The sequence below is a fragment of the Candidatus Enterovibrio escicola genome (genome assembly GCF_002464935.1).
Taxonomy (GTDB): Bacteria; Pseudomonadota; Gammaproteobacteria; order Enterobacterales; family Vibrionaceae; genus Enterovibrio; species Enterovibrio escicola.
The window spans coordinates 1-95679 of record NZ_NBYY01000016.1; the positions used below are offsets into that span (position 1 = coordinate 1).

Here is a 95679-nt window from a genome sequence, read left to right on the forward strand (position 1 = left end):
AATGCGTAAGTTGTGATAAACCTGTAGCTTAGACGAATCAACAAATGCAATCCCTGTCGTCCTTGCCTGACGGTGAGTGAGGTAAGAGCAAAGCAGAGCCAAAACACCTTGCATGAGCTTGAAACTCCTCGTGTAGCTAACTAATTCAGGAAATTTGTTGGTAGAGGTAGCGACAAACAAAGTGGATGTAATAGGTTTTTAAGTCTCGATACTCAGATTGATGGAAAGCGATCCCTATCATCACTTCGCTAACTGAGATGCGCAAAGGCTTGTTTCTTTGTTTAACACCTGAAGAAGTTAGGTGTTTTTTCCATGCAGGGAGGAAAGTTTGGCAGAAGTCGTCGACATTGATGAAAAAAGTGTCTAAGTCATTCATGCCAAAGTCCTTGTGCAGTTAATAGTTTATTTCAAACGATTTGATTGCGACTTAGGCATTTAGTTCATTTCTTATGCGTAGTTCAGATTAATTATGAAGAGTAAGTTTAGGGATGATCAACTGTTTATAGCAAAACATTGTGTCTCTGCTAATGAGCGTTTGTGATAACCCCTGTCCTTTTCCCACTCCACCTGTTTGTCCTATTTTAAAACCTTTACAGCTTTATTTTTAGGATAACTTTCCTTCCAGTACCCCTCCTTGCTTCGAGGTGAAATACTGGGTGTTTTTTAGTACGTGGTGACATGCTATTGTGTCATAGGCTCCATTAGCATTGACTTACTGTATCTTGTGTCGTCATGGGTTAAGCAATGTAGGTAAAACTTCATTGTCACCCACAGAAACTAGGCTAACTTCTGCAGCAATAACATCATGAGTATACACATCAAAGGCAAGATGAAGTTTGCGCTAGATATGCCGCTTCTCCTTACTTTGTTTGCGCATTTTCTATTCACCTTCATCGTCTACCTTTAGGTTTATAGCATCAATAACGACGTAGGAGACAGATCCTCGACTCGGCAAATGCTACTTAACTTTTAGGGTTTTCGAATGCTTACTAATGCAGGTGTATGTAGGGGATTTCAGCGGGGTATTCATCAACGTAAAAACCGAATTGAGAAAAACTTCTAATCCATGAAGTGGAACTTTAAGAACAAAGTTATAAGACTCGGTATTCCTGTACATGGATATGCCTTAAGCCCAAAACATATAGTTTCTGCGAGGAAATTTCTCGGTAAAAAATATAAACCCACGGTTTACTAATGCTTGATTATATTGTTTCCAGTTGCTAATCTTGCGCTTGGCCTTTCCCTTTCCCATCATCACCTACCGCTTAACTCCATGATGGTCTGATCGTAGGAATTCCGATTAGTTCAGATATTTGGGGAAACAACACTATAGCAAGTGGAACACTTTACTCTTTTATCCCCTTCTGACAGACTGTGTATGTATATATAAGCTGAAAGGCCAGAAAACAGTCTTAGCAACGATAGCTTTGGTGTTACCATGGCCGATACCAAGCTTTTGACCATTGTTGTGTGTTGGTAAGAAACACATTCAATGTCAACGGTAGCTATAATTGCCACTATGTAAAAATTGATATTTTATATGAATAACAATCTATTGAATGATAGACACTAAAAGGAGTGTTTGTTTGTATTTAACGCACCCTCTACGGTGGAATGGATGATATTTTATTTTTACTGCCATTTTTATACTCTTATAACTTGTCTAAAACGGAATGCTCTTATAGATTTAGAGCCTACTAGTGGCATTTTATTTCTGAGGTAAGGGATTGAAACTTCAACAACTCAAATATCTAAAAGCGATAAGGGATAACAATTTGAATGTGTCCGCAGCAGCTCAGTCTCTTTTTACTACTCAACCTGGTGTTAGTAAGCAAGTTGGTTTGCTGGAAAAAGAATTAGGCGTTCGGATTTTTGAACGGCGTGGTAAAAATCTCAGTGGTGTTACACCAATTGGTAAGAGAATACTTGAGCAAGTTGAGTATATGTTGACGCTGGAGCAAAAGATCAAAGCACTAGCCAGTGCGCACCTAGATCCAAGTACTGGCACATTGCACATTTATACCACCCACACCATTGCCCGTTACTTGTTGCCGAACAGCGTTTCGTACTTCACACGAAAATACCCGAATATTACCTTTCATTTGCGACCTACACTTCCTGTACAAAAAAAAGGTGTAATTAGCAAAGGCCATTCAGATTTTTCGATTGTCGCGCATGATGTTGGTGCAGACAACGATCTGATTATATTACCAGCTTATCGTTGGACCCTAGGGCTCATTGTACCTGAGAAACATCCACTTGCCAATGTCAGAAAGCCAACATTAAGGCAATTGGCTGAATACCCTATTTTGAGTTACGAACAGGGTTCGACTGGGCGAGGTACGCAAGATGAAGCATTTTATAAAATTGGAATCAAGCCAAACTACTTTATGACTGTGATGGATGCAGATGTGATCAAGCGATATGTCCAACTTGGTTTTGGCATCGGTATTATTGCTACACTAGCAGCACGTGATACTGAAAATAGTGGATTAGCTTACACCAACCTCAATCATGTTTTCGATCCTTCTAACGCGTGGATTTGTTTTTCGAAGGATATATTACTGCAAAACTATATGTATGATTTTTTGATGTCCTTTTCACCACACTTGACGAAAGAGTTAATGGAAAGCGTACTGTTGCAGAACAGCAATGGCAAAGTTGATAAGTTATTTGAAGATCTAGAACTTCCTATTTATTAGGACGTATTGATCTTTGATGAGCGTTCTTTAAATAGCATGGTGAAGCATTATAATCACTTCACCAAAAATAACCTAACCTACAACACCATGCTTAAAACCGTCTTAACTGATAATCGCTGAGAACTGTTACTCTAACTAACCTGAGCTGCGCATAAGAAATGAACTAAATGCCCAAGTCTCGATCTGATCGTTTGAAATAAACTATTGCTGCATAAGGAATTGGGTATGAATAACTTAGACGCCGTTTTCGTCGATGTTGACAACTTCCGCCAGACTTTCCTCCCTGCATAGGCATAGGAAAATACCTAATTTCTTCCGATGTCAAACAAAGAAACAAACCATCTCACCTCTCAATTATCGAGTGATGACGATAGTGATAGCTTTCCATCAATCGGGATATCGAGACTTTAAAATCTATTACATCCACTTTGCTCTTACCTCATTCACCGTCAGGAAAGGCCGACAAGGATTGCCTTCGTTGATTCGTCCAAGCTACAGGTTTGTTACAACCTACGCATTCTCAGACATAAGGTTTTTACAGGTACCTCGAAGTAAAAAAAGAAACTATGAGGTGGTTTTACGGAGATAAAGGTTATATCTCTGATCCATTGGCGCGGGAACTTGCAGACAAGTGAGTGACACTGATAACAGATGTAAAAAAGAATATGAAACCAAAAGTGATGAAACTTTAGGACCGCCTAATGCTACGGAAACGATTTATTATTGAAACCGGTTTTGACCAACTAAAAAACATATCCCAAATCAAGCATTCTCAACACCGTTGTTGTATCAGCTTTATGGTCAACTTGCTGGTGGGGCTCATCGCGTATTCATTTTAATCAAAAAAGCCGAGTATCAAGATGACTCGGCTTGATAAGCAAGCGATTATGCAGATCTGTGGTTAACTATATCAGTATTTTAGTTGAGGGAAAAAATCCCTACATGAGTAGTTTTCCATAAATACAATTTATTCAATGAAACAGACTTTTCAAAAACTAATCACCCACCTTTTTAACCTCGTTATTATCCGATTTATAATTAAAGAATTTCATTAGACCACGTTCAGCTTCCTTACGGACTTTTTGTTCTAATATTTTATTAAAAAATACGAATTTTTTTACATCAAAATCATAGGTTGGTACTTGCCATGTACCACCAATGCTGAAGGGGATCATAATGTTTTTGTCACCCTGTTCTTTTTTTGTTCCCATAACATAGGCAAACACTTTGAACTGTAAAGTTGCAGTGAGAAGGTTAGTAACCCCGCTGCTACGAATACGCATCGCAGGTCCTTCAAAGTTCAAATTATAAGTTGATGCATTTCCATTGACAAAATTAACTGTCGCAGTGAGAGCGTTAAAATCAATTTTTTTTGTCTCGCCTGTATGAAATCCATGTTTACCTTTCAATATTTTTTCTCCATCACGGATTATCTTAGAAAAATTGATTCCATCAATTCCTCCATTGACAAAATTGATAGTAAAAGTACCTGTGATACCTGAACGTAAACGCTGTTCAGATAGGCCAATACCACTCAGGTTAACATGAATATTACCGATTCCAGATAGGATGTTTTTTTGTACAAGATCCATCATCAGTGGTTGGATGTTCACGTTCTTTATTTCTTTAGTTAACTGATATTTCGCGGGTGACACCGTAAGATCTAACGTACCTTTTGATGAAACTGTTCCGCCATAAAGCTTGGCGTTAAACTGACGTAAGTTTACTTTACCACGATTAACCATGAAGGTTAGATCCACATCTGATACTTTTATATTACCAATTATCACATGTCCAAACGTTATATTACCCGTAATATCGAGTCCATAAAATGCTGATAGATCAGGCTCTATATCATTTATGGGTACCTTTTTCTCTGTCTTATTGTCTTCCTGACTGTTCTTAAACGAGGGCACAAAGGCAGCAACGTTTGAGGATAACTTCATATTTATTAATTTTGAAAACACATTAAAATCAATATGTTTGCTATGCAAAGCAAAGCGAATATCTGGAATTTGTGCCAGCACAACGGAAGCATTACCTTCAACCGTTACTTCATCTATGGTAGCTAAGAGTTTAGAAAATGATAATTTTTTTGCAATTACGTCAAAATCTACAGCACTTTTTAAATCAACATTAATGTCAGAACCTAGTGAAACAGAGTTTGATAACACCGAAGATAAGTTAAAATCCGATAATGAAATATTCACCATGGATTTATCTACCATAAACTGCGTCGTACCGGAAGTAGTAAAATTTAAATCATTAACTTTTCCTTTGGCAGATAAACTAATGGTCGCTGGCAGGGCCAGACTAAGTCTATTCGCGTTTAAAATGAAGCTTTCTAGTTCAAATTTTGAGTCTTTCATTGCCACAAACAAAGAGAGCTGGCGAAATTGATAATTCATGGTATCTGCTGTTAACATCACGTCCAAAGAACTGCGTACAGTAAACACCCTATAATCTTGTTTACCCTCAATATTAAACTCGATTGGAACCCACAATCCAGCTGCTAACTTACCAACTTTAAGGTTTAGTTTACTGATTTCGTTTACCTTACCCACCTTATCGTTACGTATGGAGGCACTCGCATCAATCAAATCCAATCCGGCAATCGAAACTGTCCACAAATTACTTAATGCAGTACTGTCTTTTGACACAGGTGTTGATGTGTTAACTGAAGTACTCGCTGATTCAGCTGTTACGCCAGAGCATAGCACACTGCAACTTATGAGATTATCGAGATTACTTTTACCATTGGGTAAAGTTTGGATAAACACATACGCCCCATACAGGCTGATCACACCAATATCCAATGTGTTTGATAATAATGGCATCACAGAGACTGACATTTCCGCCTTGTTAAGGCTAATCAGATCTGATCTCGCAAACCCTTTCGGGTTTTTCAATGCCAGATTTTCGACCGAAAAACCTAAGTTTGGCCAAAAACTCCAGTTGATATCACCATCGATTACCAATTCACGCCCAATGCTTTCTTTTATTTTCTCAGCGATCAACGGTTTGAAATCATTTGGATTAATCACTGCAACAAATACACTGATTGCGATGAGAACCAACAGTATGAATACAATAAGGATGTAGAGGAGTCTTTTCATAGTGAGGAGTCGTCTCATTTTAAGATACGGTCTCGTTTTCATAAATAACGTAACCTTCAGAGGTAACGGAGTTAAAGTAAGCAAGAGCATAACTAAAACTAATAGACAATACCTTAGTACATTGTAGATTCTTAGTAAAAAAGGAACCATAGTGTCAAGATACTAGAAGTAGTCTTCGGCAGGTTACTACCTCCATTGACGTTATTTCCCAACTATCTGAACTCATCGCAATTCCTACGATCAGATCATCATGGAATTAAGAGGGAACTTGCTAACAAAGGAGTTACACAGATAACTGGTGTGAAAAAAACATGAAACCCAAAGTGATGTAACTTTAGAACCGCCTGAGGCTCCAGAAATGATTTATTGTTGAAACCGTTTTTAACCAACTAAAAAATATATCCCAAATAGAGCATTCTAGGCACCTTAATTATATCATCTTTATGGCCAACTTGCTGGTGGGGCTTATCGAGTATTCATTTCAACAAAAAAAGCCGAGCATAAAAATGGCTCGGTTTGATAAGCAAATACTTATGCAGATCTGAGTTTACATAATTTTTACGGTCTTCGAACGCTTACTAATGCAAGTGTATGTAGGAGAGTTAGGCAGGACATTTATCAACGTAAAAACCGAATTGAGAAAGCCTTCTAATCCACGAAGTGGGAGTTTAAAAATACCTTTCACCATCAGTGCTATTTCAATTTCAATCTCGGTCTCCGAAAATATAAGCCTACAGCCACGATGACCGTTATGCTTTAGACAATGCCATGCCTTAATGGCAGTGACGTTTACCCAAAAAGTGAGTGAGCCTCGATTTACTAATGCTTGATTATATTTTTTCCAATTGGTGATCTTGTACTTGGCCTTTCCCATCATCACCTCCCGCTTAACTCCATGATGATCTGATCTTAGGAATTGAGATGAGTTCAGATATTTGGGAAACAACGCCGATAAGGTCTGGCAAAATAGAAATCAGCGTCTGTGATTTCAACAACTTCTTAATGACCGGTAAACTTTGTACCGTTGTCTAAAGTGAGGTTTTTGAAGTCATGGAAGGTGAAATTGGTAACATCAATAGACGTTTCCACCACTGAACTCGTCTGATTATTGGGCATTTTGCTGATGCAGCAGAGTTTATTAGCTTTATTTACCACGGTAAGAAAAAAAGATTAGTGCCCAGTCCTGACGACAGTGTTAATTTCGGAATGACTAAACTCGATCTTTTCGTCTGCAATATTAAGCAGTTTCTCAATACCAACACGGTTCTTTATCTTCACCTTATCGCCGCTGATTATCTTAATTTTGTAGGGTTTGACCGGATGGGGAAGATCCTTGTATAGCGCTCCTCCATTAGCCGTATCATGCCATATATACCGGTGCATCGTGCTTTAGATCCAGCTCGCTTCGGGTAACGTATAAGTTCTGAGATACTCATGAATGAACGCCTAAATTATATCTGAAACACAGCCCGTTCGTAGTATTGTAGCGAGTTTCTTTAGTCTGTTTTAATGCAAAACAATGACAGTCTACACTGTCAAAGTTATTTGGGATATGGCGTTTTATTTCTTGATTGAGAGTGGAGTGAGCACAGCCAAGTGTTCGAGTAATTTAGTTAAAGGAATCACCTTCAGTCCATCGTTGATCAATATAAAATCGGTTATTGTTATTTAACTGTTGATGAGCCATGCATATTTCCAAGCCAAAAGAAGATGAGGATAGTGTACTTTAGTATGATTAACCTGAGCTACGCATAAGAAATGAACTAAATGCCAAAGTCGCGATCTGATCGTTTAAAAAAACTATTGATGCATAAGGAGTTAGGCATTGAATAACTTAGACGCTGTTTTCGTCGATGTCGCTGATTTCTGCTAGACTTTCCTCCCTACATGGAAAAAACACCTAATTTCTTCTGATGTCAAACAAAGAAACAAGCCTTTTCGCCTCTCCGTTAGCAAAGTGATGACGATAGTGATCGCTTTCCATCAATCTGGGTATCGAGACTTAAAAACCTATTACATCCACTTTATTTATCTCTACCTCACCAACAAATTTCCTGAATTGGTCAGCTATACGAGAATGCTAAAACTCATGCAAGGTGTTCTGAAATAAGAGATTACATAATAAAAAGCAAGTTATCCAGTGCATATGATACACGTATACATAGTTGCTATTTTTTTACACTTATACGTCATTTTTGTGACTAAATACAGACGTAGAGTTCTAGGTAATTCACACTTGCTCAGTCTTGCAGTAACATTTAAAGAACTCTACTTGAAGTTTAATGCCAAGCTTAGTGAATTTAACGGGGAATGTGATCACGTTCACTTGTTAGTCTCAACATCACCAAACACTCCCAGTGTTGTGCAACTTGTTAACTCACTTAAAGCCGGTAGTTCCAGAAGACTTCAACGGGAATTTAATGATATTGCGGGTATGTTTAGCCAAAATGTTCTCTGGAATCGGAGTTATTTTGCAGGAACCTGCGGCAGTGCTCCGTTAGATGTGATAAAGCAATACATCCAGCAACAAGATTGGCCACATTAAGCGTCTTCGGCGCTTAATAAATTTTCCTCCTTCCGAAGGAGGCGGGATCCCCTTTCCTAAAGATCGGTGGAAAAGCAAACTTCGGTTGTTCACGCGACTTCGTCACGACGCACAATTTATGTTTGCAAATAAACGATATCAAAAAGTTTTTTGTTTATCTTCTTCTAAAATAATCATCCCTTCCTGTACATCAAGAGGGAGTGTAATTACGCAGCGTGTGTAAGTTTTTTAAAACCATGACAACCGTATTATTGCTAATGAGTAACACTCCAGAGGAGTCGTGGATACCCGCATTGCTCATAGCAAGTTTAACAATTTGCTCTTTTATCCCTGCCTGACAAGCCATGTCTGTATATCCAATCTAGAAGGTTCGGCAACAGGATTGGTAACGATAGTGTTGGTGTCCACCACGATCGATACCATGTTTTCAACCGTTTTTGTCTGCCAAACAAACCGCATTTAACGTCACCGGTAGCTATGAATGATCTCCATAAAAAATAATCATTTCATACAAATTACAACCTATTGAATACATGATCTAAATTCAGAACCGATTAAGTATAACTTGATTCGATTTAACGTCTATACATGGTATAAAATGTTGACATAAATCAATTTGGTTAAGCAGTATCATGATTCAAGACAAAATCATCATCAAGCGTGTTCAATCAAGTGGCGGCGTAATTCACTGTCAGGATTGTAGTATTAGTCAACTTTGTATCCCCTTTACTTTAAGCGAGAGTGAGCTTAACCAGCTTGACAAAATCATTGAGCGGAAAAAGCCGATACAGAAAGGACAGCCCCTTTTCCAAGCAGGAGACCAGTTACGTTCTCTTTATGCCATTCGTTCTGGTACTATCAAGAGCTACACCATCACTGAGCAAGGTGACGAACAAATTACAGCATTTCATTTAGCAGGAGACTTAGTTGGGTTTGATGCAATAAACCGCATGTTGCACCCAAGCTTCGCCCAAGCACTTGAAACGTCGATGATTTGTGAGATTCCATTTGGAATATTAGATAATTTATCCGGTAAGATACCTAAGCTGCGTCAGCAAATTATGCGTTTGATGAGCAGCGAACTCAAAGGTGACCAAGAAATGATTCTTTTATTATCGAAGAAAAGTGCTGAAGAACGTTTAGCAGCTTTTCTGCATAGCCTTTCTACCCGCCTATTCCAACGCGGTTTTTCTCCAAAAGAATTCCGCCTGACCATGACACGTGGTGACATTGGCAACTACCTAGGTTTAACCGTTGAAACAATTAGTAGGTTACTCGGTCGATTCCAGAAAAATAGGATGTTAAGTGTTAAAGGTAAATACATCACAATTCTAGATGATAATGAGATGTACCGCCTCACTGGTATAAGAAGATAATACATCCTACAAATTTTTCATGAAAGACCACTTTATAAACCGTTTCTTTTTTTAAATTTATCTATCTGTATTTGTTGCAACATTCGTCGAAATTGCGATACATTATAGTATCGGCATCAAACAACTGGAGGTTGTCATGAACCGATACACTAATTTACTCGTCGCAATAGATCCAGATCACGAAGAACAACCTGCTTTTACTCGAGCATTAGATATCGCAAAGAAATCAAGTGTAACTGTCAAAATCACGCTATTTCTAGCTATCTACGATCTTTCGTACGAAATGACGTCGATACTCTCATCTGATGAACGTCAATCAATGCGCTGTGGTGTGGTGTGTCAGCGTAGGCAATGGATCTCTTCTTTGGTCAGTAAGCATACTACTAACGAAGTTAACATCAGTAATCATGTCGTTTGGCACAACCGTCCTTATGAAAGCATGATCGCTCAAGTATTCAATGATGAACACGATCTTCTAATCAAAGTCACACATAAGCATGCTAAGCTAGGAGCTGTGATTTTTACACCTGCAGATTGGCACTTACTTCGTAAGTGCCCGTGCCCCGTGCTGTTGGTTAAAGGACTAGGCTGGCCGGAAAATGGGAAAATCCTAACTGCCGTTAATGTATCGTCGGAAAATGAAGCTCACATTCTGCTTAACAATAAATTAATTGATGAATCAAAAGCCATGAGCAAGCTGCTTAATGCAGAAGTTAACCTTGTAAACGCCTATCCTGCAACCCCAGTTAATGTGACTATCGAGTTACCCGAGAGGAACCCTGCGTCATACACAGACGGTGTACGTGACCATCACTTATTAGCAATGAAAGCATTACGCCAAAAACATTCCATAAATGAAGAACAAACCTTTTGTCAAGAAGGTTTACCCGAAGATGTTATACCAGAAGTTGCTAAAAAATTGGATGCTGGACTTGTGATCCTCGGTACAACGGGTCGCCTCGGTCTTTCCGCTTTCTTTATGGGTAATACAGCTGAACATACCATAGATCAACTAAATTGTGATGTATTGGCGATTAAACCAGATGGGTATGTAAGCCCTTTAACACCCAATGTGACGCAATAGCCGAGCTGGTTATGTATTTAATATATCTATTGTGATCTAAATATACTACTACGCTCATCGAATATTCCAATTAGCTTGTTGTGCATTTCCTCCAATTTTAAGTATATTAAAAAGCTACGATTGAGTTATTTTAAGCGAGTACAACAATTCAAATTCGCCCTTTCAATAACTTATGTATAAAACATGTTCACATATGTACTTGTTTCCAAGTAGGATTGCGGGTACTAGAATTGTTCATGAAAACTCAACCAGTTTTGTCTTTTATCCCACCTCGGAAGACTTGTAGATATATCCGAGCTGTAAGGTTATATAGCATAATGAAAAATGGGAGTCTTGGTATCCAATATTACATGATCTATGCTTGTTAACAGGGCTTGTCACCATAAAAAACAGGACTCTTATACGAAAATCTACTTATTGAATACATGACACATCTATTATTCCTAGCAGGAGGTTGCGGAAGAAAGCTACTATAGATAGATCAAAATTAATCAGCATAATCTACATTCTGATAAAACAGCACGTCAATGGTACAGCACTCTTTCCTTCTTATTAACCTGAGCTGCGCACAAGAAATACACTAAATGCCAAAGTTTCTATCCGATTGTTTGAAGAAAAACTATTAACTGCATAAGGACTTAGGCATGAATAAGTTAGACGCTGTTTTCGTCGATGTCGACGACTTCTACTAGACTTTCCTTCCTGCATGGGCAAAATACCTAATTTCTTCCGGTTTCAAACAAAGAAATAAGCCTTTTTACCTCTTAGTTAGCGGAGTGATGACCATAGTGATACTTTTCCATAAATCTGGATATCTAGACTTTAAAACTTATTACATCCACTTTGTTTGTCGCTACCTCACCCACGAATTTCCTAAATTAGTTAGTTACACGAAGATGCTCAAACTCATGCAAGGTATCCTAGTTCCGCTTTGCTCTTACCTCACTCACCGTCAGGCCTTGCCTGACGGTGAGTGCTTTTGTTGCTTTATCTAAGCTACAGGTTTATCACAACCTACGCATTCTCAGACATCCGATTTTTAAAGGTACCACGAAGCGAGAAAAAGGAACGATGGGGTGGTTCTATAGTTTCAAATTACACCTTATTATCAATGACCAAGGTAGCATTATCTCAGTCAAAGTGACGACAGCTAACGTGGCTGATAGAAAGCCTGTATCGGAAATGATTGACGAGCGTTGTGGGTGTTTATACGGAGATAAAGTTTATATCTATGGTCCATTGGATCGGGAACTTGCAGATAAGGGAATGACACTGATAACGAGTATAAAAAACATATCCTAAATCGAGCATTCTCGGCACCGTAGTTGTATCAGCTTTATGGTCAACTTGCTAGCGGGACTTATCGCGTATTTATTTCAACCAAAGAAGCCGAGTATCAAGATGACTCAGTTTGATAAGCAAGCGCTTATGCAGATCTGAGGTTAATTTAACAGTGGTTATTTCTGTGAGCATTGTGTATTCGCCAAGAAAATCCAGTATTTCCCCAGCTCGCTTCCTGCTAGACTTCCAGTCCTTCTGTATCTTCGGACTCCACGTGCGCACACGCACCCATTTATAACCTACTCCCAGTGTACCCGTCTTTGCTGAACGCGTAGACGTTCTCATAGCAGCTGTGATGGGAGACTCTAGTGAGATAGCTAAAAAACCAAACACTTTTTCGACAGCATCTCCGTGGGTTTTGCCACTTACTTGTTTACGCTTTCCTTCTACTTTAAAGTCTGCTTAGTATGATGTTCCTTGCATACGTACACGCATGTTATAAATCTTCTCTTGTTGTTCTAAAGTGTTCACTTTTTACCTCATCTGTGTTTATTTATCTATTGTTTAGTTATTTATTTCCTTTAATCGTTAAGTGGTCATTCCTGTTAATGCCTGCTATACAGGCACACATATGATTGAAATAAACCTCTGGTAAGTTCCCTTAAGTTTCCTATAACTTATTAAAGATAAGGCGGATTGCCTCAGCTATCCGAAAACTTTTAGTTGTTAACGCTAGGTACTTTGAACAATACCCATTGTAACCGTGAATAAATATAGAGAGACCGTAGCCGTCCTTTGCTTTTAGTGTTAATCGTTTGCAGTACCTACTGGCTAATGACTGACCTATTACTAGAATTTTTGTATATAGTTGGAATTAACCGTTCGCCTTGATTTGTTTACCACTTCCAAAAAATGACCATTTGAAGCGGGTGCATTTCCTTATTCACTTCCTTCCTAAATACCTCCAACTGCTTACAGAAACGCACAGCAAGAATACCAAAAGTTTGAGTTTTCACCATATTACTAACCTCTTTTGTATTTCTTTAGCTGAATAAAAGGTCATGGCAATGATTACATACACACTTCGAGGTATATGAACTCATGACTGTTGCAAATAATTATGCTAACCTCGTTGTTAACGGAGTTTGTTAACCTATGAAGGTTTACTAGGAAAATGATATTTCTTTTTCGTATGCATATAGCTTCTTTATTAAGAATGGTTTATCTCCATGGCTTCAAAGAGACCATAACCACGGCTTCTCACCTTTTATATTCTGAGAGTAATCTGTAGTTTCTTTTACTTTCCAAATTATTAAAGAGCTGTATAGTTTGTGCGGGTTTGCCGGCCTGCTCCCGCTATATTTCGGAGTAACGGAGCATACTATGCCTTATCTGCTCTAATGTCGCAATGCTCATATTGAGTTATTTTTCATCACCTTTCCCTTCCATAGTATCTTCTTTGTTTTCCCTGTGTAAAAATATATCTAAAGAGTTACATCAACTGTAAGTGACATCATCACAGTAAAATACGAGGAGTGCCCCCGCCTCAAAAAGTTGTTTATTCTCGGCGTTATGGGTCTTACCCTTTGTTGGTTTTGTGTATCTATGCGGGTATTTTCGGAAGCATCACTGGAAAAAAAGGCGGAATCATATACGCGTATGTGAGAGCAGAGAAATCGTAATCGTTTACCAGTCCCCCATTGAAAAGCAATAAGTAATGACCATCTCCCTGATCGATAATTGCCTACTGAGTGATATTCTCAGCCTACCAAACATTCTTCATGAAGAAGAATCATTTTGAAAAGGAACCACCCACAGTGGAACAATTGAGCTACAAGCAAGCTAACGCACTCATCCTTGAATTATGGAACAAACTTCGTGAGTACGAAGATAGGTTGTCTGTTAATTCTCGGAACGCATTCCGCTCTCCGTCGTCAAACTCCCCCGCAGCGAGGGATGCGCGAAAAAATCTTAACACCCTCGCAGCCGAAGTCAGGTGGGCTCTCAACCTAGCCAAGGGGGACATAAAAGACCAGTAAGAGAACTCAAAAATCGATTTTATTGTGTGTTATCAGCCAGATATCTGCTGCACCCAATGCGGTGAAAATCTTATTTTGAATACGGAGTTTACCCATCAGTCATCAAGTATTTGAATTACCCAAAGCATCGTTGGATATTACTGAATATCAGTTATTCTAGGGGCGGTGCCAGCACTATAACCATACCGTCCGAGCCAATTTGCCCGATGACGCCCCATCAGGTCAGTTAGGTCTTCGGCTGCTTAGCCACATTGCCGTTTTATCTGGTCAATATCACCTGAGTATCCGAAAAATACTAGCGCCTTTTTATGGATCAATACGGTACGCATTTTTCTATTAGACTGATTACTGATGCCCAAGGACGAGTCAGTAGTATGTTAACGCCATTGTATCAGGTACTGCATCACCACATAAAACAATCTGCTGTTATTCATGATAGATGAAACACCGCACAAACGAAATGGGGGAAGCGGCTACCAGATGGGTTTTGTTCCTCAGTGGCAGTGATGCGGTATATCAGACCCTTCGTTACCGGCATAACGCGGAAACAGCAAAAACAATGCTAGATGAATAGTACCGTACGATAGTGGTAATCAACAAATGTGGTAGTTATAACTGACTGAATTCTACACGCCACCAGTTTTATTAGGCATATGTCAATCGCAATTGACAACAAATGGCGAAGTACAGCGGTGGAGGTTTAACGTCTCATATTGGCAAATGTTTTGTTCTGTTCTGCCATGCTGTATTCCGAATTTAGCACCGCTATAATACCGATTATCATCATTCAAAAATCACTAAGATGCTGAAGTGTAGCAGCTCAGAAAATATCTTTGCTACTTACCAATGCTTGGGTTGCGGTCAAGGGCAACATAAAGTTAACGTTAGTTTTAAGGGGAAAGCTTATCCATGTTGTGGATAAGCTTTATGCACGGGTGAGTCTGGTCAAAATAGGCTTCCGCTTGTTTCCTCGAGTGAGCTATCGGCAAGTTGTCTTAACATTGCCTAAGCAACTTCGTATTCCTTTCCATAATCACTCCAATCAGAAACGTTTGTATTCGGAGTTTATGGTCTTGGCAGAAGCGTGCTTATCAGAGTTAATTTTGGCGCACTTTAAAACCGATGAGTGTGAAATCGCCGTCATTGTTTTTATCCATACCCAGAGTCGTAATGGCAACTACAATCCGCATTTACATGTGATACTAGCTAAAGGTGCATTCTTTCCTTCAAACGAGGATTGGAAAGGGTTTCAATATTTATCATTATATCAACTACAATTACTTTGGTAAAAACACTTAATAAAATTAATGGAGATGGAGTTTCCGACGCGGAAATATGTGATTAACCTGAGTTGCGTACAAGAAATAAACTAAATTTTTTGATTTACTGCTCCCTTGTATTTGCTTGAGCACTGGCGATTATTCACTGATAGATCTTGAGTGATATTAGGGAAATAAGTAGTGTTATTAGAGTATCTCTTAGTTTTCGATAAACTGATGAAAAATGGCATTTGATTGTCTCTGCGATATCTGAGATTGGAATTCCCCGTTCTAAAGTGACTGCAATCTAGTATCTTCTTCCCGCGCTTAACTGCTGATTATTCATGGAAGCACTGCTTGTTATTTTGGAGAGAAGAACCTACCACTTTCTATCGTTGGTTTCATCTTCTACACTAGAGCAAAAGTGTTATAGTTATTATCTGAATTCAGGCCACTCTTCTTTGTTCCATCCAAGATGGAGCAGTTTCTAAATCCAATAGACCAAAATAACTTGAAGATGCTTGATTTTAGAGGTCATCAGTGCGTTTAGTTTGAGGTGGATTCTCATAGGAATAATCAATTTATTTCACGGTGATTTAACAACGTTATGAGCGTATGGATGACCTCACTTAGGACGAGTTTGCTAAGACAATGCTCGGTATTTTCCCTTTTCGATGGAAATCACTACCCTAACAGGGGATTACTTTGATCATTAAATCAGTAAAGCTCGCTGAAAACTGCATCTTGAAATTGTTTGAGTCTATAGCAAAAAGAGCGAACATTAAGCCCACTCTTTGTTGTTTGACTGCGTCCGGTAAAAAGTTGTAGTGGAACTAATTATCCTAAGTCTTCGTTTTCTACTGGAACGATTTGACTGGCATGATATCCTTTTGGTCCCTCTAGGATTTCATAGTTCACGGCCTGACCTGCCTTTAATGTACGATAGCCATCCATTTGAATGGTCGAGTAGTGAGCAAAAATATCACCGTTACCCTTGTCGGGACAGATAAAACCAAACCCTTTAGCATTGTTAAACCATTTAACTGTACCTGTTGCCATACTAAACATTCCTCTTGCATTCAAATTGTATAACTATCAGTAAAACTTCCATTTGCAATCATGTTATTCGTTACTAACGAATGCTAGATGTTCTGACTACAGTCCACACTTTAGTAGAAAGATTTAGGCAGTCAAGTCCTAGATTAAGTGTTATGACAACATTTTTATGAAAATAGAGAAAGATAGACATGAAGGATGATATGTATATCATTATGAGACAATTAGTTTCATCATCGATTCATTTAAATCATTTCTAATAAGGTTAGATCTGTTAGGAATATTTATAATGGTTAAAATGAATTATTCTATTTGCATCATATCTATCACGAAGATTTTACATTGTAACATACTGATATATCAATTCTTATTGTTAATATCTACTCATTGGTTATTTCAGCATCTAATTCACCACTTTAAATTAATTTATTTTTTGTTTATTTTATTAATGAATCTTAACGTGAAAAAAGATTTTTAGTCTAATTATCTAAACTCTATAGAAAGAGAGTATCATAAAAAGACATGATGAACTGAAATGTAGTATAGATAACTAGGCATTTAATGGCTACTGCAACTAACTATGTTATTTATCGATCCAAGCAGATCCTTGCGTTTCAATAAGACTGATTGCAGCTCATGTATGCGATAGATTTTTCTTCGTTTAACAGGAGTTATTGATCAAATCAAGCCTATAACGCACTAATCCTCATCTCTTTTACAGTTTTAATTTGTGTATATAACAAGTGAGCTATATTAATTTCTAGTGTATTAGTAGGAAATAATGAGGTGTAAGCTGTGGATTGATCTCGCCAGATCAACAACCAACAAGAAATACACCGCAGGGACAATAATCACAACATTACCGAGCTTCATAAACTAGCAAACTTGCTTAATGAACTGCTGAAACAAGGCACAGCAGTTGTTGACTCAAGCTATAGAAGCCGAGGTTCAATCCTTGCTCGATAATTTTACATAACTCCAAGTGAAACGAAAGCAGGGAGTAGTTCGCAATGGCCATTTACCTAAGCGGCACCTACAAACTGATCTCGGCAACATTACTGTCAAAGTCCCAAAGATTCGAGATAGAACAGGGAGCGGGATAAAGTTTAACAGCACATTGCTTCCGCCCTATCTTAAGCGAACCAAAAATATAGAAGAGATCATCCATTGACTCTATCTGCAAGGGATATCCACGGGAGATATGCAACCAGCCCTGAAATGGCTCTTAGGTAAGCAAGTCAAGGACTTGTCAGCAAACAGTATTTCTCGACTCAAGCAGAAGTGGAAAGCAGAATACGACCAGTGCCGTAAACACGACCTAAGTAAACGGCGGTATGTCTACATTTGAACCGATGGTATTTACTGCAAAGTTCGGATAGATGACAAGCGTTGCCTGCTTTTTATCATCGGCGTCGATGGTGCCGGCCGCAAGGAACTGCTCTCCGTTGTAGATAGGTACAGGGAGTCAGTGGTCAGTTGGCTTGAAGTTCTGTCACAGCTAACGTTCCAAGGTATAAGTATCGCTCCTGAACTCGCCATTGGCAAGGCACTTTCGGTTTTTGGAATGCAGTGACAAAGCATTAGCCAACGACGCGCTCTCAGCGCTGCTCGGTACACAAAACGGCCAATGTATTAAACAAAGTCCTAAAGTCTATTCAACCAAAAATAAAAAATTCTTTACAATATCTGGATGGCGGAGACACAAACAAGAAGCACATAAAGCCTTCGGACAGTTCGAAACACGATATAGTGCTAAATATCCCAAAGCAGCGGAGTTCCTGACCAAAGGTAAAGTTTAAATACTGGCATTTTACGATTTCCATACCGAACACTGGAAATATATTAGAACGACAAACCCCATTGAATCAATGTATTCAACGATGAGGCTAAGAACGAACAAAACCAAAAATAGTGGAAACCAAAAAACAACACTGGTAATGACCCGCGAACTGATGCGAACCGCTGAAGTAACTAGCGTAAGCTGCGGGGATTTAAATTACTCTCGGATATCATCAAAGGCGTGAAATTCAGAGATAGTATTCATAAAACAAACGTCAATCATCAGGATACCGTTCTGGCAACTGTGCACCAGATTTTACCATAACTCCAAGTATAACGAGTCTTATAACTGTGTTCATCGCTTTCAAATTTGCCAGTGCTTCATCAACTTGAGCATTGTAATAACGAAGAGTAAGTTTAGGGCTAAGTAACTATTTATAGAGAAACATTCCTATCTCTACTACTAAGCGGTTGTAATACCCCTATCCTTTTCCACTTCGCCAATTTATCTTCTCCTACCGCTTTTATAACTTGATTTCTCGGATGTCTTTACTCCAAGTACTGCGCATTCTTTCTTTCTTTTTCAATACGTGGTGACATGCTTTTATATCATAAGCTCCATCAGCACTGATTTGCTGTATCTTTCATCGTAACGGGTTAAGCAATGTAGGTGAAAACTTATTGGTACTCACCGACACTATGCTAACTTCGGTGGTGATAACCTCATGAGTAGACACATCAACCACATGATTAAGTTTGCGCCAGATACATTGAAGCATATGGCATCAATAATAACGTGGACGACCACTCCTTGATTCTGTAAATCGTACTTAATTTATACGTTCTTCGAACGGTTACTAATAAAAGTGTATGTAAGGCATTTCATCGGGACATTCATCAACGTAACAACCGAATTGAGAAAACCTTTTAATCCACGAAGTGGGAGCGTGAAAATACTTTTCACCATCAGTGACGTTCCAATTCTCGGTATCCAAAAATATAAAATCACGACCGTGATGCATTTAAACAATGCCGTGCCTTATATGGCAGCGATATTTATCCAAAAAGTGACTAAGTTACGGTTTATTAATGGTTGATTATATTGTTTCAAGTTGCTGATCTTGTACTTGGTCTTTCCCATCATCACCTCCCATTTTAACTCCATTATGATCTGATCGTAGGAATTACGATTAGTTCAGGTATTTGGAAAATAAAGCCATTTCACATGAATGACAATCCATTAAATACATCATCCCATATGATTAACCTGAGCTGCGCATAAGAAATGAACTAAATGCCAAAGTCGCGATCTGATCGTTTGAAATAAACTATTGACTGCACACGAACTTAAGCATGAATAACTTAAACGCTGTTTTCATCGATGTCGACGACTTCTGCCAAACTTTACTCCCTGCATGGGCAAAGCCCTTAATTTCTTCCGATATCAAACAAAGAAATAAACTTTCTCGCCTCTCAGTTAGCGAAGTGATGATGATAGTGATAACTTTCCATAAATCAGGATATCGAAACTTCAAAACCTATTACATCCACTTTGTTTGTCACTACCTCACCGACGAATTTCCTAACTTAGTTAGCTACACACGAATGCTCAAGATCATGAAAGGGGTTCTGGATCCGCTTTGCTCTTGCTTCACTCACCGTGAGTGAAGGCCGACAGGAATTTCCTTTGTTGATTCGTCCAAGCTACAGGTTTGTCACAACCTACGCATTCTCAGACATCAGGTTTTTAAAGGTACCGCGAAGCGAGGAAAAGGAACGATGGGGTGGTTCTACGGTGTAGAATTACACTTTATTATCAATAACCAAGATGGCATTATCTCAGTCAAAGTGATGACGGATAACGTGGCTAATAGAAAGCCTGTATCAGAAATAGTTGACCAGTTTTTGGGGTGTTTATATGAAGATAAAAGATTATATTTCTGGTCCATTAGAGCGGGAACTTACAAACAAGGGAGTGACACTGATAACGGGTGTAAAAAACATAAAATTCAAAGTGATAAAACTTTGGAACCGCCTAATGATCCGGAAACGATTTATTATTGAAACTGGTTTGGATCAACTAAAAACATATTCCAAATCGAGCATTCTCGGTATCGTAGTTGTATCAGCTTTATAGTCAACTTGCTGGCGGGGCTTATCTCCTATTCATTTCAACCAAAGAAGTCAAGTATTAAGATGACTCGGTTTGATAAGCAAGCACTTATGCAGATCTGAGTTTATCAAGAAGAAATAGCAAAAGTTTTGGATACAGAGATTTACTTTGCACACTCTTACTGCTCATGGAAATTAGGGGTAAATGAAAATGCTAATGGGCTTTTGAGATAATACGTAAAGAAATAAGGACAGACTTAAGAAAGATCCCAAGTGATAGAGATTACCTTTTCTCAAGCAAGGATCAAGAATCAGTTTAAGAAATGTTTTTAATTGAAATTTCTTACCGTTATTTTAAAGACATGGCATTACTGATTTTCTTAGAAAGCAGTTTTGCTGCAGACTTGAATTTAGGAGGATAGGCAGTATATAGTTATATATGATTGCCGTGCCTATTCTATGCGGATGTCCAGACAATGGTATTGTTGGAGTTTCTATCACATAATCTCTGAATTAGATTCTAAGAAGTGACAGGATTTCTTATGATGCTCTGTTGTGATATGAATGAATAAAATTACAACTAATCGTTTTGTTCTTGTAAAGAACACTCGAACCTCCTTAAATATTGTAAGTGGTTATGATAAAATTATACGAATGGATTGTCTCGGATAAATAAGATGAAAGTTGCTAAACTTAAAGAAGTGGAAGAAAGGCAGGAAAAAACACCGTCTTTGTATAAAGTGTTCTTGAAAAATGACGATTATACCCCCATGGGGTTTGTAGTGGAGGTGTTGCAACGGATTTTTTCCATAGACTTGAAAGAAGCAACACAGATAATGCTGGCTGTCCATTACAAAGGAAAGGCTGTTTGTGGTGTCTATTCGGCGGAGATTGCCGAAACGAGGGTCGCACAGGTTTCGATGTATGCGAAAGAGCATCAGCACCCGTTAATGTGCACCGTGGAGAAAGCCTAAGTAGGAGAAAACGAGTTTCTCCGGCACGCCAGAATGTGGTTATTGAAGGAGGTGCCTTATGCTAAATAAAAAACTCGAAGTTAGTCTTAACGAGGCTTTTGCAAGAGCTCGTGAGAAACGTCATGAATTTATGACAGTAGAACATCTGTTGTTAGCGCTGCTGAAGAATGTAGCAGCCCGTGAAGCTATACTTGCTTGTCGCACTGATCTTGATGCCCTGCACAAGGAATTAGAAGCATTCATTGAACAAACTACACCACGGATACCTGCCGATGATGTCAATCGGGAAACCCAGCCAACGTTAAGCTTCCAACGTGTATTGCAACGTGCAGTTTTCCACGTTCAGTCATCTGGACGTAGCGAAGTTAACGGTGCGAATGTACTGGTAGCTATTTTTAGTGAACAAGAATCACACGCTGTTTACCTGCTAAAGAAAAATGATATTAGCCGTCTTGATGTGGTCAATTACATTTCACATGGTACGACGACATCAAGTCGCGATGATGAAAACGTACCCAATTCAGATCTATCTTCTGAAGAGGCTATAGTTGAAGGTGGTGAAGATCGATTAGAAAACTTCGCGACCAACCTGAATCGACTTGCACGTGTTGGGGGTATCGATCCCCTCATCGGTCGTGATATAGAACTTGAACGCACAATTCAGGTGTTATGCCGTCGCCGTAAAAATAATCCACTGCTGGTAGGTGAGGCGGGTGTAGGTAAAACGGCTATTGCTGAAGGCTTAGCTTGGCGCATTGTCGAAGGACTGGTACCTGATATCATTCAAAACTGCATCATCCACTCCCTTGATATTGGTTCTTTGCTTGCGGGTACTAAATATCGTGGTGATTTCGAAAAGCGTTTCAAAAATATCCTGAAGCAGCTAGAAAAAGAAGATCATGCTGTACTGTTTATTGACGAAATCCACACCATAATTGGTGCAGGGGCAGCGTCAGGAGGTCAAGTGGATGCTGCAAATTTAGTTAAACCACTATTGTCTAGTGGTAAACTGCGTTGTATTGGATCAACGACTTACCAAGAATTTAGTAATATTTTCGAGAAAGAACGAGCGTTGGCCCGTCGATTTCAGAAAATCGATGTGGTTGAACCATCCTTGGACGATACCACAAAAATTTTGATGGGTTTGAAGCCGAAATACGAAGCTCATCATGAAGTGCGATACACCAACAAAGCAATACGCGCAGCAGTGGACTTGTCCGCTAAGTATATTAACGATCGTCACTTACCTGATAAAGCAATCGATGTCATTGATGAGGCTGGGGCACGTTGTCGCTTAGTACCCGTTAATAAACGGAAAAAAACTGTTGGTGTAGGAGACATTGAGTCAATGGTGGCTAAGATGGCTCGTATCCCTGAGAAATCGGTTTCAGCAACTGACCGAGATATTCTCCAATCACTTGAACAAAAACTTAAAATGTTAGTATTTGGACAAGATACGGCGATTAGTGCATTATCTGAGGCTATTAAGCTGAGTCGTGCGGGTTTAGGTGCAGAGAACAAACCAGTAGGTTCGTTCTTGTTTGCGGGACCTACTGGTGTTGGTAAAACGGAAGTAACTGTTCAGTTAGCTCGCGCAATGAGCATCGAACTTCAGCGTTTTGATATGTCAGAGTATATGGAGCGACATACGGTCAGTCGATTGATCGGGGCGCCTCCTGGCTACGTGGGCTACGAACAAGGTGGATTACTGACTGATTGCGTGATGAAGCATCCACATTGTGTTATTCTGTTAGACGAAATTGAAAAAGCGCATCCAGATGTGTTTAATCTGCTGCTACAAGTGATGGATAACGGGACACTAACGGATAATAATGGACGCAAAGCTAATTTTCGGAATGTAATTCTGGTAATGACCACTAATGCTGGTAGTTCAGAAGTGGTACGTAGATCTATTGGTCTAATTCAACAAGATCACAGTCATGATGCTATGGCCGAAATCAAAAAGGTCTTTTCGCCTGAGTTTAGGAACCGTCTTGATAACATCATTTGGTTTACCCATCTTGATCAAAATATTATACTGCAAGTGGTTGACAAGTTTATTGTTGAGCTACAAGCACAGTTGGATGCTCGTGGTGTGTCTCTAGAAATCACAGAGAAAGCAAAGCTGTGGTTAGCGGAGAAAGGCTATGATAAATCCATGGGTGCTCGTCCGATGGGTCGTGTGATGCAGGAGCATGTGAAGAAGGACTTGGCCAATGAACTGTTGTTTGGTTGCCTTATCAATGGTGGGACGGTAAAAGTTGGGGTGAAGAATGATGAACTAACATTTAGCTTTAGCGATGAAATGGAACCTGCATAATTTTCAGTAGAACCTAGTGGTTGTTGATCTTTACTGTATAAAACTAGTTTAATCATACAACGGCATCTATAGTAACATGCTAGTTTAGCATATCTGATTGGAACTGAACGATATTATTTAATTTTCTAAAAGGGATTTTCTGCTCAATGCCGATATTTATATAGAGAGCAGTTGATACCGCCTTTATCGGTATCTCGCTTATCATTTCACTTAGAAATGACGGTCTTTACACTTTTAAGCTCTACATGCTCTCTGAATGATATTTTCTCATAGCTCTTGTCAGAAACTATAGTATTGACTTCGGCAAGGTGGTCTACAAGACTCTCTGCACGAATAATATTGTTCCTTTGTCCTTCTGATAACGCGAAGTAGAATAAGGAATCTGCCACTATTTTATGGCAAGATTAATCATAGTCAAATTAACGTCATAGATTTTTCCTATTTTCTTAGGGTGGGTTCTCGCTGACATAGTTCCGTGTTGATGCACTAAAATAACCTCAGATCTGCATAAGCGCTAGCTTATCAAGCCAATTAATCTTAATGCTCGGCTTCTTTGGTTGAAAGGAATACGCAATGAGATCTGCTAGGTACTGAAAATGCTCAATTTAGGATATGTTTTTAGTTGGTTTAAACTGGTTTTAATAATAAATTGTTTCCAGAGCATTAGGCGGTTCCAAAGTTTCATCACTTTGAATTTTATGTTTTTTTACACCCGTTATCAGTGTTACTCCCTTGTCTGCTAGTTCCCGATCCAATGGATCAGAAATATAACCTTTATCTCCGTATAAACACCCCAAAGCTCGCCAACCATTTCCGATACAGGCTTTCTATCATCCACGTTAACCGTCGTTACTTTGACTGAGATAATGCCACCTTGGTCATTGATAATGAAGTACAATTTGAAACCGTAGAACCACCTCATCGTTCCTTTCCCTCGCATTGCGGTACCTTTAAAAACCTGATGTCTGAGAATGCGTAGGTTGTGACAAACTTGTAGCTTAAACGAATAAACAAAGAAGGCAATCCCTATCAGCCTTGCCTCACGGTAAGTGAGGTAAGAGCAAAGCGGAACTAGGACACCTTACATGAATTTAAACATCCTCGTGTAACTAACTAATTCAGGAAATTCGTTGGTGAGGTAGTGACAAACAAAGTGGATCTAATAAGTTTTGAGGTCTCGATATCTAGATTGATGGAAAGCTATCACTATCATCATCACTTCGCTAATTGAGAAGTAAGAAGGTTTTTTTCTTTATTTGATACCGGAAAAAATTAGGTGTTTTTCCCATGCAGGAAGGAAAGTCTGGTAGAAGTCGTCAACATCGACGAAAACAGCGTCTAAGTTAGACATGCCCCAGTCCTTATGCAGTCAATAGTTTCTTTTCAAACGATCAGATCGCAACCTTAGCATTTAGTGTATTTCTTATGCGTATCTCAGGTTAACTTAGTAATTGGAAGCGTCAATGCAAAGGTATTTCACGCATGGATCGAACAAGATTTACTTCCGAAAGCTCTAGAGCAAGCTGTGATTGCTGTGGATAATGCAATTTTTCATAAGCATAGCGACACACTGTAAGCAATTGAAGCTCGTGGTTGTACTCTAGAGTGTTTTCCTCCTTACAGTTCAGATCTTAACCAAATAGAACATAAATGGGTAGAGGTGAAGTCTAATAAAAAGAAAAGAGCGTTGTTCCATTGACGAACTGTTTGATCAGCATGTGGATTATATAAATTTAGTTTGATCTAGCTATATCAGCTTATCTTTCATGCTGTTACCTCCTTAATATCCTCAATGTGAATTCGAGCACAAATAGTTCATTTCTGCATTTTTAGTGAGAACACCTTCACCGTTCTGTTGTTATAAGCACGTCAAAGGCTGATAATGCAATATCTTATTAAAATATCCGAAGAATGCCATGACTGAATATTTATTGCTTTTCATCAGCACCATCCTAGTTAATAACTTCGTGCTGGTTAACTTCCTTGGCTTATGCCCCTTTATGGGGGTATCTAAGAAACTTGAATCCGCGATCGGGATGAGTATCGCGACTACATTCGTCCTAACGCTTGCCTCTGTCAGTTCTTACTTAGTGGAAACCTACGTACTCTCACCACTTGGTTTGGAGTACCTTCGAACACTCAGCTTCATTCTAATGATTGCTGTTGTCGTGCAATTTACCGAGATGTTCATATACAAAACCAGCCCCACGCTGTATCGTTTGCTCGGGATCTTCCTTCCATTGATTACAACTAACTGTGCCGTACTGGGTGTTGCATTACTTAATATCGGTAAACGACACAACTTCATTGAATCAATCATCTATGGCTTCGGGGCTGCTACTGGCTTCTCTCTTGTTCTCATTTTGTTTGCTGCAATGCGAGAACGTATCGCTGCTGCGGATGTGCCTCAGCCCTTTCGTGGTACCTCGATTTCGATGATTACCGCTGGGCTCATGTCGCTTGCTTTTATGGGTTTTATAGGTTTGGTTAACTTGAAATGATCAAAATTTTGATTGCAGTACTGACTATATCTGCCCTTGCGGCTGTTTTTGGAATTTTGCTTGGCTTTTCATCTGTCCACTTCAAAGTAGAAGTTGATCCTCTCGTCGACAAAATTAATACGATTCTTCCTCAAGCACAATGTGGTCAATGTGGTTATCTAGGATGCCTCCCATATGCACAAGCAATTGCCAATGGTGATGAAATTAATAAGTGCCCACCTGGTGGCCAAACAACAATAGAACAGTTAGCCAATTTTATGGGAATTGAAATAACAGAGTCTGCCTATGAGGATAAAACCAGCACAAGAAACGTTGCCTTCATCCATGAAGATAGTTGCATTGGTTGTACCAAATGCATTCAAATTTGCCCAATTGATGCGATCATTGGTAGTACAAAGGCGATGCATACAATAATGAAAGATGAATGCACAGGATGTGATCTCTGCGTTGCACCCTGCCCAACTGACTGTATTGAAATGATCCCTATGAAAACTACATCTAAAAATTGGAAATGGCAATTCAATCAAATCCATGTTGTTCAACTTTCTACAGACAATACAAAAGGCATTGAGCAAAAATGACCACTTTAATCGAACAAATTAAACATGGGAAGATCTGGAATTTTCATGGCGGCATTCATCCACCAGAAAACAAGCAACAGTCAAATAAACACTCTATCTTACCCGTTGAAATTCCAAGTACAATCATACTCCCGATCAAACAACATTTCGGTTCATCTGTGCAGATACTCGTCAGCGTTGGTGATCACGTTCTCAAAGGTCAACCTCTGACAAAATCAAACATCTTCCAATGCTGCCCCGTGCATGCACCTACATCTGGTGACGTCATTGCCATCGAAGCACATACCATCATAGATGCATCTGAGTTAAGTAACACCTCCATAATCATCCGTCCTGACTTTGACGATCAATGGACAAAAAAACAACCAATCTGGGAATTCCTGACAGTAGAAGCAGAAACTTTAATTACCCATGTTCATATGATGGGAATTTCAGGATTGGGTGGTGCAGGTTTTCCGTCTGCCATAAAACTGCAATCGGGATTAGTGCGAACCGATATTCTAATTATCAACGGTGCTGAATGTGAACCTTACGTCACGGCCGACGATCTCTTGATGCAAGAGCATTCAGACGAGATTATTCAAGGCATTGAGATTCTACAGCACATCGTCCAGCCTCAACTCGCTTTAATAGCCATCGAGGATAACAAACCTAAAGCAATCTCAGCACTAAAGAGATCTATCGGTGACAAACCAAACATACTCGTACAGGTTGTGCCAACAAAATATCCATCCGGCGGTGAAAAACAACTGGTCAAACTGATAACAGGGAAAGAAGTACCAACGAAATCTATTCCAACCTCAATCGGTGTCCTAATGCAAAACGTTGGCACTGTTTTTGCCGTTAAACGTGCAATTATTGATGGGGAACCACTAATACAGCGTGTTGTAACACTTACAGGTGCTACTCTTCAACAACAAAGAAACCGTTGGACACTGCTTGGTACGCCTATACGGTTCCTCCTTGATAAGCATGGTTATACACCAGATAATAAGATTGAACATTTGATCATTGGTGGCCCAATGATGGGCGTTACTATTCCGCATGCCAATGTACCCATCAGTAAAGAGACCAACTGTGTATTGGTGCCAAGTCGGTTAGATGTCATCTCATCACAAGGTGAGATGTCCTGTATTCGCTGTAGCGACTGTGCCGATGTTTGTCCAGCATTTTTACTTCCGCAGCAATTAAACTGGTACGCTAAAGATCACAATCTCGATAAATGCGAAGAATATAATTTATTTGACTGTATTGAGTGTGGGGCGTGTGCTTACGTTTGCCCAAGTGAAATCCCACTGGTACGATACTATCGTCAAGCAAAATCAGAAATACGCAAGCGAAATACTGAGAAATTACGGGCGGAACTTGCACGTAAGCGGTTTGAAGCCAAAAGATTGCGTACAGAACGTAAAAATGAACAGCGTTCAACCCGAGACAAACAATCAATTAAAAATCGCCATAGAGCAATGGAAGATTTCAATGATAGTGGTACCGTAACGAGCACTACCTTTCGCTTACAATCAGAATCCAAACAAAGCAGCTCAAAAATGTCCATGAAGCCAGTAATCGCGGCTGCTATTGCAAAAGCCAAAGCGAAGCAAATCGCAAGTAATCAGGTTGTACAAAATAGCAGAAAAATAAAGCCGATTTACGAAGAACATGAAAAACAGGATCGAGCATGCAAAGTACGTGACGATGGAGAACGTTATAATTATGTATCGTTAGAAACATCATCTGATAAGAATCGTGTCGTGGCCGCTGCAATCGCACGTGCAAAGGCACGTAAAAAAATACAGCTAAGAAAAAATGACGAGGATAAATAATCTTGGCCTTTTCTATTGCTAGTCGTCCACATTATCACAGTAACAAGAGCATCGGTAACATAATGATGAGGGTGATACTATGCACCTTTCCAGGTATCTCTACCCTCTGTTATTTCTTTGGTTGGGGTGTCCTAGTTCAGTTATCCCTTGCTTCCATCACTTCCCTCCTTGCTGAGGCTATCGTCATCACTATTCGTCGAAGGCCTGTAAAACGTTATTTACAGGATCATTCGGCACTACTCACAGGACTCCTGATTGGTATATCTGTTCCTCCCTTCACGCCTTGGTGGATCGTGGTTATCGGTTCTCTCTTCGCAATCATTATTGCCAAACATTTATACGGCGGACTAGGTAACAACCCATTTAACCCTGCAATGGTGGCATATGTTGTACTGCTAATTTCGTTCCCTGTGCAAATGACAATCTGGTTACCACCATCTTCTCTGCTGATTCAACCACTTACTTTTATGGACAGTGTGTCGACCATCTTCACAGGATTAAACACTGGTGGTTTTAGTGTGAATCAATTACGACTCACCGCAGATGGCTTTACCATGGCAACACCATTGGATACTGTTAAAAGTGCACTAATAGCAGGTAAAACGGAGACTGAAGCAGTCTTAGAGCCAGTTTTTGATACTTTTTGGGGACTGGATTGGGGGTGGATCAACTTCGCTTTCTTGCTCGGTGGATTGATGTTACTAAAACAAAAAATAATAAAGTGGCAAATACCCATTGGAATATTGGCTACCCTGTTTATCTTCAGCGCTATTGGCTATACTGTCAGTCCTGATACCGTCACTTCGCCACTCCTCCACCTCTTTTCCGGTGCAACCATGTTGGGTGCATTCTTCATTGCCACCGATCCTGTCTCTGCAGCAACAACTTCAAAAGGTCGACTAGTTTTTGGTATGATAATTGGGACGTTAATTTATCTTATCCGTACCTTAGGCGGATTTCCTGATGGTGTGGCATTTGCCGTACTCATTGCCAATATGTGTGTACCCTTAATTGATTACTACACCAAACCAATCGTTTACGGTTACAGGAAGGAAAAAAATGATCCGCGCAATGAAAAATAATGGTGCCATTCTCGCGCTTGCAGCACTGTTTTCTACAGGTATTGTCGCGATTACAGACGCACTAACCAAGGATACTATTGCGGAGCAAGAACTACAGCAGTTACTACAAGTACTGAATCAAGTCCTTCCTGCTACGATGCATGACAACATACTCTCCCAAAACTGCACGTTGGTTAGTAGCCCTGAGTTGGGAACTGATGACAAGATGCCTGTATATATCGCAACTAAAAATGGAAAACCAACAGGGATGGTCGTCAAAGCATTCGCCCAAAACGGCTATAATGGTGCTATAAAAGTCTTGGTGGGTGTCGATACTAATAATACTGTAGTAGGAGTTCGTGTCTTACAACACAACGAAACAGTAGGACTCGGTGATAGAATCGACTTAAATATCTCGAACTGGATATTATCATTCAGTGGTAAATCTATCAACAGCGCCGATGATAAACGCTGGGCAGTACATAAAGACGGTGGTCAGTTCAACCAATTCACTGGTGCAACCATTACACCAAGAGCAATCGTAAATGCGGTGAGAAAAGTGTCTACGTTTCTCTTCCATCACAAAAACCAAATTCTTTACCAACCAAGTGATTGTAGCGACGAATTATGAGCCTGAATACCAGATTGATGAAGAACGGATTGTGGAACAATAACCCTGTATTAGTCCAAATATTGGGCATCTGTCCACTATTAGCCGTATCTGCAACCCTCACTAATGCGCTTGGCCTTGGGCTTGCGAGCACACTGGTAGTCATGACTTCAAACTTTGTCATATCTTTGATTCGTCAATGGATTCCGAAAGAGGTGCGCATACCGATTTTCGTAATGATTATCGCGTCACTCGTAACCTGTATTCAACTTCTAATGAACGCCCATGCATATGGGCTTTACCAATCTCTTGGTATCTTCATTCCGTTGATCGTGACTAACTGCACCATCATCGGCCGTGCAGAAGTTTATGCTTCAAAAAACAATCCATTATCTTCCGTACTAGATGGTTTCTGGATGGGGATGGGAATGACGGCGTCCTTGGTCATTCTTGGTACAATCAGAGAAATTCTTGGTAGCGGCACATTATTTGAAGGTGCAGATCGTCTCTTGGGGGAGTGGGCAGTAGGACTTCGTATCCAAATATTCCACTTGGACAACCCATTTTTGTTAGTAATTCTTCCACCAGGTGCCTTTTTGACAGTAGGTCTGCTAATCGCACTGAGAAATGTCTTTGATAACCAACAAACTCGAAAATAACTGAAGATAAAGTTATAATTGTACGCGGGCGCGTGACATCTATGAATTAATAAACCATCTCTAAATGGATAAACAATGAATGATCGAAAACGAATTGAGATTCTAGAACGCCTTCAAACTAAAAATCCTCATCCGGAAACGGAATTAACATGGCATTCTCCTTTTGAGTTATTGATTGCAGTATTACTTTCTGCACAGACAACTGATATTAGTGTAAACAAGGCAACTAACAAACTTTATTCAGTTGCCAATACCCCAGATGCTATGTTAAAACTTGGCATAAATGGAGTGATAAATCATATCAAAACCATTGGTTTATTTAATTCTAAAGCAAAAAATATTATTAAAACCTGCCAGATATTATTAGATCAACATGGCTGTAAAATACCTGAAAATCGAGAAGCGTTAGAAGCCCTCCCTGGTGTAGGAAGAAAAACTGCAAACGTCGTATTAAACACCATCTTCCAGTGGCCTACTATTGCAGTTGACACCCATGTTTTCCGAGTTTCAAATCGTACAAAATTTGCGGTAGGTAAAAATGTCGGTCTTGTTGAACAAAAACTATTGAAGGTAGTCCCAAAAGAATTTAAGAAAGACACCCATCATTGGTTAATCCTACATGGACGCTACACCTGCTTAGCCAGAAAACTACAATGCAGCAGCTGCGTAATTGAAGACTTGTGTGAATATGATTACAAACAAGGTTTGTAAAACAAAATTTTACTTTTCGGTACCTAACCTAGGCTGAGCATCCAAAATGGGCTTGATGACGAACAGCGTTCTTTCGTCACACATCACGTAGCAATTAAACTCGGGTAACGGTCATTCGGAAAAATACGGAACCATTCGTTATTTGATGACTTGCTATGAATCAACCTCGTTGTTGTTCCAATTTCTCGGTGCTTGTCCAGTGACTCATATGCAGGGTCCGTGATAACCAAATCGATAGATTAGTTAGGCTATTGTTTAAGCCATTCGACCGCATCTATCTGTTAAAAATCAATGTTGCTCATCAAACACTTCTCCTTCAAGCCAAGTGAACGAAAAACAACAAAACATTTCTTTTATTTAAAGTTGGTGATGTATTTGATACGAAGAACCATATGACGGTTACTTTCGTAATCAACAACTATCACTTGATCTCAAACTTGACAGTCATGGGCATTGCGTCGAATTTTAAATGTGTTTTCACCAGAAATAATCGGCTTAAGGTATTTGGTGTTAATTTTAAGATCATGCTTTCTCATATGACATACCGACCTTTTCACGCACCCCATCTTTTACACGTGCGATGGCATGTGTGTAGGCTTCACTTTCTTGCTTATAAATCACAAGACCAAAGCGGTTATTACCTTCGTAAACAAACATCTTGGCTTCTAGCATTAGGTTTTTGATAACCAGATCCACGTTGAATTGTTGTTTCAGCAGATAATACGCTTCCTAGCACAGACTAGTGTATATCTTGTAATATTCAATATCCATTGATCTCCCTTATTTGTCTATCTGTGTTTAGACAATACCAAATAATTTCCATCGCCTATGTTACGGATAAAGGCGTGCTGGGTGTTATCCCCTAACGCACTAACATTACGCACTTATTTGCTATTAATACTTTTCTCTACAGGCTTTCTAATCAACACGCCTGCCTCTTTAGGCATCTTTTTAAGTATGCAGTCAGATTTAACAGGGAAACTAGGCAGATCATCAGGGATTAACTCCCCTTTCCAACCTAGCAGGTCTGGGCGTAGCCACTTGCCACGTAAGATTTATACCGGTAGAGCTTTACCGACACGTAATACGGGTGCGAGACTCAAAAGTTCGGTTATATCGGTACTACGGCGAGTGATGCTATATTGATAATACTCCAGCAACTGAGCCACGGTTTACTAATTCTTGATTATATTGTTGTCACTTGCTGATCTTGTGCTTAGTCTTTGCCTTTCCTTTTGCCATCATCACCTCCTGCTTAACTCCATGATGATCTGATTGTAGAAATTGCGATTAGTTCAGATATTTGGGAAAACAACGCTGTTCCATGATGTTAGGTTGGGTCTGTTATGGCATTCTGGTAGGCTACTTATGTAAGTATAACAAGTTGATAACGTCTGATTAAAGCGGTATTAGCAAATACAAAAGGAAAAGAAAAATGATCACTGAGTGCACTTTATCAATTGTTAAACCTGATGCTGTCGAGCGTAATTTGATTGGCGCCATTTATCAACGTATAGAAGCGGTAGGTTTGCGACTCATTGCTGTAAAAATGCTCCATCTTTCAGAGGAGAAAGCGAAAGGGTTTTATGCTGAACATGAAGGGAAGCATTTCTATGCAGATTTAATCACGTTCATGACATCTGGTCCTATAATAGTTCAGGTTCTAGAAGGTGAAGCTACCATCGATCGTTATCGAGAATTGATGGGTAAAGTTAACCCAGATGAGGCAGCCTATGGCACGATCCGTTCAGACTATGCAATAAACATATGTGTTAACTCTGTGCACGGTTCAGATAGTCAGATTGCTGCTAAACGTGAAATCGCGTATTTCTTCAGTGAAGATGAAATCTACCCACGTAAATCGTAATGCATTAATAAGGCGTTGTTTCCTAAATATCTGAACTAATCGCAATTTCTACAATCAGATCATCATGGAGTTAAGCAGGAGGTGATGATGGCAAAAGGAAAGGCAAAGACTAAGCACAAGATCAGCAAGTGACAACAATATAATCAAGCATTAGTAAACCGTGGATCAGTTACTTTTTGGATAAACGTCGCTGTCATTAAGACATGGCATTGTCTAATGCATCACGGCCATCGTGGCCATACGTTTATATTTTTGGATACCGTGATTGAAACGGTACTGATTATAAAAGATATTTTCAAGCTCTATAATTTATGGATTTAAGAAAGCTTTCTCAATTCGAATCTTACGTTGATGAATGTTTTGCTGAAATTACCTACATACACTTGCATTAGTAAACATTCGAAGAATGCAGAAGTTAAGTAACCTCAGATTTACATAAGTGATTGCTTATCAAACCGAGTAATTATTAATGCTCGGTTTCTTTGGTTGAAATGAATACGCGATAAACCCCCAGCAAATTTATAATAAAACTGATACAACGGCGGTGCCAAGAAGGCTCTATTTGGGATATGTCTTTTAGTTGGTCAAAAACGATTGTAATAATAAATTGTTTCCGGAGTATCAGGCTCTCCCAAAGTTTCATCACTTTGGATTTCATGTTTTTTTACATCCGTTATCAGTGTCACTCCCTTGTCTGCGAGTTCCCGCTCCAATGGAGTAGAGATATAACCTTTTTCTCCGTATAAATAGCCACAAAATTCCTCAGCCATTTCCGGCACAGGCTTCCTATCATCCACGTTAGCCGTTGTCACCTTGATTATTGATAATAAAGTGTACTTTGAAGGCGTAGAACCACCCCATTATTCCTTTTTCTTGCTTCGCGGTACCTTTAAAAACCTGATGTCTGAAAATGCGTAGCTTATGAGAAACCTGTAGCTTAGACGAATTAACGAAGGCAATCCTTGTCGGTTTTGCCTGTCGGTAAGAGCAAAGCTAAACCAGAACACTTTTCATGGGATTGAGCATTCTCGTTTAGCTGACTAATTCAGGAAATCTGAGGGTGAGGCAGAAGTAAACAAAGTGGATGTAATAGGTTTTAAAGTCTAGATATCCAGATTAATAGAAAGCTATCACTATCGTCATCATTTCGCTAACCGAGAGGCAAGAAGGTTTGTTTCTTTGTTTGACACCTGAAAAATGAAGTATTTTCCCATGTAGGGAGGAAAATATGGCTGTTCTCGTCGATATCGACGAAAACAGCGTCTAACGTATTCATGCCAAAATCCTTATATAATCGATAGTTTTTTAAACGATCAGATCGCGACTTTGGCATTTAGTTAATTTCTTATGCGCAACTCAGGTTAAGTACCGTTTACCGAGTCGAGGAGCTGTTGCTCACGTTGTTATTGCGACCACAGGCCTAAAGGTATACGAAAAATTAGAATGGAAAACACATAAAAAAGGTAAGGAGAATAGGTATATCTAGAGTAAACTTCATCTTGCTGTTGATATGTCTACTCATGAGATTATCGCTGCAGAAGTTAGCTTAGTTTCTGTGGGTGACAATCAGGTTTTACCTACATTACTTACCCCATTAAGACGAAAGATACAGTAAGTCAGTGCGGATAAAGCCTATGACACAAAAGCATGTCACCACGTACTGAAAAATAAAGAAATATCGCCCAGTATTCCACCGCGAAATAACGCGAAATACTGTAAAAAAGGGAATCCTAGAAATGAAGATCTAAAGGCATTGAAAGAGGCCAAACTAGATGGAGTAAAAACAAGGATAGAGTTTATCACAAACGTTCATTAGCAGAAACAGTAATGTTTCATTACAAACAGTTGCTCAGCCATAAACTCATTCTTCGTGATTAAAATGCTCAAGTTTGTGAAGCTCAGGCAAATATTAAAGCAATGAATAAAGTTATAAAACTAGGTATACCTGTTCGCCAGCAGACAAAATCAAGACTGTAAAAAAGATTGGGATCAGTGCGTTATAAGCCTGATTTACTCAACAATTCCGTGCTGCATTGCTATTGATATCTTAATAGAAATATCCAATACACTGACTATTAACTTAGAGTTTGCGCCGGCGCGACACATATCCATGATGGTCAATGCTGTGTTTTGCAGTTTTCCATTTTGGTCAGGATATTGCCATTGTTCTTGTTATTGGTGATCCAACTCCGCCGGAAAGTGTGCTGTTTTTATTAGATCGACCCAAGACCTACGTGACCCTCTAATGCATTGTGCACCGGTTGCTTGGAGAAATGAAACGTGAGCTATTGATGAACTACCCATTTAACACAGGATCCAATCCAGTGCATGATCTTTTATTTGGTTATTAGTTTAATACCAGCTATGGTCTCATGCATACGGCCTTTTTGACGACCTGATTCCACCCTAGGTGGCGTTGTTGGTTTGATCAGCGTTGGGCTGTTGATGGACAAAGTTTTATCAGGCACCGTTATGAACGTCGCCCAAGGGTCAATGGGTTTTCATCTCAGCTTTGCATTACCCGACACGATCCCGAGCAGCGGAAATTTCCTAGATGTTTGGCATTGGCCTCGCGGTTGTGATATGTTCGCTTTTTCTTAGCCAAGCCGAAAGGTTTTTCCTAAGACGAGACATTCGTTGCCGCCACTAGATGTCAGTGATTTTTCCTTACTCATAGCTGTACTGCATTCGGAATACCGCATGGCAGAGCAAAACAAGACGGTTGCCAATATGAGACGTTAAATCTCCACTGATGTACTCCGCCATTTGTTGTGAATTACGGGTAACATGTATCCAACAGCACTGGTGGTGCGTAGGATCAAGCCAGTTATAACTACCACATTGATTGGTTATCACTATCGTGTGACACGGTTCATCTAGCATTGCTTTTGCTGTTTCTGCATTACGACGATAATGAATAGTCTGATATACCGCATCACTGCCACTGAGGAGCCAGACCTATCGGTAACCACTTCTCAATTTCGTTTGTGCGTTGTTTCATCTATATAAATAACAGCAGATTGTTTTACATGGTGATGCAGCGCCTAATGCAACGGCGTTAACATACTACTGACTCCTCCTTGGGGAAAAGTGGCTCGGACGGTATGGTTACAGTGCTGGCACCGACCATGGAATACCTGATATTCAGTAATATCCAACGATACTTTAGGTAACCCAAAGAGTTGATGACGATAGGTAGACTCCGTATTCGAGACAATATTCCAAAATTTTTAATAAAATTAATAAAATAAATTAGATAGGATAAATATGTAACATTTCACAAAAAACGTGTAACAACCCAATATTTTGACCTTTATGTAACATTATGCTGGAGCTAAAAAGCCCTCCAGTGAAATCATGACGTCCTCTAAATGATTGACATTCAGATGAGCGTAACGTTTAACCCTGCTAGGCGTTAAGTTACCCCGACAGAGCATCATTTTTAACTCAGGTGTGTTATGCATAGCCAAACGTGTAGCAAATGTATGACGCATTACGTGAAGTATACATTCAGGGTTATATTTGTAGCCTAGAGCCGTCCGAATCTTCTTCCAGTTATTTATAAATTTCGTTCCCGAAAGTCCTTCAAACGGCATGTGAAGACCTCTTTCTTTTCGTTCACGCATAATGTCAGCCGAACGTTTAAGCAGCGGAACTCGCCCTGTTTGCCCGTTCTTCTTGTCTCTGAGCATTATATGTGAACAATTTTCCATCACATCTCGCCATTCTAGTTTCTGTAGTTCCCAAGTTCTACATCCGGTGTCTATCGCCATAATGATAAAATCCGAGATTAAGCTTTTCTTGTTTAACTGAAACCAGTTCACAATCATTCGTTCTTCCTCTAAAGAAAAGAACCGTTTGCGCGCCCCTTATCTATTTTGCACCAAGGAAACAACGGAATGTACTAACAGTGTCCCAGAAACACACAGTGTTTAAGAACGACACGGAGTTTGCTAAGACTCTTATTAATCGTACTCCCAGCGTGCTCTAAAAATATCCAGTTAGTAATCTGCGTAGGTGCATAATTTAACAGCGGGTATTTCTGAGGTCTCTATGTTCCAGCCAAAAAGTCTAGTATTTCTCCAATTGCTTCCTGCTGGATTTCCAGTCCTTTTTGTATGTCCGGACTCCACGGATACACACACGCTCGTTTATAACCCGCTTCCAGCGTACCTGCCCTTGCTGAACTCACATCAGCTTCGACGGGAGATTACAGTGAAATGGCTAGCAAACGCAACGCTTTTTCGACAGCATCTCCGTAGGTCTTGCTACTTCATTGTTTATATTTCCCTTCTACCTTAAAGTCTGCTTGGTAGGATGTACCTCGCATACGTACACGAATGTTATAAATTTTCTCTTATTGTTCTAATATGTTCAGTTTTTACCTCACCTATGTTTATTTATCTCTTGTTTAGTCATTTATTCTCCTCTAAGTGTTGAGTTGTCATCCCTGTCAGTGCCTGCTGTACAGGCACACATATGATTGAAAGAAACCTCTGGTAGGTTCCCTTAAGTTTCCTATGGATTATTAAAAACAGGGCGGATTGCCTCAGCTACCAGAAGACCTTTAGTTGTTAACTCTAGGTATTTTGAACGATACTCATTGTAACCGTAGACAAATATACATAGACCGTAACCGTCCTTTGCTTCTAGTGTTAATCGTTTGCAGTGCCTACTGGCTGATGACTGCCCTATTGCTAGGATTTTTTGTATATAGTTGGAATTAACCGTTAGCCTTGGTTTGTTTACCACTTCCAAAAAAATGACCATTTGAAGCGGGTGCATTTCCTTATTTACTTCCTTCCTAAATGCCTCCAACTGCTTACAGAAACGCACAGCAGGAACACTAAAAGTTTGAGTTTCCACCAAATTACTAACCTCTTTTATATTTTTTAGCTGAATAAAAGGCCATAGCAATAAGTACATACACGCCTCGAGGTTGATGCACTCAAGACCCTTGCAAATAATTACGCTAGCCTCGTTGTGAATAGTGTTTCTTAACCCACACAGGTTTACTAGGAAAAATAGTATTTCTTTTGCATATCTGTATAGCTACTTTATTAAGAATGGTTTATCTCCATGGCTTCAAAGAGACCATAGCCCGTCTTTCATTTATGCATTAGCCACTGCTTTTTCCCTTTTATAGACTGAGAGTAACCTGTAGTTTCTTTTACATTCCAAATTATTAAAGAGCTGTATAGTTGTTCAGGTTTACCTGCCTGTTCCGCTATACGTTGGTGTAACGGGGCATTAATATGCCTCATCTTCTTTAATGTCGCAATGCTTGCATTGCGTTATTTTTCAGCTTCTCCTCCTTCTGGAGGAGTCTTATTGTTTTATATGTATAAAATATATTTAAAGAATCACAGTGAACTATAAGTGACACCTTCACAGTAAAATACGAAGAGTGATACCGCCTCAAAAAGTTGTTTATTCTAGGCCATTTAGGTTTTACGCTGTGTACCTCTACAGGTATTTCCGGAGGTATCACTGGAAGAAAAAGGAAGACTCATATATACGCGTGTGAAAGCGGAAAAATCTGCGTAAGTACTCATGACAAACGTGGGAATCTTAATCCCAGCAGTTGTTACATTCATTCCTATTAAACACTTTAAAATCAATAAACTGTGCAATCTTTTGGTAAAAGAGAGAATAAGACAATTCCGCAGCTATATTTTTCGTGTCTCTTTCGATAAGCTTGTAATCAATCAATAACTTATGCTGCATCATGACGGGTTCTAGCGTATCGCTAATACGGCATTCTTTCTGTACGTGGTGCCTTACCTATTTGATAAAGCAAGGGTAAATCTGGTTAACGAAAGGTCGTAGTAATTATCCAAACATACCGTCACCAAAATTAGACTCATAGATAATCTTATTTACCTTATGCATCTTCGCTGCCTTTGTGATTTCCGTTAAGTTCTGCAGGGCAGAGCCTTCCTGCAAACCTTCAGATTTAACGAGAAAGATATAACTATTTAGGAAGTAGGTAACATTATAAGCCATATCATCCTTACCTCGTCCTGAATGGTCTATGCTCAGTAAACGTCCTGTGAACGCGCTCACGGTCTCTGCCTAAAACAGGGAGCGGTAAGTAGTGGTTATTAGCCAAGCCTAGCACCTGTAGATCTGTGATGCGTTTAGCAGGATCATTGCACCAATCGTAGGACGTAGGGCCCTTCTCTCGCGCAATGTTTGACACAATTAAATCGCTAAGTCTCAGGGGGTACTTATCTGCATCACTGCGCGTTATGTCAAGCATGAACTGCAAAGCGAAGCCACATTTACCGTAAGACACACGTTACTCCATTAAATCCTCATTGGAGAAACGTGAAGGATTTTTGCTATGCACAATCCGGACTAAAGGGGTACTTCCTGCTCCTCCTGTCCTTTTAAATCCCTTTTGATCCTTCTGCTCTACTTTGTATTAAGGGGGCCAAATCCTTTGGTTTCGCAAGTTTTAGTACTTGTGCATGTGAACATTCCCCTACAAGCTCTCGAAGTTCCTTCTCGACAAGAACTGCGATAACACCGTAGATATCTGCAGGCTTGTTTGTGGCCGTCAAGTTGACGTATTGGCCAGTGTTTTTACAACGTAAAACTGCACCTAAAATTTGCAAACCAGAGCAGGACATCCAGTGCGAGGGGATGCGCGATAAGAACGTTTAGGGCTCTTTATATGACCACGCACGCTTAAGCTCTAGAGCTACCACCAGCGCTTTCCAAGGTTCATTGCACTCAGACCAGAAACTTCTGCTGTCTAAGGGGTCGTCCGCAAGTTTTAGGATGTACTTTTTATTCTCAGGCACCCAACGGAGCCATTCATCAAATGAGACCTTACTAGATGCCCCAAAGATTAGCGGAGTGGATTTCGAGCTACTTTAGGCCGTGTGTGCCACGGGCAGCAGCTTCTAAAAAGAGAAGGAAAGCTTTTGTAGAATCGGTGCCCTGAAAATTTAATTTGGATGTTACGTAGACTCTCATTCGTCTATCACCTTGCCAAGGGACATAGAAGTTATCTTCCCCAGCATACTTTTCGGCTAAACCTAACATAAGAGCGTGTGACATACGCTTAGAGCGGTTGACGGTTTCTGCTCTGTGGAAAACTGTGCAAGCTTGTTGGTAAAAGAAGAGTGTTTCACTGTCGGTATCACACGCTGTGGAACACCGGACGTTCTTGGAAAGAACTCGAGCTTTGTTCAGCGGAATACCAATATATTCCGACCATGCGACAGCATTATCTCGAAAACACTCACACCACTGGTGGATGGCCTTATTTATTACTAGATGTGTCTCTTGGATACGATTGATGGCATTTAGCACTCCAGCTATCTCCACTTTTTTAAGTTGCTATAGGTTACTTGTCTTCACGATGCTAAGCGCTGGTAAAGCTTGCGTTAGATAAGCACCTCAATATAGCGACTTATTTGTCCACGGGCGTGGTGGAACTAGAAATGGTTGGCGTTAAGGATGCAATATCAGTGCCAATTAGTTGGCGACACTCCTGTATCCAACGGTTGAGCTCGGGGTTAAGGTGTAAGCACGGCCAGCTCTTGAGCTTACCATTCCCTTTCCTAGAGACAAAAATGCTCACCTAGAACCAGTCAATATGATTATTACGAAGAACAATTAAGGCTTGACCTATCGCCATCTTTTCGTTGTCAGGCCATGCAAATGATGGTATTCCCGCAGCGTTCTTGAGGAACCACCTCAGCGAAGCACATTTCTCGTGTAGCCTGCTTTTAGTCGTAACGTTTGCAGTTGCACGACGGAATGTATTCATGTCCACACCTTCGAGATAAAGAAAATCTATCTCGTCTTGTAAGTTCTTAGCTATCCGCACCGCTATCTTTAGAGAGGGATAATTAACTGCTGATGCCATCGACACAGGTATTTAAAACAATGGTAGCTATTACCCTCGTGTCGGGCATGTATCCAAGGACCTCATGCACTACGTGCGGTTTACCTCTTTTTGGCGCTGTGTAATAGGCAGTGAGAACTGTGGTGAACTCATCGATGCTTTTATCTATTAAAAGTGAGCCGTAAGCCGTATTTGATTTCTTTTCCTCGCTGGCTACTGTAGTCAGGTCATTCATGATTTGTGTGTACTTACTGTTGATTTGTCGGATATAAAGTTCGTGAGGAGCTGTCATGTTTAGTTTCAGGTCTTCGGTAGTTGGATGAGTGAAACTTACAGTTGTTTCAGACGTGAGAATGCCTACGAGAGTCATCGTATAGAATCCTTTTTATTATTTTTTGGTTTAAATCATTGGAAGTGGAGCTGGGAGTAAGACTTACGGTGATTTACAGTTCTCTTGCTTCTCTTATTCTTCTATTTTCCCTTCCCTTCCTCCACTTTTATCTACTTATCTATACATCAATATCTTGATTTCTAACACACGTCTTCCAGAAACCTTCCATACTAAAAGTATTAATAATAATAAATGAGAGCGTTCTTACGCCGAATATACTGTAAGTATTTCTATCCCTTAATAAGAACTCCCAGCTACACAAATGTGTTCTTTATCAACAATTGAGGTGTAATATGGAATATCAAATTACAGTGTGTACTGCAGGCTCATATAAAAAAGCCCCTATCGTCAACCAAGGCTACTGCATTACTACTTTAATTTTAATGACTTATAAAGTTATTGCCTATCTTCTCTAAAATGCACTCCCTCTAAGCTAAGTTAAGCGTTGGGAACAATATTCCCACCGCATTAGGTGCAGCAGGTATCTAGCTGACAATACACAATGGAATCGGTTTCTTTGAGCTCGCTTACTGGTCTTGTGTGTCCATCATGGCTAGGCTGAGCGCACATCTGATTTCGACTGAGAGGGTGTTGAGCTTTTTTCGTGCATCCCTTGCTGCGGGGGACTCTGACAACGGAGAACTTGATGAGTTCCGTGAACTAGCAGACAACTTATCTTCGTACTCACGTAGATTGTACCATAGTTCACGGATGAGTTCATTTGCTTGCTTGGAGCACAATTATTCCACCGTGGGTGATTCATTTTCAAAATGCTTCTTTTCCATGAAGCCAATTTGGCAGTCTGAGAAGATCACTCAATAGGCAATTGTCGATTGGGAGATGATCATCACTTATTGCTTTTTAATGGGGGACTGGTGAACGATCACTTGATTGGGTTGATGCTGACGTTGCGGCATGCGGTGATAACCAATGGTGATATCTGATTATGAGTGGGCTCTATTCTTACCGGCTCCAGTCGTCTCGTTACACCATGTACTTACCCTTACTTCTAAGGTCAGGTTCAAGAATATATACGGGTGGATTTGAGAGCACAAGCGATTCAATCAGAGGACTGGGTGTTAACCATCACCTCTGGTGGCTGCACGGCGCTTCGCTTATTATCAATAATAACCTAAAGTGGTTACGTCCAGAGACCTCAATCTGACGCAAAGTTACTTGCTGGAGTTCAACCGAACGGTGCTCGCTATATTTGACGATCTCACTTGTCAGTAGTTTTTAGCTAAAAAATAGTATCATTTACTCCATGTTAGTTCGTCACAATTTTGATTACAGAGATGAAATCCTGCTTTGTGCGAAATATCCAATAAATGTGTTGATCCTGTTTAGTAATGTAAAGTGCTTAAAGAGTTATAGTGATTTCTGGTGTATGGGTAGGAAATAATGCGGTGTAGCCTGTTGATTGATCTCGCCAGATTAACAACCAACAAGGAATACACCGCATGGATAATAATCATAATGTTACCGAGCTTCATAAACTAGGAAAACCCGCTTAATGAACTGCTGAAACAAGGCGCACAGTAGGTATTGATTCAAGCTATAGAAGCCGAGGTTCAATCTTTGCTCGATAATTTCACATCACTCCAAGCTAACGGAAAGTAGGGAGTGGTTCGCAATGGCCATTTGCCTGAGCGGCACCTATCAATTGGGCTAGGCGACATTACCGTCCAAGTCCCAAAGATTCGAGATAGAACAGGGAGAGGGATTAAGTTCAACAACACACTGATTCCGCCCTATCTCAAGCGAATCAAAAACATTAGAAGAGCTTATCCCTTGGCTCTATCTGCGGGTGATATATACAGGCGATATGCAGCCAGCCATAGAATTGATTTTAGGTAAGAAAACCAAGGGGTTGTCAGCAAACAGTGTTTCTTTACTCAAACAGAAATGGGAAGCAAAATACGACTAGTGGCGTAAATCTAACCTAAGTAAATGGTGGTATGTCTACATTTAGGCCGATGGTATTTACTGCAAAGTTCGGATTCATAACAAGCTTTCCCTGCTTGTTGTCATTAGCATCGATGATACTGGGCGCAAGGAAGTGCTCTCCGTTGTTGATGGATACAGAAAGCCTTCTGACAGTTCGAAACACGATATGGTGCTAAATATCCCAAAGCAGCAGAGTGCCTGACCAAAGACAAAGTGGAAATGCTGGCGTTTTACGATTTCTACACCGAGTACTGAACACATATTCGAACGACAAACCCCATTGAATCAATTTTTGCAACGGTGAGGCTAAGAACGAACAAAACCAAGAATTGTGGAAGCCAAAAAACGATACTGGTAATGGTCTGCAAATTGATGCAAACCTCTGAGGTTAACTGGCGTAGGCTACGAGGCCTTAAATTACTCTCGGATATCAACAAAGGCGTGAAATTCAGAAATGGTATTCGTGAAATAAACGTCAATCATCAAGATACTGCTCTAGAAGTTGTACACCAGATTTGACCATATCTCGTACTTAAAACGTGTAGAAATAAACTCCACCCTTTAAATCTGTAAACCAGCCATTGCTCCAATTTGTGTAAGTTGTGGTAGATTTTATCAATGCTAGGATTACGTAAATAAGTGTTCAGGTCATTCATGACTTACCAAGTCTGTAGCTCCTTGTTCAGCAAAGAACATGGAGTATTCGGTGCACTACATACATCCAAAACCAACCGTACTCCCTCCGTATCAGCTCGGTATCCTTTGCACGGTTCTTTCTTAATTGGTTCATCGTTGTCGAAACAACACACCAACTTTTTCTCTACTAGAGAACGCCCGTTAATCTCTTCAACAGCAGAACCACTAGAAGCAATGGCAGTGATAGTGCCTTTGTTGGTAACGTTCCTGATCATTGGTAGCAATGATTAAGATCAAAATTGATGGCAGACTCAACAACAATGACCATTTTGGCACGGCGTAGTACCTGTATGTCTTAAATGTATGGAAAAACTAGTTTCTCTCCTTTAGAGCCTTAGTCTTTAAATCACCATTAAGCCATGGATTAAAGAATTGGTAATCAATTACCTTCACTTCATTGCTATGAATACAATATGTAAAAAACGCAATATCAAAGCCACCATAATCCATATCCCCATCGGTATTTTTGGGACCCATCTAGGTTGAAGAATTAAAGACTTTGCGCTTTTGCAGCATATCGATCACTTTGCTAGAAATGCCCAGCTCATATCACCCACCTGACCACAATAGATCACAAAATCCATGCAGCTACCATTTTTGCCATTGGCGTGATCTTTCCACATCATTTAGTCCGCTGCCTTGGTATCAAAGACGCTCACGCTTGGGTATTTATATACAGATCTTTATAAACGTGGCTTTTCCAGAACGAGTGACTTTAAAGCTAGTCTTTTTTGGTTGGCACATATAAAGAATAGATCCAGTAATTAGATTAACCATAAACCGCACACCCCTTCAGTGCCAAAAATACTCTATTTGGAATATGTTTTAGTTGATCAATGACTGTTTTGATGATTGATTGTATTCTCAGTATCAGACGATCACAAAAAGTGATGAAACTGTAGGATCACCTGATGCTCCGGAAACAATTTAGTATTGAACCCGTTTTTGACCAACTAAAAAACATATCCTAAATTCAGCATTCTCAGCACTGTAGTTGTATCAGCTGTATGGTCAACTTACTGGCGGGGTTCATAGCATATTCATTTCAACCAAAGAAATCGGTCATCAAGATGATACTAGTTGATAAGCAAGCGCTTATGCAGATCTGAGGTTAAATTACGTATAATACATTTTAAAACCACGAAACCTAGATTGATGAAAAGATACAATAATCGTCATGACCTTACTAATTAAAAGGTGATAAGGTTTATTTCTTATTTTGGAATCTGAAGTCTGGATTTTGTCCCAAAGCAGGAAGAAAAGTTTAATAAAAATCGTTGATATCAGTAAGAACAGGCTCTAAATTATTCATGCCCAAGTCCTTATGAGACTGATAGTTTTACTCAAACGATCAGATCATGATCTTGGGCATTTAGTTCATTTCTTATGCACAGCTCAGTTTGATTAGACTTTCTATTAAAACGAGAGGTGTTAGCATCTGATCTCATCAGAGAGACAACCAGCATATCTCCACAATCTTTTTTACCTATTAAAGCATTACGCTTGAAATGCTGAGGCTCATAATTGAAAACATTTTTAGGCAGATTAAAGTATAGGCGTATTATAGGCAGCTTCTATTGGGACAAGTGAGACAAGACAAGAATTTCTATACCGATGACTTATAATACCAAAATAAAAACGTTGAGCAGATCCTGAGTGATGTGGCCAACGTGTTAAAAACACTTAGCGTTTTGACCGAGCTATTTTTTTCTGATGAATCGATAGCGGAAATGGATTATGTGTTTCATTAGTTGGTTCTCGTATGAAATGCCTAATCTTTCATGGTCATTAAGTGCTATTAAACAGCATGGTATCTGTAATGGTAGATACCCAGATGACTACCACGTTGGTAGTCATACCAACGTGCCTTACAACTCATTAGATAGCTAACCCCGAAATGCAATGAACTTGATGAATAACCATTTATCATTTAGAAGAACGACAATGGATTGCTAAGAAATTTATTCAAGCTCTGCTTATCATCTTATTGATACAGAGTAATCAAGCTGTTAAATCGCTTCTCACAAAGTAGCATAAAGAGAATAGTTATTATTTATGGAAAATAAAGGAAAGACCTATAGGGATAGAGTATCCCAGCTTATTAGTTGGGGACACTGGTTCAGTTTTTTTAATATAATAACAACCATGTTACTGGGTACTCGGTATATTGTTCACTTCAGCTGGTCAGAAACTTTACTTGGGCAAATCTACCAGTTACTAACATGGGTCGGTCATTTCTGGTTTCTCGTTTTCGCTGTCTATATTTTAATCCTTTTTCCTGCCAGTTTTATCATCCCTTCTCAACGGGTAATGAGATTATTTGCCGTTTTGGTGGCAACAATTAGTATAACGATGCTGCTAATTGATATATACGCTTTTGAAACTCTTCATCTTCACTTAAATCCCTTGGTGTGGGAGTTGTTGCTAAACAGCGAAAAAACTAACATGAATGTCCACTCCATGAATGTACAATGGCAGTGTTTATTTATAATTGTTCCTGCCATCCTTTTTCTTGAGGTTGCCATATCAGAATGGGTTTGGCGAAAGCTTCGCTCGCTATTACGTAAACGCATCGGTGTACCTCTTTCCGTTGTGTTTATTGTCAGTTTTATTACTAGCCATCTTATCCATATTTGGGCAGATGCCTCCTTCTACAGCCCTATCACCACCAAACGCTCTAACTTCCCTATTTCGTATCCCATGACGGCAAAAACCTTCATGGAAAAGTATGGTTTACTTGATCGCCAAGAGTATCAGTACCAACGAGACGAAATCGATCCGCAAGACAGTAAAGTGATCCGCTATCCCCTTGATAAAATTTCTTTCTCGCCAAACGCAAACAATTCTCAGCTAAATCTACTCATGGTCATGGTGGATAGCCTTCGAGCAGATATGCTTAATTATCTAAGTATGCCTAACCTAAATCAATTTGCCAACGATAATATAAACTTTAAGAATCATTTCAGTTCGAGCAACAATGCAATGGGTAGTATTTTTAGCTTATTTTATGGCTTGCCTAGTAGCTATGCACAACGCGCAAGAACCGAGGGGCTAAACCCGCTTTTAATTGACACGCTTAACAATAAGGGCTACCGCCTAGGTCTATTCAGCGCTGATAATTTTACTAACCCAATTTACTGCCAAAGTATCTTTGGTAAATACAGGTCTGACGCTGCCAAGCTTGAGATTAATAATACATGGATTTCTGATAGCACAGCCACCTCAGCACTTACAATGTGGATAAACGAAAAAAACACAGATAAGCCTTGGTTTGCATATCTTGAACTGAAGAGTCTCACCAATCACGAAAAAAGTGGCGAATATAACCATAACCGATCATCCCTAACATCATTGGATGATAAGCGAGCAAGCATGGGTGACAACACTGCCCTAGTACTAAAAACCAGCTACAACAACGCTGCTTATTATGTAGATAAATTACTGGGTGAATTATTCATCTCACTTGAAGTGAAAGGACAATTGGACAACACCATTGTTATGGTCACCGCAAACCACGGTACTGAGTTTAATGAAACAGGGTCTAACAGCTGGGGGGCAAATTCGAACTATAGCAAGTACCAGCTTCAAGTTCCATTAGTGGTTCATTGGCCTAATGAACCACCACAAGTTATAGATATGTACAGCTCTCACTTTGACATTGTTCCCACACTGATGGAATCAATGCTTTCTGTAGACAGTCCCCCTGAAATATACGCCAGTGGGAGGAACCTGTTTAATCTTGTCGAAAAGCCACACAAGTGGCTTTTGGCAGGTAACGAACGTGATATCGTGGTAGTCCTGCCAGATAAAACAATCGTCGTCGACAAGTTTGGCAACTACCTTGTTTATGATAGCAACTACAAATTGCAGCCAGAAGAAAAACCGCAATTGTTAGTACTAATGCAAGTTATTCAGGAGCTTAAGCGCTTCAACTACCCTAACGAACTAACGTCGCGAATAAGAAATTAACTAAATGCCCAAGTCGAAATCTGATCGTTTGAAATAAACTATTGACTGCATAAGGACTTGGATTTGAATAACTTAGACGCTGTTTTCGTCGATGTCGACGACTTCTGCCAGACTTTCCTCCCTATGCAGGGAGGAATACCTAATATCTTCCGGTGTCAAACAAAGAAACAAGCCTTCTCACCTCTCAGTTAGCGAGGTTCTGACGATAGTTATAACTTTCTATCAATCGGGATATTGAGACTTCAAAACCTATTACATCCACTTTGTTTACCGCTACCTCACCAACGAATTTCCTAAACTATTCAGCTACACGCAAATGTTCAAGTTCATGCAAGGTGTTCTGGTTTCGCTTTACTCTTACCTCACTCACCGTCAGATAAGGCTGACAGGGATTGCCTTCGTTGATTCGTCCAAGTTATAGGTTTGTCAAAACCTACTCATTATCAAACATTAGGTTTTTAAAGGTACCTCAAAGCGAGAAAAAGGAATGATGGGAATTCTACGGCTTCAAATTACACCTTATTATTAATGACCATTGTGGCATTCTCTTAGTCAAAGTGACAACGGCTAACGTGGATGATAAAAATCCTGTATCGGAAATGGCTGATGAATTTTGGGGTGTTTATACGGAGATAAAGGTTATATCTCTGATCCATTGAAGCGGAAACCTGCAGACAAGGGAGTGATACTGATAACGGGTGTGAAAAAGAATATGAAACCCAAAGTGATGAAACTTTGGGATTACCTGATGCTCCGGAAACGATTTATTATCGAAACCGTTTTTGACTAACTAAAAAATATATCCCAAATCGAGCATTCGCGGTACCATTATTGTATCAGATTTATGGTCAACTTGCTAGCGGGGCTCATCACGTATTCATTTCAACTAAATAAGTAGCACTTCAAGATAACTCGGCTTGATAAGCGAGCGTTTATGCAGATCTTAGGCTAGGTTAACTTAGGTGGTGATAACCTCATGAGGAAACACATCAACGGCAAGATGAAGATTGCGCCAGATATGCCATGTATCCTTACCGTGTTTACGCGTTTTCCGTTCGCCTTCACCGTATACTTTTAGATTTGTGGCATTAATAACAACGTGGGAGAGAGCTCCTCGACTCGGCAAATAGTACTTAACTTCTACTGTCTTCGAATGCATTACTAATGCAAGTATATTTCGGGGATTCCAACGGGACATTCATCAACGTAAAAACTGAATTGAAAAATACTTTTCACTATCAGTTCCGTTGCAATCGCGGCATCAGAAAATATAAACCCACTGCCACGATGACCGTGATGCATTAGACAATGCTAAACCTTGATGGCAATATCATCTATCCAAAAAGTGACTGAACCACGGTTTACTAATGCTTGATTATATTTTTCCAAATTGCTAATTTTGTGACCTTTCATATAATTACCCCTGCTTAACTCCATGATTATCTAATCGTAGAAATTGCGATTAATTCAGATATTTGAGAAAAAATGCCCTACCACGTTGTCAGTCATGCTGACAAGTCTTCCCACTTATTAAATATATGCACTTTATAAAGTAATCAAAAACGTAACCCACGACCTGCCTGCTTTTTATTCAACCCGTTTAATTCCATAGAGTAAATCAAGAAATATAATTGACACCGTATTCTAGTACTCGTAGCATACTTCTAATAGTATCGGTCTGTAGCGCAGCTTGGTAGCGCACTGTCATGGGGTGGCAGGGGTCAAGAGTTCAAATCTCTTCAGACCGACCATTATTTAGCCTGTAATTCAATGAGTTACGGGCTTTTTTATGTCTAGTAAAAATAGCGGCACCAAAACTGTACCAAAATTCAGGTCATTGGTGCGCAGCTCGCGGACCTGTATTTTAGTCCCTAATTCCTATCTCTGCAGCGGGGACTTGCACCCACTCAACGTGCCCATCTTTGTATACTTTTGTGCTCTTAGCATTGGTGTGAGCAGCGCGGGCTTGTGAGGGTCATGACCAGCATTGTCATACAAGTGAATTGCTAGGCCTCGTATTTCGTGAAACGTCAGCCTGCACTCTGCGGCCACTTTCTTTTTCACACCTGCTAGGTTTAGATATTTCGAGAACGCACGGATTAAGTATTTACGGTTAATTTGAGTGAGGTGATCGCAGTGCTTACTCACTTCATTGCTAATTCGTGACGGCATACGGTGAACAACATACTTATAGCGAACATTATCATGGCTTTCATTAATGATTTTGAACAGTGACGGCGTCACAGGTATAACAACGCGGCTTGCTTCCTTATGTTGAACCTTCTGACGATGGATCCGCAAATAACCACTCACCAGCAAACCACCTTCACTCACTGGCTCGGCTAACAACTGCACGTCAGTATAACGAACAGAGCATATTTCGTTTACCGCATGCGTAGTTTCCAGCGCCAAATCCATTGCTGTTCGTAACCACGAAGGAGAAACGATCCAAATGGCGCGGTATTCGTCCAACGTAAGGCGCTGACGTTGTTTTTTCTCCTTGGGTTTACATACTTTTCCCAAATAAGGTTTTTTGCCGCGACGTTGATGCACAGCATCTGCGAATGTACTCATTTTCTGGTAGCTGCTTGCGCATAGACAACATGAAATCTTCATTCAAGATCCCAAACTCAATACCCAAGTAACAATCAACGGTAGGCAAACAGGTGTATTCACCGGAATCAATCAGACCGCTCAACGTATCCGCGCCCTTGAATACGCCGGTGATACGAATTTGTGGTTTGTTGATGGAGGTTTTGCTGGCACCAAGACGACGACTTGAGCCCATGATCAGCAAGAAACGACCGAACAAACGATCAGCATCTAAATCATCCACTTCTTCTAGCGATGCCCACGTTAAGTCGCCACCATCGACGTTGGCCATAATGCCGTATGCACGGGCTTTTGAATGGTTGGCAAATTCGTAATAGGTATCCGCCATCTACTTGCGGCCAGATTTGTATGCAACATATCCGCTCGATACATCAGAGCGGCGCATTGCATCAAGGTGGTAACCAAGGTTTACCAATGATTGGGCTTCACGCGGCGTGCCAATACCGCCTTCTTGGTCTCCATGAATAGCATTGTGTTCGAGCAGATACATCTCTTTCACCGCCGTTTTTCCTGTTCGGCGGCAGCTATTATCCACAGTGTTATCGTGGCTGTCCATTTCTTCCATTTTGAGCAACTGCTCGGGATCCAATTTGACGTTATGAATGTGCTTGTGCCACATGCTGTGGTTACCGGCATAACGCTGGATCTCTATTTCTGCTAGGCTTTGAATTTCAATGCGCTGTTTGGCGCTAATGCGATCAGCCATGTGAGTCTACCTCGGTATAATCGGCATCCTTTACACCTTGTTCTTGGTGGTGCTCAATTAAGATATCGTCATTACTCACTTTCTTGCGGGAACGTGAAATCATGTCACGTAATCCACTCATTTGGTCGGCCATCTTACGCTGATATTCAAGCACCGATTCACGTTCATCGTCCTTCTCAATGGTACGTCCCAGCTCAATGCCTTGGTCGGTCTGTACTTTTGGCGTCATGTTGAGATCAGCCAGTGAGAGGTTGTTTTTGCTCAGCATATCGAGCATCGGTTTGAGCAACGGGTGCGCTTTAATCTCTTCAATCGTCTGCTCTTGACCGTTATTATCTTTGTACTTACCGATATGAAAGCCACCTTCTTTCTTGAAGTCCTACACCGAATTTCTCAGCGCAACACCATCCACCACAATGGTCTGCATCATGTCTTGGAAGATAGCAACCATGTTGGCCTGATTGATGGTATGTAATTCGGTGAGTTTGCTGGGATCACCAGATTGAAACGCGATCAGGTGTTGCATCATCAATTCCGTTCGCATGGTGCACGCCGGTTGGGTGGAGCAGTACGCGTGGTCAACGTCGCAAGGGGCACATTGCGGATATTTACCAAGGAGAGCGGGGAAAAACATGGCTGTTTTGGCGTTGGCACCCTGCTTCATCGCATTAAATCGACTGAGTGAGCGGTTGTTATAACCGTCAAGATTAGCCGAAGACTTGGCTTTCCCCTAGGTGGTTCTCGGCCCCGTCGCGTTGAGCAACGCGCAAAACTGCCCGACTTCCCAATTCACTTGCTGCACTTCACGCTGACAATTGCCGCAGGTGCCGAAATAGCGAAACGTGCCCAGCTTCTTTTATCAGGATAGGTTTGATCTCATTCATGGCTTAACGCTAATGGATCTTGCCGTATTGAGAGAGGGTGTCACGCGATGCCAGCGCATGAAAAAAACTACTCAATGATGAATTCGACAAATCACGCCCAAGCCAAACCTGCAGCTGATTGCGCACCCAACTTTTACTCGCATTTTGGGTCAGCAATTCCACGATCAAGATGTTTTGCAGGTGCACCATCCAAACTACCAGAGACGGCAGATAAATTTGATTTTGAGCACGAGAGGGAATGAAGGAAACACCATGTAGCACCCGCAAAATAAAGCGTTATTGCTCGGCGCTGCAGGTGACATAAATCTCAAAGAAAGGTTTGATCAGCCGACACCCATCCAGCCACTCTTCAAAACTGTCCGCATCAAGGGCATCCAGCTCCGCCGTAAAGTGCGGCACCACAATTCGCAGCTGGCGTTCCTTTCTCAACGTTTCGAGGCGTCGCCATAACTACAACCACAGTTCAGGACCAAGGTAATCGGCAATCATCTTCCAGTGGGAAGAAAGTTTCAAACAAGAAACCGCTGCTGCCAACTCTTGGGCACTTAGTGAATATTCTAATTTGGTGCAGTTATCTAGGTACCTACCTCCCCCTGTGGGGGAGGTGTGTTTTCCTATGCCGAGCCCCCACCCCTAGAGATGAGACCTGATGATCATGAAGACAAAGGGGGATTTCTAAGATTGAGCTGCGCATTATACAAACCTCCGTGAATTCTCAACCGAGTAATCACAAGAGCTCGGGCACCTCAGTAGATAGATGAACTGCACATATTGTGTTTATGTGCAGTTCAAATAGATAAATTTAGTGTTCGCCTTCCATCATCTGCAAGACCTCAACCAATTTACCATCGATAGATGGTAATAAGAAAAACAACGATTCGCCAGTAAAGTTCTCAAGAGGCCCGTCTTGTTGCCCAGCCAGTACTGAGAGACCATGGATCATAAGATGAGCTTCGTTAATAAGGGAGTGTGAATCACTAGAAGTTGGCATAGGAGCCCCTTTTTGATGGTTAATATCACCACTCAGAGGTGTTAATCGCTGGGGTGGTGAGCTGAACAAGGTTAACACTACCATCAAAAAGGAAACGGCCTGCCGAGGCAGCCTCGCCCAACCCACCATAATTCAGATGTGCTAAAGCTTACGCATAAAAAACCAGCAAAATGCTGGCGACTACGCGCCTTTTTGATGTTCGGAGTGTTAATTCCAGCACTGGATTTTGCCAGTACACCGCCAGTGTAAGCTGCTCATTTTATTACTGTCAAGCACTGAATACATTACGTGACCAATATCACGCCTTAGGGTTTGATCGTTATATTTAACAGTTCCCTAACATCGCAAGAATACCCGCCAGCGCCCAGTATATCTGATATGTGGAAATAAGTTAAAGACAGGTTATATGTGTTCTAAGAGTTAAAACGCCTCTATTTCTAAGCTGCCTGTGCGGCAGTGAAGGGTAGATAATATAGCTGTAGCGCTTATTTTTAAAGAGCTGGGATGAAATTAGGCGAAAAAATAGGGTTTTTCCGCTTAATTTAAACCATTAAAAATCAATAGGTTAAGAATGTGCTAAAAAATATGGTATTAGACAATTAAAACCAAGGAACAGTGGCTTCTATGCTTAATCCATAGCTGAAAAAGTGACCCGTGGTGGGTTTATCTTGCTGTTCTCCGCGTTGAAAAAAAAGCCGGATCTCTTGATTTGTGGACTGGCTCTTTATTTGAATGAAGGGCAAAGAGAGTCGCTTTTGCTTAAAATCTGGAATTTTGTGCAGAGCCTCATCTTCAATCAACCAACCTTTAAATATGGCGCGTCTACGGATGTTTGGAGGGCTTTTCTGTTGTACTCGAAACGTGGTGTGATACCCTTGTATGTTATCTGGCACGGGAGAGATATTATTGACCGATGTGTAATCGCGTAAACCTTTAAGCCATGGTTGCGTCATCAAGCGATCCAGTGTATGACGAGTACCGTGAAGGCGTAATACCTCACCCAGCATTGTTCCATATTTTGGAAAACTGACGACCACGTCACCACCGGCGTGTTCTACCAAAGCGCGATGCAGTTTCGCGAACAAATTGTTTATCAGTGCGGGACTGGAGATTTCCGCATCAGGAAGAACAACAATATCTATGTAGTTATCCATGATCACTTTCCGAAGACCCCGCCGCGAATCAGCATAGCGATGACGTAGTGTTGTTGTTCGTTCGATGGCGCTTGTCCTTTTAAGTTCCAGTTCTTGAGTAAGGTATAGAAATCTGTTTTATCTTTTGGTTTTCTGTAAGCAAAGCCGCGATTGGTCACGCTTCCATAGGGTTCAATGGCGATAGGGACAAACTCGCTAGCGTCAGTTCGCCTAAGCAGCTAAAAGCGTCCACTTTGATTAACGTCGGTTTTTCACCCATTAACCCTTGTTCGATAGCGGCTACCAGTTGGGACAGTTGGTCATTACTTTGGTTGAAATCTCGAAGTGAAAATTATTGTGCATTAAATACCCATTGTTTTTCGGCATGTGAAATACGCACTTCTACTTGCTCTGCGCCTACACGATTCCGCCATAGGAATCGACCGTTTGCAAGATTGGTTGCAAAGCGAAGCGCCAGCGCACTGAAGCCATTTTCCTGAACATATTGAGAAATCAGGCCAGCAAGGGCTTTTTAGTAATCGGGATTGTTGCATGTTGAGGGAACCGACAAATCACCTATAACACGCAGACTAAAGTTGACTTTTAGTGTGTCTGCATTGAACGGCAGTGCCGCATTATCGACGGTTTGAAGGTTAGCTTTGTCTACTTTGACATCAATTTTACTGGCTGCCGCACCCTTTACACGGTTTGAGATGGTGCCTCTGACGGATTTCTCAATCACATTCACTGCTTTCCATTGTGTTGTATCGGCGCGTTGCTCCCAGTTGCCTGATGACAATAGCGCATCTGAGCAGGCAAGCGTGGATTCGAATGCAAGTACCAAAGGGGTAGTTAAGTTTGTCATGGGATTATTTCCTTATCCTAAAAAATCATCGTCTAGATTAATAGGATCAACGTTTGTGGAGAGTTGCGATTGGGTATGGCAAACATAAAATGGATCACGGTATGTGTGCTACCACAAGGCTTGCTGCATCGACTCTAGGCGGCTCGGGCTCCCGACCCATTCACCGACGCTGTAAATCGCCTCAACAAAACTCACGGGGGGGTCATTGTATCGCGCGTTCGCAACGTCGCCCTTCCCGTATGTCGGTGCGATCTTTTTATAGCCTATTTGAATCGGCACCAAGTAACCTTCGAAGGGCGATTTAACGCGTTGCCATTGAACCTTCAGGTTTTCTTTGTGCTCTTCTTCCGATGAGGAAATGTCTGTTGCTTGGTACTTGAGCGCAGAGAAATCAAGCCAGTTTTGTAGGTTAGTATCGTTGCTTTGTTAATTTTATTGTTCGAGGTAATGGCTGCGATCAATCAAGATAAATCCGGGCAGTAGACGCCGTAGTAGCTTCGTGTGAGGTTCATCCGTGAAGTAGCAAGAACCAATATCAGTAATCGAACCGCCTGCGAGTTTATTGCGTTCCGCCAATCGCTTCACGAAATCAGATTGTGCGCGTTCCAATTCGTCTGTTACGCGATTAACGCCGTTGCACTCAATGATCAACGACACCGTAAGGTGCATGCGGCCCTCTTCTACAATCGGTGCTGTTTTTCCTTTTTTGGTCAATGGATTGCGAGTGAGGGAAAAAGCAAATGGTTCGGACGCATTCTCTCTATGGGCGTGTACTTGATGCTGGTTGCAAACGATAGCGCATGAATTAAGGTTAAATCCGAATTCACTGCGCACGGCGTGACGCGATAGGGCATGAACAAAACCCAAAAAATGGCTAACGGCTGGAAATCCCCATGTCATGCCAGAAATGGCGTTGGCGTTGCCAAATGGCGATATCATTAATCACTTGCTCGCCAATTTGTTCAACCATGCGCTGAATGTATTTGCAGCGTCGAAGGTTGCTCGGTTTGTGGAGAATACAAAGCATAAAATCAGCAATGCGTTTAACGGTTCGTTCCGTGTTGAACAGCAAGGACGAATGGTTGAACAGCTGGTTATTGTCTTTAGGCTGCTATTGTTGATTACGCCAAGTTAGTGGGCGAGTATCGAGTAAGTAGGTCCTTCCGCCTCGACCGCTATTGAGCTGTGACACGTTCAGTGGGTTAAAGCCACCCCTGATGGTGACGGCGAGATTGGGGTACGCACCAATAGGCTTTTACAAGGCATGTTGGCTTTTTTTGCGTCCCTCCCTGCCTTCATTTCTTGGCTGAAACTACTGGGGTTGATCTCACTGTATAGTGCTTGCGAAAACGACGATGAGTACATAGGAGCAAGAAGATGATATTCGCCTTGCGCGACAGGAAAGTACACTTGTTTAGCCAAGGTGTGGCTGCTAGGCGCTGTACTTTGCAACGCTTGTTTTAACCCATAATGCCATTGTTGCAACTGCTCTGGCGTTTTGGACAAGGATGACAGCGGTTCAATACTGTCTTCCTGCAAGTACGCTAATAAGCTCTTTCCAGTGTCATCTTTGAGTTGCAATAAACGGGCAACATATATCTTGTCTACAGGGCCGACTGCATCAACTGCGGGATTATCGATAGAAAATATATCTACGTAACGCGGGTTGCTACCCAAGTTTTCTGCCCACACACTACTGCCTTTGGCAGCACTGTGACTGAACTTGATGGCATGCGTCGCCATGCTGATTTTCTCCGCGCGGTTTGCTGCGCTGTCTACCCAGTGGGTAACGGTAAAATCAAATTCTAGTTTGGCGACTTTGGCTGCTAGGTTAGCGTCAAAGATATCGGCATCTTCAGCTGATGTAATTTTTGCTTTTTCTTTGTCGCATTCTTTTTCGAGCGCATCTACTTCCACTGCACGTTTATCGGCTATGTATTGCTCGATCTGTTTGGTTAACGTTGTGGGCATTTATCCTCCTATTCAAAAAGTGATCTGATGAACCTCGTTACAACATATGCCAGCAAGTGCTTTACGATTCTTCTAGCTCACTTCTGGGTCGTATGTTCAATAAGTTGATTTCCATATAGAAAATGAATTCTTTTATGGATTACAAATCCTTATTAAGACACATGATATCTGCAACAGTCGACAACTGAGTTGCCTGTCATACCAACTAACCATTCAACTTATTGAATACATAACCCAAATACCGTTCGCCCGTACCAATTTGCTTTATATTCTAATTGCCTTACAATTTCACCAAAATTAGCATCGTATATGTGTTTAGATAACGTACGGTTTTTAACCATATTTTTAACTTTTAATAACTCAATACCTATAACTTGGTTTTCATTTACAAGTTTTGATGTCATTTTATGAGTAAAGTCTTTACGTGAATTAGCTATTCTTTCATGGATCTTAGCAACAACAAACTTTTGCGTATTAAAGTTATTTGAGCCTTTTTTTCTTGGCTAATTGACGTGATGCCTTGGCTAACTTTTTAGCGTATTTATTGGTTGTTCTGGGGTTATTAACCTTAATGCCATCCGAACAAATAGTTAAATCTTTAATGCCAACGTCTACACCTACGATTTTATTAACTACAGGAAGTTGATTGATGCTTTCTTTAACTAAAATTGAAACGAAATACTTACCTAATTTAGTTTTAGATACGGTAAGTGAGCTAGGTGTTCCGGTGAACGAACGTGACCACTTTATTTTCAGTGGTTGCTTCATCTTAGAAAGCGTTAACGCTTGCTTGTTTTTGTCCCACTTAAAGCCATTACTCATGTAACTGTCTGATTGATGATTGTGTTTATTTTTAAATTTAGGATAACCAAAGCCTGATTTAAAAAAAGACTTAAATCCTTTATCAAGATGCTTTAACACTTGCTATAATAGGATGCTTGAAACGTCCCTCAACCATGAAAAATCAGTATTCTTTTTAAGTGACGTTAGGTTTTTACTCCAATCGTTATAGTTCGTTTTATTACCTAAATCATATTGTTCTTTTGAGAAACCTAGAGCTAAATTATAAGTAAATCAAACATAGCCAAACGTTTGAACAAGCATTAGTGCTTGCTCATTATTTGGGTAGAACCTGTATTTTAATGCGATTAATTTAATTTGGTCGTATTTATAATTAAGTGTTGCTTTACTGAATCTTAAATCCAAAATAATACTTGGTCTAGTTAAATAATAACGCACAATAATGAACAACAAGTACGCAAAGGTAGGCACTGCGTAAGTGCATTACATGCCAACTTGGTTTTTGTTACAAAATACAAAAGAAAGGTATTTAATGACGATATTCTAAATCAGCTAAAAATAATATTAGAGGAAACTTGTCAAGATTTTGAGGTTAATTTGACTGAATTTAATGGTGAAAAAGATCACGTTCATTTACTTGTTGAGTATCCTCCAAAAGTGCAACTCAGTAAGTTAATTAACTTACTGAAAGGGGTTAGCTCTAGGCTTATGAGAAAAGAATACCCTAAAATTTATCGTTACTTATGGAAAGGTGCTTTGTTGTCGCCAAGTTATTTTTCAGGGTCGTGTTTAGAGGTTAACCTTGAAATTCTAACCAAATATATAGAGCAACAAAATCGCCCTGAGTAATATTTACTGCTACGCCGTAATGCCTTACATCCCCGCCATAAATGACGGGGTCTTACGGCTAAGTAATGAAATCATTAATGGATAAGGTGTGTGCAGATTTTGAGGCCGAAATTGTCGAGTTCAATGGCGAGCAAGATCATGTTCATTTACTGGTTAATTATCCACCTAAGGTAGCCATATCAAAATTGGTAAATAGCTTGAAGGCTGTATCAAGTAGAAAGCTAAAGCAGCACCTCCCTGAGTTGCATAAGCCCGCTTACATGAAAGATGCGCTATGGTCGCCAAGTTATTTTGCTGGTTCTGTTGGAGGTGCGCCGCTTGAGGTGTTGAAACGATATATTGAGCAACAAGATAGACGGCATTAGGCCGCTTCGCGGCCTTGAGCTATCCCTCGCCCACCTAGAAGGAAGGCGCTTCCCGCTCAATTTCGATAAATAGTACATCACCTTCATGTATCAGGGTCACATCCACACCGTCACCCTTGATCACATACCCCGCATATCGGTTGAATTGAATCACATCCCCCACCACAATTTCCCTAACCTTCAGGCCAACGGCAACCACTGTGGCTTTGCTTGATGGTGAACTAGGAATAAAGAAGCCTTTTTGTTCCTGTTCCTCTGCTTTTCTTTGAATCGCAATATAATCATGCAACGGTTTTATCTACACACTGCACCGCCTTTTTTCATGGCCTTCAACAGTTCGCTCACGGGTGTATTCATCTTGCCCAGAGGATTGCCCTTATCAATCACCGCTGTCATTTTCTTCATTGCTAAGTGGGTGTATATCTCGGAGGTTTTAGAGTCTGCATGCCCATTAATGCTTGTATCTGCAGTGTGGCAGTATCCGACTCAGTCAATTCGGTACCAAATAAATGGCAGATTGCATGAGCATGGGCATGTTCCTCTGGTAGTCCGGCAATAAGCGCATAACGTTTGATCATTCGATCTATCGCCCTTGGTGACATCCGTCGGTTTTCACCTCTATGCTCCCACTCGGGAACATGACGATTTCTTAAATTGATGAACAACACCTGATCGCCATTCATGAGTAAGCTGTCTATGTAATCCAATTCTTTATGTCCAAGATACGCCTGCAGCAATAGCATTGCTTCACTAGGAACAGGCACCAACCTTTCTTTGTTTCCCTTTTCCAATACCCGAATTGCCAACCGGTCAGCGTTGTCATATTTGTACCAAATAAGCTGCGATTCATTCAGCCCACACATACCACTGACACGAAAACCGCACCCCATCATCAACGCTAAAATTGCGCTATCACAAATACCTGATAAAGAATCAAGATCAGGCTGCATCAATAGTGCCTCAGCACTATCCAGGCCCATAAACCGTGGTAATCGCCGACCAATTTTTGGATAAACAAGATCATCTGACGGGTTTGAACTGATTAACCGGCGTTTAGACAACCATCGATAAAAACCTCTACTCGCAGCCACTGCCACTTTGCGTGATGCAGCGGCATAGCCCTTGCGATGCATCCAACCACCGGAAAAATTTTCTAACTTACTCAACGTTGCATCGAGATATTCACCATTAAGGAAAACCCCTAGCTGTTCTAAGTATTTGCGGTATTTCTTTACCGTTCTAGCGCTGCTAGTTCTCGTTTTCTTTCTTCCAAACAAGGAACTGATCTACATGTTTTAGATCAACGTATTCAATTATCATTTCGGTGGCATGGGCAAAAAAACTCATGGAGTTATGGATACCCTTGATTAGAACTCACAGACCCCAGTATCTACGCGGTTCCAAGGTAAAAAGAGGGCTTTGGTTAATCCATGGGTTAACTCATGGGTTAACTCATGGGAGAGTAAAAAACTCATGGAACAAAAAATCAGTCCTCTGTGTAACCCATGGGTGCTCAATTTAGCCATTTCCTATTTTTCTAGCCGCTTATTCTCTCTCTATCTCTCTCTTCTTATTAAATAAAGAAAGAAAAGAAAGAGAAGGTAGCGAAAACAGCACAAAATTGAACATGTGGAGAAAAAGGCACAATTCATGGAGAAATCGACGCAATTTATGGGGGATAAAAAGTGATGAAGCCAGTAATAACGCGGGTTAGAACAAAATAGCCCACAAGTCCACAACTCAGAACAATATCCTGCGGTCTCAGAGTTGCGCCCAGACGCTCGCCCCGCCATTTTATTTTTCAAGCTAAAAACCTATTTTAGCGCCAGAAACCTCTCAGGGGGTACGGGAAAATATACAACACTGGATGGAAAGCCGCCTTTCTTATGATCGTGTTGCGGTGTTAAAGGATCGGTAGCGAGAGAACGCCATCTTAAGAGTTTTCCAGCGAGATAAGAATGCGCATAGACACTATAGAAGAAATAACTATGCGCACGTACCCAACATCACGCTCAATTGAGCAGATCGTTAACGAGATATTGGAAAAGGAAGGCCACCGTTCTAATGATGCCAACGACATGGGCGGTGATACCACTTGGGAAATTACCGAAGTAACAGCAAGGAATAACGGATACACCGGGCCAATGTCCGAACTGACCCAAAGCATTACATGCAAAATCTACACCAAACAGTACATCTCAGCGCCTCGATTTGACGATATTCACGCAGTAAGCAGCGTTCTTTGTGAAGAAGTGATTGATACAGGCATTAACATGGGTCAGTCAACCGCAGCCAAGTTCCTGCAACGTTGGCTCAATGTGTACAACAACCAACAAACGCTTTATCCAGACCTAGTCGTTGATGGCCACATTGGCATAGCAACAGTCAGTTCACTGAAAGCGTTCCTGAAACATCGTGGTATAGAAGGTGAATTGGTGCTGTAGCAGTCTCTCAACTGTAGCCAAGGCGCAAGATACTTAGATATCTCAGAAGCCAGAAAACGCAACGAAACCTTTACCTATGGATGGCTGAAAAACCGCGTCGGAATGTAGAAAGCGGTTCCAAAACTAATTTGTAACCTTTTGATTCATAAGCGCTTATAAGATTCAGAATGTCGTATTGTATAAGCATAAAATCAGGTGATTGTCGTTATTTATCAATATGATAGGTAAGTGATAAGATTGTCATGGGGTGGCAGGGGTCAAGAGTTCGAATCTCTTCAGACCGACCATTATATATAGCTAGATCAAAATAAATTGGCATAATCCATAACAATTATGGCTTGCTCTGGAACTTTCGGAAGTAAATCTTGTTCGATCCATACGTGAAATACCTCCGCATTCACACTTACAATTACTATGTTAAGCGTTAAAAAATATAATTGAGATAGCACGCCAATGGCGTTAACTCTTCCTTTAGAGTGCCCATTATGAACTCCATAGCATCGACTTCCTTTTTAAGAGTAACCATATGTTTGAGGCATACTCTGGGCAAACCTACTTTCATCTACTTAACCTGAGCTGCGCATAAGAAATGAACTAAATTTCAAAGTCGCGAGTCTGATCGCTTAAAAAACTATCGCCTGCATAAGGACTTAGATATGAATAACCTAGATGCTATTTTCGTCGATGTCTACGACTTTTACCAGACTGTCCTCCCTGCATGGGAAAAACACCTCATTATCTTCTAGTATCAAATAAAGAAACAAGCTTTCTCACCTCTCCGTTAACGAAGTGATGACGATAGTGATAGCTCTCCATCAATTAGGGTATCGAGACTTTAAGACCTATTACATCCACTTTGTTTGCCGTTACCTCACCAACGAATTTCCTTAGTTAGTCAGTTACACACGAGTGCTCAAGATCATGAAAGGTGTTTTGGTTCCGATTTACTCTTACCTCATTCACCGTCAGGAAAGCCCTACGGGGATTGCCTTCTTTCATTCGTCTAAGCTACAGGTTTGTCACAACCTACATATTCTCAGACATCAGGTTTTTAAATGTACCGCGAAGCTAGGAAAAAGAACGATGGCTAACGTGGATGATAAAAAACCTGTGTCAGAAATGGCTGACGAACTTTGGGATGTTTATACGGAGACAAAGGTTATATTTCTGCTCCATTGGAGCGGGAACTCGCAGACAAGGGAGTAACACTGATAACGGGTGTGAAAAAACATGATATCCAAAGTGATGAAACTTTGGAATCGTCTGATGCTCCGAAAACGATTTATTATTGAAACCGTTTTTGACCAACTAAAGAAATATCCCAAATCGAGCATTCTCGGCATCGTAATTCTATCAACTTTATGGTTAACTTGCTGGCGGAGCTTATCGCGTATTCATTTCAACCAAAGAAGCCGAGCAGCAAGATAACTCGACTTGATAAGCAAGCGATTATGTAGATCTGAGGTTAATTATAATGCTTAAGTTAGTGAAGATCTGGTAAATATGAAAGCGATGAAGAAAGTTATAAGACTCGGTATGCCTGTTCGCCATCAGAGAAATTAAGACTGTAAGACAATTTGAATCAGTACGTTATAGGCCTTTTTTAATCAAAAATACCGAATAGATAACCTAGTTTCAAGTGCTCTGTCGTGCTCCTTGCGTATTCATACATGGATAATTTTTGTCGCTTACGTTCAATTAATATTTTTTATGGCTTAGGTAAAAATATGCACTTTTTACTTGTTATTTAAGTCGTTAATATTCAGGATGAGCTAGGAATCCGGAACAAGGAGTTTGAAAGAGGATGAAAAGAGTAGGCTTAGTTGGCTGGCGAGGTATGGTGGGTTCTGTACTTATGCAACGTATGGTAGAGGAACGTACTTTTGACACTATCGATCCGATCTTTTATAGCACCTCTCAAGTAGGTATTCCAGCACCTGATTATGGTAAAGATGCAGGTCTTCTTAAAGATGCCTTTGACATCGAAGGCTTGAGAACACTGGATGTCGTTATCACCTGTCAAGGTAGCAGGTATACAGAAGCAGTTTATCCAAAGTTGCGGACAGCTGGTTGGAAAGGCTATTGGATTGATGCTGCATCCACGCTACGTATGAAAGAAGACAGTATTATTACTCTGGATCCGATCAACCTGAAGCAGATTCAAGAAGGTCTCCACAATGACCTGAAAACCTATGTCGGTGGCAACTGTACAGTAAATCTGATGTTGATGGCTGTTGGTGGCCTCTATCAATCTGGTTTAGTTGAGTGGATGGCAACGCAAACTTTTCAAGCTGCATCTGGTGCAGGTGCAAAAAATATGCGTGAACTGATCAAGCAAATGGGTCTGGTTAATGATACGGTGAGTCTGGATCTTGCCAATCCATCTACTTCTATTCTAGATATCGACCGTAAAGTTGCAGAAATACTGCGATCTTCAAGTTTTCCGATATCTGAATTTGGGGCGCCACTTGCGTGTTCTTTAATCCCATGGATAGGTGTTAAATGCGAAAGTGGTCAAAGCAAAGAAGAATGGAAGGCTGCCGTTGAAACCAACAAAATATTGGGTCTTCAAGATAATCCTATACCGATTGATGGCACTTGTGTGCGTATCGGTGCAATGCGCTGTCATAGCCAAGCATTAACGTTCAAACTGAAGAAAAATATCCCATTAGCTGACATCGAAGATCTCATTGCAGAGCACAATGATTGGGTGAAAGTGATTCCAAACGAACGTGGTATTACTGTTCAAGAATTGTCACCAGCAAGGGTGACTGGCACATTGTCAGTGCCAGTCGGTCGTTTACGTAAAATGACGATGGGTGGTGATTTCCTCAACGTGTTCACCGTAGGTGATCAACTGTTGTGGGGTGCAGCAGAACCCTTGTTCCGTACATTGCGAATCATTCTTGCAGAAATAACATAAGTGCAGCTAGGCTGACTATTGTTATTCTCAAAAATACCCAACAGCGACAGGGTAATCCCCCATTGGGCTTCAATGTTAACTGAAAAGTTACGTACTTTTCTTGCAGCGCTCGGTTTTATACAGCGAGGTTCTTAGCAACAAACTCCCAGTTAACCAGAGACCAGTATGCCTTCATGTAATCTGGACGAAGATTGCGGAAATCGATGTAGTAAGCATGCTCCCACAGGTCAACAGTTAGCAGTGGCGTGATATATTCTTCGGTCAGTGGTGTGCCAGCGTTTGATGTGTTTATGATATCCAGTGACCCATCAGATTTTTTTACCAACCAAGTCCAAGAAGAACCAAAATTGTTGATTGCTAAATCAGTAAATTTAACTTTAAATTCTGACAAAGAATTGAATGACTTAGCAAGTGCATCAGCTACGTCACTTGTTGGGTCGTTACCACCATTTGGACTCAGGCATTGCCAGTAGAACGTATGATTCCAGATCTGAGCTGCATTGTTGAACACACCGCCAGTAGAGGTTTTAATAATTTCTTCCAGAGATTTATTTTCGAACTCGGTGTCTTTGATTAGACCATTAAGCTTTACCACATAGGTGTTATGGTGTTTATCATAGTGGTATTCTAGAGTCTCTTGAGATATATATGGTTCAAGAGCGTCCTTTTCGAAAGGAAGAGCTGGTAGTTGAAATGCCATTACTTGATTCTCCATGGAGGGTGGGGTCACCCCCTTAAATTATTGCTTCCTTTGGGTCTGTAGTAGACTTTATAGGTATACGTATCTACTTATAGACTAACTATGAAACAGTTTAGCAAGTTGTTTCTTTATTAAAAGAAGAATTTAGGAAAAGCTTAGGAATACGTTAACACAAATATTAGATATTTTTTTTCTTCTTTTCCCAGTTATAATTAAAACAATCATCATATTTGGCATTCGAGGAAGTAATGGAAAATTTTGATAAAATCAAACAACAGCTCAAAGAGAATACGATTCTGCTTTATATGAAAGGATCACCTAAACTACCTAACTGTGGCTTTTCTTCTCAAGCGAGCCAAGCGTTGATGGCGTGTGGTGAAAAGTTCGCGTACATTGATATTCTGCTAAACCCAGATATTCGAGCAGAACTCCCTATTTATGCACAGTGGCCAACTTTCCCACAATTGTGGGTTGAAGGTGAGTTGATCGGTGGCTGTGATATCATTTTGGAAATGTTCCAGAAAGGTGAGCTTCAGTTAATAATAAAAAAGGCAGCCTCACGTCGCGATACTGAAAAAGCTAGCTAAGCTATCACAATATCCTAAGGTTAGGTTGTAGAAGAAAAATCTACTGATTATTCAATGGATATCATGTGTTGACTCTCTATCCTATATCCTGATAGAGGTAGTTATAGTGACCTAACTGAATACTGTCAGTGGGTGGTTTTCCTGTAAATTATAGCTTTTAAATTCAAAGAATTTCTCATAGCCTACAACAGAGTTAAACTTTGACAACAGCAGAGGATCTAAACATTATAAAACGGTATTTTTTACCACATAGGCACATGACAGTAGGCTAATTCTAATAAAGAAAGGTTACTGGACTAGCTGGTTGACCTCAATCCCTTTTTTTCTTCCGTTTCTCATCAACGTCCATAATGACGTGTAAGTAGAGTTGACCTTATCGTAACGTACACCGTGGGCTCTACATAGAGATGATGGCGTTTGCTCATACTACCCCTTTCATCACTGTTCATATGAGTTCTCTCATCCTTGTTTGACTATGGATAGAGTATTTAATGACTATCCCTTAAGTTGATGGATAGGAATTTTAATTTTTCTATCCATCAGGGTAATAATGCCATTTCCAATCCATGTCGTGTATGTAGGGAAATTGTTAATTAAATCAGGCCTATAACGCACTGATCCCCATCTTTTTACAGTCTCAATTTATCTGCTGACCAAAAGGCATACCTAATCCTATGACTTTGTTCATCGTTTTCACATTTGCCAGAGCTTCACCAACTTGAGCATTGTAATCACGAAGAGTTAGTTTAGGGCTGAGAAACTATTGCTGTTTCGACTAATGAGTGTTTATAATAAACTCAGTTCTTTCCACTCTGCCAATTTATCTTCTTCTAACGCCTTTACAACTTCATTTCTAATGGTACCTTTCCTCCCAGTATCTAGCGTTGCTTAGAGGTAGAATACTGGGCGTTATTCCTTTGTTCTTAAGTACGTGGTGACCTGTTTTTGTGTCACAAGCATAATCCTCACCTCACGTTGAACTCCATGATGAACTAATCGTAGGGATTGCGATTAGTTCAGATAGTTAGGAAACAACGCCAAGTGAAAAAACAAAGTCATAAAACGCGATATGCCTGTCCGCCAGTAAACAAATTAAGACTGTAAAGAAGATTTTGGTCAGTGCATTATAGGCCTGATTTAATCAACAACACCGCTTAATCTCATTAACCAGACGACGACTCTTTATTTTGGATTAGTTCAATTTTGTAACCATCAGGATCGTCAACAAATGCGATGTGAGTAACGCCCCCTTTTACTGGACCTGCTCCACGCGTCACTTTACCTCCTGCAGAACGAATAAACTCACACTTAGCATAGATATCATCAACCCCGATAGCAATATGGCCAAACGCGGAACCCTGCTCATATTTTGAAATTCCCCAGTTATACGTCAATTCGAGCACTGAACCTTGTGATTCGTCACCGTATCCGACGAAGGCTAATGTATATTTATATTGTAAATTTTCACTCTTACGCAATAACTGCATACCCATAACATCGGTATAAAATACAATTGAACGATCCAAATTCGCAACGCGGAGCATGGTATGCAGGATACGACAAATACTCATTTTGATCTCCATCAGAATTGATTTCATCAGTAGTATATCTGGATCATTTTATTCGTCTATACCCAAACAATCTGAAGATACTAGATGTAATAGTCGTTATTTTCAAAATATCTGAACTAATCGCAATCCCTACGATTAGATCATCATGGAGTTAAACTGGAGGTGAGGATGAGAAAGGCAAGCAAATGATCAGCAACTGTAAATAGTATAATCAACCATTAGTAAACCGAAGCTCAGTCACTTTTTGGATAGACGCTACTGCCATTAAGGCATGGCATTGATGGTAAAAGGTATGTTCAAGCTCCCACTTCGTGGATTAGAAGGTTTCTAAATTTGGTTCTTACGTTGATAAATGTCCCGTTGAAATCCCATAGAAACACCTGCCTTAGTAAGCGGTCTAAGACCGTAGAAGTTAAGTACAGTTTACCAAGTTAAGGAGATGTCGCCCACGTCGTTATTGATGCCACAAGCCTAAAAGTATACGGCGAGAGGGAATGAAAAACGCGTAAACAAGGTAAGGAGAAGCGGCGGATCTGGCGGTCCTAAAGTTTCATCACTTTTAGTTTCATATTATTTTTTACACCCGTTATTATGGTCACTACCTTATCTACAACTTCCCGCTTCAATGGATAAGAGATATAGCCTTTATTTCCGTATAAACACCCCAAAATCTCGTCAGCCATTCCCGGCACAAGCTTCCTATCATTCACGTTAGTAGTCATCAATTTTACTGAGATAATACCACCTTGGTCATTGATAATCAGGTATGATTTGAGACTGTAGAACCACCTCCTTATTCATTTTCCTCGCTTCTCGGCACCTTTAAAAACCTGATGTCTGAGAATGCGTAGGTTATAACAAGCCTGTAGCTTGGACGAATCAACGAAAGCAATCCTTGTCGGCCTTGCCTCACGGTGAGTGAGGTAAGAGGTAAGAGCAAATAGGAACCAGAACACCTTGCATGAACTTGAGCATTAGCATGTAGATGAGTAATTCAGGAAATTAGTTGGTAAGATAGCAGTAAACAGAGTGGATGTAATAAGTTTTAAAGTCTTGATATCCAGACTAATGGAAAGCTATCACTATCGTCATCACTTCTCTAACTGAGAGGATAAAAGGCTTATTTCCTTATTTGACACCGGAAGAAATGAGATATTCCTCCTATTGCAGGGAGGAATATCTGGCAAAGTCATCGACATCGACGAAAACTTTGTCTAAGTTATTCATGCATAAGTCCTTATGCAGTCGATATTTTTTAAACGATCAGATCGCAACTTGAGCATTTAGATCTTTTCTTATGGGCAGCTCAGGTTTACTAGCTCATTGAGCGACCGAGAGAGATGACTACACGTCGGTTCTTATTACGCCCGATAGGACTTTTGTTTTCAGCAATGGGTCTGCGTTCACCAAAAGATTTGACCTCAATGCGATCGTTTGGCAACCCGAGAGACATAAAATACTCTTCGAGTTTCCTAGATCTTACTTCCGACATTCGCTGATTCGCAGATCTTGCACCGTGGGTGTCAGTATAAGTCGCAAGGAATACCAAATCTATGTCAGGGCTGTAACGAATAAATTCAGCAATTTGAGATAATTTCCTCATCGAGGATTTATTTAGATTAGCGCTGCTATCCTGATAATGAAGTGTAGTAAACGCAATGTCCTCAAAAGAGTAAGGTAACAAACGGGAAATACAGCCACTAAATTCAGTGTAGGGCAGTTGGAAAGATACGGCAGATAATGCAACATCAACACGCTTATCTCGATTTTTCCATTCGTGAAAACTGAATGTTGGAAAACGACCTTTTTCTAATTCTGCTAATATGCTCCAAGCTGTTTTCCCATGGATGTAACCATCAAACTGTTTAAAGAAATGCAACCGATCAAGGTATTCGGAGGGCTCGCCTGGCATCCATACAGGAGGCATAGAAAGCAACACAACATCTGCTGTTTTACCCATTGGTCGTAGCATCTCAAGTTCAAAATATAGATTGCTTTTCTTACTGGCGTGGGAAGTAAAAGTAGCTATCCCGTAGTTAGGGATCATGTGCTCGATACGACATTCAATTGGCGCATCGACAGTAACCTCCCATACTGAATCGATGGGTTTTGCACCATAAAACTTACTGGTGCTCACAGGCGCTGGAAATATACTGGTTGCCATGCATAACAATACGTAAGCTTTGGTTAGCATCATACTAGGATGGTTTCCTGAATCCAAAAATATAAAGGAATGCTTGTTTTATCGGAAAACTGATTCACTTCTTTAGGTTTATGCCAAATCAACTTGAAAATGCAGGTTTGAGTATCAAAATTCTATCGAGTTATGTATTTAATAGAGTGTCCTTCATGTAAAATACCATATTTTTGTAGGATGACCATTATAGCTAGCGTTAACATTAAATATCATTTTTGCTAGGATATGCCTTAAACCCCACCACATATAGTTTCTAGGAGAAAATTCCTAGATGAAAGAACACAAAAACGGTTAAAAACAGGGTTTCGGCTCTGGTGGGATACCCACGTTATCGGTAATAATAAATTCAAGTTTAAGTTTTAAGTACGATACTTTCCAAGTGTGTTACTAATGCCATTTGTTTACAAATAACGGCAGGATACTTAAATATTTTTTAGGGTGATGATTAATCCTTGCTGGAGCGAAGGTAATATCTTCGTTCGTGACCCTTATTAAGTTTGTTCCTTTTTTACGTACTGTCTAAAAAGCCCGTTGTATGTTCATTTTTTCCTCGTTTCCATGCAGTGTAAAGGGCATAAAAAGTGAATTTCAACATCTAAATCTTTTGCTATTTTTTCATGATAGGAAAAATCTAGACTATTATCTGCCATAATCGTATGGTGATACTTCTTGTATAGCATCAGTAAATCAACAGTCACTGCTGTGACTGTTGATGCCGATTTCGATGCCACTTGTAAAGTAAAATTAAATAAAAACGACTTTTACAGTCTAATATCGTGATGATGCCACTAGTACCCTTTTTACTTGTAATTGTATCAATTTTCCAATTACTAAATAATTCCTGACTATCTACAAACGATGATTGCTCATCAATGGAGAGCGACTTTTGATGGTTAGTACCTTATCTTGTCGACCTTTTCGATATCGTCTATGTCCCAGCCTTAAGTAACGATATAACTTGCCTTTTTCCCGTGGACAACTATTGATAATTCATAGGAGTACTGATTGTTTCTTTGGAGAAAAGAGCGTACCACTTTCGGTAGTTTGTTGCCCCTTTCACGCTAAACCATAAGTATTGAAGTTATTACCTGAATGCAAGGGTAAACCTCATATGGAGCAAGTTTTGTTAGACGTTGCTCTTGCTTGGAATAGGTAGGCGTCACCACTTAAGTTCATAGATAAGATCTCACCGTGTTTCTTGATATAGCAAGCTTTTTGGTAATACTACGGATACTGTATCCCTTACGATGGCGTTTTTTTCAAAACATTTGAACTAATCGCAATTCCTAAGATAAAATCATCATGGAGTTAAATGGCAGGTGATAATGGGAAAGGTCAAACACAAGATCAGTAACTGGAAACAATATAATCAAGCATTTGTAGTAAACGGAGTTTCAGTCACTTTTTGGATAAGCGACGTTACCATTAAGCTATAGCATTGTCCAAAGCACCACGGACATCGTGGCCATGAGTTTATATTTTCGGATACCTCAATTAAAACGGCACTGATGGTGAAAGGTATTTTCAAGGTTACACTTCGTGCGTTAAAAGGCTTTCTCAATTCAGTTTTTACGTTGATGAATATCCCGCTGAAGTTCCCTAAATACACTTGCATTAGTAAGCATTCGAAGACCGTAAAAGTTAAGTGCCATTTGCCGAGTCGAGGAGCCGTCTCCCACGTTATTATTCATGCCACAGGCCTAAAGGTATACGGCGAAGGCGAATGGAGTACGCGTAAACATGGTTAGAAGAAGCGGTATATCTGGCATAAACTTCATCTTGCCGTTGATGTGTCTACTCATGAGGTGATTACTGCAGAAGTTAGCCCAGTTGCTGTGAGTGATAATGAGGTTTTACCTACATTGCTTAACCCATTACGATGAAAGATACCGCAAGCCAGTATTGATGGATCCTATGACACAAGAGCGTGTCACCACGTATTAAAAAATAAAGGAATAACGCCCAATATTCCACCTCGAAGCAATGCGGGCTACTGGAAGAAATGGCATCCTAGAAATGAAGCTGTAAAGGCATTAAAAGAGGATAAACTCGCGGAGTAGAAAAGGACAGAGATTATCACAAACGCTCATTATCAGAGAAAGGAATGTTTATCTATAAACAGTTGCTTAGCCCTAAGCTCACTCTTCATAATTAACCTTAGATCTTCGTAAGAAATTGCTTATCAAGCCGAGTCATTTTGATGCTCTGCTTCTTTAGTTAGTCAAAAACTGGTTTAATAATAAATCGTTTCCGGAGAATCAGGCGGTTCTAAAGTTTCATTACTTTGAGTTTCATATCCTTTTTCATACCCGTTATCAGTGTCACTCCCTTGTCTGTGAGTTCCCGCGCCAATGGACCAGAGATATAACCTTTATCTCCATATATACACCCCCAAAGCTCGTCAACCATTTCCAACACAGGCTTTCTATCATCCACGTTAGACGTTAAGATAATGCCACCTTGATCCATTGATCATAAGGTGTAATTTGAAACAGTAAAACCACCCCAACATTTCTTTTCCTCGCTTCGAGGTACCTTTAAAAACCTGATATCTAAAAATGCGTAAGTTGTAACAAGCCTGTAGCTCTTACCTCACTGACCGTCAGGCAATCCCTATCGGCCTTGCCTGACGGTCAGTGAGGTAAGAGAGCTAAGCGGAACCAGAACACTTTGCATGAGTTAGCGCATTTGCGTGCAGTTGACTAATTCAGGAAATTAGTTGGTGAGGTAGTGGCAAATAAAGTGGAAGGAGTAAGTTTTAAAGTCTTGATACCCAGACTAATGAAAAGTTATCACTATCGTCATCACTTTGCTAACTGAGAGGCTCAAAAGCTTGTTTCTTTGTTTGATACCGGAAGAAATTAAGTGTTTTTACCATGCAGGGAGGAAAGTTTGGCAGAAGACATCAACATCGACGACAACAGCGGGTAACTTATTCATATCCAAGTCCTTATGCAGTCAATAGTTTTTTTAGAACGATCAGATCACGACGTGGGTATTTAGTTCATTTCTTATGCGCAGTTCATGTCAATTATAACGCTCAAATTAGTGAAGCGCTAGCAAATATGAACGCAATAAACAAAGTTATAAAACTCGGTATGCCTGTTCGTCATCAGACAAATTAAGACTGTAAATAAAGATTGGGCTCAGTGCATTATAGACCTGATTTGATCAATAACACCCTTTACTTATATAAAACTTAAATTTCTACGAGTTGCTCCATGATTAATCATGGTTTGCTGTTTATCTGTTAAACCAACGAATATTTTTCCTCAAATGGATAGTTTCTAAAATCGAGAATTTCCAAATTATTTTGGTATAGTTATGAGGAAAAACCATATCTTTCAGACGGTAAAAAAAGTAAGGATCAGAGATCCTAACCTTTATTTCATGAGGGAGTTTACCCGACTTATTCACAAATATCCTTGTCGCTATTCGCAATCACTGCAATTGCCAAATTTTCCAGCGAAAGTGGATTTGCAAGACTTGGTGCATTCGTTAACAAGCATGCTGCTGACGTAGTTTTAGGGAATGCTATAACATCCCGAATATTATCTGTACCACATAGCAGCATAACCAACCGGTCAAAACCGAACGCAAGACCCGCGTGGGGTGGAGTACCGTATCGCAATGCTTCCAATAAAAAGCCAAATTTCTGTTTCTGCTCGTCAGACTTAATACCCAGAATGTCGAACACTGCGGTTTGCATTTCAGTACTATGAATACGCACAGAACCGCCACCGATTTCGTAGCCGTTCAATACCATGTCGTATGCATTTGAGTTTGCCGACTCAGGATTTGCTTTTAACTGTTCTGGTGTCATGTTCAAAGGAGAAGTGAACGGGTGGTGCATCACGTGTAGATTACCCTCTTCGTCTTTCTCGAACATTGGGAAATCAACAACCCAAAGGGGTGTCCATTTATTTAAGTCAGTTAAACCCAAATCATTACCCAGTTTCAAACGTAACGCACCCAATGCTTCAGTAACTACTTTGTAGCTGTCTGCACTAAACAAAATTATGTCACCGGATTTTGCACCTGTACGTTCCAGAATGCAATTCACAACATCTTTACTGAGGTATTTAGCAACCGGAGATTGAATACCTTGTATACCTGCAACATGGTCGTTAACTTTTATCCACGCCAGACCCTTAACTCCGTAGACACCGACGAATTTGCTGTAGTCGTTAATTTGTTTACGAGATAACGAAGAGCAATTCGGTACCCTGATAGCTGCTACTCGGCCTTTAGGATCGTTTGCTGGGTCTGAAAATATTTTAAAATCAACGTGTTTTAGCAAGTCAGCAACATCAACTAACTCCAATGGATTGCGCAAGTCTGGTTTGTCTGAACCAAAGCGACGTATCGCTTCTGAAAACGTTATAATTGGAAATTCACCTAAGTCCACGTTTAGCAGTTCTTTCCACATGTTACGAATCATTCTTTCTGTCACTTCACGCACTTGAGCAGCAGTCATGAAAGAAGTTTCAATATCTATTTGGGTAAATTCTGGCTGACGATCTGCACGTAAGTCTTCGTCACGGAAACACTTAACAATTTGGTAATAACGATCGAAGCCGGACATCATCAGCAGTTGTTTAAATAACTGTGGTGACTGTGGCAATGCATAGTAGCTACCTTTGTGAATACGGCTAGGAACCAAGTAATCACGTGCGCCTTCTGGTGTTGCTTTAGTCAGTACTGGGGTTTCAATATCTAGAAAACCATTGTCATCTAAGAAGTGACGAATAAAGCTTGCAGTTTTTGCGCGTAACTTCATGCGGTTGCTCATTTCAGGACGACGCAGATCCAGATAACGGAACTTAAGGCGCTGTTCTTCAGAATTATTTTGGTTGAAATCCAGTGGAAGTGACGCGGAACGGCTAATAATCTCCAAACAGTTTGCAAATACTTCTACTTCCCCTGTCGCCATATTTTTGTTTATTTGGCTTTCAGGACGAAGACGAACCTCACCCATAAATTTTATACAGAATTCATTACGTAGCTGGCTGGCAATCTCGAATACGTCTTTCATATTCGGATCTACCATAACTTGAACTATACCTTCACGGTCACGCATATCGATGAATATAAGTCCTCCCAAATCACGACGGCGGTTTACCCAACCACAAAGTTCTACATTCTCCCCTACAAGGGTTTTATTCAGGTGTCCACAATATTGGGTGCGCATATGAATTTCTAGGTCTCTTATTTACTGTGCAATTGCGCCATATCATCGCAAATTTGCGAAAGCAGATTTGCTGACGATTCTATTAGAACTTGATGCGGATATAACGCATACTTACCTATGCCAAAATACATTAAGAAGAATGGAACATCTATATAAAGGGAAATTTGGATCGTAGTAAATCACGAGATACTGAATATCGGTACAATACCCATGCACTCAATAAAAGAGTAACAAATAACTCCGCATGACGTTGCAAACTAAAATAATCAAAACCAACAATGCAGGGATGTGATGTTAAAGATACCCTTCAATTAGCTTTTACCCCTAAGATTTGACTTGGTCTAACGCAATAGTAGCATAATCCGTGGTACTAAAATCTTTATATAACAGGCACTCAAAGTGGAGGAAAAACGATTTTCTACAAGAAAGTGTTGGTTATATATTCAATAGGTTATTTTTCGTGTAGCATGCCTACCTTTGCATGGTTATCATTACAGCTACCATTGACGTTAAATATCGTATTTTACAACACACAAAGACGGTTTAAAATCATAGTATCAGCTGTAATTGATACTCACGCTATCGTTACCACGTATGATCCTATGAATTAAAGTCGGAAGTGTGAAACTTTCCAATCAAGCAGCTAATACCATTTCTTTAAAAACGACGGTAGGTTGCTTAAACCCTAAAAATTTCTTAGAGTTATGATTGATCCTTGCTTGAACAAAGGTAGTCGTTATTTCATGTTCGAACCAACTCAGTTATAATCGGTATAGCAAAGATTTTGCTTTATAAGCAGTGTATTTGTTGAAAAGCGTGACAGGGACCATTACTTGTATTGAGAGATCCTCCAAATTTTGCTTTATCATTCTTTCTAAGAACCTTCCAGAAATCATAATTCTATAATATTTAGAAACGGTATCTATCATTTTAGATGATTCCCAAAATTGTGTTTGTAGCCAAAAAAAGGATGTTTGAATGGGTATACAAGTACAAACTAGATTTCCAATATTGCCCTATCACCAGCCATTAACCTAATACCATCAATAGTTAAGAGGAAACATACATCGCCATGAAATATCAGTAATAAGATTCAACATTGCATTGGCTAGCGCGCTAAGCAGTAATGAGAATGTAACCAGTAATTTAATTAACCTTAGCAGCGCATAAGAAATGAACAATTCGAGTCTTAACCCACTGAGGAATATTTATGAATATAACGCCTTTTGGATTGTTTAAAACTTTCTATTTTATCCGATTAGCTTATCCACTCGCTTCATTAATCAGAATGATTTTTCTTTGCCAAAGTTATCACCAACAATCAGCTCATCATTTTTACTAAAACAAGTCACAAACATTCATACACCTTGATCAATGCCAACACATTTTACTTCACCTTAGATTTTGGTCTTAAGCTTAATATGTTGTTATACTTGGATGAACTAACGTCCTTTATCACAAGTGATAATACAATTTTTACTAATTGCTTCACTTGGTACACTTTCAGTTAAATGGATATTGCCTATCGCTTGTATGCAAGGATTTAAGCTTTTTGGTAGACGCTCGATGCTTAATGAATACTTAAAACTCTTTCTACTCTTAAAACTGATTTTGCTGAATCCAGACTTAGCAACTTTTAGTTTCTTATTCTTACCGCATACCACTTAAAACGTTGTAGCTGTGGCAAGTGTACCATTGTCAGACACTGCAGAATTGTAAGCTCACCCAGATTCCTTTTGTTCTTGTTCAAATTAAATTTAAATTGAAGGGAAAATGTTAATGGACTTACCATTTACGTGCTTGTAATTATCATTATGAAAACACCCTCCGTCAGGTGAAATGCACAACCGAACGGAGAGTCAGCCAGACTAGAGTACATTCTCCTCATCCTCCTCATCCTCCTTTGGCTTGAAGATGTGCATGGCTCATAAACAGTTAAATGACAATGACCAATTTTATATTGAGCAATGATTCGCTGAGGGTGATTCCTTTAGCCAGATTGCCAGAACACTTGGTTGAGCTCACTCCAATATCAGTAAACAAACAACTGCTTAATCTCGTTCATTTGCAAACATAAACTATGAGTTAGGACGAAATCACGCGAACGACCGAAGTTTGCTTTTTCCTCGGCCCTAAGGAAAGGGAATTTATTAAGCGTCGTAACCGCTTAATGCGGCCTATCCTGTTGATGGATGTATTGCTTTATCACATATAACGGAGCACCTTCACAGGTTCCTGCAAAATAACTACGACTCCAGAGAATATTCTGGCCAAACGCACCCGCAATATCATTAAACTCCCATCGACGTCTTCTGGAACTAACGGCTTTAAGTGAGTTAACAAATTTCGCAATGCTGCGAGTATTTGGGTGATGTTGAGACTAACAAGTGAACGTAATCACCTTCCCTGTTAAATTTACTAAGCTCGGCATTAAACCCCAAGGAAAGCTCTTTAAATATCACTTCAAGACTGATCAGAGTGAATCACCTAAAACTCTACGTCTGTATTTGGTTACAAACACGACGTGTATGTGTAAAAGAATAGCAACTGTGTCTACGTGCATAATATGCACTGACTAACTTGCATTTTATCATATAATCTCTTATTTCAGAATACGTTACATGAGCTTAAGTATTCACGTGTGGCTAAATAATTCAGGAAATTCGTTGGTGAGGTAGCGGCAAATAAAGTGGATGTAATAAGTTTTGAAGTCTTGATACCCCGATTGATGGAAAGCTATCACTCTCGTCATCACTTCTCTAACTGAGAGTAGACAAGCCTTGTTTCTTTGTTTGATACCGGAAGAAATGAGGTGTTTTTCCCATGCAGGGAGGAAAGTCTGGTAGAAATCAGCGACATCAACGAAAACAGCGACTAAGTTATTCAATGCCAAAAGTCCTTATGCAGTCAATAGTTTTTTTAAACGATCAGATCGCGACTTTGGCATTTAGATCATTTCTTATGCGCGGCTTAGGTTAATTACATATTGACGCATTGGAAATTTAATCTCCATTAACTTCAGTAAGTGTTTTTGCCAACGTAATCGTAGCTGAGATAACGATAAATGCTGAAACCCTTTCCAACCTAAGGTTTTAAGGAAAAAATGCACCTTCAGTCAGTATCACATGTAAATGCGGATTCTAGTTGCCATTACGACTATGGGTCTAGATGAAAACACTGACAGTGATTTCACACGCATCAGTCTTAAAGTGCGCCTGAATCAACTCTAATAAGCAAGCTTCCGCCAAGACCATAAACCCAGAATACAAACACTTCTTATTGGAGTGATTATGGAAAGGAATACGAAGTTGCTCAGGAAATATTAAGATAAATTGCTGATAGCTCACTCTCAGAAATAGGCGGACGCCGTTTTTGACCATACTATCCCGTACATAATCCTTTCCACATTGCAGACAAAATTTCCCCTTACAACTAAAGTTAACTTTATAGTGCTCTTGACCGCAACCTAAGCATTGGTAAGTGGTAAAGCTATTTTCTGAGCTTCCACACTACAGCATCTTAGCGATTTCTAAATGATAATAATAGGTGTCATAGCGGGGATGACTGGATATAAATATAGCCCAATGCGTAATAAAAACACGTTTAAAGCGAAGCAGCTTCGATTTGATACATTTGAAACTCATTCATGCCTTCTATCTGTTTAATCGTACTAAATGTGTCACAGACATGGACATGACTTAAGCCCACCACATATAGTTTCTGAAAGAAAATTCCTAGGTAAAACGAGAAATCAAGCGCCATATCCTAGACAAGTTTCATAGCGTGTGACTATCATCACCTTGTATTAAAACGGGCTAAATAAACTCATCTAAACGCCACGAACATGCTGAATTTTGGCAGTATTACAGAGAGAACTCAAGCCTTCATTCATGAGCATCTTAGTACGCATACGTCACCCTACGGGAGGAGTGGTGAACTGGCTCTAAAGCATGAAGTGATGCTCAGTGAAAGCATGATTTACCGGTATATATGGCATGACAGACATAATGGCGGGGCGCGCTAAAAAGATCTTCCCCATCATGGCAGATCCTACAAAATTAAGATGAACGGCGACGATAAGGTTAAAGATAAAGAACCGTGTTCGCATTGAGAAATGACCTGATATTGCAAACGAGAAGACCAAATTTGGTCATTTCGAGATTGACACTGTCATTGGGACTAGGCACAAATCTTTTCGCTTATCCTTGTGGATAAACACAATCAACTCTTACTGCATCAGAAAGATGCTCAATAAGTAGGCAGATATAGTGGTAGAGATGTTTATTGATATTATCAATTACACCTTCTATGACTTAAAAACCCTCATGTTAGACAACGGTACATAGTTCGCCGATCATGAAGAGGTTGCTGAAATTACAGATGTTGATTTCTATTTTTCTAGACCTTATCGGTCAAGTGATAGGGGACTGAATTAGCATACCAATGGTTTACTAAGGCAAATTTTACCCAAGGGAACGGACTGCAACTAGGTTAGTAATAAGGAAATTACCAAGATAGAACACATCCTCCGTACACGTGGTAGATCGAGTTTTTGATATCTCTCTCCTAACGCTATTTTTTAGAGTATTTAATGGCGGCTTAAGATAGAACACTCGTACATTTCAGATGACGGAGGCTTGAACCTTAAAATCACTCGGTTTGTAAAATACGCGCTTAATACAGATCTGCGGTTAATGAGTAATAGTATATAAGTCGCTTTGGCATAAGAAGACAAAAAAAGATTGCAGACATGAACAAAGATAATGTACATTTCATCAAACTTCCAAAAAATCCCCTTGTTATTTATTAAGGTTGATGGTAGATTTGATAGCAGATTTATTCCGTATTCAGATTTAATCGCAAATCCAAATGTTGATATGAACCCTCTATTTAAGGGTCGTCTGTTCAATAAGTTGATTTCCGTATAGAAAATAAATTCTTTCATGGATTAAAAATCCGTGTTAAGACGTGTGCAGTAGTGGACAACTGCGTTGCCTGCCATACCAACGAACCATTTAACTTAATTCAATAGATAACCCTATTCAAGAGTATTGATCATGAAATTCGAAGCAGTAGTACGTACTGAACAGGGGAAAGGGGCGAGTCGCCGACTGCGACTCTATGACCGTTTTCCGGCCGTGATTTATGGTGGCGAAGCAGCCCCAGTTGCAATCGATCTTGATCACAATCTCGTGATCAGTCAAATAGATAAACCTAACTTCTACGGAGCAATTACTCTGGTAATAAACGATCAAGAAGTGAAAGTTAAACCTCAAGCTATTCAACGTCACGCATTCAAGCCAAAAGTGATGCACATGGATTTCATCCGTATTTAAATTATCGTTAAACTCCAAGAAAAATCGCCCAGATACAGTTGGTGATTTTTCTATTTATTTCAGCATTTCGGCATTATTTTCTGCAATATACAAATGTGTTGGTATTGCACCCCCAAAACTCGCCAACTATTTCCGACATAGGATTTTTATCATCCACGTTAGCCGTCGTTACTTTGATTGAGATAATGCCACAATGGTCATTGATAATTAAAGTATAATTTAAAACCGTAGAACCGCCCCATTATTTATTTTCCTCGCTTCGAGGTACCTTTAAAAACTTGATGTCTGAGAATGCGTAGGTTGTGACAAATCTGTAGCTTAGATGAATCAACGAAGGCAATCCCTGTTGGCCTTGCATAACAGTGAGTGAGCTAAGAGAAAAGCAGAACTAGGACACCTTGCATGAGCTTGAGCATCCTCGTGTAACTCATTAATTCAGGAAATTCGTTGGTGAGGTAGCAACAAAGAAAGTGGATGTAATAGGTTTTGAAATCTCGATACCCCGATTGATGGAAAGCTATAACTCTCGTCATCACTTCGCTAACTGAGAGGTAAGAAAGCTTGTTTCTTTGTTTAATACCGAAAGAAACTAGGGGTTTTTCCTAGGAAGGAAGGAAAATCTGGCAGAAGTCGACGAAAATGGCGTCTAAGTTATTCATACACAAGTCCTTATGTAGTCAATATTTTATTTTAAACGGTCAGATCGAGACTTGAGCATTTAGTTCATTTCTTATGCGCAGCTCAGGTTAATTACTACATTTAGTTAGCGATGTGTTTTATTTACGGCGCCAAATGGTACCTTGTGTACCATCTTCAAGAATTATACCCATAGTAGTAAGTGCATTACGTGCTATGTCTGCAAGTACCCAGTCTTTACTTGCGCGTGCGTCGTTGCGGGATTTAATTAATGCTTTAATTTTAACCACGTCGGCATCCCTGCCTTGTGCGTTGCTTTGCAAAAAGGTTTCAGGGTCGTTGCACAACAGACCAAGCACATTTGCTAGCTTACGCATACGCGTAGCCAGTATTGATGCTGCATTTACATCATATACTTTCAAGCGGTTGATTTCTCTAGTCATTTCAAACAGAACTGAATACCCTTCAGGGGTGTTAAAATCATCGTTCATTGCGGTTTTAAAGCGCTCAACAAACCTATCACTGTTTTCCACTTCAACATAAAGATTCAAACCCCGCATTGACGTATACAAACGTTCCATTGACGCACGTGCTTGTCTAAGGTTGTCTTCGCTATAGTTCAGTTGGCTGCGATAGTGACTCGACATCAGGAAGTAACGTACCGTTTCTGCATCGTAGTCCGCCAACACATTACGAATCGTGATAAAGTTACCAAGTGATTTAGACATTTTATTACAGTCAACCATCATCATGCCGCTATGCATCCAACTGTTGACGTATGTCGTGTCGTAAGCGCAGCAAGATTGGGCAATTTCGTTTTCGTGGTGCGGGAACATCAGATCAGAACCGCCACCGTGAATATCAAAGTGGTTACCTAAAATCGCAGAATTCATCGTAGAACATTCAATGTGCCAACCAGGACGACCTAAACCCCATGGTGATTTCCATGTTGGTTCATCAGATTTTGACATTTTCCATAAAACAAAATCCAGATGGTTTTTCTTAGCTTTCCCATTATCCACATGTGTACCTGCCTTCAGTTTATCCAGATCTTGACGTGATAAGTTACCGTAATTATTAAATTTAGCGACTTCAAACAACACATCGCCGTTAGTGGAAACATACGCAAAACCACGTTCGATTAAACGTTCTATCAGCACAATAATTTCAGGAATGAATTGGGTTGCTCGTGGTTCAAAGTCAGGACGTTCCATGTTCAACGCATCAAAATCTACATGCATCTCTGTAATCAAACGTGCAGTCAACGATTCACAACTTTCACCATTTTCTGCTGCACGTTTGATGATTTTGTCGTCGATATCGGTGATGTTTCGTACAAAACTTAAATTATAACCCAAAAAACGCAGGTAACGTGATACCATGTCAAAAGACACGAAGGTACGACCGTGCCCTATATGACAAAAATCATAAATAGTCACTCCACACACATACATGCCAACTTTACTGGGTTCAATAGGTTTGAATTCTTCTTTTGTCTTTGTGAAGGAGTTGTAGATTTTTAACATGATAGTTGGCTCACCCATTACAATGATTAGCAAAACATATAGATATATATATTACACGCCTTCTGTGGAATTAAGGCAAGGTAATAGACAGTGAGAGGAGATGAAGTCACCATATAATGATGGGTGCGTACTCTATATTCTGTTTTTTCTTTGGCAATCAGCTGAATGTCACGATAGTTAAGATAGAATTAATCGTCTCAATCGAAATTATACTTTAAACATAGGTACAATACATGGTTATTTTTTGCACCAATTTTGGTGTTGTTAAAATCAAACTGAACACTGAGAAAGCACCAAAAACTTCGATAAACTTTCTACAGTACTGTCAAGACGGTTTTTACAACGGTACAATTTTCCACCGTGTTATAAATGGTTTCATGATCCAAGGAGGCAGTCTTACGTATCGTATGGAAGAAAAAGAACCACGTGCGAGTATCAAAAACGAAGCAAATAACGGTTTGAGCAACAAAACAGGTACGCTTGCGATGGCACGAACCCTAGATCCTCATTCTGCAAGTTCACAATTCTTTATCAACGTGAATGACAACACCTTCTTGGATTTTAAATCAGAGTCTATGGATGGTTGGGGTTACTGTGTATTCGCTGAAATAGCTGAAGGTATGGACATCGTTAACAATATTAAAAGCGTACAAACGGCTAAATGGGGTTATGTGCATCAACATGTCCCCGTCGAAAAAGTACTAATCGACAACGTTACCATCGAAGAATAATATAAGAATACCTGAATTCAGATCTGAAATACGATACTTTCCAATCAAGCTCCTCTACCCAAATAACTTGATGGTAAGGAATTTGAATCTTTCTCTTCGTAGAGTTGATACTGTGATCGTCGGTTATTTTCTTATAATTCTCTCCATTTTGACTATTGATGATTATATCATGGCCTCGACCCTCACTTAGATTCTCTAATAATTGCTCGATACGTAGATTGTAGTCACCTCTACCTCTGATACTGGTATTTACGCCAGCAACATCCGTGACTGTAACGTTGCGTTGCCAACTTTTCCCGTCAGGTAAAATTACAACCTATCGGAGAGCCCGACTAAAGTACACTCTCTGCATCCTATCTTGATATGGAGATATATATGACTCATAAACCATTAAATGATAAAAACTAGTTTTATATTGAACAACGATTGGCTGAGATTTATGCCTTTAGCCAGATTATCCGAACACTTGGCTGAACTCACTCAACTATCAGCTTAGAAATAAAGTATCATAGCCCAGACAATTTCCACGGGATGTACTGTCATCGTCTTACACTAAAACAGGCCAAAGAAACCCACCTCAACGCCATGCACAGATTAGCTTTTAGCAGATTTCAGAGGAAACTAAGACGTTTATTCATGAACGTTTCAGCACACATACGTCACCAGATGTGATTAACCTGAGCTTCACATTGTGCCACATTGTAATTATTTAGCTATAGACGACGTTTCCATTAAGGCATGGCTTTGTCTAAAGCATCACAGGCATCGTGGCCGTGGGTTTATATTCTCGGATACCGCGATTGAAATGGCACTGATGGTAAAAGGTATTTTCAAGCTCCTACTTCGTGGATTAGAAGGCTTTCTTAATTTAGTTTTTACGTTGATGAATGTCATGCCGAAATCCCCTACATACATTTGTATTAGTAAGCGTTTGAAGATCATATAAGTTAAGTACCGTTTGCCGAGTCTAGGACATATCGCACACATCATTATTGATGCCACAGGGCTAAAGATATACGGAGACGGCAAATAGAAAAATAGCAAATAAGGAAAGAAAAATCGACGATATAGGTGGAAACCACATCTAAATTATTAATGCCCAAGTTCTTATGTCTAGCTCAGGTTATTCAGGTGGAAATTCCCTTCTTTTAAGAAATAGGATAGTAAGAGTAATACGGACATGTTCCATCATCATTTTTATTACTGCAATAGCAGTGCACGATATTCTGCCACTGAGGTCAACATAAATGGTTACTGTAATGTGTACTCCCTAACTTGCCTTTGTATGGGACAGTCTTTACTGTGAGAAAAAAGGTATTCGCACAAAAGGAGAGTTTATATGACTATCGTATCAATGGCTACCAAAGTATCAGCAGAGCAACAGCGCAATGTGCTCGAAGTCCAGTTTGCAACGCTCTTAGAGCGCAGCAGTCTCAACCCTTATGTGGCTTACAAATCTAGGATTAAAGATCTCGAACGGTTCCAACGAGTATTAAAAACTAATTATCCATTTCTAGTTTCTGCTTTATCTGAGGACTACGGACATCGTAGCCGTACGGACTCTCTTATCACTGATATTCTTCCGTGTTTTCAGATGTTACGGTATACAAAACGCAAACTTAAACGCTGGATGAACCCATCAAAACGTTCTGAGGGATTATTGCTCATGCCTGCCAGAGTTCAAGTACATTACCAGCCCTTGGGGGTAGTGGGTATTGTGGTACCATGGAACTTTCCAGTAACGTTGAGCTTGATCCCACTTATAACCGCAATTGCAGCAGGTAACTGCGTAATGGTCAAGCTTAGCGAATCTACACCACACACCAATCAATCACTAAAAACACTACTTCAGGATGTCTTTCCTGCCGATCAAGTGTGCGTTGTTGATGGTGATATCACTATTGCAAGCGCCTTTTGTGAACTACCGTTTGATCATTTGTTCTTCACTGGTTCAACCGAGGTAGGTAAAAAAGTTATGAAATCAGCATCGACTAACCTAACACCTGTGACACTTGAATTGGGTGGTAAATCCCCAGTGATTGTTGCGCCTGATATTGATCCAGAACTTGCTGCAGAACGATTACTGTTTGGTAAAAATCTCAATACGGGTCAAATTTGTGTCGCCCCCGATCATGCGTTTGTACCTGAAGATAAGCTCAAAGCCTTTATAGGAGCGTTGCGATCACAATGGCAATCCATCTATCCCAAAGGTATTCAGAGTGACGATCGTACTTCCATCATCAACAATCACCAATATGAGCGCCTAGTATCTTTACTGGATGATGCGAATAAGAGTGGTGTAACTGTGATCAGCCTTGGTGAGCCTGCAACCGATATTGTAACTCGTAAAATGGCGCTACATCTGGTAATTAACCCCACCTTAGACAGCACCCTTATGAAAGAAGAAATTTTTGGCCCGATCTTACCCATCATCACCTACAAAGATGTGCATGATGTACTTCATATACTTCAAGGTCATCCTCGCCCATTAGCACTGTATTTGATGACCTTTGACAACTACTTCCAACAACATGTCATCCATCACACTCATTCAGGATCAATTGCTATCAATGACAGTCTAGTGCAGGTTGCAGTTGATGATGCACCATTTGGGGGTATAGGCGCGTCTGGTATGGGGAGTTATCATGGTATTGAAGGTTTCCACACCTTTAGCCATGCCAAAACTGTTTTCATCCGAGGAAAACTCAATCCTAGGAAATTATTCAACCCTCCGTATGGGAAGTGGTGGCAAAGTCTGATACTAGAATTGTTCCTGCGTTAAGGTGGAACCAGCCACAGTGGCTAACAAGGTAATAACGTCAAGTAGAAATGGGTCGTAGCCCATTGATACCAGCTTACCCCTGAATTCAGATAATCACTACTACAGTTATGGTCTCGTGAAAAAGATGAAGGTAATTAACCTGATCTACGCATAAAAAATGAACTAAATGCCCAAGTCGCGATCTGGTCGTTTAGAAAAACTATTTCCTGCATAAGGACTTGGGCATGAATAACTTAGACGCTGTTTTCGTCGATGTCGACGATTTCTTCCAAACTTTCCTCCTTGCATAGGGAAAAACCCCTCATTTTTCAGTTTCAAACAAAGAAAAAAACCTTTTATGCCTCTCAATTGGCGAAGTTATGACAAGAGTGATAATTTTTCATCAATCTGGGTATTGAGACTTCAAAACCTATTACATCCACTTTATTTTCCTCTACCTCACCAATAAATTTCCTGAATTAATCAACTACACGCGAATTCTCAAGCTCATGCAAGGTGCTCTGGTTCCACTTTGCTCTTACCTTACTTACCGTGAGGCAAGGCTAACAGGGATTGCCTTTGTTGATTCATCCAAGCTATAGGTTTATCAAAACCTACGCATTCTCAGACATCAGGTTTTTAAAGATACTTCGAAGCGAGGAAAAGGAACGATCGGGAGCTCTACGGCTTCAAATTACACCTTATTATCAATGATCCTTGTGGCATTATCTTAGTCAAAGTAACAACGGCTAACGTGGATGATAGAAATCCTGTATCAGAAATGGCTGATAAATTTTAGGGTGTTTATACGGAGATAAAGGTTATATCTCTGATCCATTGAAGCTAAAACTTGCAGACAAGGGAGTGATACTGATAACGGGTGTGAAAAAGAATACGAAACCCAAAGTGATGAAACTTTGGGACTGCCTAATGCTCCGAAAACGATTTATTATTTTAACTGTTTTTGACCAACTAAAAAACATATCCCAAATCAAGCATTTTCGGCACCGTAGTTGTACCAAATTTATGATCAACTTGTTGGTGGGTTTCATCGTGTATTCATTTCAATCAAAGAAGTAGCACTTCAAGATAACTCGGCTTGATAAGCAAGCTTTTATGTAGATCTAAGGTTAATTACAATGCTAAAGTTGATGAAGCGCTGGCAAATGTAAAAACGATAAACAAAGTTCTAAGACTCGGTATTCCTGTTCGCCAGTAGATAAATTAAGACTGTAAAAATATTAGGATCAGTCCATTATAGGTCTGATTTGATCAACAACGCCATTACAGTCTATTAATCATGTAGTACTGTTTGAATTTTTTCTGTTTTATGGGTCAATGTCTAACTTTAATACATTTGTATACATGGATACTATAGTGTTTCTGGAAAAAAAATATATATTAACAATCAACATGTGAAAGCGAGTTAACAGAAAAATAAGTCTTTTGAATAAAATGTTAGAGAGGTACTTACCTGAAGTAAGTACCGCTTGAAAGTAAGAAGATTGATTTTAAATTTTCAGCAAATATATATTTATAATTATTATGGCTAGAAGATTCATGTTAAATATCGATGAATGATTTCTTTTTTTAAATATAATTTAATTGGTGGGATTATATATGGATAAAATTATACCAATAGTAATAAATGGGCAGGTTGAACCATTTGATTCAGATAAAGAAACACACATTAGAGTTAATTTTGATGGAGGTAATTCTGTTTATTTACCAAGAATTACGTCTACTCATGTTGAAAAAATGATAACTTATGACAACACAAATAATATTAAGTTACATAATATTATCAATTTCCTATATACAGTAGGTCAACGTTGGAAAAATGAGGAATATTCAAGACGAAGGAATTACATTCGCGAGTTAAAGAATTACATGGGATATTCCGAGCAAATGGCAAAATTAGAGGCCAATTGGATATCAATGGTTCTTTGTTCGAAAAGTGGTTTATATCACACTGTGCAAAATGAACTTGGTTCACGTCACATGCTTGATGAATGGATTCCGCAAGATGAATGTTATGTAAAAGCTTTTCCAAAAGGTAAATCGTTGCATTTACTGGCTGGAAATGTACCCCTTTCTGGGGTAAGTTCCATTGTGAGAGCAATCCTGACAAAAAATCAATGTATTATTAAAACATCTTCAGCAGATCCTTTTACTGCACATGCATTGGCAATGAGCTTTATTGAAGTTGATAAAAACCATCCTATTACCCGTTCTCTATCTGTGCTTTATTGGTCGCATGAGGAAGACACTAGTTTACCAGAGGTAATACTACAAAGCATGGATGTTGTCGTTGCTTGGGGTGGATCTTCGGCCATTGAATGGGCTGTCAAATATTCTCCACTAATGATTGATGTAATAAAATATGGTCCTAAAAAAAGCATTAGTATTATTGACGATCCAGAGGATCTCGTAACCGCAGCAACAGGTGTGGCGCACGATATCTGTTTTTATGATCAGCAAGCGTGTTTCTCAAGTCAAAATGTTTTCTATATGGGTGATTCTTATGAAGAATTCAAAGAAGAACTTCGTAATAGACTTGGTCTATATGCGCGAATTCTTCCGAAAGCTAGACAGAGTTTTGATGAACAGGCAGTATATTCCCTCACTGCTAAGGAATGTCAATTTGCGGGACTTAAGGTTGAAGTCGACCCTAAGCAGGATTGGATGATAGTTGAATCTTCCCCTGGAGTTGAACTAAACCAACCGCTTGGACGTTGTGTTTACCTGCATCATGCTACCCGTTTTGAAGATATATTACCTTTTGTAGTGAAATATCAAACACAAACTGTGTCAATGTACCCTTGGACATCCGTATTCAAATATCGAGATGCTTTAGCCATAAAAGGTGCTGAGCGTATTGTGGAATCTGGTATGAATAACATATTTAGAATGGGAGGTTCACATGATGCAATGCGTCCACTTCAAAGATTAGTAAGATATATCTCACAAGAAAGACCATTTGATTTCACGACAATAGATGTCGCGGTTGAAATAGAACAGACACGATTTTTAGAAGAGGATAAGTTCCTCATTTTTGTCCCGTAACAGGAGTGAGATAATATGGAAACAATAAATAAATGTTCAACAAATGATCATGTAATTAAGCTTGGAAACGGTAAATTTATCCGAGTTAGGGAAACGTTACCAAAAGAAGAGACATACGATAGGAACAATACAATTATTATTGCTTCTGGTTTCGCTCGTAGAATGGATCACTTTGCGGGACTTGCAGAGTATTTATCTAGTAATGGTTTCCATGTTATTCGCTACGATTCACTTTACCATGTAGGTTTAAGTAGCGGTTCTATTAATGAATTTACAATGTCTGCTGGAAAAGAAAGCCTGCTTTTTGTTATCAATTGGCTTAATTCCAGAAATATCACAAAGTTTGGTTTAATAGCTTCTAGCCTATCTGCACGCATTGCTTATGAAGTAGCTCAGGATATTAATCTGTCATTTCTAGTAACAGCTGTAGGTGTAGTAAATCTTCGTGATACTCTTGAGAGAGCATTTAAATATGATTACCTCCAACTTGGAATAAAAGATTTGCCAGATGAACTAAACTTCAAAGGTCATAAACTAGATGCTGAAATCTTTGTTACTGACTGTTTTAATAATAACTGGGAAACATTTGAATCAACGAAAGAGAAAACAAAAAACTTAGAGATTCCAATGATTTTATTCACTGCTAATAGAGATGACTGGGTGAAAGAAGATGAGGTCATTGAACTAGTAAATAATATCAAGTCAAATAAATCAATGATTTATTCTCTAATTGGCAGTTCTCACGATCTAAGTGAGAACCTTGTTGTTTTAAGAAACTTCTATCAATCGGTAACCAGAGCAGCTATTGCATTAGATAATGGTTCTACCGTTATTGATATTGAATTTATTGAACCACAATTTGAAAGATTAACGGCGGTAACAGTAAATGAACGTCGATTGAAAAATAAGATTGAGGGTGAGTCTATTAGTGTTGTCTAACTAATTACCTCTTGATTTGAGTAAAACACACCATTTACAAAAAAGAGGAAGATATTATGAAGTTCGGAAATATTTGTTTCTCATACCAACCCCCAGAAGAAACCCATACTGAGGTAATAGAGCGCTTTGTAAATTTAGGAATTCAATCAGAGAAATATGGATTTGATAATTACTGGATTCTTGAACACCACTTTACTGAGTTTGGCCTTACGGGAAACTTATTTGTTGCTGCAGCTAATATTCTAGGTCGCACTACGAAATTAGAAGTCGGTACTACGGCAGTAGTTATTCCTACAGCCCACCCTACTCGCCAATTAGAAGATGTATTATTGTTAGATCAAATGTCAAATGGCCGATTCATATTTGGAATCAACCGAGGGTTATACGATAAAGATTTCAGAGTATTTGGTGCTGACATGGATAGCAGTAGGGAAATAACACATTGTTTCTATAATCTATTTAATGAAAGTCAAAAAACTGGTCGTATGGTAGCTGATACAGCCTATATTAAGTTCCCAGAAGTTAATATTTATCCAGAAATTTTAACTAAAAGTGGAGTGCCCATATTAACCGTATCAGAATCATCTACAACTACTGAGTGGGCAGCAAGATACGGTATTCCAATGATCATTAGCTGGATTATTCCTACTACTGAGAAAAAAGCACAAATTGAACTTTATAATGAAATTGCTACTGAGTATGGTCATGATATATCGAAGATTGATCATCGATTAACTTACATAACATCTGTGGATGAAGATTCAACTAAAGCCAAAGAGCTTTGTCGTAAGTTCCTTGCCAACTGGTATGATTCTTATGTTCATGCGACGCGGATTTTTGATGATTGCAATCAAATCCGTGGTTATGACTATCATACATCTCAGTGGAGAGAGTTTGTCCTAAAAGGACATAAAGATACTAATCGCCGTGTTGACTACAGTTATGAAATTAACCCAGTAGGTACACCTGAAGAATGTATAGAAATAATACAGCGTGATATTGATGCTACTGGAATCACAAGTATTAATTGTGGATTTGAGGCAAATGGCACTGAAGAGGATATTCTTGCAACAATGGACTGCTTTATGAAAAAAGTAGCACCATTCCTGAAAGAACCTGAACGTATAGAAAATAGAGCAATTGCATGATTTTCTAATCATTAGTTAATAGTAGTTAGTGTGGACTTTCTAGCATTCTATTTATTGTTTTTTTAGAAATTTTTACCTTTAACTTCTTAGCGACCTCTATATCTATTTTTATTCAATAAATCTGAGGTCGTTATTATAAATAATGGGTAAATAATTTATTAAATCTTAATAAAGGTATATTAATATGAAATTCGGACTTTTCTTCATAAATTTTCAAACAGAACATTCTTCTTCAAAAAAAGTGCTTGGTAATATGATTAATACTACATTACTTGTAGATAATGATAATTATTATTTTGATACTGTCTATGTCAGTGAACATCACTTCTCTATGAATGGGATTGTAGGTGCTCCTATTACTGTTGCCAGTTACTTACTCGGATTAACAAAAAAGCTGAATATTGGTTCTTTAAATCAAGTTATTACAACCCACCATCCAGTTCGGGTCGCTGAAGAGACTAGCTTGATAGACCAAATGTCTAAAGGACGGTTCATTTTAGGTTTTAGCGATAGTGAAAGTGAATTCGAAATGAATTTTTTCAATCGAGACATAAAAAGTCAAAGGATGATATTTGAAGCATGTCACGACATTATCGATGATGCAATAAAAACAGGGTATTGTCATGCTGATAATGATTTCTATAATTTTCCTAAAATCTCAGTTAATCCTCATTGTTATACAAAATTTGGTCCTAAGCAGTACGTTATGGCAACAAGTGAAACTGTCGTTGAATGGGCAGCTAGGAAAGCATTACCATTAACATTTAAATGGGATGACAATCTCTACACTAAGGAGAACTATGCTTCCTTATACAATAAAACTGCAAATGAGAATAATATAGATGTTTCAAATGTAGATCATCAATTATGTATGATTGTTAATATAAATAATGATGGTGAGATAGCTAGAGAAGAAACTAAAAGGTATTTATCTAGTTATGTCTCAGAAACTTATCCAAATCACAATCAAGAGGATAAGATCAAAGAGATTATAGATGAAAATGCAATTGGTACGAATGACGACTATTATGATTCATCATTATTGGCTATTTCTAAAACGGGAGCCAAAAGAATCTTGTTATCATTTGAATCAATGCAAGATCATGACAATCGTTTGAAACTAATAGAATTTGTTAATTCTAAAATTGAGAGAAATCTACAGTAGTAGCTAACCCCTGTTACAATTGGAGAAGTTTAGAGAAAACTAAATTAATTGGGTTAGCATATATATGTGGTGGTTACAATATGACTTCATATCAAAGATTGCAGTGTTTATGACTGTGCCACTTTGTATAAACCACATATATTCATGGGGTATCACTGGCTGCGACTTTAATTACTTACGTTATGCATTTTCTAGCACGTTTAGAGAAATGTTTCCTTGAATAGTCCTATGGACTGAATTTGCATTGTTTATAATTACTTTAATATCGTACGGTAGTAATCTGGAGGATTTATGGTAACCAACACTAAACTAAATAAAACTGATATAATTTCCAGCTCTGAGATAGATGATCTTATCTTTACTAGCATACCAAGTAAATTGACGCTTGATGAGGAAAGGGAAATAAGAGATCGACTGATCCGGAGTTCTTTCAATTATCATTTTCATAATAATAAACATTATAGAAAGTACTGTAGTTCTCAAAACATAAGTGAAAATATAAAATCTATTGATGACATCCCAGTCTTTCCAACATCTGTTTTCAAGAACTTTAGACTTTTCACATCAGAAGAAAAATACATTGAAAATTGGTTTACTAGTAGTGGTACAAGTGGGACAAAAAGCTATATTGCACGAGATAGGTTGAGTATTGAACGATTACTCGGTTCTGTAAATTATGGTATGAAGTACGTTGGTTATTGGTTCGAGCATCAAATGGAACTTATTAATCTGGGTCCAGATCGGTCTAATGCTGGGGATGTCTGGTTTCAATACGTAATGAGCTTGGTTGAACTTCTATACCCAACAGTATTTACAGGCAATGATAATAAAATTGACTTTGAAGCTACAATCAGAAACCTTTATAGAATAAAAAGGTTAGGGAAAACTACGTGTCTAATCGGTCCTCCCTACTTTATATCTCTGCTTTGTAACTATATGAAGAAAAATGAAATTAATTACGATGGTGGAGATTCAATTTACATTATCACAGGAGGGGGTTGGAAAAAGAATGAAAAAGACTCATTGGAGAGAAGTGACTTTAATAACCTGCTTGTTGATACGTTTCAACTTAATTGTACTAGCCAAATACGTGATACTTTCAATCAAGTAGAGCTAAATACCTGCTTCTTTGAAGATGAGTATCAACGCAAGCATGTACCACCTTGGGTTTATGCGAGGGCTTTAGATCCAAGAACACTTCAACCAGTAGCTAATGGTCAAGAGGGATTGATGAGCTATATAGACGCGTCCTCAACTAGCTATCCAGCGTTTCTAATCACGGATGATATTGGTATTGTACGTGAAATCGATGACGACTATCCTGGGATAACAATAGAAATTGTACGGCGAGTTAATACACTCGGGCAAAAAGGATGCGCATTGAGTATGTCTCAATCATTAGCATTAGCATAAAGAATTAGGTCTACTGAGATGAAAAGAAGTTGTAAGATCGATGCAATCATTCCCCTTGCGAAAAGCGTCTTCAAAGTGAGACTGCAACCTGAGTTGACTGTGAACTTTAAAGCAGGACAGTATATTAAAGTTAAAATTGCGTCAAAGAACACACCCTTCTCAATTGCAAACACGCCTTTTGACCATGGAATGTTGGAATTACATATTGGTGGATCAATATTGGATGAAACAACGGCAGCTATATTGGAGGAATTTCGGCAGTATTTAAAACAGGATAAATGTATAGCAATTGAAGGACCATTTGGTGATGCATGGTTAAGGACAAGCAGTGATAAACCCATTTTATTGATAGCGGGTGGTACTGGAATGTCATATATATCTAGCATTTTGAAGAGCTGTATTATAAATGGGTTGACACAACCCATTTATATATACTGGGGTGTTAAAAATCATGGTCTATTATATGATCATGATGAGCTTATCGAATTAAGCTATAAGAATTCAAATATACAATACGTACCAGTTTTAGAATCATCACAACATACTAACTTATATCAAGTTGGAACAGTGTTAGATATCGTATTACGTGACTTTGTATGCTTATATAATTATGACATTTATATAAGTGGACCAGTATCCATGATGCATGTGGTGCGGGATGTGCTCTGTCAAAAGAGAATGGCACAGGAAAAACAGATGTACTCTGATGCTTTCGAGTATTTATAGCTATAGCTTATGTAATAACACAAAGACGACCGTTCAATAATGTACATTATGCACAAAAATTAACGTACTTTATGAACGCAGTGGATCATCAGCTTGAATGGAAAGTGTCTAGATTCGCGGTCATCTCTTCATTGAACATAAAGTCATGTATTCAATAAGTAGGTTTTCGTACAATATGCCTGATTTTTTATTATAAACAGGACGTTGTTGATTAAATCAGGCCTATAACGTAGTAATCTTAGTCTTCTTTCACAGTCTTAATTTATCTGAGGGCGAACGGGCATACCGAATCTTATGCCTTGCTTCATTGCGTAACCCATTACGACGAAAAATACAGCAAGTCAGGGCTGACGGACCTTCTTATACAAAAGAAGGTCACCTCGTATTGAGAAACAAAAAATAACGCCCACTATTCCACCTCGAAGCAACACGGGGTACTGGGAGGAAGGGCATCCTAGAAATGAAGCTGTAAAGGCGTTGAAGGACAGGGGTTCTCACAAACATTCATTAAAAGAGACAGCAATATTTCGCTATAAACACTTGCTCAGCCCTAAACTCCCTCTTCAGAATTATAATTCTCAATTTAATCAACCTCAGCTCTGCATAAACGCTTGCTTATCAAGCCGAGTCATATTCATACTCGGCTTCTTTTATTGAAATGAATAGGCGATGAGCCTCGACAGCAAGTTGTCCATAAAGCTAATACAATTACGGTGCCGAGAATGCTCTATTTGGGATATGTTTTTTAGTTGGTCCAAAACGGTTTCGATAATAAATCGTTTCCGGAGCATTAAGCGGTTCTAAAGTTTCATCACCTTTGATTTCATATTCTTTTTCACACCAATTATCAGTGTCACCCATTATCTGAAACTTCCCGCTCCAATAAATCAGAGATATAACCTTTATCTCCGTATAAACACCCCCAAGGCTCATCAGCCCCGATAAAGGATTTTTATCAGCCACGTTAACCGTCGTCACTTTAACTGAGATAATGCCACCTTGGTCATTGATAATAAAGTGTAATTTGAAACCGTAGAACCACCCCATCGTTCCTTTTCCTCGCTTTGCGGTACCTTTAAAAACCTGATGTCTGAGAATGCGTAGGTTGTGACAAACCTGTA

67 protein-coding genes, 1 tRNA gene and 41 pseudogenes are annotated in these 95679 nt (G+C 39.7%); 55 read left to right on the forward strand and 54 right to left on the reverse strand.

The window, feature by feature from the left end; all coding sequences use genetic code 11:
* The 3 genes and pseudogenes from BTN49_RS22195 to BTN49_RS19125 all read right to left on the reverse strand — a co-directional run.
* Positions 1–376, reverse strand: a pseudogene (locus tag BTN49_RS22195) (IS982 family transposase); the annotation flags it as partial.
* Between the two features lie 585 nt (positions 377–961).
* Positions 962–1072: pseudogene (locus tag BTN49_RS22200) on the reverse strand (IS5/IS1182 family transposase); the annotation flags it as partial.
* Positions 1073–1126: 54 nt separating this feature from the next.
* Entirely contained in the window at positions 1127–1255 is a 129-nt protein-coding gene (locus tag BTN49_RS19125; RefSeq protein ID WP_263363707.1) for a hypothetical protein, read from the reverse strand.
* A 472-nt stretch (positions 1256–1727) separates the two neighbouring features.
* Here BTN49_RS19125 and BTN49_RS06725 point away from each other — a divergent pair, with 472 nt between their 5' ends.
* Together BTN49_RS06725 and BTN49_RS17775 are read left to right on the forward strand one after the other, a co-directional pair.
* Positions 1728–2702, forward strand: coding sequence for a LysR substrate-binding domain-containing protein (locus BTN49_RS06725; protein ID WP_097356545.1), 975 nt, complete (start codon positions 1728–1730; stop codon positions 2700–2702).
* A 225-nt stretch (positions 2703–2927) separates the two neighbouring features.
* Positions 2928–3541 (forward strand): annotated as a pseudogene (locus tag BTN49_RS17775) (transposase).
* Between the two features lie 156 nt (positions 3542–3697).
* Here the strand turns inward: BTN49_RS17775 and BTN49_RS06735 are convergent.
* A complete protein-coding gene (locus BTN49_RS06735) occupies positions 3698–5860 on the reverse strand; it encodes an AsmA family protein (protein ID WP_338026458.1) in 2163 nt (720 codons plus the stop codon).
* A gap of 323 nt (positions 5861–6183) precedes the next feature.
* On the opposite strand from BTN49_RS06735, the pseudogene BTN49_RS20725 reads away from it, so the two are divergent.
* Positions 6184–6363 (forward strand): annotated as a pseudogene (locus BTN49_RS20725) (transposase); the annotation flags it as partial.
* A gap of 8 nt (positions 6364–6371) precedes the next feature.
* Here the strand turns inward: BTN49_RS20725 and BTN49_RS06740 are convergent.
* Positions 6372–6692: pseudogene (locus tag BTN49_RS06740) on the reverse strand (transposase); the annotation flags it as partial.
* A gap of 951 nt (positions 6693–7643) precedes the next feature.
* Here BTN49_RS06740 and BTN49_RS22205 point away from each other — a divergent pair.
* Together BTN49_RS22205 and tnpA (BTN49_RS06750) are read left to right on the forward strand one after the other, a co-directional pair.
* Positions 7644–7922: pseudogene (locus tag BTN49_RS22205) on the forward strand (IS982 family transposase); the annotation flags it as partial.
* A gap of 42 nt (positions 7923–7964) precedes the next feature.
* The gene (tnpA, locus tag BTN49_RS06750) at positions 7965–8363 is read left to right on the forward strand and encodes an IS200/IS605 family transposase (RefSeq protein ID WP_097356549.1); all 399 of its coding nucleotides are present in this window, start codon (positions 7965–7967) and stop codon (positions 8361–8363) included.
* Between the two features lie 190 nt (positions 8364–8553).
* Here tnpA (BTN49_RS06750) and BTN49_RS06755 read toward each other — a convergent pair whose 3' ends face one another.
* Positions 8554–8709, reverse strand: coding sequence for an IS1-like element transposase (locus BTN49_RS06755; protein ID WP_097356550.1), 156 nt, complete (start codon positions 8707–8709; stop codon positions 8554–8556).
* A gap of 286 nt (positions 8710–8995) precedes the next feature.
* Here BTN49_RS06755 and BTN49_RS06760 point away from each other — a divergent pair, with 286 nt between their 5' ends.
* The 5 genes and pseudogenes from BTN49_RS06760 to BTN49_RS06780 all read left to right on the forward strand — a co-directional run bounded on the left by BTN49_RS06760 (position 8996) and on the right by BTN49_RS06780 (position 15432).
* The gene (locus BTN49_RS06760) at positions 8996–9739 is read left to right on the forward strand and encodes an FNR family transcription factor (RefSeq protein WP_097356551.1); all 744 of its coding nucleotides are present in this window, start codon (positions 8996–8998) and stop codon (positions 9737–9739) included.
* A 136-nt stretch (positions 9740–9875) separates the two neighbouring features.
* Positions 9876–10823: a universal stress protein UspE gene (uspE, locus tag BTN49_RS06765; RefSeq protein ID WP_097356552.1), complete on the forward strand. Its 948-nt coding sequence runs from the start codon at positions 9876–9878 to the stop codon at positions 10821–10823.
* Positions 10824–11467: 644 nt separating this feature from the next.
* Positions 11468–12263 (forward strand): annotated as a pseudogene (locus BTN49_RS22210) (transposase).
* A 1622-nt stretch (positions 12264–13885) separates the two neighbouring features.
* Entirely contained in the window at positions 13886–14143 is a 258-nt protein-coding gene (locus BTN49_RS20730) for a DUF6444 domain-containing protein (RefSeq protein WP_223824037.1), read from the forward strand.
* A gap of 914 nt (positions 14144–15057) precedes the next feature.
* Complete coding sequence (locus BTN49_RS06780; RefSeq protein WP_146679236.1) at positions 15058–15432, forward strand: transposase; 375 nt, start codon at positions 15058–15060, stop codon at positions 15430–15432.
* An 807-nt stretch (positions 15433–16239) separates the two neighbouring features.
* On the opposite strand, the gene cspD is transcribed toward BTN49_RS06780, so the two are convergent.
* The gene (gene cspD / locus BTN49_RS06785; RefSeq protein WP_097356555.1) at positions 16240–16461 is read right to left on the reverse strand and encodes a cold shock domain-containing protein CspD; all 222 of its coding nucleotides are present in this window, start codon (positions 16459–16461) and stop codon (positions 16240–16242) included.
* An 828-nt stretch (positions 16462–17289) separates the two neighbouring features.
* On the opposite strand from cspD, the pseudogene BTN49_RS06790 reads away from it, so the two are divergent.
* Positions 17290–18562, forward strand: a pseudogene (locus tag BTN49_RS06790) (IS256 family transposase).
* Here BTN49_RS06790 and BTN49_RS06795 read toward each other — a convergent pair.
* A pseudogene (locus BTN49_RS06795) lies at positions 18513–19378 on the reverse strand (transposase). The pseudogenes BTN49_RS06790 and BTN49_RS06795 sit on opposite strands and share 50 nt — an antisense overlap.
* 212 nt (positions 19379–19590) lie before the next feature.
* Between BTN49_RS06795 and BTN49_RS20735 the strand changes: the two are divergent.
* The 4 genes and pseudogenes from BTN49_RS20735 to clpA all read left to right on the forward strand — a co-directional run bounded on the left by BTN49_RS20735 (position 19591) and on the right by clpA (position 23643).
* A pseudogene (locus tag BTN49_RS20735) lies at positions 19591–20472 on the forward strand (IS982 family transposase).
* A 3-nt stretch (positions 20473–20475) separates the two neighbouring features.
* Positions 20476–20682, forward strand: a pseudogene (locus BTN49_RS20740) (IS30 family transposase); the annotation flags it as partial.
* Positions 20683–21026: 344 nt separating this feature from the next.
* Entirely contained in the window at positions 21027–21323 is a 297-nt protein-coding gene (gene clpS, locus BTN49_RS06805) for an ATP-dependent Clp protease adapter ClpS (RefSeq protein ID WP_097356556.1), read from the forward strand.
* 58 nt (positions 21324–21381) lie between these two features.
* Positions 21382–23643, forward strand: coding sequence for an ATP-dependent Clp protease ATP-binding subunit ClpA (clpA, locus tag BTN49_RS06810; RefSeq protein ID WP_097356557.1), 2262 nt, complete (start codon positions 21382–21384; stop codon positions 23641–23643).
* 497 nt (positions 23644–24140) lie between these two features.
* On the opposite strand, the pseudogene BTN49_RS20745 reads toward clpA, so the two are convergent.
* Positions 24141–24994 (reverse strand): annotated as a pseudogene (locus tag BTN49_RS20745) (IS982 family transposase).
* Positions 24995–25222: 228 nt separating this feature from the next.
* Between BTN49_RS20745 and BTN49_RS20750 the strand changes: the two are divergent.
* From BTN49_RS20750 to nth, 8 genes and pseudogenes are all read left to right on the forward strand, one after another.
* Positions 25223–25342: a transposase gene (locus BTN49_RS20750; protein ID WP_097356608.1), complete on the forward strand. Its 120-nt coding sequence runs from the start codon at positions 25223–25225 to the stop codon at positions 25340–25342.
* A 217-nt stretch (positions 25343–25559) separates the two neighbouring features.
* The gene (rsxA, locus tag BTN49_RS06825) at positions 25560–26144 is read left to right on the forward strand and encodes an electron transport complex subunit RsxA (RefSeq protein ID WP_097356558.1); all 585 of its coding nucleotides are present in this window, start codon (positions 25560–25562) and stop codon (positions 26142–26144) included.
* Positions 26141–26725, forward strand: coding sequence for an electron transport complex subunit RsxB (gene rsxB / locus BTN49_RS06830; RefSeq protein WP_097356559.1), 585 nt, complete (start codon positions 26141–26143; stop codon positions 26723–26725). Before rsxA ends, rsxB begins: the two co-directional genes overlap by 4 nt.
* Positions 26722–28548, forward strand: a complete 1827-nt coding sequence (rsxC, locus tag BTN49_RS06835) for an electron transport complex subunit RsxC (protein WP_097356560.1) — start codon at positions 26722–26724, stop codon at positions 28546–28548. Before rsxB ends, rsxC begins: the two co-directional genes overlap by 4 nt.
* Before the next feature lie 2 nt (positions 28549–28550).
* Positions 28551–29630, forward strand: a complete 1080-nt coding sequence (rsxD, locus tag BTN49_RS06840; RefSeq protein WP_097356561.1) for an electron transport complex subunit RsxD — start codon at positions 28551–28553, stop codon at positions 29628–29630.
* Positions 29608–30240 (forward strand): electron transport complex subunit RsxG, encoded by a 633-nt coding sequence (gene rsxG / locus BTN49_RS06845; protein WP_097356562.1) that lies wholly within the window; start codon positions 29608–29610, stop codon positions 30238–30240. The genes rsxD and rsxG overlap by 23 nt, the downstream gene beginning before the upstream one ends.
* Positions 30237–30928 (forward strand): annotated as a pseudogene (locus BTN49_RS06850) (electron transport complex subunit E). Before rsxG ends, BTN49_RS06850 begins: the two are co-directional and overlap by 4 nt.
* Positions 30929–30953: 25 nt before the next feature.
* Positions 30954–31589: an endonuclease III gene (nth, locus tag BTN49_RS06855; protein WP_097356563.1), complete on the forward strand. Its 636-nt coding sequence runs from the start codon at positions 30954–30956 to the stop codon at positions 31587–31589.
* A 522-nt stretch (positions 31590–32111) separates the two neighbouring features.
* Here nth and BTN49_RS14020 read toward each other — a convergent pair.
* Positions 32112–32285, reverse strand: coding sequence for a hypothetical protein (locus BTN49_RS14020; protein ID WP_158523672.1), 174 nt, complete (start codon positions 32283–32285; stop codon positions 32112–32114).
* Positions 32286–33024: 739 nt separating this feature from the next.
* Between BTN49_RS14020 and ndk the strand changes: the two genes are divergently transcribed.
* Together ndk and BTN49_RS20755 are read left to right on the forward strand one after the other, a co-directional pair.
* Positions 33025–33456: a nucleoside-diphosphate kinase gene (ndk, locus tag BTN49_RS06860; RefSeq protein ID WP_097356564.1), complete on the forward strand. Its 432-nt coding sequence runs from the start codon at positions 33025–33027 to the stop codon at positions 33454–33456.
* A 168-nt stretch (positions 33457–33624) separates the two neighbouring features.
* A pseudogene (locus BTN49_RS20755) lies at positions 33625–33777 on the forward strand (transposase); the annotation flags it as partial.
* Between the two features lie 110 nt (positions 33778–33887).
* On the opposite strand, the pseudogene BTN49_RS22215 reads toward BTN49_RS20755, so the two are convergent.
* Positions 33888–34732: pseudogene (locus BTN49_RS22215) on the reverse strand (IS982 family transposase).
* An 81-nt stretch (positions 34733–34813) separates the two neighbouring features.
* On the opposite strand from BTN49_RS22215, the pseudogene BTN49_RS17790 reads away from it, so the two are divergent.
* Positions 34814–35433: pseudogene (locus tag BTN49_RS17790) on the forward strand (IS5 family transposase); the annotation flags it as partial.
* Between the two features lie 690 nt (positions 35434–36123).
* On the opposite strand, the pseudogene BTN49_RS06875 reads toward BTN49_RS17790, so the two are convergent.
* From BTN49_RS06875 to BTN49_RS14030, 9 genes and pseudogenes are all read right to left on the reverse strand, one after another.
* A pseudogene (locus BTN49_RS06875) lies at positions 36124–36399 on the reverse strand (IS66 family transposase); the annotation flags it as partial.
* 380 nt (positions 36400–36779) lie between these two features.
* Positions 36780–37229, reverse strand: coding sequence for a tyrosine-type recombinase/integrase (locus BTN49_RS06880; RefSeq protein WP_158523673.1), 450 nt, complete (start codon positions 37227–37229; stop codon positions 36780–36782).
* 745 nt (positions 37230–37974) lie between these two features.
* Positions 37975–38322 carry a MarR family winged helix-turn-helix transcriptional regulator gene (locus BTN49_RS06885; RefSeq protein WP_223823745.1) on the reverse strand — a complete coding sequence of 116 codons (348 nt, stop codon included), beginning with the start codon at positions 38320–38322 and terminating at the stop codon, positions 37975–37977.
* 966 nt (positions 38323–39288) lie between these two features.
* Complete coding sequence (locus BTN49_RS14025) at positions 39289–39522, reverse strand: hypothetical protein (RefSeq protein WP_150138912.1); 234 nt, start codon at positions 39520–39522, stop codon at positions 39289–39291.
* A gap of 326 nt (positions 39523–39848) precedes the next feature.
* Positions 39849–40313: pseudogene (locus tag BTN49_RS17795) on the reverse strand (DNA-directed RNA polymerase).
* Positions 40314–40332: 19 nt separating this feature from the next.
* A complete protein-coding gene (locus tag BTN49_RS06900; RefSeq protein ID WP_097356570.1) occupies positions 40333–40779 on the reverse strand; it encodes a hypothetical protein in 447 nt (148 codons plus the stop codon).
* Positions 40780–41050: 271 nt separating this feature from the next.
* Positions 41051–41299 (reverse strand): hypothetical protein, encoded by a 249-nt coding sequence (locus BTN49_RS06905; RefSeq protein WP_146679240.1) that lies wholly within the window; start codon positions 41297–41299, stop codon positions 41051–41053.
* A gap of 22 nt (positions 41300–41321) precedes the next feature.
* Positions 41322–41687 carry a hypothetical protein gene (locus tag BTN49_RS06910; RefSeq protein WP_097356572.1) on the reverse strand — a complete coding sequence of 122 codons (366 nt, stop codon included), beginning with the start codon at positions 41685–41687 and terminating at the stop codon, positions 41322–41324.
* A 548-nt stretch (positions 41688–42235) separates the two neighbouring features.
* Entirely contained in the window at positions 42236–42448 is a 213-nt protein-coding gene (locus BTN49_RS14030; protein ID WP_158523676.1) for a DUF6444 domain-containing protein, read from the reverse strand.
* 778 nt (positions 42449–43226) lie between these two features.
* Between BTN49_RS14030 and BTN49_RS06915 the strand changes: the two are divergent.
* Positions 43227–44174 (forward strand): annotated as a pseudogene (locus tag BTN49_RS06915) (transposase).
* Between the two features lie 140 nt (positions 44175–44314).
* On the opposite strand, the gene BTN49_RS13080 reads toward BTN49_RS06915, so the two are convergent.
* Together BTN49_RS13080 and BTN49_RS14035 are read right to left on the reverse strand one after the other, a co-directional pair.
* Complete coding sequence (locus BTN49_RS13080; RefSeq protein WP_146679242.1) at positions 44315–44575, reverse strand: hypothetical protein; 261 nt, start codon at positions 44573–44575, stop codon at positions 44315–44317.
* Between the two features lie 88 nt (positions 44576–44663).
* Positions 44664–44828: a hypothetical protein gene (locus BTN49_RS14035; protein ID WP_158523677.1), complete on the reverse strand. Its 165-nt coding sequence runs from the start codon at positions 44826–44828 to the stop codon at positions 44664–44666.
* Positions 44829–45253: 425 nt separating this feature from the next.
* Between BTN49_RS14035 and BTN49_RS22220 the strand changes: the two are divergent.
* From BTN49_RS22220 to BTN49_RS22225, 3 genes and pseudogenes are all read left to right on the forward strand, one after another.
* Positions 45254–45460: pseudogene (locus BTN49_RS22220) on the forward strand (transposase); the annotation flags it as partial.
* Positions 45461–46406: 946 nt separating this feature from the next.
* Positions 46407–48320, forward strand: a complete 1914-nt coding sequence (locus tag BTN49_RS06925; protein WP_097356574.1) for a DUF3413 domain-containing protein — start codon at positions 46407–46409, stop codon at positions 48318–48320.
* Positions 48321–48383: 63 nt separating this feature from the next.
* Positions 48384–49218, forward strand: a pseudogene (locus BTN49_RS22225) (IS982 family transposase).
* Positions 49219–49287: 69 nt separating this feature from the next.
* Here the strand turns inward: BTN49_RS22225 and BTN49_RS17800 are convergent.
* A pseudogene (locus tag BTN49_RS17800) lies at positions 49288–49733 on the reverse strand (transposase); the annotation flags it as partial.
* 261 nt (positions 49734–49994) lie between these two features.
* On the opposite strand from BTN49_RS17800, the gene BTN49_RS06940 reads away from it, so the two are divergent.
* Positions 49995–50071 (forward strand) — tRNA-Pro (locus tag BTN49_RS06940).
* Between the two features lie 127 nt (positions 50072–50198).
* Here the strand turns inward: BTN49_RS06940 and BTN49_RS15665 are convergent.
* The 7 genes from BTN49_RS15665 to BTN49_RS06965 all read right to left on the reverse strand — a co-directional run bounded on the left by BTN49_RS15665 (position 50199) and on the right by BTN49_RS06965 (position 53643).
* Positions 50199–50894 carry a site-specific integrase gene (locus tag BTN49_RS15665; RefSeq protein ID WP_223823802.1) on the reverse strand — a complete coding sequence of 232 codons (696 nt, stop codon included), beginning with the start codon at positions 50892–50894 and terminating at the stop codon, positions 50199–50201.
* Positions 50827–51261: a hypothetical protein gene (locus BTN49_RS17805; RefSeq protein WP_223823803.1), complete on the reverse strand. Its 435-nt coding sequence runs from the start codon at positions 51259–51261 to the stop codon at positions 50827–50829. The genes BTN49_RS15665 and BTN49_RS17805 overlap by 68 nt, the downstream gene beginning before the upstream one ends.
* Positions 51262–51639 carry a hypothetical protein gene (locus BTN49_RS17810; protein ID WP_223823804.1) on the reverse strand — a complete coding sequence of 126 codons (378 nt, stop codon included), beginning with the start codon at positions 51637–51639 and terminating at the stop codon, positions 51262–51264.
* Positions 51632–51928: a hypothetical protein gene (locus BTN49_RS17815; RefSeq protein WP_223823805.1), complete on the reverse strand. Its 297-nt coding sequence runs from the start codon at positions 51926–51928 to the stop codon at positions 51632–51634. Before BTN49_RS17815 ends, BTN49_RS17810 begins: the two co-directional genes overlap by 8 nt.
* A gap of 90 nt (positions 51929–52018) precedes the next feature.
* Positions 52019–52303: a hypothetical protein gene (locus tag BTN49_RS17820; RefSeq protein ID WP_223823806.1), complete on the reverse strand. Its 285-nt coding sequence runs from the start codon at positions 52301–52303 to the stop codon at positions 52019–52021.
* 496 nt (positions 52304–52799) lie between these two features.
* The gene (locus tag BTN49_RS14045; RefSeq protein WP_158523678.1) at positions 52800–52952 is read right to left on the reverse strand and encodes a hypothetical protein; all 153 of its coding nucleotides are present in this window, start codon (positions 52950–52952) and stop codon (positions 52800–52802) included.
* Positions 52953–53325: 373 nt separating this feature from the next.
* The gene (locus BTN49_RS06965; RefSeq protein WP_097356577.1) at positions 53326–53643 is read right to left on the reverse strand and encodes a hypothetical protein; all 318 of its coding nucleotides are present in this window, start codon (positions 53641–53643) and stop codon (positions 53326–53328) included.
* Positions 53644–53684: 41 nt separating this feature from the next.
* On the opposite strand from BTN49_RS06965, the gene BTN49_RS14050 reads away from it, so the two are divergent.
* Complete coding sequence (locus BTN49_RS14050; protein WP_158523679.1) at positions 53685–53843, forward strand: hypothetical protein; 159 nt, start codon at positions 53685–53687, stop codon at positions 53841–53843.
* Between the two features lie 270 nt (positions 53844–54113).
* Here BTN49_RS14050 and cas6f read toward each other — a convergent pair whose 3' ends face one another.
* From cas6f to csy2, 4 genes and pseudogenes are all read right to left on the reverse strand, one after another.
* Positions 54114–54668 carry a type I-F CRISPR-associated endoribonuclease Cas6/Csy4 gene (gene cas6f, locus BTN49_RS06970; RefSeq protein ID WP_097356578.1) on the reverse strand — a complete coding sequence of 185 codons (555 nt, stop codon included), beginning with the start codon at positions 54666–54668 and terminating at the stop codon, positions 54114–54116.
* Between the two features lie 2 nt (positions 54669–54670).
* A complete protein-coding gene (locus BTN49_RS15670; protein WP_241896470.1) occupies positions 54671–54826 on the reverse strand; it encodes a type I-F CRISPR-associated protein Cas7f/Csy3 in 156 nt (51 codons plus the stop codon).
* A gap of 173 nt (positions 54827–54999) precedes the next feature.
* A pseudogene (gene csy3 / locus BTN49_RS17825) lies at positions 55000–55512 on the reverse strand (type I-F CRISPR-associated protein Csy3).
* A 108-nt stretch (positions 55513–55620) separates the two neighbouring features.
* A pseudogene (gene csy2 / locus BTN49_RS17830) lies at positions 55621–56451 on the reverse strand (type I-F CRISPR-associated protein Csy2).
* Positions 56452–56458: 7 nt separating this feature from the next.
* Here csy2 and BTN49_RS13095 point away from each other — a divergent pair.
* Complete coding sequence (locus tag BTN49_RS13095; RefSeq protein WP_146679244.1) at positions 56459–56647, forward strand: hypothetical protein; 189 nt, start codon at positions 56459–56461, stop codon at positions 56645–56647.
* Here the strand turns inward: BTN49_RS13095 and BTN49_RS20765 are convergent.
* The 5 genes and pseudogenes from BTN49_RS20765 to BTN49_RS17845 form a co-directional block, all read right to left on the reverse strand.
* Positions 56624–56704 (reverse strand): hypothetical protein, encoded by an 81-nt coding sequence (locus BTN49_RS20765; protein WP_369073718.1) that lies wholly within the window; start codon positions 56702–56704, stop codon positions 56624–56626. The two genes, BTN49_RS13095 and BTN49_RS20765, sit on opposite strands and share 24 nt — an antisense overlap.
* Positions 56705–56706: 2 nt before the next feature.
* Positions 56707–57483: a type I-F CRISPR-associated protein Csy1 gene (locus BTN49_RS06995; protein WP_097356582.1), complete on the reverse strand. Its 777-nt coding sequence runs from the start codon at positions 57481–57483 to the stop codon at positions 56707–56709.
* A gap of 218 nt (positions 57484–57701) precedes the next feature.
* Entirely contained in the window at positions 57702–57887 is a 186-nt protein-coding gene (locus tag BTN49_RS17835; RefSeq protein WP_339376924.1) for an IS200/IS605 family accessory protein TnpB-related protein, read from the reverse strand.
* Positions 57870–58305, reverse strand: a pseudogene (locus BTN49_RS17840) (RNA-guided endonuclease InsQ/TnpB family protein); the annotation flags it as partial. The pseudogene BTN49_RS17840 and the gene BTN49_RS17835, both read right to left, overlap by 18 nt.
* A gap of 252 nt (positions 58306–58557) precedes the next feature.
* Positions 58558–58755, reverse strand: coding sequence for a helix-turn-helix domain-containing protein (locus BTN49_RS17845; RefSeq protein ID WP_097356583.1), 198 nt, complete (start codon positions 58753–58755; stop codon positions 58558–58560).
* Here BTN49_RS17845 and tnpA (BTN49_RS07010) point away from each other — a divergent pair.
* Together tnpA (BTN49_RS07010) and tnpA (BTN49_RS07015) are read left to right on the forward strand one after the other, a co-directional pair.
* Entirely contained in the window at positions 58714–59133 is a 420-nt protein-coding gene (gene tnpA / locus BTN49_RS07010) for an IS200/IS605 family transposase (RefSeq protein ID WP_097356584.1), read from the forward strand. The genes BTN49_RS17845 and tnpA (BTN49_RS07010) overlap by 42 nt on opposite strands.
* Positions 59134–59216: 83 nt before the next feature.
* A pseudogene (tnpA, locus tag BTN49_RS07015) lies at positions 59217–59498 on the forward strand (IS200/IS605 family transposase); the annotation flags it as partial.
* Positions 59499–59532: 34 nt separating this feature from the next.
* On the opposite strand, the gene BTN49_RS07020 reads toward tnpA (BTN49_RS07015), so the two are convergent.
* Entirely contained in the window at positions 59533–59787 is a 255-nt protein-coding gene (locus BTN49_RS07020) for a hypothetical protein (RefSeq protein WP_158523680.1), read from the reverse strand.
* 118 nt (positions 59788–59905) lie between these two features.
* The gene (locus BTN49_RS07025; protein ID WP_223823807.1) at positions 59906–60775 is read right to left on the reverse strand and encodes a tyrosine-type recombinase/integrase; all 870 of its coding nucleotides are present in this window, start codon (positions 60773–60775) and stop codon (positions 59906–59908) included.
* 681 nt (positions 60776–61456) lie between these two features.
* Between BTN49_RS07025 and BTN49_RS07030 the strand changes: the two genes are divergently transcribed.
* From BTN49_RS07030 to asd, 4 genes and pseudogenes are all read left to right on the forward strand, one after another.
* On the forward strand, positions 61457–61942 hold the full coding sequence (locus tag BTN49_RS07030; RefSeq protein WP_223824043.1) for a glycosyl hydrolase 108 family protein: 486 nt from the start codon (positions 61457–61459) through the stop codon (positions 61940–61942).
* 15 nt (positions 61943–61957) lie between these two features.
* Positions 61958–62050: pseudogene (locus BTN49_RS17850) on the forward strand (putative peptidoglycan-binding domain-containing protein); the annotation flags it as partial.
* 548 nt (positions 62051–62598) lie between these two features.
* Positions 62599–63399: pseudogene (locus BTN49_RS22230) on the forward strand (transposase).
* A 347-nt stretch (positions 63400–63746) separates the two neighbouring features.
* Positions 63747–64865, forward strand: a complete 1119-nt coding sequence (gene asd, locus BTN49_RS07040) for an aspartate-semialdehyde dehydrogenase (RefSeq protein ID WP_097356586.1) — start codon at positions 63747–63749, stop codon at positions 64863–64865.
* Between the two features lie 115 nt (positions 64866–64980).
* Here asd and BTN49_RS07045 read toward each other — a convergent pair whose 3' ends face one another.
* On the reverse strand, positions 64981–65565 hold the full coding sequence (locus tag BTN49_RS07045) for a Fe-Mn family superoxide dismutase (RefSeq protein WP_097356587.1): 585 nt from the start codon (positions 65563–65565) through the stop codon (positions 64981–64983).
* 248 nt (positions 65566–65813) lie between these two features.
* Here BTN49_RS07045 and grxD point away from each other — a divergent pair, with 248 nt between their 5' ends.
* Positions 65814–66152 (forward strand): Grx4 family monothiol glutaredoxin, encoded by a 339-nt coding sequence (gene grxD, locus BTN49_RS07050; RefSeq protein ID WP_097356588.1) that lies wholly within the window; start codon positions 65814–65816, stop codon positions 66150–66152.
* Positions 66153–67315: 1163 nt separating this feature from the next.
* On the opposite strand, the gene gloA is transcribed toward grxD, so the two are convergent.
* The gene (gene gloA / locus BTN49_RS07055) at positions 67316–67723 is read right to left on the reverse strand and encodes a lactoylglutathione lyase (RefSeq protein WP_097356589.1); all 408 of its coding nucleotides are present in this window, start codon (positions 67721–67723) and stop codon (positions 67316–67318) included.
* A gap of 185 nt (positions 67724–67908) precedes the next feature.
* Here gloA and BTN49_RS17860 point away from each other — a divergent pair.
* Positions 67909–68218: pseudogene (locus BTN49_RS17860) on the forward strand (transposase); the annotation flags it as partial.
* Between the two features lie 47 nt (positions 68219–68265).
* Here the strand turns inward: BTN49_RS17860 and BTN49_RS17865 are convergent.
* From BTN49_RS17865 to BTN49_RS16725, 3 genes and pseudogenes are all read right to left on the reverse strand, one after another.
* Positions 68266–68679, reverse strand: a pseudogene (locus BTN49_RS17865) (transposase).
* A gap of 359 nt (positions 68680–69038) precedes the next feature.
* Positions 69039–69887, reverse strand: a complete 849-nt coding sequence (gene motY, locus BTN49_RS07070; RefSeq protein WP_223823812.1) for a flagellar protein MotY — start codon at positions 69885–69887, stop codon at positions 69039–69041.
* A 572-nt stretch (positions 69888–70459) separates the two neighbouring features.
* Positions 70460–70651 carry a hypothetical protein gene (locus BTN49_RS16725; protein WP_146679247.1) on the reverse strand — a complete coding sequence of 64 codons (192 nt, stop codon included), beginning with the start codon at positions 70649–70651 and terminating at the stop codon, positions 70460–70462.
* 594 nt (positions 70652–71245) lie between these two features.
* Between BTN49_RS16725 and BTN49_RS17870 the strand changes: the two are divergent.
* A pseudogene (locus tag BTN49_RS17870) lies at positions 71246–72072 on the forward strand (IS5 family transposase); the annotation flags it as partial.
* Positions 72073–72191: 119 nt separating this feature from the next.
* Here the strand turns inward: BTN49_RS17870 and BTN49_RS22235 are convergent.
* Positions 72192–72860: pseudogene (locus BTN49_RS22235) on the reverse strand (transposase); the annotation flags it as partial.
* 89 nt (positions 72861–72949) lie between these two features.
* Here BTN49_RS22235 and BTN49_RS20780 point away from each other — a divergent pair.
* Positions 72950–73045: pseudogene (locus tag BTN49_RS20780) on the forward strand (IS5/IS1182 family transposase); the annotation flags it as partial.
* A gap of 284 nt (positions 73046–73329) precedes the next feature.
* Here BTN49_RS20780 and aspS read toward each other — a convergent pair.
* From aspS to BTN49_RS17875, 4 genes and pseudogenes are all read right to left on the reverse strand, one after another.
* Positions 73330–75111 (reverse strand): aspartate--tRNA ligase, encoded by a 1782-nt coding sequence (gene aspS / locus BTN49_RS07090; RefSeq protein WP_097356594.1) that lies wholly within the window; start codon positions 75109–75111, stop codon positions 73330–73332.
* Between the two features lie 2167 nt (positions 75112–77278).
* Positions 77279–77674, reverse strand: a pseudogene (gene tnpA / locus BTN49_RS07095) (IS200/IS605 family transposase).
* Positions 77675–77749: 75 nt separating this feature from the next.
* A pseudogene (locus tag BTN49_RS13110) lies at positions 77750–77998 on the reverse strand (IS982 family transposase); the annotation flags it as partial.
* Between the two features lie 277 nt (positions 77999–78275).
* Positions 78276–78608: pseudogene (locus tag BTN49_RS17875) on the reverse strand (transposase zinc-binding domain-containing protein); the annotation flags it as partial.
* A gap of 1560 nt (positions 78609–80168) precedes the next feature.
* On the opposite strand from BTN49_RS17875, the gene rplY reads away from it, so the two are divergent.
* Positions 80169–80447 (forward strand): 50S ribosomal protein L25, encoded by a 279-nt coding sequence (rplY, locus tag BTN49_RS07105; protein ID WP_097356596.1) that lies wholly within the window; start codon positions 80169–80171, stop codon positions 80445–80447.
* Positions 80448–80556: 109 nt separating this feature from the next.
* Here the strand turns inward: rplY and BTN49_RS22240 are convergent.
* Both BTN49_RS22240 and cysS read right to left on the reverse strand, forming a co-directional pair.
* A pseudogene (locus BTN49_RS22240) lies at positions 80557–81106 on the reverse strand (transposase); the annotation flags it as partial.
* Between the two features lie 117 nt (positions 81107–81223).
* Positions 81224–82609, reverse strand: a complete 1386-nt coding sequence (gene cysS / locus BTN49_RS07115) for a cysteine--tRNA ligase (protein WP_097356613.1) — start codon at positions 82607–82609, stop codon at positions 81224–81226.
* A gap of 233 nt (positions 82610–82842) precedes the next feature.
* On the opposite strand from cysS, the gene BTN49_RS07120 reads away from it, so the two are divergent.
* The 11 genes and pseudogenes from BTN49_RS07120 to BTN49_RS17880 form a co-directional block, all read left to right on the forward strand.
* Positions 82843–83340, forward strand: coding sequence for a peptidylprolyl isomerase (locus tag BTN49_RS07120; RefSeq protein ID WP_097356597.1), 498 nt, complete (start codon positions 82843–82845; stop codon positions 83338–83340).
* Between the two features lie 727 nt (positions 83341–84067).
* Positions 84068–84370: pseudogene (locus BTN49_RS07125) on the forward strand (transposase); the annotation flags it as partial.
* 309 nt (positions 84371–84679) lie between these two features.
* Positions 84680–86122 carry a coniferyl aldehyde dehydrogenase gene (locus BTN49_RS07130; protein ID WP_097356599.1) on the forward strand — a complete coding sequence of 481 codons (1443 nt, stop codon included), beginning with the start codon at positions 84680–84682 and terminating at the stop codon, positions 86120–86122.
* 224 nt (positions 86123–86346) lie between these two features.
* Positions 86347–87181, forward strand: a pseudogene (locus BTN49_RS22245) (IS982 family transposase).
* Positions 87182–87721: 540 nt separating this feature from the next.
* Positions 87722–89167 carry a long-chain-fatty-acyl-CoA reductase LuxC gene (luxC, locus tag BTN49_RS07140; protein ID WP_097356600.1) on the forward strand — a complete coding sequence of 482 codons (1446 nt, stop codon included), beginning with the start codon at positions 87722–87724 and terminating at the stop codon, positions 89165–89167.
* 15 nt (positions 89168–89182) lie between these two features.
* Positions 89183–90106, forward strand: a complete 924-nt coding sequence (gene luxD, locus BTN49_RS07145; RefSeq protein WP_097356601.1) for a fatty acid reductase transferase subunit LuxD — start codon at positions 89183–89185, stop codon at positions 90104–90106.
* A gap of 56 nt (positions 90107–90162) precedes the next feature.
* Positions 90163–91254, forward strand: a complete 1092-nt coding sequence (luxA, locus tag BTN49_RS07150; RefSeq protein WP_097356602.1) for a luciferase subunit alpha — start codon at positions 90163–90165, stop codon at positions 91252–91254.
* 184 nt (positions 91255–91438) lie between these two features.
* Complete coding sequence (gene luxB / locus BTN49_RS07155; protein ID WP_097356603.1) at positions 91439–92419, forward strand: luciferase subunit beta; 981 nt, start codon at positions 91439–91441, stop codon at positions 92417–92419.
* 291 nt (positions 92420–92710) lie between these two features.
* Positions 92711–93832, forward strand: coding sequence for a long-chain-fatty-acid--protein ligase LuxE (gene luxE, locus BTN49_RS07160; protein WP_097356604.1), 1122 nt, complete (start codon positions 92711–92713; stop codon positions 93830–93832).
* An 18-nt stretch (positions 93833–93850) separates the two neighbouring features.
* Positions 93851–94558, forward strand: a complete 708-nt coding sequence (gene fre, locus BTN49_RS07165) for an NAD(P)H-flavin reductase (protein ID WP_097356605.1) — start codon at positions 93851–93853, stop codon at positions 94556–94558.
* Positions 94559–94856: 298 nt separating this feature from the next.
* Positions 94857–95149, forward strand: a pseudogene (locus BTN49_RS17880) (IS5/IS1182 family transposase); the annotation flags it as partial.
* Between the two features lie 59 nt (positions 95150–95208).
* Here the strand turns inward: BTN49_RS17880 and BTN49_RS07175 are convergent.
* Positions 95209–95679, reverse strand: a pseudogene (locus tag BTN49_RS07175) (IS982 family transposase); the annotation flags it as partial.

Coding starts and splice junctions, on each gene's coding strand:
- BTN49_RS19125 (WP_263363707.1), bottom strand. CDS start 1,255: ATGATGGGAAAGGGAAAGGCCAAGCGCAAGATTAGCAACTGGAAACAA.
- BTN49_RS06735 (WP_338026458.1), bottom strand. CDS start 5,860: ATGAAAACGAGACCGTATCTTAAAATGAGACGACTCCTCACTATGAAA.
- tnpA (WP_097356549.1), top strand. CDS start 7,965: ATGATACACGTATACATAGTTGCTATTTTTTTACACTTATACGTCATT.
- BTN49_RS06755 (WP_097356550.1), bottom strand. CDS start 8,709: ATGGCTTGTCAGGCAGGGATAAAAGAGCAAATTGTTAAACTTGCTATG.
- BTN49_RS06760 (WP_097356551.1), top strand. CDS start 8,996: ATGATTCAAGACAAAATCATCATCAAGCGTGTTCAATCAAGTGGCGGC.
- uspE (WP_097356552.1), top strand. CDS start 9,876: ATGAACCGATACACTAATTTACTCGTCGCAATAGATCCAGATCACGAA.
- BTN49_RS20730 (WP_223824037.1), top strand. CDS start 13,886: ATGAAGAAGAATCATTTTGAAAAGGAACCACCCACAGTGGAACAATTG.
- cspD (WP_097356555.1), bottom strand. CDS start 16,461: ATGGCAACAGGTACAGTTAAATGGTTTAACAATGCTAAAGGGTTTGGT.
- clpS (WP_097356556.1), top strand. CDS start 21,027: ATGAAAGTTGCTAAACTTAAAGAAGTGGAAGAAAGGCAGGAAAAAACA.
- clpA (WP_097356557.1), top strand. CDS start 21,382: ATGCTAAATAAAAAACTCGAAGTTAGTCTTAACGAGGCTTTTGCAAGA.
- rsxA (WP_097356558.1), top strand. CDS start 25,560: ATGACTGAATATTTATTGCTTTTCATCAGCACCATCCTAGTTAATAAC.
- rsxB (WP_097356559.1), top strand. CDS start 26,141: ATGATCAAAATTTTGATTGCAGTACTGACTATATCTGCCCTTGCGGCT.
- rsxC (WP_097356560.1), top strand. CDS start 26,722: ATGACCACTTTAATCGAACAAATTAAACATGGGAAGATCTGGAATTTT.
- rsxG (WP_097356562.1), top strand. CDS start 29,608: ATGATCCGCGCAATGAAAAATAATGGTGCCATTCTCGCGCTTGCAGCA.
- nth (WP_097356563.1), top strand. CDS start 30,954: ATGAATGATCGAAAACGAATTGAGATTCTAGAACGCCTTCAAACTAAA.
- ndk (WP_097356564.1), top strand. CDS start 33,025: ATGATCACTGAGTGCACTTTATCAATTGTTAAACCTGATGCTGTCGAG.
- BTN49_RS06880 (WP_158523673.1), bottom strand. CDS start 37,229: ATGGCGATAGACACCGGATGTAGAACTTGGGAACTACAGAAACTAGAA.
- BTN49_RS06910 (WP_097356572.1), bottom strand. CDS start 41,687: ATGACTCTCGTAGGCATTCTCACGTCTGAAACAACTGTAAGTTTCACT.
- BTN49_RS14035 (WP_158523677.1), bottom strand. CDS start 44,828: ATGGGTCCCAAAAATACCGATGGGGATATGGATTATGGTGGCTTTGAT.
- BTN49_RS06925 (WP_097356574.1), top strand. CDS start 46,407: ATGGAAAATAAAGGAAAGACCTATAGGGATAGAGTATCCCAGCTTATT.
- BTN49_RS15665 (WP_223823802.1), bottom strand. CDS start 50,894: ATGAGTACATTCGCAGATGCTGTGCATCAACGTCGCGGCAAAAAACCT.
- BTN49_RS17805 (WP_223823803.1), bottom strand. CDS start 51,261: ATGGCGGATACCTATTACGAATTTGCCAACCATTCAAAAGCCCGTGCA.
- BTN49_RS17810 (WP_223823804.1), bottom strand. CDS start 51,639: ATGGCTGATCGCATTAGCGCCAAACAGCGCATTGAAATTCAAAGCCTA.
- BTN49_RS17820 (WP_223823806.1), bottom strand. CDS start 52,303: ATGAAGCAGGGTGCCAACGCCAAAACAGCCATGTTTTTCCCCGCTCTC.
- BTN49_RS06965 (WP_097356577.1), bottom strand. CDS start 53,643: ATGGTGGGTTGGGCGAGGCTGCCTCGGCAGGCCGTTTCCTTTTTGATG.
- BTN49_RS14050 (WP_158523679.1), top strand. CDS start 53,685: ATGCTGGCGACTACGCGCCTTTTTGATGTTCGGAGTGTTAATTCCAGC.
- cas6f (WP_097356578.1), bottom strand. CDS start 54,668: ATGGATAACTACATAGATATTGTTGTTCTTCCTGATGCGGAAATCTCC.
- BTN49_RS06995 (WP_097356582.1), bottom strand. CDS start 57,483: ATGCCCACAACGTTAACCAAACAGATCGAGCAATACATAGCCGATAAA.
- BTN49_RS17835 (WP_339376924.1), bottom strand. CDS start 57,887: ATGACATCAAAACTTGTAAATGAAAACCAAGTTATAGGTATTGAGTTA.
- BTN49_RS07030 (WP_223824043.1), top strand. CDS start 61,457: ATGCGCATAGACACTATAGAAGAAATAACTATGCGCACGTACCCAACA.
- asd (WP_097356586.1), top strand. CDS start 63,747: ATGAAAAGAGTAGGCTTAGTTGGCTGGCGAGGTATGGTGGGTTCTGTA.
- BTN49_RS07045 (WP_097356587.1), bottom strand. CDS start 65,565: ATGGCATTTCAACTACCAGCTCTTCCTTTCGAAAAGGACGCTCTTGAA.
- grxD (WP_097356588.1), top strand. CDS start 65,814: ATGGAAAATTTTGATAAAATCAAACAACAGCTCAAAGAGAATACGATT.
- gloA (WP_097356589.1), bottom strand. CDS start 67,723: ATGAGTATTTGTCGTATCCTGCATACCATGCTCCGCGTTGCGAATTTG.
- motY (WP_223823812.1), bottom strand. CDS start 69,887: ATGGCAACCAGTATATTTCCAGCGCCTGTGAGCACCAGTAAGTTTTAT.
- aspS (WP_097356594.1), bottom strand. CDS start 75,111: ATGCGCACCCAATATTGTGGACACCTGAATAAAACCCTTGTAGGGGAG.
- rplY (WP_097356596.1), top strand. CDS start 80,169: ATGAAATTCGAAGCAGTAGTACGTACTGAACAGGGGAAAGGGGCGAGT.
- cysS (WP_097356613.1), bottom strand. CDS start 82,609: ATGTTAAAAATCTACAACTCCTTCACAAAGACAAAAGAAGAATTCAAA.
- BTN49_RS07120 (WP_097356597.1), top strand. CDS start 82,843: ATGGTTATTTTTTGCACCAATTTTGGTGTTGTTAAAATCAAACTGAAC.
- BTN49_RS07130 (WP_097356599.1), top strand. CDS start 84,680: ATGACTATCGTATCAATGGCTACCAAAGTATCAGCAGAGCAACAGCGC.
- luxC (WP_097356600.1), top strand. CDS start 87,722: ATGGATAAAATTATACCAATAGTAATAAATGGGCAGGTTGAACCATTT.
- luxD (WP_097356601.1), top strand. CDS start 89,183: ATGGAAACAATAAATAAATGTTCAACAAATGATCATGTAATTAAGCTT.
- luxA (WP_097356602.1), top strand. CDS start 90,163: ATGAAGTTCGGAAATATTTGTTTCTCATACCAACCCCCAGAAGAAACC.
- luxB (WP_097356603.1), top strand. CDS start 91,439: ATGAAATTCGGACTTTTCTTCATAAATTTTCAAACAGAACATTCTTCT.
- luxE (WP_097356604.1), top strand. CDS start 92,711: ATGGTAACCAACACTAAACTAAATAAAACTGATATAATTTCCAGCTCT.
- fre (WP_097356605.1), top strand. CDS start 93,851: ATGAAAAGAAGTTGTAAGATCGATGCAATCATTCCCCTTGCGAAAAGC.